Origin of the sequence: Catenuloplanes japonicus, from assembly GCF_000717135.1 — a bacterium.
Taxonomy (GTDB): Bacteria; Actinomycetota; Actinomycetes; order Mycobacteriales; family Micromonosporaceae; genus Catenuloplanes; species Catenuloplanes japonicus.
Map to the genome: position 1 here is coordinate 1 of NZ_JNXY01000008.1, position 115,343 is coordinate 115,343.

General features: G+C 71.6%; 103 protein-coding genes (1 of these 103 running past the window's edge). 62 read left to right on the plus strand and 41 right to left on the minus strand.

The features are described from left to right. The 3 genes from OP04_RS55595 to OP04_RS14265 all read left to right on the plus strand — a co-directional run. Window positions 1–214, plus strand: a 214-nt coding sequence (locus tag OP04_RS55595; RefSeq protein ID WP_232323591.1) for a hypothetical protein, incomplete at its 5' end; no start/stop codon positions are given. A gap of 57 nt (window positions 215–271) precedes the next feature. Continuing rightward, complete coding sequence (locus OP04_RS14260; RefSeq protein ID WP_033340156.1) at window positions 272–1,138, plus strand: SPFH domain-containing protein; 867 nt, start codon at window positions 272–274, stop codon at window positions 1,136–1,138. 13 nt (window positions 1,139–1,151) lie between these two features. After that, window positions 1,152–1,349, plus strand: a complete 198-nt coding sequence (locus OP04_RS14265) for a hypothetical protein (protein ID WP_033340157.1) — start codon at window positions 1,152–1,154, stop codon at window positions 1,347–1,349. On the opposite strand, the gene OP04_RS14270 is transcribed toward OP04_RS14265, so the two are convergent. Next, entirely contained in the window at window positions 1,339–1,698 is a 360-nt protein-coding gene (locus tag OP04_RS14270; RefSeq protein WP_033340158.1) for a hypothetical protein, read from the minus strand. The genes OP04_RS14265 and OP04_RS14270 overlap by 11 nt on opposite strands. A 79-nt stretch (window positions 1,699–1,777) precedes the next feature. Here OP04_RS14270 and thrB point away from each other — a divergent pair, with 79 nt between their 5' ends. The 8 genes from thrB to OP04_RS14310 all read left to right on the plus strand — a co-directional run bounded on the left by thrB (window position 1,778) and on the right by OP04_RS14310 (window position 11,276). Then, entirely contained in the window at window positions 1,778–2,722 is a 945-nt protein-coding gene (thrB, locus tag OP04_RS14275) for a homoserine kinase (RefSeq protein ID WP_033340159.1), read from the plus strand. A gap of 308 nt (window positions 2,723–3,030) precedes the next feature. Beyond that, window positions 3,031–5,100 (plus strand): transcription termination factor Rho, encoded by a 2,070-nt coding sequence (rho, locus tag OP04_RS14280; protein ID WP_033340160.1) that lies wholly within the window; start codon window positions 3,031–3,033, stop codon window positions 5,098–5,100. Between the two features lie 144 nt (window positions 5,101–5,244). Continuing rightward, a complete protein-coding gene (locus OP04_RS14285; protein WP_033340161.1) occupies window positions 5,245–6,432 on the plus strand; it encodes a nitric oxide synthase oxygenase in 1,188 nt (395 codons plus the stop codon). A gap of 42 nt (window positions 6,433–6,474) precedes the next feature. Beyond that, the gene (locus OP04_RS51720; protein ID WP_157239820.1) at window positions 6,475–8,520 is read left to right on the plus strand and encodes a methyl-accepting chemotaxis protein; all 2,046 of its coding nucleotides are present in this window, start codon (window positions 6,475–6,477) and stop codon (window positions 8,518–8,520) included. 154 nt (window positions 8,521–8,674) lie between these two features. Continuing rightward, window positions 8,675–8,905, plus strand: a complete 231-nt coding sequence (gene rpmE, locus OP04_RS14295; protein WP_033340162.1) for a 50S ribosomal protein L31 — start codon at window positions 8,675–8,677, stop codon at window positions 8,903–8,905. 100 nt (window positions 8,906–9,005) lie between these two features. Next, a complete protein-coding gene (gene prfA, locus OP04_RS14300) occupies window positions 9,006–10,094 on the plus strand; it encodes a peptide chain release factor 1 (RefSeq protein ID WP_033340163.1) in 1,089 nt (362 codons plus the stop codon). A 64-nt stretch (window positions 10,095–10,158) separates the two neighbouring features. After that, window positions 10,159–10,755 (plus strand): permease-like cell division protein FtsX, encoded by a 597-nt coding sequence (locus tag OP04_RS49640; RefSeq protein ID WP_157239823.1) that lies wholly within the window; start codon window positions 10,159–10,161, stop codon window positions 10,753–10,755. Further along, entirely contained in the window at window positions 10,752–11,276 is a 525-nt protein-coding gene (locus OP04_RS14310) for a SigE family RNA polymerase sigma factor (protein ID WP_232323592.1), read from the plus strand. Before OP04_RS49640 ends, OP04_RS14310 begins: the two co-directional genes overlap by 4 nt. On the opposite strand, the gene prmC is transcribed toward OP04_RS14310, so the two are convergent. After that, window positions 11,273–12,106 carry a peptide chain release factor N(5)-glutamine methyltransferase gene (gene prmC / locus OP04_RS14315; RefSeq protein WP_033340164.1) on the minus strand — a complete coding sequence of 278 codons (834 nt, stop codon included), beginning with the start codon at window positions 12,104–12,106 and terminating at the stop codon, window positions 11,273–11,275. The genes OP04_RS14310 and prmC overlap by 4 nt on opposite strands. A gap of 132 nt (window positions 12,107–12,238) precedes the next feature. Between prmC and OP04_RS14320 the strand changes: the two genes are divergently transcribed. Next, on the plus strand, window positions 12,239–13,753 hold the full coding sequence (locus OP04_RS14320) for a GGDEF domain-containing protein (RefSeq protein ID WP_033340165.1): 1,515 nt from the start codon (window positions 12,239–12,241) through the stop codon (window positions 13,751–13,753). On the opposite strand, the gene OP04_RS14325 is transcribed toward OP04_RS14320, so the two are convergent. Both OP04_RS14325 and OP04_RS14330 read right to left on the minus strand, forming a co-directional pair. Continuing rightward, window positions 13,743–14,048 carry a hypothetical protein gene (locus OP04_RS14325; RefSeq protein ID WP_033340166.1) on the minus strand — a complete coding sequence of 102 codons (306 nt, stop codon included), beginning with the start codon at window positions 14,046–14,048 and terminating at the stop codon, window positions 13,743–13,745. The genes OP04_RS14320 and OP04_RS14325 overlap by 11 nt on opposite strands. Before the next feature lie 10 nt (window positions 14,049–14,058). Beyond that, entirely contained in the window at window positions 14,059–15,036 is a 978-nt protein-coding gene (locus tag OP04_RS14330) for a glycoside hydrolase family protein (RefSeq protein ID WP_033340167.1), read from the minus strand. Window positions 15,037–15,332: 296 nt separating this feature from the next. Between OP04_RS14330 and OP04_RS14335 the strand changes: the two genes are divergently transcribed. From OP04_RS14335 to OP04_RS14360, 6 genes are all read left to right on the plus strand, one after another. After that, window positions 15,333–16,418, plus strand: a complete 1,086-nt coding sequence (locus tag OP04_RS14335) for a LacI family DNA-binding transcriptional regulator (RefSeq protein ID WP_033340168.1) — start codon at window positions 15,333–15,335, stop codon at window positions 16,416–16,418. Window positions 16,419–16,426: 8 nt separating this feature from the next. Next, window positions 16,427–18,016, plus strand: coding sequence for an FAD-dependent oxidoreductase (locus OP04_RS14340; RefSeq protein ID WP_033340276.1), 1,590 nt, complete (start codon window positions 16,427–16,429; stop codon window positions 18,014–18,016). Between the two features lie 41 nt (window positions 18,017–18,057). Continuing rightward, window positions 18,058–19,275, plus strand: a complete 1,218-nt coding sequence (locus OP04_RS14345) for an ABC transporter substrate-binding protein (protein WP_198153827.1) — start codon at window positions 18,058–18,060, stop codon at window positions 19,273–19,275. Continuing rightward, window positions 19,272–20,162, plus strand: a complete 891-nt coding sequence (locus tag OP04_RS14350) for a carbohydrate ABC transporter permease (RefSeq protein ID WP_033340170.1) — start codon at window positions 19,272–19,274, stop codon at window positions 20,160–20,162. Before OP04_RS14345 ends, OP04_RS14350 begins: the two co-directional genes overlap by 4 nt. Further along, entirely contained in the window at window positions 20,152–20,982 is an 831-nt protein-coding gene (locus tag OP04_RS14355; RefSeq protein ID WP_033340171.1) for a carbohydrate ABC transporter permease, read from the plus strand. The genes OP04_RS14350 and OP04_RS14355 overlap by 11 nt, the downstream gene beginning before the upstream one ends. Before the next feature lie 681 nt (window positions 20,983–21,663). Beyond that, window positions 21,664–22,059 carry a type II toxin-antitoxin system VapC family toxin gene (locus OP04_RS14360; RefSeq protein WP_033340172.1) on the plus strand — a complete coding sequence of 132 codons (396 nt, stop codon included), beginning with the start codon at window positions 21,664–21,666 and terminating at the stop codon, window positions 22,057–22,059. Here OP04_RS14360 and OP04_RS14365 read toward each other — a convergent pair. Further along, window positions 22,032–22,472: an ABA4-like family protein gene (locus tag OP04_RS14365; protein ID WP_033340173.1), complete on the minus strand. Its 441-nt coding sequence runs from the start codon at window positions 22,470–22,472 to the stop codon at window positions 22,032–22,034. The genes OP04_RS14360 and OP04_RS14365 overlap by 28 nt on opposite strands. A gap of 64 nt (window positions 22,473–22,536) precedes the next feature. After that, the gene (locus OP04_RS14370; RefSeq protein WP_033340174.1) at window positions 22,537–23,481 is read right to left on the minus strand and encodes a hypothetical protein; all 945 of its coding nucleotides are present in this window, start codon (window positions 23,479–23,481) and stop codon (window positions 22,537–22,539) included. A gap of 93 nt (window positions 23,482–23,574) precedes the next feature. Between OP04_RS14370 and OP04_RS14375 the strand changes: the two genes are divergently transcribed. Further along, on the plus strand, window positions 23,575–24,219 hold the full coding sequence (locus tag OP04_RS14375; protein WP_033340175.1) for a MerR family transcriptional regulator: 645 nt from the start codon (window positions 23,575–23,577) through the stop codon (window positions 24,217–24,219). A 222-nt stretch (window positions 24,220–24,441) separates the two neighbouring features. Here the strand turns inward: OP04_RS14375 and OP04_RS14380 are convergent, their stop codons facing one another. Next, window positions 24,442–26,100: a glycoside hydrolase family 10 protein gene (locus OP04_RS14380; protein ID WP_085066466.1), complete on the minus strand. Its 1,659-nt coding sequence runs from the start codon at window positions 26,098–26,100 to the stop codon at window positions 24,442–24,444. Between the two features lie 89 nt (window positions 26,101–26,189). Between OP04_RS14380 and OP04_RS14385 the strand changes: the two genes are divergently transcribed. Beyond that, a complete protein-coding gene (locus tag OP04_RS14385; protein WP_033340176.1) occupies window positions 26,190–26,831 on the plus strand; it encodes an L-threonylcarbamoyladenylate synthase in 642 nt (213 codons plus the stop codon). Continuing rightward, window positions 26,832–27,446, plus strand: coding sequence for an arsenate reductase/protein-tyrosine-phosphatase family protein (locus OP04_RS14390; protein ID WP_033340177.1), 615 nt, complete (start codon window positions 26,832–26,834; stop codon window positions 27,444–27,446). 80 nt (window positions 27,447–27,526) lie between these two features. Here the strand turns inward: OP04_RS14390 and tsaD are convergent, their stop codons facing one another. The 5 genes from tsaD to OP04_RS14415 form a co-directional block, all read right to left on the minus strand. After that, window positions 27,527–28,525, minus strand: coding sequence for a tRNA (adenosine(37)-N6)-threonylcarbamoyltransferase complex transferase subunit TsaD (tsaD, locus tag OP04_RS14395; protein ID WP_033340178.1), 999 nt, complete (start codon window positions 28,523–28,525; stop codon window positions 27,527–27,529). Next, window positions 28,522–29,133 (minus strand): L-threonylcarbamoyladenylate synthase, encoded by a 612-nt coding sequence (locus OP04_RS14400; protein ID WP_232323593.1) that lies wholly within the window; start codon window positions 29,131–29,133, stop codon window positions 28,522–28,524. The genes tsaD and OP04_RS14400 overlap by 4 nt, the downstream gene beginning before the upstream one ends. Continuing rightward, window positions 29,130–29,780 carry a tRNA (adenosine(37)-N6)-threonylcarbamoyltransferase complex dimerization subunit type 1 TsaB gene (gene tsaB, locus OP04_RS49645; protein ID WP_051797887.1) on the minus strand — a complete coding sequence of 217 codons (651 nt, stop codon included), beginning with the start codon at window positions 29,778–29,780 and terminating at the stop codon, window positions 29,130–29,132. The genes OP04_RS14400 and tsaB overlap by 4 nt, the downstream gene beginning before the upstream one ends. Beyond that, a complete protein-coding gene (gene tsaE, locus OP04_RS14410; protein ID WP_051797889.1) occupies window positions 29,743–30,255 on the minus strand; it encodes a tRNA (adenosine(37)-N6)-threonylcarbamoyltransferase complex ATPase subunit type 1 TsaE in 513 nt (170 codons plus the stop codon). The genes tsaB and tsaE overlap by 38 nt, the downstream gene beginning before the upstream one ends. Before the next feature lie 83 nt (window positions 30,256–30,338). After that, complete coding sequence (locus OP04_RS14415; RefSeq protein WP_033340179.1) at window positions 30,339–31,796, minus strand: SDR family oxidoreductase; 1,458 nt, start codon at window positions 31,794–31,796, stop codon at window positions 30,339–30,341. 80 nt (window positions 31,797–31,876) lie between these two features. Here OP04_RS14415 and OP04_RS14420 point away from each other — a divergent pair, with 80 nt between their 5' ends. The 13 genes from OP04_RS14420 (at window position 31,877) to OP04_RS14480 (ending at window position 42,918) form a co-directional block, all read left to right on the plus strand. Continuing rightward, window positions 31,877–33,169, plus strand: a complete 1,293-nt coding sequence (locus OP04_RS14420; RefSeq protein ID WP_033340180.1) for a serine hydroxymethyltransferase — start codon at window positions 31,877–31,879, stop codon at window positions 33,167–33,169. A 161-nt stretch (window positions 33,170–33,330) separates the two neighbouring features. Beyond that, window positions 33,331–33,729, plus strand: a complete 399-nt coding sequence (locus OP04_RS14425; RefSeq protein WP_033340181.1) for a hypothetical protein — start codon at window positions 33,331–33,333, stop codon at window positions 33,727–33,729. Window positions 33,730–33,896: 167 nt separating this feature from the next. After that, the gene (locus tag OP04_RS14430) at window positions 33,897–34,118 is read left to right on the plus strand and encodes an AtpZ/AtpI family protein (RefSeq protein WP_033340182.1); all 222 of its coding nucleotides are present in this window, start codon (window positions 33,897–33,899) and stop codon (window positions 34,116–34,118) included. A gap of 25 nt (window positions 34,119–34,143) precedes the next feature. Then, complete coding sequence (atpB, locus tag OP04_RS14435; protein WP_033340183.1) at window positions 34,144–34,947, plus strand: F0F1 ATP synthase subunit A; 804 nt, start codon at window positions 34,144–34,146, stop codon at window positions 34,945–34,947. A gap of 91 nt (window positions 34,948–35,038) precedes the next feature. After that, complete coding sequence (gene atpE, locus OP04_RS14440) at window positions 35,039–35,281, plus strand: ATP synthase F0 subunit C (RefSeq protein WP_033340184.1); 243 nt, start codon at window positions 35,039–35,041, stop codon at window positions 35,279–35,281. A gap of 86 nt (window positions 35,282–35,367) precedes the next feature. Continuing rightward, window positions 35,368–35,916: a F0F1 ATP synthase subunit B gene (locus OP04_RS14445; protein WP_033340185.1), complete on the plus strand. Its 549-nt coding sequence runs from the start codon at window positions 35,368–35,370 to the stop codon at window positions 35,914–35,916. Next, on the plus strand, window positions 35,913–36,734 hold the full coding sequence (locus tag OP04_RS14450; RefSeq protein WP_033340186.1) for a F0F1 ATP synthase subunit delta: 822 nt from the start codon (window positions 35,913–35,915) through the stop codon (window positions 36,732–36,734). Before OP04_RS14445 ends, OP04_RS14450 begins: the two co-directional genes overlap by 4 nt. An 85-nt stretch (window positions 36,735–36,819) precedes the next feature. Continuing rightward, window positions 36,820–38,463: a F0F1 ATP synthase subunit alpha gene (gene atpA / locus OP04_RS14455; protein WP_033340187.1), complete on the plus strand. Its 1,644-nt coding sequence runs from the start codon at window positions 36,820–36,822 to the stop codon at window positions 38,461–38,463. 2 nt (window positions 38,464–38,465) lie between these two features. Beyond that, window positions 38,466–39,395, plus strand: coding sequence for a F0F1 ATP synthase subunit gamma (locus OP04_RS14460; protein ID WP_033340188.1), 930 nt, complete (start codon window positions 38,466–38,468; stop codon window positions 39,393–39,395). Further along, window positions 39,395–40,825: a F0F1 ATP synthase subunit beta gene (gene atpD / locus OP04_RS14465; protein WP_033340189.1), complete on the plus strand. Its 1,431-nt coding sequence runs from the start codon at window positions 39,395–39,397 to the stop codon at window positions 40,823–40,825. Before OP04_RS14460 ends, atpD begins: the two co-directional genes overlap by 1 nt. An 89-nt stretch (window positions 40,826–40,914) precedes the next feature. Further along, entirely contained in the window at window positions 40,915–42,033 is a 1,119-nt protein-coding gene (locus OP04_RS14470; RefSeq protein ID WP_232323594.1) for an LCP family protein, read from the plus strand. A gap of 128 nt (window positions 42,034–42,161) precedes the next feature. Next, on the plus strand, window positions 42,162–42,449 hold the full coding sequence (locus OP04_RS14475) for a F0F1 ATP synthase subunit epsilon (protein ID WP_033340190.1): 288 nt from the start codon (window positions 42,162–42,164) through the stop codon (window positions 42,447–42,449). A gap of 13 nt (window positions 42,450–42,462) precedes the next feature. After that, the gene (locus OP04_RS14480) at window positions 42,463–42,918 is read left to right on the plus strand and encodes a DUF2550 domain-containing protein (protein ID WP_033340191.1); all 456 of its coding nucleotides are present in this window, start codon (window positions 42,463–42,465) and stop codon (window positions 42,916–42,918) included. A gap of 1,438 nt (window positions 42,919–44,356) precedes the next feature. On the opposite strand, the gene OP04_RS14485 is transcribed toward OP04_RS14480, so the two are convergent. Then, window positions 44,357–44,929: a cob(I)yrinic acid a,c-diamide adenosyltransferase gene (locus OP04_RS14485; protein WP_033340192.1), complete on the minus strand. Its 573-nt coding sequence runs from the start codon at window positions 44,927–44,929 to the stop codon at window positions 44,357–44,359. Between the two features lie 25 nt (window positions 44,930–44,954). Here OP04_RS14485 and murA point away from each other — a divergent pair, with 25 nt between their 5' ends. After that, the gene (gene murA, locus OP04_RS14490; RefSeq protein ID WP_198153829.1) at window positions 44,955–46,262 is read left to right on the plus strand and encodes a UDP-N-acetylglucosamine 1-carboxyvinyltransferase; all 1,308 of its coding nucleotides are present in this window, start codon (window positions 44,955–44,957) and stop codon (window positions 46,260–46,262) included. Here murA and OP04_RS14495 read toward each other — a convergent pair. Next, a complete protein-coding gene (locus OP04_RS14495) occupies window positions 46,256–46,612 on the minus strand; it encodes a hypothetical protein (protein WP_033340194.1) in 357 nt (118 codons plus the stop codon). The two genes, murA and OP04_RS14495, sit on opposite strands and share 7 nt — an antisense overlap. Before the next feature lie 97 nt (window positions 46,613–46,709). Here OP04_RS14495 and OP04_RS14500 point away from each other — a divergent pair, with 97 nt between their 5' ends. Next, complete coding sequence (locus tag OP04_RS14500; protein WP_033340195.1) at window positions 46,710–47,561, plus strand: 3-hydroxyacyl-CoA dehydrogenase family protein; 852 nt, start codon at window positions 46,710–46,712, stop codon at window positions 47,559–47,561. Here OP04_RS14500 and OP04_RS14505 read toward each other — a convergent pair. From OP04_RS14505 to OP04_RS14540, 8 genes are all read right to left on the minus strand, one after another. Further along, window positions 47,552–49,807 carry an FtsX-like permease family protein gene (locus OP04_RS14505; protein WP_033340282.1) on the minus strand — a complete coding sequence of 752 codons (2,256 nt, stop codon included), beginning with the start codon at window positions 49,805–49,807 and terminating at the stop codon, window positions 47,552–47,554. The genes OP04_RS14500 and OP04_RS14505 overlap by 10 nt on opposite strands. After that, a complete protein-coding gene (locus OP04_RS14510) occupies window positions 49,804–50,469 on the minus strand; it encodes an ABC transporter ATP-binding protein (protein ID WP_033340196.1) in 666 nt (221 codons plus the stop codon). The genes OP04_RS14505 and OP04_RS14510 overlap by 4 nt, the downstream gene beginning before the upstream one ends. Continuing rightward, the gene (locus tag OP04_RS14515) at window positions 50,466–50,990 is read right to left on the minus strand and encodes a PadR family transcriptional regulator (protein WP_033340197.1); all 525 of its coding nucleotides are present in this window, start codon (window positions 50,988–50,990) and stop codon (window positions 50,466–50,468) included. The genes OP04_RS14510 and OP04_RS14515 overlap by 4 nt, the downstream gene beginning before the upstream one ends. 133 nt (window positions 50,991–51,123) lie before the next feature. After that, complete coding sequence (locus OP04_RS14520) at window positions 51,124–51,909, minus strand: ABC transporter permease (protein WP_033340198.1); 786 nt, start codon at window positions 51,907–51,909, stop codon at window positions 51,124–51,126. Beyond that, window positions 51,906–52,763, minus strand: a complete 858-nt coding sequence (locus OP04_RS14525; protein WP_033340199.1) for an ABC transporter ATP-binding protein — start codon at window positions 52,761–52,763, stop codon at window positions 51,906–51,908. The genes OP04_RS14520 and OP04_RS14525 overlap by 4 nt, the downstream gene beginning before the upstream one ends. Before the next feature lie 163 nt (window positions 52,764–52,926). Next, window positions 52,927–53,640, minus strand: coding sequence for a hypothetical protein (locus tag OP04_RS14530; RefSeq protein ID WP_033340200.1), 714 nt, complete (start codon window positions 53,638–53,640; stop codon window positions 52,927–52,929). Continuing rightward, window positions 53,637–56,237 carry an FtsK/SpoIIIE domain-containing protein gene (locus OP04_RS14535; protein WP_033340201.1) on the minus strand — a complete coding sequence of 867 codons (2,601 nt, stop codon included), beginning with the start codon at window positions 56,235–56,237 and terminating at the stop codon, window positions 53,637–53,639. Before OP04_RS14535 ends, OP04_RS14530 begins: the two co-directional genes overlap by 4 nt. 37 nt (window positions 56,238–56,274) lie before the next feature. After that, on the minus strand, window positions 56,275–56,892 hold the full coding sequence (locus OP04_RS14540) for a DUF4126 domain-containing protein (RefSeq protein WP_033340202.1): 618 nt from the start codon (window positions 56,890–56,892) through the stop codon (window positions 56,275–56,277). Window positions 56,893–56,948: 56 nt separating this feature from the next. Between OP04_RS14540 and nucS the strand changes: the two genes are divergently transcribed. Next, window positions 56,949–57,608, plus strand: coding sequence for an endonuclease NucS (gene nucS / locus OP04_RS14545; RefSeq protein WP_033340203.1), 660 nt, complete (start codon window positions 56,949–56,951; stop codon window positions 57,606–57,608). Window positions 57,609–57,674: 66 nt separating this feature from the next. Here the strand turns inward: nucS and OP04_RS14550 are convergent, their stop codons facing one another. Together OP04_RS14550 and OP04_RS14555 are read right to left on the minus strand one after the other, a co-directional pair. Further along, window positions 57,675–59,168, minus strand: a complete 1,494-nt coding sequence (locus tag OP04_RS14550; protein ID WP_033340204.1) for an aldehyde dehydrogenase family protein — start codon at window positions 59,166–59,168, stop codon at window positions 57,675–57,677. Window positions 59,169–59,189: 21 nt separating this feature from the next. Continuing rightward, window positions 59,190–59,882 carry an SDR family NAD(P)-dependent oxidoreductase gene (locus OP04_RS14555; protein ID WP_085066468.1) on the minus strand — a complete coding sequence of 231 codons (693 nt, stop codon included), beginning with the start codon at window positions 59,880–59,882 and terminating at the stop codon, window positions 59,190–59,192. Window positions 59,883–59,990: 108 nt separating this feature from the next. On the opposite strand from OP04_RS14555, the gene OP04_RS14560 reads away from it, so the two are divergent. The 3 genes from OP04_RS14560 to OP04_RS14570 are packed head-to-tail and all read left to right on the plus strand — an operon-like array spanning window position 59,991 to window position 63,557. After that, a complete protein-coding gene (locus OP04_RS14560) occupies window positions 59,991–61,112 on the plus strand; it encodes a glycosyltransferase family 4 protein (RefSeq protein WP_033340206.1) in 1,122 nt (373 codons plus the stop codon). A gap of 15 nt (window positions 61,113–61,127) precedes the next feature. Further along, the gene (locus OP04_RS14565; RefSeq protein ID WP_033340207.1) at window positions 61,128–62,780 is read left to right on the plus strand and encodes a 3-hydroxyacyl-CoA dehydrogenase family protein; all 1,653 of its coding nucleotides are present in this window, start codon (window positions 61,128–61,130) and stop codon (window positions 62,778–62,780) included. A gap of 51 nt (window positions 62,781–62,831) precedes the next feature. Beyond that, complete coding sequence (locus tag OP04_RS14570) at window positions 62,832–63,557, plus strand: Clp protease N-terminal domain-containing protein (RefSeq protein ID WP_033340208.1); 726 nt, start codon at window positions 62,832–62,834, stop codon at window positions 63,555–63,557. Between the two features lie 36 nt (window positions 63,558–63,593). Here the strand turns inward: OP04_RS14570 and OP04_RS14575 are convergent, their stop codons facing one another. The 3 genes from OP04_RS14575 to OP04_RS14585 form a co-directional block, all read right to left on the minus strand. Beyond that, complete coding sequence (locus tag OP04_RS14575; protein WP_051797898.1) at window positions 63,594–65,765, minus strand: FtsX-like permease family protein; 2,172 nt, start codon at window positions 65,763–65,765, stop codon at window positions 63,594–63,596. 76 nt (window positions 65,766–65,841) lie between these two features. After that, a complete protein-coding gene (locus tag OP04_RS14580) occupies window positions 65,842–66,501 on the minus strand; it encodes a response regulator (protein WP_033340209.1) in 660 nt (219 codons plus the stop codon). Beyond that, window positions 66,498–67,697, minus strand: coding sequence for a sensor histidine kinase (locus tag OP04_RS14585; RefSeq protein ID WP_033340210.1), 1,200 nt, complete (start codon window positions 67,695–67,697; stop codon window positions 66,498–66,500). The genes OP04_RS14580 and OP04_RS14585 overlap by 4 nt, the downstream gene beginning before the upstream one ends. Before the next feature lie 37 nt (window positions 67,698–67,734). On the opposite strand from OP04_RS14585, the gene OP04_RS14590 reads away from it, so the two are divergent. Continuing rightward, window positions 67,735–68,028: a hypothetical protein gene (locus OP04_RS14590; protein ID WP_051797900.1), complete on the plus strand. Its 294-nt coding sequence runs from the start codon at window positions 67,735–67,737 to the stop codon at window positions 68,026–68,028. 11 nt (window positions 68,029–68,039) lie between these two features. Next, a complete protein-coding gene (locus OP04_RS14595) occupies window positions 68,040–68,843 on the plus strand; it encodes an alpha/beta hydrolase (RefSeq protein ID WP_033340211.1) in 804 nt (267 codons plus the stop codon). Between the two features lie 50 nt (window positions 68,844–68,893). Here the strand turns inward: OP04_RS14595 and OP04_RS14600 are convergent, their stop codons facing one another. After that, a complete protein-coding gene (locus OP04_RS14600) occupies window positions 68,894–69,832 on the minus strand; it encodes a glycosyltransferase family 2 protein (RefSeq protein ID WP_033340212.1) in 939 nt (312 codons plus the stop codon). Continuing rightward, window positions 69,829–70,650, minus strand: a complete 822-nt coding sequence (locus OP04_RS14605; protein ID WP_033340213.1) for a glycosyltransferase family 2 protein — start codon at window positions 70,648–70,650, stop codon at window positions 69,829–69,831. Before OP04_RS14605 ends, OP04_RS14600 begins: the two co-directional genes overlap by 4 nt. 300 nt (window positions 70,651–70,950) lie before the next feature. Here OP04_RS14605 and OP04_RS14610 point away from each other — a divergent pair, with 300 nt between their 5' ends. Together OP04_RS14610 and OP04_RS49650 are read left to right on the plus strand one after the other, a co-directional pair. Next, window positions 70,951–72,204 carry a glycosyltransferase family 4 protein gene (locus OP04_RS14610; RefSeq protein ID WP_033340285.1) on the plus strand — a complete coding sequence of 418 codons (1,254 nt, stop codon included), beginning with the start codon at window positions 70,951–70,953 and terminating at the stop codon, window positions 72,202–72,204. Continuing rightward, window positions 72,201–73,238 carry a hypothetical protein gene (locus OP04_RS49650; protein WP_051797903.1) on the plus strand — a complete coding sequence of 346 codons (1,038 nt, stop codon included), beginning with the start codon at window positions 72,201–72,203 and terminating at the stop codon, window positions 73,236–73,238. Before OP04_RS14610 ends, OP04_RS49650 begins: the two co-directional genes overlap by 4 nt. Window positions 73,239–73,413: 175 nt before the next feature. Here the strand turns inward: OP04_RS49650 and OP04_RS14620 are convergent, their stop codons facing one another. Beyond that, window positions 73,414–74,391: a glycosyltransferase family 2 protein gene (locus tag OP04_RS14620; RefSeq protein WP_051797905.1), complete on the minus strand. Its 978-nt coding sequence runs from the start codon at window positions 74,389–74,391 to the stop codon at window positions 73,414–73,416. Between the two features lie 232 nt (window positions 74,392–74,623). Here OP04_RS14620 and OP04_RS14625 point away from each other — a divergent pair, with 232 nt between their 5' ends. Further along, entirely contained in the window at window positions 74,624–76,099 is a 1,476-nt protein-coding gene (locus OP04_RS14625; protein WP_033340214.1) for a lipopolysaccharide biosynthesis protein, read from the plus strand. Between the two features lie 76 nt (window positions 76,100–76,175). On the opposite strand, the gene OP04_RS14630 is transcribed toward OP04_RS14625, so the two are convergent. The 4 genes from OP04_RS14630 to OP04_RS14645 all read right to left on the minus strand — a co-directional run bounded on the left by OP04_RS14630 (window position 76,176) and on the right by OP04_RS14645 (window position 79,401). After that, complete coding sequence (locus OP04_RS14630; RefSeq protein WP_157239825.1) at window positions 76,176–76,352, minus strand: hypothetical protein; 177 nt, start codon at window positions 76,350–76,352, stop codon at window positions 76,176–76,178. Window positions 76,353–76,663: 311 nt separating this feature from the next. Further along, the gene (locus OP04_RS14635; RefSeq protein WP_033340216.1) at window positions 76,664–77,305 is read right to left on the minus strand and encodes a PIG-L deacetylase family protein; all 642 of its coding nucleotides are present in this window, start codon (window positions 77,303–77,305) and stop codon (window positions 76,664–76,666) included. Further along, window positions 77,305–78,147 carry a sugar phosphate nucleotidyltransferase gene (locus OP04_RS14640; RefSeq protein ID WP_033340217.1) on the minus strand — a complete coding sequence of 281 codons (843 nt, stop codon included), beginning with the start codon at window positions 78,145–78,147 and terminating at the stop codon, window positions 77,305–77,307. Before OP04_RS14640 ends, OP04_RS14635 begins: the two co-directional genes overlap by 1 nt. Window positions 78,148–78,180: 33 nt before the next feature. After that, window positions 78,181–79,401 (minus strand): class I SAM-dependent methyltransferase, encoded by a 1,221-nt coding sequence (locus OP04_RS14645; RefSeq protein WP_033340218.1) that lies wholly within the window; start codon window positions 79,399–79,401, stop codon window positions 78,181–78,183. Between the two features lie 354 nt (window positions 79,402–79,755). Here OP04_RS14645 and OP04_RS14650 point away from each other — a divergent pair, with 354 nt between their 5' ends. The 10 genes from OP04_RS14650 to OP04_RS14695 all read left to right on the plus strand — a co-directional run bounded on the left by OP04_RS14650 (window position 79,756) and on the right by OP04_RS14695 (window position 92,954). Continuing rightward, window positions 79,756–80,868, plus strand: coding sequence for a hypothetical protein (locus OP04_RS14650; RefSeq protein WP_033340219.1), 1,113 nt, complete (start codon window positions 79,756–79,758; stop codon window positions 80,866–80,868). Beyond that, window positions 80,865–82,271 (plus strand): O-antigen ligase family protein, encoded by a 1,407-nt coding sequence (locus tag OP04_RS14655; RefSeq protein ID WP_051797907.1) that lies wholly within the window; start codon window positions 80,865–80,867, stop codon window positions 82,269–82,271. The genes OP04_RS14650 and OP04_RS14655 overlap by 4 nt, the downstream gene beginning before the upstream one ends. A gap of 111 nt (window positions 82,272–82,382) precedes the next feature. Continuing rightward, window positions 82,383–83,417, plus strand: coding sequence for an NAD-dependent epimerase/dehydratase family protein (locus tag OP04_RS14660; RefSeq protein ID WP_033340220.1), 1,035 nt, complete (start codon window positions 82,383–82,385; stop codon window positions 83,415–83,417). After that, window positions 83,414–84,571: a class I SAM-dependent methyltransferase gene (locus OP04_RS14665; RefSeq protein ID WP_033340221.1), complete on the plus strand. Its 1,158-nt coding sequence runs from the start codon at window positions 83,414–83,416 to the stop codon at window positions 84,569–84,571. The genes OP04_RS14660 and OP04_RS14665 overlap by 4 nt, the downstream gene beginning before the upstream one ends. Beyond that, window positions 84,568–85,524: a glycosyltransferase family 2 protein gene (locus OP04_RS14670; protein ID WP_051797909.1), complete on the plus strand. Its 957-nt coding sequence runs from the start codon at window positions 84,568–84,570 to the stop codon at window positions 85,522–85,524. The genes OP04_RS14665 and OP04_RS14670 overlap by 4 nt, the downstream gene beginning before the upstream one ends. After that, window positions 85,521–86,837 carry a glutamate-1-semialdehyde 2,1-aminomutase gene (locus OP04_RS14675; RefSeq protein ID WP_033340222.1) on the plus strand — a complete coding sequence of 439 codons (1,317 nt, stop codon included), beginning with the start codon at window positions 85,521–85,523 and terminating at the stop codon, window positions 86,835–86,837. Before OP04_RS14670 ends, OP04_RS14675 begins: the two co-directional genes overlap by 4 nt. Window positions 86,838–87,104: 267 nt before the next feature. Next, window positions 87,105–89,939, plus strand: a complete 2,835-nt coding sequence (gene fxsT, locus OP04_RS14680) for an FxSxx-COOH system tetratricopeptide repeat protein (protein ID WP_033340223.1) — start codon at window positions 87,105–87,107, stop codon at window positions 89,937–89,939. A 42-nt stretch (window positions 89,940–89,981) separates the two neighbouring features. After that, window positions 89,982–91,244 carry an FxsB family cyclophane-forming radical SAM/SPASM peptide maturase gene (locus OP04_RS14685; protein WP_085066469.1) on the plus strand — a complete coding sequence of 421 codons (1,263 nt, stop codon included), beginning with the start codon at window positions 89,982–89,984 and terminating at the stop codon, window positions 91,242–91,244. Further along, a complete protein-coding gene (locus OP04_RS14690) occupies window positions 91,237–92,499 on the plus strand; it encodes an HEXXH motif domain-containing protein (protein WP_051797911.1) in 1,263 nt (420 codons plus the stop codon). Before OP04_RS14685 ends, OP04_RS14690 begins: the two co-directional genes overlap by 8 nt. Before the next feature lie 266 nt (window positions 92,500–92,765). Next, window positions 92,766–92,954, plus strand: a complete 189-nt coding sequence (locus tag OP04_RS14695; RefSeq protein WP_033340224.1) for a hypothetical protein — start codon at window positions 92,766–92,768, stop codon at window positions 92,952–92,954. Here OP04_RS14695 and fxsT (OP04_RS48470) read toward each other — a convergent pair whose 3' ends face one another. The 5 genes from fxsT (OP04_RS48470) to mce form a co-directional block, all read right to left on the minus strand. After that, window positions 92,955–95,975: an FxSxx-COOH system tetratricopeptide repeat protein gene (fxsT, locus tag OP04_RS48470; protein ID WP_033340225.1), complete on the minus strand. Its 3,021-nt coding sequence runs from the start codon at window positions 95,973–95,975 to the stop codon at window positions 92,955–92,957. It abuts the gene before it with no gap. Between the two features lie 222 nt (window positions 95,976–96,197). Then, entirely contained in the window at window positions 96,198–97,370 is a 1,173-nt protein-coding gene (locus OP04_RS14705; protein WP_408606752.1) for an AI-2E family transporter, read from the minus strand. A 109-nt stretch (window positions 97,371–97,479) separates the two neighbouring features. Next, on the minus strand, window positions 97,480–99,237 hold the full coding sequence (locus tag OP04_RS14710; protein ID WP_051797914.1) for a hypothetical protein: 1,758 nt from the start codon (window positions 99,235–99,237) through the stop codon (window positions 97,480–97,482). 156 nt (window positions 99,238–99,393) lie between these two features. Further along, on the minus strand, window positions 99,394–100,692 hold the full coding sequence (locus OP04_RS14715) for a DivIVA domain-containing protein (protein WP_033340226.1): 1,299 nt from the start codon (window positions 100,690–100,692) through the stop codon (window positions 99,394–99,396). 558 nt (window positions 100,693–101,250) lie between these two features. After that, window positions 101,251–101,712 carry a methylmalonyl-CoA epimerase gene (gene mce / locus OP04_RS14720; RefSeq protein ID WP_033340227.1) on the minus strand — a complete coding sequence of 154 codons (462 nt, stop codon included), beginning with the start codon at window positions 101,710–101,712 and terminating at the stop codon, window positions 101,251–101,253. A gap of 59 nt (window positions 101,713–101,771) precedes the next feature. Between mce and OP04_RS14725 the strand changes: the two genes are divergently transcribed. From OP04_RS14725 to OP04_RS14735, 3 genes are all read left to right on the plus strand, one after another. Next, window positions 101,772–102,950, plus strand: coding sequence for an acetyl-CoA C-acetyltransferase (locus tag OP04_RS14725; protein ID WP_033340228.1), 1,179 nt, complete (start codon window positions 101,772–101,774; stop codon window positions 102,948–102,950). A 49-nt stretch (window positions 102,951–102,999) separates the two neighbouring features. Next, window positions 103,000–103,962 carry a methylmalonyl Co-A mutase-associated GTPase MeaB gene (gene meaB, locus OP04_RS14730; protein ID WP_033340229.1) on the plus strand — a complete coding sequence of 321 codons (963 nt, stop codon included), beginning with the start codon at window positions 103,000–103,002 and terminating at the stop codon, window positions 103,960–103,962. 91 nt (window positions 103,963–104,053) lie between these two features. After that, window positions 104,054–104,659 carry a TetR/AcrR family transcriptional regulator gene (locus tag OP04_RS14735; protein WP_033340230.1) on the plus strand — a complete coding sequence of 202 codons (606 nt, stop codon included), beginning with the start codon at window positions 104,054–104,056 and terminating at the stop codon, window positions 104,657–104,659. On the opposite strand, the gene OP04_RS14740 is transcribed toward OP04_RS14735, so the two are convergent. Both OP04_RS14740 and OP04_RS55600 read right to left on the minus strand, forming a co-directional pair. Further along, window positions 104,640–105,986 carry a GH1 family beta-glucosidase gene (locus OP04_RS14740; RefSeq protein ID WP_033340294.1) on the minus strand — a complete coding sequence of 449 codons (1,347 nt, stop codon included), beginning with the start codon at window positions 105,984–105,986 and terminating at the stop codon, window positions 104,640–104,642. The genes OP04_RS14735 and OP04_RS14740 overlap by 20 nt on opposite strands. Next, window positions 105,983–107,986 carry an amidohydrolase family protein gene (locus OP04_RS55600; protein ID WP_051797920.1) on the minus strand — a complete coding sequence of 668 codons (2,004 nt, stop codon included), beginning with the start codon at window positions 107,984–107,986 and terminating at the stop codon, window positions 105,983–105,985. Before OP04_RS55600 ends, OP04_RS14740 begins: the two co-directional genes overlap by 4 nt. Before the next feature lie 92 nt (window positions 107,987–108,078). Here OP04_RS55600 and OP04_RS14750 point away from each other — a divergent pair, with 92 nt between their 5' ends. The 4 genes from OP04_RS14750 to OP04_RS53310 all read left to right on the plus strand — a co-directional run. Continuing rightward, entirely contained in the window at window positions 108,079–108,732 is a 654-nt protein-coding gene (locus OP04_RS14750; RefSeq protein ID WP_033340232.1) for an ATP-binding cassette domain-containing protein, read from the plus strand. 33 nt (window positions 108,733–108,765) lie between these two features. Continuing rightward, on the plus strand, window positions 108,766–110,439 hold the full coding sequence (locus tag OP04_RS14755; protein ID WP_033340233.1) for an acyl-CoA mutase large subunit family protein: 1,674 nt from the start codon (window positions 108,766–108,768) through the stop codon (window positions 110,437–110,439). An 86-nt stretch (window positions 110,440–110,525) separates the two neighbouring features. Then, window positions 110,526–113,471 carry a hypothetical protein gene (locus OP04_RS48480; protein ID WP_035086286.1) on the plus strand — a complete coding sequence of 982 codons (2,946 nt, stop codon included), beginning with the start codon at window positions 110,526–110,528 and terminating at the stop codon, window positions 113,469–113,471. Continuing rightward, on the plus strand, window positions 113,468–115,343 hold the 5' portion of the coding sequence (locus tag OP04_RS53310) for an FtsX-like permease family protein (RefSeq protein WP_157239828.1). It continues 1,103 nt past the right edge of the window; the window shows 1,876 of its 2,979 coding nt (coding positions 1–1,876); its start codon is at window positions 113,468–113,470; its stop codon lies off the right edge, out of view. Before OP04_RS48480 ends, OP04_RS53310 begins: the two co-directional genes overlap by 4 nt.

Sequence of the window (115,343 nt, forward strand, 5' to 3'; positions counted from 1 at the left end):
GAACGGCCACACCCGCAATTTTCCCGCACACGCGGCGCTCGGAAAAGCCCACAAACTGGCAGGGAGGAGCGCCAGCGACGACCGGTGCCCGCGGGAGCATGCGGACCGCAACCACGCTGGAAGCGGGAAGATGCCTTGGAATTTGATCTTGCCTTGGCGTCCGTGCACCGTCGCGACGGTGACCAGTGGTGATCTCGGCATTGTCCAGGGGTGACCAGACTGGACAGCGAGTGTTAGCATCGTGATATCACTTAGATATTGGGGAGATGTCATGGAGCGACAGGTCTTCCGGCTGAACGGGTTCCTGGTTCTCGGCGTGCTGGTCGTGCTGAGCGCGATCGCCGCCGCGGTGGTCCTCCGATCGGCGGACGCGGACGGCGGTGAGGTGATCATCGGGATCACCGCGATCGTGCTCGGCGTGGTGCTGACGATCGCGGCGACCGGCTTCGTGGTGGTGAATCCGAACGAGGCGCAGGTGGTGCAGTTCTTCGGGCGGTATCTCGGCGTGATCCGGACCGAGGGTCTGCAGTGGACGTGGCCGTTCACGGCGCGTCGCAAGGTCACGATGCGGGTGCGCAACTTCGAGACCGACCGGCTGAAGGTGTCGGATGCGGACGGCAACCCGGTGGAGATCGCGGCCGTGGTGGTGTGGCGCGTGGTGGACCCGGCCTCCGCCGTGTTCGCCGTCGACGACCACGTGCAGTACGTGGCGGTGCAGGCCGAGACGGCCGTGCGGCACCTGGCCACCAGCTACCCGTACGAGGCGCACGACAGCGGCCGCTCCAGCCTGCGCGACAGCGCGGTGGTGAGCGAGGAGCTGACCGCGGAGCTGCGCGAGCGCTTCGAGCGGGCCGGCGTGGAGGTGCTCGAATCGCGGACCACGCACCTGGCCTACGCTCCGGAGATCGCGCAGGCGATGCTGGCACGGCAGCAGGCGAGCGCGATCGTGGGCGCCCGCTTCCAGATCGTGGAGGGCGCGGTCGGCATGGTGTCGAACGCGCTGGAGCGGCTGCGCGCCGAGCACGTCGTCGAGCTGGACGAGGAGCGGAAGGCCCAGATGGTGGCGAACCTGCTGGTGGTCCTGTGCGGTGACCGGGCCGCGCAGCCGGTGGTGAACGCAGGGTCGCTGTACTCCTGAAAGGGACCGGTCGATGCCGGAACGCAAGAAGCTGTTGTTGCGCCTGGATCCGCAGGTCTACGACGCGATCGCCAAGTGGGCGGCCGACGACCTGCGCAGCGTGAACGCGCAGATCGAGTTCGCGCTGCGCCAGGCGCTCCGTGCCGCGGGACGCCGGCCCACAGCCGGCCGGCCGGAGCCTGAGCCGGAGGCGGACGAGACTACTGAATGAACGGCGGCTGCGGGGCCGGGTACGGATAGGGCCCCGCGGCCGGTGGTGCGGACCGGGCCAGCACGGCCGCGATCAGCAGGCCGAGCCCGGCGACCGAGAACGCGGCCGAGACCAGCCACTCCACGCCCGCCACCGTCGTGTAGAGCGACATGTCGCTCCGGACCAGGAACGGCAGCGAGACCTGCCAGGCCATCGACACGGCGGTGGACGCCAGCAGCGCGGACAGACCCAGCGTGGCGAGGCGGGCGGACCGCGGCGGCAGTGCTCGGGCCCGCGTGCGGACCAGGACCAGCCCGACCACACAGGCGATGAGCATCGGCAGCGAGTAGACGGCCGTGAAGAAGTACATGATCCGCAGGCTAACCGCAGGTCGCAACCGGTACGCCACCCGCGCGGAGGGGCATGGGCCGACCTCCTAGGCTGGTCGGGTGGCTCTCTCCTTTGTCAGCGGCCCGGTGACGGTGCGCGTGCCCGCCACCAGCGCCAACCTCGGTCCCGGCTTCGACGCGCTGGGTCTCGCGCTCGGCCTTCACGATCACGTCACCGGCCGGGTCACGGAGGACGGCTGCACGGTCGCGGTGTCCGGTCAGGGCGCGGGTGAGCTCCCGTCCGGTGCGGATCACCTGGTGGCCCGTGCGGCGTATGCGGCGTTCGACGTGCTCGGCGCCCGCCCGCCCGGCCTCGCGCTCGAGTGTGACAACCGGATTCCGCAGGCCAGGGGCCTTGGCTCCTCGTCGGCCGCGATCGTGGCCGGCATCGAGGTGGCCCGCGCGCTGGTGGAGAACGGCCGCGCGCTGATGGACGACGCGGCCGCGCTGCGGCTGGCGAACGAGATCGAGGGCCACCCGGACAACGTGGCGCCCTGCCTGCTCGGTGGCTTCACGATCGCCTGGACCGAGGCCGACGGCGCGCACGCGGTGCGGCTGGCCCCGGCCGCGGACGTGAGCGCGACCGTCTTCGTCCCGGAGTTGCGCGGCCTGACCGCGCACGCGCGCGCCGCGCTGCCGGCCGAGGTGCCGCACGCGGACGCCGCACGCAACGCGGGCCGCGCGGCGCTGCTGGTGCACGCGCTGACCGCCGCGCCCGAGCTGCTGCTTCCCGCCACCGAGGACCGCCTTCACCAGGACTATCGCGCGTCCGGCATGCCGGAGAGCGCGGCGCTGGTGGCTCGTCTGCGGGCCGCCGGAGTGGCGGCCGTGATCAGCGGCGCCGGGCCCACCGTGCTCGCATTGACGCAGGTCCCCGACGGTTTCGAGGCGGGCGAGGGCTGGTCCGCCGCGCCGATTGCGGTGGACTCGGATGGTGCTGGACTGTCCGGTAGTACACTGGGACTCGCTGAGCGGTACACTATTGCCGCAGGTCGCAAGAGTTGATTACGCTCTAGACCTAGTAAGAGGCAAGACCGCGAAGCAAGCGATGATCTCCTGCGGGTCGGTGCGCCCCCGAAGCTTTCGGCGGTCAGCCCGTCTCACCTCCTGCCTAGGCATGACGCCGTTCCGCAGATGTCACGGCCGCTGTCGGCGGCGATCCCGATCTGTCGAAATCGACCGGTTGGAAACCGCCCTCCGGCTGTCGTGCACACAAAACTCCCGTGACGCGATATGCGAGGCGGGAAACGAGGCCGCCCGGCCACCACTGACGAAACACCCGGGCAGCCCGGCCTTACGAGGGAAGGAATCCATTGAGCGACACCACCGACGTCACGTCGGATGCTTCCAAGGTCGCTGACGACGCTGCGGCCGGCACCACCCGCCGCCGGCGTTCCGGGACCGGCCTTTCGGCGATGCTCCTGCCCGAGCTGCAGAGTCTCGCCGCGTCGCTCGGCATTTCCGGCACCGCCCGGATGCGCAAGGGTGAGCTGGCCGCCGCCATCTCCGAGCGTCAGAGCGGCGGTGCGGGCGGTGGCGCCCCCCGTCAGCGGGCGGAGGTCGCCGCGGCGGCCGCGCCGGTGCGCGAGGAGGTGCGGGCCGAGGTCCGCGAGACCCCCGCCGCCGCCGAGGCCCCGGTGGCCGAGGCCCCGGCGGAAACGCGTGCGCCGCGCCGGTCCTCCCGTGCGGCCGGTTCTGCGGAGCCTCGCACCGAGACCACCGAGGAGCAGCCGGAACCGCAGCGTGAGGGCCGCAGCCGCCGCGAGCGCAGCGATCGTTCCGACCGGGCCGAGCGTGCTGACCGGCCCGAGCGTGGCGAGCGGGCGGAGCGCAGCGAGCGTTCCGAGCGCACTGAGCGTTCCGAGCGCAACGATCGTGGTGACCGCGCCGAGCGCGGCGAGCGTAACGACCGTGGTGACCGGGCCGAGCGTGGCGAGCGCAACGAGCGCCCGGAGCGCAACGACCGGTCCGAGCGGGGCGAGCGTCCCGAGCGGGGCGAGCGTCCCGACCGTGGCGACCGTCCCGAGCGGGGCGAGCGCACCGACCGCGACCGCAACGACCGTGCCGAGCGCGCGCCGCGTGGCGCGGAGCGGGACCGGGACAACGGCGCCAACGACGAGGACGACGAGGACGGCAGCGGCCGGCGCGGCCGGCGCAGCCGTTTCCGGGACCGTCGCCGTGGCCGTAACGACCGTGGCGAGGCCGGCGACCGTCCGGAGCGCGGCGGCAACGAGCCGGCTATCTCCGAGGACGACGTGCTCGTCCCGGTCGCGGGCATCATCGACGTGCTGGACAACTACGCGTTCGTCCGCACCACCGGTTACCTCTCCGGGCCGAATGACGTCTACGTCTCGATGTCGCAGGTCAAGAAGTACAGCCTGCGCCGCGGTGACGCGATCACCGGCGCCGTCCGGGCCAACCGCGAGGGCGAGCAGCGGCGGGACAAGTACAACCCGCTGGTCCGGCTCGACACGATCAACGGCATGGACCCGGAGGAGGCGAAGCGCCGCCCCGAGTTCTACAAGCTCACGCCGCTCTACCCGCAGGAGCGCCTGCGGCTGGAGACCGAGCCGCACATCCTGACCACGCGCGTCATCGACCTGGTGATGCCGATCGGCAAGGGCCAGCGCGCCCTGATCGTCTCGCCGCCGAAGGCCGGTAAGACGATGGTGCTCCAGGCGATCGCGAACGCGATCACCCACAACAACCCGGAGTGCCACCTGATGGTGGTCCTGGTGGACGAGCGCCCCGAAGAGGTCACCGACATGCAGCGCTCGGTGAAGGGCGAGGTCATCGCGGCCACGTTCGACCGGCCGCCGCAGGACCACACCACGGTCGCGGAGCTGGCGATCGAGCGGGCCAAGCGCCTGGTCGAGCTCGGCCACGACGTGGTCGTGCTGCTGGACTCCGTGACGCGTCTGGGTCGTTCCTACAACCTGGCCGCGCCGGCCTCCGGCCGCATCATGTCCGGTGGTATCGACTCGACCGCGCTGTACCCGCCGAAGCGCTTCCTCGGCGCCGCGCGCAACATCGAGAACGGTGGCTCGCTCACCATTCTCGCGACCGCGCTGGTGGAGACCGGGTCCATGATGGACACGGTCATCTTCGAGGAGTTCAAGGGCACCGGTAACGCGGAGCTGAAGCTGGACCGGAAGATCGCCGACAAGCGGACCTTCCCGGCCATCGACATCCACCCGTCCGGCACGCGTAAGGAAGAGATTCTGCTCGCGCCGGAGGAGCTCGCCATCACGCACAAGCTGCGCAAGGTGCTCCACTCGCTGGAGTCGCAGGCCGCGCTGGACCTGCTGCTCGGCCGCCTGAAGGAGTCGCGGACGAACATCGAGTTCCTGATGCAGATCGCGAAGTCGACGCCGGGCGAGTAACAAGCTCAAAAAAAAGAAGCCTCAGGGGGTACGCGTCAGGCGTACCCCCTGAGGCTTTTTCGGGTTTAGGCCCGTGGGGTGGCTTTGTGGTTGAACATGGGGGTGTGTCGCGCTTGTTCGACGTCGACGCTGACGGGAGGCGACATGTCCGTACCCGGATACCGGGACAACCCCGCCGAGCAGTGGGATCCGGACGCACCGGTGGACGCGATCGAGGCGGAGGAGTTCCTGCGCCTCTGTTACGGCGAGGAGAAACGCCTCGGCCCGGTCGAGCCCCGGCTGGCCGTGGTGCGCGCGCAGATCGCCGCGACCGGCACCTACACGCAGACGCACGACGAGGTCGCCTACGGCGCGAAAGTGGCCTGGCGCAACGCCTCCAAGTGCATCGGCCGGCTCTACTGGCGCAGCCTGGTGGTGCTGGACCGGCGGTGCGCGAGCTCGTCCGAGCACATCTTCGCGCTGCTGCTGCGGCACCTGCGCCAGGCCACCGGCGCCGCCAACCCCGGTCAGCTGCGCCCGGTCATCTCGATCTTCCCGCCGGTGACGCCGGGGCGGCCGTACCCCCGGATCTGGAACGAGCAGTTGATCCGGTACGCCGGCTACCGGCGCGCGGACGGGAGCGTGGTCGGCGACCCGCGGACCGTCGAGTTCACCGAGGCGATGACCGCGCTCGGCTGGACCGGCCGCGGCACGGACCACGACGTGCTGCCGGTGGCGATCGAGACGCCGGAGGAGGGCGTGCGGCTGTTCGAGCTGTCCGACGGCAACGTGCTGGAGGTGCCGATCACGCACCCGGACCTGCCCTGGTTCGGTGAACTGGGCCTGCGCTGGTACGCGGTCCCGGCCATCGCGAACATGCGGCTGACCATCGGCGGCCTGCACTATCCGCTCGCACCGTTCAACGGCTGGTACATGGGGACCGAGATCGGCGCGCGCAGCTTCGGCGACCCGGACCGGTTCGACATGCTGCCCGAGGTGGCGAAACGGATGGGCCTGGACACGTCGTCCGAGGCCACGCTGTGGCGCGACCGCGCGCTGATCGAGCTGAACCGCGCGGTGCTGCACTCGTACGACCTGGCCGGCGTGAAGATCTCCGACCACCACACCGAGTCGGAGCGGTTCCTCACCCACATCCGCAACGAGGAGCGCGCCGGACGGACCGTGCCCGCGGACTGGAGCTGGATCGTGCCGCCGATCTCCGGCTCCGCCACCCGGGTCTTCCACCGGTACTACGACGAGGCCGACCAGCGCCCCGCGTTCTACCTGGACGAGGACGCGCACGAACGCGCGGTCTGCCCGATGCGGCGGAAAACCTCAGCTTCTGGTCAGTAGCGCCGATCGTGGGCGTGGAACGTCGGCGAGGGGATGTACCGGATGTACCCACGGCTGCTGTTGCCGGTGCTGGCCGTCTGGGACCGCACCCGCATGACGGTCCGGCTGTCGATCATCATGGTGGTGCTGCTGGTGCCGTGCATGAGCGCGGTCTACGGCTTCGTCCACTTCTCGCACGGCCAGATCTCGTTCTCCGAGCGCGAGGGCGAGGGCGCGGAGGTGCTGCTGCCCGCGCTCGCGGAGTTCGGTGCGGCGCTGGCCGGTGACCGGCCGGACCTGACCGCACTGACCGCGGCGATGGACGCGAACGCCGGGCTCTTCGAGGACGGCACGCTGGACGACGCGCGCGACGCGCTCACGGCCGCGGCCGGCGCGGACGCGACCACCGGCGCCGGACGGATCGCGTTCGGCGAGGCGATGGCCGCGTTCATCACCGGCGTCGCGAACGAGTCGAACCTGATCCTCGACCCGGACCTCGACTCGTTCTACGTGATGGACATGGAGGTCGTGCAGCTGCCGCGCGTGCTGCTGGCCGCGGCCCGCGCCGCCGCGCCGACCGAGGCGTCCGGCACCGCGTTCGTGGCGGAACAGGCGGTCTACGCCAGCGAGCTGACCACGGTCGCGGGCAACCTGCGCGCCGGCACGGAGACCTCGCTCGCGAACACCGCGGACGCCGCGCTCGCCGGGCGGCTGGCCCGGGTGGAGAGCGTCGCGGCCGCGGCCGAGCAGGTCGCCGCCGCGATCACGGCCGGGCTGGGCGCCCCGGTCGCGCTGGACCCGGCGCCGCTCGGCGCGGCCGTCCGCGCGGTCATGCCGGACCTGCACGCGGCGCTGGACGGCCTGATCGAGACGCGGGTCGGCGGCTTCCAGCGCGAGCAGGACACCATCCTGGCGATCACCGTGATCGGCGTGCTGCTCGCGGTCTACGCCGGCGTCGGGCTCTGGTGGCACACCCGCTTCCACGTGCGGCACATGGTCGACGGCGTGCGCGCGATCGCGGCCGGGGACCTCGCGCCGCGCCCGCTGCCGACCGGCCGGGACGAGTTCGGCGACATCGGCCGCGCGCTCGGCACCGCGCGCGAGAAGATCGCGGCACAGGAGGCGGACCTGCGCGCCGGCCAGGCCGCACGCGAGCAGCAGATGCAGGCGAGCATGGCGCAGCAGCAGCGGTCCGAGGCGCTGCTGCGGGACCGGGCGAAGGAGGCGATCGCGGACACCGCGGCGACCATCGCCATGGAGCTGGCCGAGGTGGTCGACCAGGTCGAGCGCGTGCGCAGCGCCACCAGCCGGATCGACGGGCAGATGGCCTCCGCCGAGCACGTCACCCAGTCCGTGGTCACCAAGGCGGCGGAGGCGGACCGGGTCACCGGCGCGCTCACGGCCAGTCTGCGCCGCGTCGCCGAGATGGCCCAGGTGATCGCCGGGGTGGCCGACCAGACGCGCATGCTGGCGCTGAACGCGACCATCGAGGCGGCCCGCGCCGGCGAGATGGGCAAAGGCTTCGCGGTCGTCGCCGGCGAGGTGAAGGATCTGGCCACCGCGTCCGCACGGTCCACCGAGCAGATCTCCAGCACCATCTCGTCGCTGGAGGCGGACGTGGCGGAGATGTTCGCCGCGATCGGCGGCGTCACCGAGGGCATCGGCAGCGTGAACACGGCCACGATCGAGCTGCGCCAGATCGCGGCCGAGCAGCACGACCTGGTGCAGGGCCTGGACCGGGGCGTGGCCGAGACGCTGGACCGGATCAACAACATGGTCGACCTGACGGACAAGCTGGAGCGGCGGGAATTCCCCCGGTACGCGGACAGCGGCGCGGTCACGCTGCTGGCCGACGGCGAGCGGCACACCGGCCGGCTGCTCGACCTGAGCCTCGGCGGCCTGCACTGCACCGCGCCCGGCATCGACACGCTGGGCCTGGGCGCGAACGTGACCGCGGAGTTCCGGGTGGCCGGGATCACGATCTCGCTCGATGCGAACGTGGCCCAGCGTACCGGCGATGACCTGCGGCTACGCTTCCTCGACGTGTCGCCGGACGTGCGCCGGACGCTGAGCCGGCACCTCGCCACGCTCGGGAATGCGCTGCCCTGAGACGTGGTTACACCACCCGGAACGGTCACCGTCTCCCGGTGCGCGACCCGCGCCGCGGACATGGCAGACTGGACCATCGGCCAGCGGTTCCGGTTCCCGCCTCGACGAGCCCGTCGAGACGACCCGGCGACCACCCACGAGAGGACCGAGGCACATGAAGAAGGACATCCACCCGCAGTACGCCGTCACCGAGGTGTCGTGCTCCTGCGGCAGCACGTTCACCACGCGGAGCACCGCGAAGGACGGCAAGATCAGCGTCGAGACCTGCAGCGCCTGCCACCCGTTCTACACCGGCAAGCAGCGCGTGCTCGACACCGCGGGCCGCGTGGCGAAGTTCCAGCAGAAGTACGCCAAGGTCCAGAAGACCGCCGCGAAGTCCAAGTAGCTTTCCGTCCGGCGCTCGTCCCCGTCATCATGACGGGGACGAGCGCCGTTCGCTTTTCCCTGGCTACCACCCTGCACGCTGGTTCTTTGGAGATCTTGAGATGAGCAACGAACGGCTGAAGTCGCTCCTGGCGGAGTACGACGACCTGGAGAAGCGGCTCGCCGACCCGGCCATCCACGCGGACCAGAACACGGCCCGCCGGGTCGGCCGCCGGTTCGCGGAGCTCTCCCCGATCCACAAGGCCAGCGGCGAGCTGGAGCAGGCGCGCGAGGACCTGGAGGCGGCCCGCGAGCTGGCCGCGGAGGACGCCACGTTCGCGGCCGAGGCGGAGGAGCTGTCCACCCGCCTGCCCGAGCTGGAGGAGCGGCTCGCCGAGCTGCTCATCCCGCGGGACCCCAACGACGCCAAGGACGTGATCCTGGAGATCAAGGCGGGCGAGGGCGGCGAGGAGTCCGCGCTGTTCGCCGGTGACCTGCTGCGGATGTACCAGCGGTACGCGGAGCGGCACGGCTGGATCACCGAGGTCATCGAGGCGCAGGGCTCGGACATGGGTGGCGTCAAGGACGTCTCCGTGGCGATCAAGACCAAGGGCGTGCCCGAGGGCGGCAACGGCGTCTGGTCCCGGCTCAAGTGGGAGGGCGGCGTGCACCGGGTGCAGCGCGTGCCGGTCACCGAGTCGCAGGGCCGCATCCACACCAGCGCCGCCGGCGTGCTCGTGCTGCCCGAGGCCGAGGAGGTCGACGTGCAGATCGACCCGAACGACCTGCGCATCGACGTGTTCCGCTCGTCCGGGCCGGGCGGCCAGTCCGTCAACACCACCGACTCCGCGGTCCGGATCACCCACCTGCCGACCGGCGTGGTCGTCTCCTGCCAGAACGAGAAGTCGCAGCTGCAGAACCGGGAGCAGGCCATGCGCATCCTCCGCGCCCGGCTGCTCGCGGTCGCCCAGGAGGCGGCGAACGCGGAGGCGTCGGACGCGCGCAAGTCCCAGGTGCGCACGGTCGACCGGTCGGAGCGGATCCGGACGTACAACTTCCCGCAGAACCGGATCACCGACCACCGGATCGGGTACACGGCGTACAACCTGGACCTGGTGCTGGCCGGCGACGCGGACGGCGTGCTGGACGCGCTGACCGAGGCCGACCGGGCCGCCCGGCTCGCCGGTGACACGGAGCTTTCCCGGAAGTAGTGACGTGACCGGGGCTCCACCCAGTCCCTCTCCATGACGGTTAATCGGCCGACGGGAGCAGATGGTGGATCAGGAACTCCGGGACCTCTTCGGGAAGGCGGTCGCGGACGAGCCCGTGCCGCTGGGTGACATCACCCTCGGCGCGATCGCGGACGGCACACGGATCCGCCGGCGGCGCAGGCTGCTGGCCGGTGGATCCGCGCTCGCGGTCGCGCTGGCGGTCGCGCTCGGCGCGGTGAACGTGCTGCCCCGCACGTGGGAGCAGGAGACCGCGCCGGTCGCGGTGGTGGTGCCGCTGGCCATGCTCGGCGGCGGCGAGCCCTGCCACGTCGGCGCCGGCGAGGAGGCGGCCGAGGTGGCGATGTTCCTGCGCGCCGACATCACGGACGCGCAGCGGGCGGAGCTGGACCGCCGGCTCGCCGCGGAGGAGATCGTGCGGGACTTCGCGTACGAGGACCGGGAGAAGGCGCTCGAGAAGTTCGAGAAGCTCTGGCGGGACAGCCCGGACGTGGTCGGCAGCGTCACGGCGGACCAGCTGCCCGAGTCGTTCCGGATCCACCTGACCGACGACCGGCTCTGGGCCGGCCTCGCGCAACGGTACGAGCAGTCGCCCGGCGTCGATCAGATCCTGGGCACGGTCTGCATGCGGACGCCGCGGTGAAGGCGATCGTGCTGGAGACCGGCGCGCTGACCGCGGAACGGACCGACGTCGACTTCACCGACTTCGCGTCCGCGTCCGCGCCCCGGCTGCGGCGCACCGCCTACCTGATGACGCGGGACTGGCACCTGGCGCAGGATCTCACCCAGACCGCGCTGGCCAAGATGTTCGCGTCCTGGTCGCGCGTGCGCCGGGCGTCGAACCTGGAGGCGTACAGCCGCCGGGTCCTGATGAACGTGATCTTCGACCACCGCAAACGGCGCAGCGACCTGATCGTCGCGGAGCTGCCCGACCGCGGCACCGGCAACGACGGCACGCCGGAGCTGCACGTCGCACTGCTGCACGCGCTGGCGACGCTGCCGGTCCGCGATCAGGCCATCGTGGTGCTCCGGCACTGGGAGGACCGCAGCGTCGAGCAGGTGGCGGAGATCCTCGGTGTCTCCGCCTCCGTCGTGAAGATGCAGAACATGCGCGCGCTGGCCCGGCTGCGGGCGCTGCTGGGTGAGGAGTTCCCCCTCAGCTAGCCCTTGTGGGCGGTGGTGTAGCGGGCGCGCTGCGCGAGGTCGTACCGGAGGCGGATCACCGCGAACCGGGTGTCCTCGCGCAGCAGCGCCGGCACCTCCGCACCGTGCGTCTCGTCGTGCTCCACCGCGAACGAGCCGCCGCCGGCCAGCAGCCGCCCGGCCGTCGCGATCACGGCCGGGATCAGGTCCAGGCCCTCCTCGCCGGCGAACACGGCCTGCGGCGGGTCGTGGTCGACCTCGACCGCCACCTTCGTCCCGGACGGCACGTAGGGCGGGTTGCAGAGCACCAGGTCCACGGCGCCGTCCAGCTCGGCCAGCACGGACGGGTCGGTGATGTCGCCCTCGACCACGGTGATGTGCGGGTCGCCCGCGTCCGCCCGCGCGGCCGCGTTGCGCCGCAGCCAGGTCAGCGCCTCGGGCGAGCGCTCCACCGCGTACACCTTCGCGTCCGGCCGCTCGTTCGCCACCGCCAGCGCGATCGCGCCGGAGCCGCTGCACAGGTCCACCACCACCGGACGGGAGTGACCGGCCAGCGCGGCCAGGCCCCAGTCCGTCATCAGCTCCGTCTCCGGCCGCGGCACGAACACGCCCGGACCGACGGCCAGCTCGATGTGCCGGAACGGCGCGGTCCCGGTGATGTGCTGCACCGGCACGCCGGTCGCCCGTTTCTCGATCGCCTGGACGAACGGCAGCAGCGTCTCGTCCGTGAAACCGTCCGAGAGCAGCAGCTGGCTGCGCGGCACGCCGAGCACGTGTGCCGCCAGAATCTCCGCGTCGACGCGCGGTGTCGAGACACCCGCCTCTTCCAGGCGAGACGTCCCCCTGGCCACGGCCGCAGAGGCTCGTGTCCGTTCCGTGCCCGCTAGGGGCTTTTCATGAGCGTGGGTCACGCCATAATCATTACGGTACGCACATCGTGGCGGGCCGGAAGGCGCGCCAACCAACATCGCGGGAGGCGTCGAGTGGGTTGGCTCGACCAGGTCACGGACCAGGCCGACCGCCTGCGTGAGGCGCGACGGTTGCAGCAGGCCGACCGCTCCGCGGAGGCGTCACGGCTGCTCGAACGGGTCGCGGAGAGCACCGGTGACCCCTATGCGCGCACGGACGCGCTGGTCCAGCGGCTCGGCACGCTGATCAACCTGGGGCGCACCGCGGAGTACGGGCCGGCCATGGACCGCGCGTTCGAGGCCGTCGCCGAGCTCCCGGAGCCGTACGTGCGCGGACAGCTCCACGCGTTCGCCGCGCTCGCCGCCCACCACCAGGGCGCGCTCGACCGCTGCGTCATGCACCTGGTGCAGAGCTCCCGCGCGCTCTCCGCCGTCTCCGACCCGGACTCGGACACCGCCTGGGGCTGGCACGACCTCGCCATGGCGTACTCGTACCTGGCGTTCCACGGCTACGCGCTGGCCGCGATCGAGCGCGCCCGCCAGATCGCCACCACCGCGGGCCTGCCGGAGGAGGTGCTGGCCGCGCCCGGCATCCGGCTGCGCAACGCGATCGCGCTGGACCACGCCGGCGACACGGACGGCTGCCTGCGCGTGCTCCGCGACGTCAGCGACGACCTCACCCGCATCCACAGCGCCGGGCACCTGGACCGGATCAGGCCCAGCAGCCGCGCGGCGTACGGGTACACGGTCGCCCGCGCCGCCGCGCTCGGCGAACGGCCCGTGGCGGACGCGGGACAGCTCCTCGCCTACGGCGGCGACAGTGCCCGCGCCCGTGACCTGCGCAAACTCGGCGACGTCTGCCTGTGCATCGCGGACGGCCGGACCGCGGAGGCGCTCTCCCGGCTCAGCGCCGTCACGGTCGCGCCGGAGACGCTCGGCGCGGCGGAACCGGCCCGGCTGCGCAGCATCAGTTACGCGCGCGCCGGCGACCACGAGGCCGCCCACCGTGCTGACCGGCTCGCGTTCCGGCTGGCCGGCCAGCGCAGCGACCGGCTGCGCGAGGTGTACGTGGACGGCATCGCGGCCCGCCTGGACCAGGAGGAGATGCGCCGGGCGGCCGCGCAGTCCGGCGGCGAGGCGCTGACCGACCCGCTGACCGGCCTGCCGAACCGGCGGCGTCTGGAGCGGTACGTCTCCGGCCTGGCCGAGCACGGCGAGCGGGCCGCGCTCGGCGTGTGCGACCTGATGGGGTTCACCTCGGTCAACACGCTGCACGGGCATCACGCGGGGGACCTGGTGCTGCAACGGGTGGCCGGGGTGATAAACCGGGTGATGCGCCGGGGCGACTTCGTGGCCCGCTACGGCGGCGACGAGTTCGTGGTGGTGCTCCCGGGCGCGGACACGGCCCAGGCCGCCGAGGTCGGGCGGCGGATCTCGACCGCGCTGGCCGCGGAGGACTGGGAGTCGCTGGTGCCGGGCACGCCGATCTCGGCGCGGCTGGGCTGGGCGGAGATCAACGGGGCGGCGTCCGAGGGACGCGGCGGCCTGGCGGACGCGCTGGTGCGCGCGTTCCGCACGGTCACCGCGTGACCGTCTGCCCGGTGTCCGGCCCGTCGTAGATCTGCTGGGCCGTCGAGACCCGGAAGTAGAACGTGGCGGTCCGCCCCTCGACCGCGATGACGAACGAGCCCGGCACGGCCGTGCGGAGGATCTGGCGGCGGCGTGGTGACCAGGGATGCTCCGGCTGGTACTCGTGGGCGGTGCGCAGCGCGATCTCCTGCGCCTGCTCCTCGCTCTCACCGGCCGGGGACACACTGGTCACCCGCCACTGCCGTCCCTCGCCCGTGCCGCTCGTCTCCTCGACGATCACGAACCAATCGTTCATGAGGCCGAGCCTAGATCGCGCGGGCCACCGCGATCGTGGACGAGGAGCGCTGGCCGGCCTCGTAGAACATGTAGGACACGCCGCCGTCCGTGCCGAACGCCGGGGCGGCCGACCGGCGGTTGTCCGGGGCGCCGGTGAGCGGGGTGTGGAAGACGCCGAGGTGGACCTCGCGGTCGAAGTTCGGGCCGACCTCGGTGAGGTACATCTTGCCGGAGCCGCCGTGGTAGACGACGTAGGTCGTGCCGTTGCGGGTGAGCAGGTGCGGGCCGCTGAGGTCGGTCTCGCCGTCCGCGGCGGGGGAGACCAGCGGGATCGGGTCGTACTGCCAGGTGAGGCCGTCCGGGGACCAGCCCCAGAAGATCTTGCGGACGCCGGGCGTGACCGTGTGGTAGGCCATGAAGACCATGACGTAGCGGGCGCCGAGTGCGGCGATCGGGTGTTCGAAGACACGGGCGTACGACGTCTCCGTGGTGTTCGGGACCATGCCGGTGGTGAGCACGACGCCGTGGTACGTGTAGTCGATGCCGTTCGTGGACACCGCCAGCCGGGTCGTGGTGTTCTCGCCGTGGAAGTACAGGTAGAAGCGACGGCTCGGCGCGTGCCACAGCACGTGCGGGGAGGACACGTGGCTGACCGAGTAGTGCGGGGCCCAGCTGCGCGGGATGATCGGGTTCGCCGGGTGCTCGGTGAACTGGCCGGACAGTGAGTTGCCGTAGGCCAGGCAGATGCCGCCGGGCGCGTCGTGCGGCGCGTACCAGAGGTAGTAGCGGCCGCGCGGCGCGCTGAGCTTGTCGTAGACCCCGCGGACGCACGGGAAGATCAGCTCGCCGGTCGGGTTGTAGGCCAGCGCGGCCTTGGTGAACGGCGTGCCCAGGTAGCGGTAGGACGGGAAGCCGGCTGGCCCGGCGGCCTGCGCGGGGGACGCGGCGCCGAGCGCGCCGGCGGTGCCGAGCAGGGCCGCGCCCTGCAGGAGTGTGCGACGGTGCATGGTCTCGCCTCCGGTGTGAGCCTTTTTCGACGTGGTCCCAACTCGTGTGAGCCCTTCCCCTTGGACTCCTCCGTGGCATCGGCCCGCTCGCCAGGTTGAAAATTGCTCATCGAGAGCGGTCCGTGACCAGTTGACGTGGTCGATGAGTTTCGGCCCGCCGGAAGCCCGTCGTCAATAAGCTAATACGAATTATCAGCGGGAAAACTTCTCCGGCCGCGGGGGTTGACGCGCGGCCGGGGGAGGGCCGACGCTAGCGGCCTAATACGCATTAGCAGAGCGAAGGCGGGTTACCGACAGTGACGGCGGCACGAAAGCGGATCACGCAGCAGGACATCGCGCGGATGACCGGCGTGAGCCAGGCGACGGTCTCGCTGGTGCTCAACGGGCGCGGCGACGCGGACGTGCGGATCGCGCCGGAGACGCGCGAGCGGGTGCTGGCCGCGATCCGCAGCACCGGCTACGTGGCGGACCCGATCGCGCGCCGGCTCGCCGACCGGCACAACCGCATCCTGGGCGTCTTCACCTACGAGCCGGTCTTCCCGGCCGGCAGCGGCGACTTCTACCAGCCGTTCCTGCTCGGCATCGAGGAGAGCGCGGAGCAGCTGGGCTGCGACCTGCTGCTGCTCACCAGCGCGCCGGTCACGGACGGGCGCCGGCGGATCTTCCACGAGGACAACCGGTTGCGGCTGGCGGACGGCTGCATCCTGCTCGGCCGCTCGCTGGACCGGGACGAGCTGACCCGGCTGGTCGCGGAGGGGCAGGCGTTCGTGTCGGTCGGCCGCCGCGACGACGCGGGCGGGCCGGTGCCGCACGTGGGCGCGGACTACGTGACCGCGACGGCGGCCGTGGTGGCGCGCGCGGTGGCGGCGGGGCATCGCGAGCTGTGCTATCTCGGCGACGGCGGAGAAACATCACGATCTTCCGGGGGTACGGGTGGGAGCGTGCCGGAATCATTCGCTGACCGGTTCGCCGGTTACCGCGAGGCGGCCGCGCGACACGGCCTCGCACCGCGGTGGGAAAAAGCCTCCGGCCGTACCCCCGCTGAGGTCCTTGATGCTCTTGTCGCCGACGGCGTGACCGCGGTGCTGGTGGAGGAGTTCGCGGACGGCGTCGCGCTCGCGGCCGTGGCACGCGAGCGCGGCCTGGACCTCCCCGGCGACCTCTCCATGCTGGCGCTCGGCGACCCGACCCGCCCGGCCCCGACCGACATCGACTTCTCCGGCTACCGGATCCCGCGCCGCGAGATGGGCCGGCAGGCGACCGAGGTGCTGACCGCGCTGATCGCGGGCGAGGTGTCCCGATCGGACGCACGCCGCCTGCTCCCGTGCGAGCCGGTCGCGGGCGTGACCCTGACTGCCCCGAACACGAGGAGGAACGGCTAGTGGCCGACATGGAGTCCGAGGTGCTGGTCGTGGGCGGTGGCCTCGGTGGTGTGGCGGCCGCGCTGGGCGCGCTGCGGGCCGGGCGCTCGGTGATCCTGACCGAGGAGCACGCGTGGCTCGGCGGCCAGCTGACCAGCCAGGGCGTGCCGCCGGACGAGCACACCTGGGTGGAACAGTTCGGCGTGACCGCGAGCTACCGGGCGCTGCGCGACGGGATCCGCGACTACTACCGGCAGTTCTACCCGCTGACCGCGCGCTCGCGGGCCTGGCGGGAACTGAACCCGGGCGCGGGCTGGGTGAGCCCGCTCTGCCACGAGCCGCGGGTGGCGGTGGCGGTCATCGAGGCGATGCTGGCGCCGTACCGCGGTTCCGGGAAGCTGCGCGTGCTGCAGCCCTACCGGCCGGTCGGCGCCACGACCGACGGAGATCGGGTCACGTCGGTCACGGTCCTCAACGGCGAGCACGAGGTGACGCTGACCGCCCCCTACATCCTGGACGCCACCGAGACAGGCGAACTGCTGCCGCTGACCGGCACCGAGTACGTCACCGGCTTCGAGTCCTCCGCCGACACCGGCGAGCCGCACGCGCCCGACCTCGCGCAGCCGGCCAACATGCAGGCCGTCTCCGTCTGCTTCGCCGTCGACCACGTGGACGGCGACCACACCGTCGACAAACCGGCCGGGTACGACTTCTGGCGCGCCTACACCCCGGACTTCTGGGTCGGCCCGCTGCTGTCCTGGACCATGGTCAACCCGCGCACGCTGGAGCCGGCCGTGCGCGGCTTCACGCCGAACCCGGACGACGACCCGCTGGAGGTGCACGCGGACCAGCGGGCCAACCCGGGCGACGCGAACCTGTGGACGTTCCGGCGGATCGCGGCACGGCGGCACTTCACCGAGGGTTTCTACGCCAGCGACATCACGGTGGTGAACTGGCCGATCATCGACTACTTCGAGTCGCCGATCATCGACGTGCCGGATCCTGCGACCCACCTGGCCCGCGCGCGTGAGCTGTCGAAGTCGGTCTTCTACTGGCTGCAGACCGAGGCGCCGCGGCCGGACGGCGGCACCGGCTGGCGCGGGCTGCGGCTGCGCGGCGACGTCACCGGCGGCACGGACGGGCTGGCACAGGCGCCGTACATCCGGGAGTCGCGGCGGATCCTGGCCGAGTACACCGTGGTCGAGCAGGACCTGGCGCTCGCGGTGCGCGGGGACAAGGGCGCGGTGCGCTACCCGGACTCGGTCGGCATCGGCATGTACCGGATCGACCTGCACCCGTCGACCGGCGGGGACACCTACATCGACGTCGCGGCGTGCCCGTTCGAGATCCCGCTCGGCGCGCTGCTTCCCCGGCGGGTGGAGAACCTGCTGCCCGCCGGGAAGAACATCGGCACCACGCACATCACCAACGGTGCGTACCGCCTGCATCCGGTCGAGTGGAACGTCGGCGAGGTCGCCGGCGTGCTCGCCGACTTCTGCCTGGCCCGGGGCGTGGCACCCCGGGCCGTGCGGAACACCCCCGGCCTGCTGGCCGATTTCCAGGCCCGGCTCGTCGCGGACGGCGTGGAGTTGCGCTGGCCGGACATCGCCGGTTATTGATCTCTTCCTTGGGAAAGGGCACCCATATGAGATTGCGCGCGATGACCGCGGCGCTGCTGCTGCTCGGAGTCACCGCCTGTGGCGGCGGTGGCGCGAGCGACGGCCCGGCCGAGTTGCGGATGACGATCTGGTCCGCGAACGAGGCGCACGTCAAGCTGTTCGACGAGATCGCGGCCGCGTACGTGGCCGCGCACCCGGACAAGGTCTCGAAGGTGACGTTCGACCCGCTGCCGTTCGAGAACTACACCACCACGCTCACCACGCAGCTGGCCGGCGGCAAGGGGCCGGACCTGGCCTGGCTGCTGGAGAGCGCGGCGCTGGACTTCGTGGAGGCCGGCGCGCTGGTGCCGCTGGACGACACGCTGGAGGACCCGGCCGGGCTGAACCCGGCCGTGATGAAGCTGTGGCAGGCGGACGGGAAGACGCTGGCGTACCCCTTCTCGAACTCGCCCTTCGGGGTTTTCATCAACACGGACCTGTTGAAGCAGGCCGGGCAGGAACCGCCCGCAGCCGGCTGGACGTGGGAGCAGGCGATCGCGGCGGCCTCGGCCGTGCACGCGAAGACCGGCAAGGCGGGCCTGGTCGTGCGCGACTTCGACTACAAGGGCTGGGACAACCTGGCCACGGTCTGGACCGGCTGGGGCGCGAACGCGTGGAGCGAGGACGGCAAGACCTGCGGCTTCGACCAGCAGCCGATGGTCGACGCGATGACGTTCCTCCACAAGGCGATCTTCACGGACCAGGCGCTGCCCGGACCGGGCACGACCGCGGACTTCTTCGCGGGCGAGGCCGCCATGACGATCAGCCAGATCTCCCGCGCGTCCCTGCTGGAGGATAAATTCGCCTGGGACCTGGTGCCGCTGCCGGCCGGGCCGGCCGGAAAGTACTCCGTGATCGGCCAGGGCGGCGTCGGCGTGCTGAAGCAGAGCAAGAACGCGGCCGCGGCCGCGGACTTCCTCGCGTACTTCACGAACGCGGCCAACTCGGAGAAGCTCGCGCAGTTCTTCCCGCCGCCGCGGACCTCGCTGCTCACCGCGGACACGCTCGCCAAGGCGAACCCCAAGCTGAAGCCCGCGCAGCTGCAGACCGTGGTGGTGGACGGCATCGCAAACGGCAAGGTCAAGCCCAGCCACACCGGCAACGCGGAGCTGAGCCAGGCCGTGCGCGCCTCGCTCGACCCGCTGTGGCGGCCGGACGCGGACGTCCGCACGGTCCTGACCGGCGTCTGCACGGCCATCAACCCGCTGCTGAGCAAGTGAAGACCTTCTGGACGGCGCGGCGACGGGACACCCTCGCGGGCTATCTCTTCGTCGCGCCCCAGCTGGCCGGCAGCGCGCTCTTCGTCTTCGTACCGCTGGTGCTGGTCGTCTACTACAGCCTGCACGAGTGGAACGTGCTGGCGGGGACGTTCTCGTTCATCGGTTTCTCGAACTACTCCGCGCTGGCCGAGGATGCGAACCTGATGCCGGTACTGCGGGCCACCGCGCTCTTCTCCGTCGGCCTGGTGGCGATCAACCTGTCGCTGGCGCTGCTGCTGGCCGTGCTGCTCAACCAGCGGCTGCGCGGCACCGCGTTCTTCCGCACGGTCTTCTTCTCGCCGGTCGTGGTGTCGCTCGTCGCCTGGACGATCGTCTGGCAGTTCCTGCTCCAGGACAACGGCGGCATCAACGGCGCGCTCGACATGGCCGGCGTGGACGGGCCGAACTGGCTGCGCGGCGACACCACGGCGCTGATCTCGGTCATCGCGGTGCAGACCGTGAAGAACGTCGGCCTCAACATGGTGCTGTTCCTGGCCGCGTTGCAGGGCGTGCCCGCGGACCTCTACGAGGCCGCGCGGGTGGACGGCGCGTCCGCGTGGACCCGGTTCCGCCGGATCACCATGCCGATGATCAGCCCGACGATCCTGCTCACCTCGATCATCACGGTGGTCGGGTCGCTGCAGGTCTTCGCGCAGATCGCGGTGCTCACCCAGGGCGGGCCGGGCACGTCGACCACCGTGCTCGTCTACTACCTCTACCAGCAGGCGTTCCAGTTCCATCACTTCGGCTACGGGGCCACACTGTCCGTCCTGCTCTTCGGCATCGTGGCGGCGCTGACCGTGGTCCAGTGGCAGATGCGCAGGAGGTGGGTGTTCCATGAGCAGTAGGCTCCGCGTCGTCCTGTACGGCCTGCTCTGCGTGATGGCGGTGCCGTTCGTGTTCCCGACCTGGTGGATGATCACCTCGTCGATGAAGCCGGTCAGCGAGATCTTCGCCTGGCCGCCGGCGCTGTTCCCGGCCTCGCCGTCGCTCGACGCGTACCGCGACGTCTTCACGCTCCAGCCGTTCGCCCAGCAGTACCTCAACAGCGCCTACATCGCGATCGTGGTCACGATCGGCACGATGGCGGTCGCATCGCTGAGCGGCTATGCGTTCGCCCGGATCCGCTTCCCCGGCGCGAACGCGCTCTTCCTGGTCGTGCTGACCGGCCTGCTCATCCCGAGCGAGGTCACGATCGTCCCGCTGTTCCAGATGTTCAACGCGTGGGGCCTGATCGACACGCACTGGCCACTGATCGTGGTCCCGATCCTCGGCGCGCCGAGCGTGCTGGCCACGTTCATCATGCGCCAGTTCTTCCTCACGCTCCCCGTCGAACTGGAGGAGGCCGGCCGCCTCGACGGACTCGGCCGCTTCGCCATCTTCTGGCGGATCGCGCTCCCGCTGGCCCGTCCCGCGCTCGGCGCCGTCTCCATCTTCACGTTCCTGCACAGCTGGAACCTCTACCTGGAACCCATCGTCTTCCTCTCCACCCCGGAGAAGTTCACGCTGCCCCAGGCCCTGACCCAGTTCGTCGACGCCTACGGCGGCCCCATGTGGGACGTCCAGCTCTCCGCCGCCTCCCTGACCGCCATCCCCGTCCTCATCGTCTTCGTCATCGCCCAGCGCCAGTTCATCGAGGGCCTGGCCCACACCGGCCTGAAAGGCTGACCCCAGACCCAGTTCCTTTCCCGCTTCCGGCGTGGCTGCGGTTCGTCCGCTCCCGACTGTTGCCATTTGTGGTACGTGCCGGGCCTCCCTCGCGTGCTGCCGCCTCTCTCGGAGGTGGTGGCCGCCACGGCTCGGCGTACCCATGTCGTGATGGACCGCCTGTGGATCATTGAGGTCGGCGAAATGGCGGTCGAGGTCGCTCGCTGACAGCCATTTTGCCGACCTCAATGATCCACACACGCGTGAGGCGGCCCGCGCGGAGCGCTGGCGAACACCGACGGCTGCCTTATCATGATATTTCGGGCACAGAGTGCCCGGTCGATCGAGGTGCTTCAAGATCAAAAGCTGGAAGATCATTTTCCCGCTTCCGGCGTGGTCCGGCCCGCATGCTCCCGCGGGCAAACCTCGGGGCGGGCAAAGACTTCGCCGGCGCTCCGCTTTGCCCGGCCTGAACGTCACAACTCAGGAGCGGCGGTCGGGCGGGTTTTTCTGGCGCCGCGCGGAACTGGTGCCCGCGGGAGCGGCGCTGCTGGACCACGCTGGAAGTGGGAAGAGGGATTGGGTGGGTTTGATCTAGGGTTTTCCGAAGAGGCGGGCGGATGTGTGCTCGCCGGCGAAGAGGCCGAACGCACCCGACGCCGCCGACGTCATCCACAGCGAACGCCGGCATGACGACGAATCATGATCGTCGTGGATGCGTCGATCTTGACCAACCTCGTGGCCTACTCGGACGGCCGCGGCGGCAAGGCACGTGCGGCCCTGAGTCACGACGACACCTGGGTCGCGCCGGAACACCGGCGAGTGGAGATGATGTCCGCCGTCCGTGCCCTGGTCCTCCGCCATGTGATCTCCAGAGCCCAGGGTTTCGAGGCGGTCGCGCTGATCGGGAGAAAGTCGGTCGACACCGTGCCGATAACCCACCTGACAACACGTATGTGGGCCATGCGCCCGTATCTGAGTGCTCATCACGCCGCATATGTGGCGCTCGCGGAGCACCTCGAATCCGCGCTGGTCACCGCAGACTCTCACCTCGCGGCGGCAGCCGTCGCCTATTGCCGGGTGGAGTTGATCGTCTGAGGCGTGCGCACGGTGCGGAGGACGAGATAGAGGGAAAGGCCGATCGGCGACAGGAAGATGGTGAGGAACAGGATCGGGGACACCACCAGCACGTGGAGTCCCCGATCCTGAGCGTCGAGGTGGATCCAGCGGCCGATGAACAGGTCGAAGGCGATCAGATGAGCCCAGACCGCGACCACCACGGCCGGTTCGGCGAACAACGATGCGACGCCGGGCAGGTCGGGAGCGAGCATCTCGGCGGCGAAGGACGGGAAGTGCGGGGCGATCGCGAACGGCCAGATCGCGAGCGGGGCCAGCACGATCAGGGGAGAGGTCACGATCCGGCGGGTCCAGCGCCGGCGCGGTGCCAGGATCATCAGCGCCCAGAACGGCGCGGCCAGCAGGAACGCCAGCTGGAACAGCAGTGCGTTCATCGGGTGCCTCCACAGCCCTCGGAAACGGCAGCGCGGGACCGGGACGCCCCGGCCGGCAGCGCGCTCATCGGGCGAGCTCGAAACCGCCGGGAGCGGTAGTGCGGGCACGGGACGCCCACACCACGCCGGCCAGCAGCGTGACCGCCCCGGCGGCGGCGACCGCGAGCGTGAGACCGTCCGGGTGGATCAGGGACTGGCCGCGCAGCGCCTGCCAGGTCACCAACCCGGTCAGCCAGGCGTAGCCGAAAGCCGCGACCGCGACCAGCCGCATCCGGTGTGCCTCGTTCAGGAAACCCTGGCGGCGGGCCAGGAGCGACAGCCCCAGCGCCACCAGCGGCAGGGCCTGGAGCGCGTGCAGGCCCAGGAAGTGGCCCACCCGGAGGTCGCCACCGATCGTGCTCCAGCCGACGATCGGCAGGCCGGGGCCGCCGTCCTCGACGCCGACGCTGTGCGCGCCGATCAGCTCGGGTGCGCCGCCGGCCCGCATCCCGTCCAGCTGGGCGGGGGTGGGGCCGGTCATCAGGAAGCCGACGGCCATGCCGGCCACGGCGATCAGCAGGCCCAGCCGGACGGCGAGCGCGGCGGGCCGGTCCGGGATGCGTTGGCGGAGCAGGATGAGGCCGAGCCCGAGCGAGGCGACCCAGAGGATCATGATGCTGGCGGCCATCACGGACCAGACGGCCGTGTCGAACGCGGTCGCGACGTTGAAGTGGCTCGGGCGCCCGCGCAGAACCTGCCCCACGATGGCGATCAGCTCGACGGTCAGCGCGACCGTGATCACGTTGCCGAGCCGGCCGCCGATGCGGCGGCGACGGTCGTCGAGCAGCGAGATCATCCAGGCGAGCGTCATCGCGTAGATGACGGTCGAGACCGCGAACTTGAACGGCTTGAGCCAGATCGGCGCGCCGGTCAGCACCCGGTCGTCGAGCCACAGCCCGGCGACGCAGGCCAGCGCCAGCAGCGTCATCGCGGCCGAGACGACGACCAGCGGTCGATGGAGGCCCCGCATCACGAACTCCTTAAATGGATATCGGCACTCTCTACTATCGGTAGGTAGACTATCCGCCACGAGCGGGAAAGATCGCAAGGGGTTCGCAGGAATATGCGTGTCGCGGAGTTGAGCAGGCAGACCGGCGTGCCGGTGCCGACGATCAAGTACTACCTGCGGGAGGGTCTGCTGCCGTCCGGCGAGCTGACCAGCCCGAACCAGGCTGCCTACGACGACCGGCACGTCCGCCGGCTGCGCCTGGTGCGCGCGCTGCTGGAGGTCGGCCGACTGCCGATCGCCACGATCCGCGAGGTGCTGCGCGACATCGACGGCCACGAGGAGTGGGACATGCACTCGCGCCTAGGTCGCACGCTCTACCCGCTGACCGGCCCCCCGGAGGCACCACCCAGCCCCGAACTCGCGGCCGCGATGGCGGACACCGACACGCTCATCGCACGCTGGGGCTGGCAGATCGACCCGGACAGCCCCGGCCGGCGTCGCCTCGCCGAGGTGGCGCTGACCTTCCGCGAGCTCAACGTCGAGTACCTGATGGACGAGATCGACCGCTACGCCGAGGCCGCCGCCATGATCGCCGCCGCCGACCTGCGCGGCATCTCCACCCAGCGCGCCCCCGAGGACGTCGTCACCAGCGCCGTCATCGGCACCGTCCTGGGCGACGCGCTCCAGGCCGCCCTCCGCCGCCTCGCCCACGAGCACACGTCCGCCCGCCTCTTCGGAAACCCTGGATCAACCCCATGAAATCCTTTTCCCGCTTCCGGCGTGGTCCGGCAGCGTTGCTCCCGCGGGCACCGGTCGTCGCCGGCGCTCCTCCCTGCCGGTGCCGCCGTGGTCCGGAAAACCCGCCCGACCGCTGAATTCCGAAACGTCGGGTGCGACGCGCCCGGACGGTGCGGGTGAGGCAGGGGTCCCGGAACAGCTGACCGCCGGCCTCACCCGGGTTTACGACAGAACGCCCGGAACTCAGCCCGCGGTGATCGGGGCGCTGGGGAGGCCCTCGTTCCAGGAACGGTCGAGGCCGGTCACGCAGTACGTCGCGGTCGGACCGGCGGGGGCGGCAGCGTCGACCCACTGCTGGCCGGCGGCGCCGGTCGCGCGGTCCGTGGCGACCAGGACGGCCTTGTCGCCGTCCACCCGGTAGAGCGCGAACGCGGTCGGCGCCGCGCCCGAGCCCGCGCGGCCGGTCACGGTCACGGTGCCGGTCTCCGGGTCGCGGACCGCGGCGGTGACCACGGGCGCGGCCGGCGGCGTGGACGGCAGCTGGGACATCGCGGCCGGGAGCGCGGGGGTGGCGTAGTAGTCCTTCGCGTACCGCGTGACGGCACCGAGCCGGTCCGCCTTGACCTGCTTGGCGCTGAAGTGGACGCTGCCGGTGACCTCCGGGTGGGTCCGGTTCAGTGCGAGCTGTTTGCTCAGCTGGTCCGGCTCCTTCCACGGGCCGTCCTCGCCGACCCGGTAGTCGGCCTGGCCGATCCACAGTTGCACGCCGGTCCCGGCCACGGTCGCGGTCCACCACGGCAGCATCTTGGCGTAGTCCGCCTTGTCGAAGCCGATGTTCCAGTAGAGCTGCGGGACGATGTAGTCCAGCCACTTCTCGCGTACCCACGTGCGGGTGTCGGCGTAGATCTCGTCGTAGGCCTGCAGGCCGCGGCTGTCCGAGCCCTCCGGATCGGTGCCGGCGTTGCGCCAGATGCCGAACGGGCTGATCCCGAACTTCACCCACGGCTTGATCTGCTTGATCCGCTCGGACATCTCCTTGACCAGCAGGTTCACGTTGTCGCGCCGCCAGTCGCCCTTGTCCTTGATGCCCCGGTTGTGCGCGGCGAACGCGGCGTCGTCCGGGAAGTCCTCGTCGCCCTCCGGATACGGGTAGAAGAAGTCGTCGAAGTGCACGCCGTCGACGTCGTACTTCTGCACGGCCTCCAGCATCGAGTCCTCGACGAACGTGCGCGCCTCCGGGATGCCGGGGTTGAAGAAGAACCGCCCGTTCGTGCTCGGGTACGTCACGCGCCACTCCGGGTGCGCGCGCAGCGGATGGTTCGGCGCGAGCTGGTTCACGTCCGCGCCCGCGCCCTTGGCCGCGGCCGGCTGGCTGCCCCGGTACGGGTTGAACCAGGCGTGGAACTCCAGGTTCCGCGCGTGGGTCTCGGCGATCATCCAGGCCATCGGGTCCCAGCCCGGCCCCACGCCGTCCCGCTTGCCGGTCAGCCAATCGGACCACGGCGCGTACTCCGACGGCCAGAACGCGTCGCCGCTCGGCCGCACGTGCACGAAGACCGCGTTGTGGTGGAGCTTCTGCGCCAGGTCGAGCCAGCCCAGGTACTCCGCCTTGACCTGCGCCTCCGGCAGCCCCTTCTTGCTCGGCCAGTCGATGTTGTTGACCGAGGTGATCCACATGGCGCGCAGCTCACGCGGCGCCGTGGTCGGCACGCCGTGGCACGACCCGGCCGTGGACGCGGCCGCGGTGGTCGCGGCCTCGGGCTCCCGGGCCTGTGCCGCGCTGCCGGAACGGTCGCCGGCCCACCGGATCAGGCCCGCGATCGCCACCAGGACGAGCACCGAGAGTGTCGCGGTCAGCGCGATGAGCAACTGGCGTCTGGCGGGCTTCCGGAGGACGGGCATCGGACCAGTCTGCCCACCGGAGCCGAAATCGCAAACGTTGCCACCGGTGCGGGTGCGGTCTCGGCCGCTCATGGCAGACTCTCCCCGTGATGCTCTATGACTGCCGGTCCGCAGCCGATCGAGACCGAGGCATCGCCGCCGCGATCGAGGCCGCGAAGAACGGCGAGCTGGTGGTCATGCCCACCGACACGCTCTACGGCATCGGCTGTGACGCGTTCTCGTCGCACGCCGTGAATTCGTTGTTCAGCGCGAAGGGCCGCGGGCGCACGCCCCCGCCGGTCCTGGTCGGCTCCCGCCACACGCTGAACGGCCTGGTCCTGATCCTGCCCAAGGCGGCGCGCGACCTGGCCGACGCGTTCTGGCCCGGCCCGTTGACGATCATCGTCGACCACGCGCCGAGCCTGCAGTGGGACCTCGGCGAGACGAACGGGCAGATCGCCGTGCGCCAGCCGCTGCACCCGGTCGCGCTGGAGGTGCTGCGCGAGGTCGGCCCGATGGCCGTCTCCGCGGCGAACAAGGTGGGTCGCGCCGCGCCGCTGACCGCGGCCGAGGCCCAGGAGCAGATGGGCTACTCGGTCCGCACCTACCTTGAGGCGGGCGCCTGCCTCGACCCGGTGCCGAGCACGATCGTGGACGTCACCGGCGACGTGCCCCGCATGCTGCGCGCCGGCGCGGTGCCGTTGGAGAAGCTCCGGGACGTGGTGCCGGACATGCTCGGCCAGGAGGACTGAATGCCGCCGTTTTCCGTGCTGCACGTCTGCATGGGCAACATCTGTCGCAGCCCCATGGCCGAGCACCTGCTGAACATGTCCTTCGCCCGCCGCCTGGCCCCCGGCGCGGACGCGGACCTCGGCACGCTGCTGTACTCGCACAGTGCCGGCACCGGCGGCTGGCACGCGGGCGAGAAGATGAACCCGCCGGCCGCCCGTGAGATCAAGCGCCGCGGCGGCGACTCGTCCGCGTTCGAGGCGCGCAAGCTGCGCTCCGACCACATCGACGCGGCCGACCTGATCCTCACCGCCACCGCGGACCAGCACGAGTACGTGCTGGCGCTGCGCCCCGACGCGGCCGCCCGCTCGTTCGTGCTCGCCGAGTTCGGCCGCCTGCTGGCCGCGGTCGACGAGTCCGCGCTGCCCGCCGCCGGCGCCACCCCCGAGCTCGTCCACGCCCGCGGCATCGCACTCGTGGCCGCCGTCGACGCGGCCCGCGCCGGTGCCGACTCCCTGCCCACGGACGACCTCGACGACCCGTGGGGCCGGGGCGACGCCGCCTTCGTCCGCATCGCCGACGAGATCGAGGCCACGGTCGACCCCCTGGCTGCCCGCCTGCTCGCCCCGAAGCAGTAGATCCGGCGACGCGGCGCGAGACCACCCGCGCCGGCGGAAATGCAGCTCCGCGCGCTGCATTTCCGCGTGTGCGCGGTGAGCTAGAAGGACTCGATGGTCAGGGACGTCTGCGGGGCGGCCGGGGTGTGGTTGTCCGTGGCCAGGTAGTCCCAGGCGGCCATGGCGATCATGGCGCCGTTGTCGGTGGACCACTTCAGCGGCGGCAGGCACAGCCGGACGCCGGCCTCGTCGCAGAGCTGGGCGGCGGCGGCCCGGAGCGGCGGGGAGGCGGCGACGCCGCCCACGATCACGAGCGAGGACGAGGGGTACGCCGCGAGCGCCCGACGGCACTTGGCGACCAGCACGTCCATGCAGGCGGCGACGAAGGACGCGGCGACGTCCTCGACCTTCCAGCCCTTCTCGGCCTCCAGGTAGCGCATGACCGCGGACTTCAGGCCGGAGAACGAGAAGTCCAGGCCGTGATTGATGACCGGCCGCGGGAACGGGATGTGCGGGATGCCGGCGCCGGCCATCCGGTCGACGACGGGACCGCCGGGGTAGCCCAGGCCGAGCATGCGGGAGACCTTGTCGTAGGCCTCGCCGACCGAGTCGTCCAGCGTGTTACCGATCAGCTTGATGTCGGACGGGCCGTTCATCCGGGCCAGCAGCGTGTGACCGCCGGAGACCAGCAGGATCATGGCGGGGAACTCGACCCGCTGCTCCTCCAGGTCAGCGCTGCGCAGGTGGCCGCGCAGGTGGTTGACGCCGACGATCGGCACGCCCCAGCCGGCGGCGAGGCCGGACGCGGTGTCCAGGCCGACCATCAGCGAGCCGATCAGGCCGGGGCCGCGGGTGACGCCGATCGCCTCCAGCTCGCGGGGGTTGATGCCGGAGTCCTCCAGCACCATCCGTACCGTCGGAATGATCTTGTCGATGTGGGCGCGGCTGGCGACCTCGGGGTAGACCCCGCCGTACCGGTTGTGGATGAGCACCTGCGAGGCGACGGCGGACGCGACGACCTGGCCGCGCTCGTCGACGAGGCCGACGGCCGTGTCGTCGCAGGACGTCTCGATGCCGAGGATGAGCCCGTTCGACGTCATGACAGAACCTTCTCGATCTGGTCTTCGGGGATCTGGCCCACGCGCTCGATCCGCGGCGTCGGCAGGTTGCAGTTCACCAGCGTCGACGGTACGGACCGGCGCGGCCCGCCGTCGAGCACGATGTCCGGCTCGCCGGTCAGCTGGGCGAGGATGTCCGCGACCGTCTCCGGCGTCTCCTGCTGGTGCGCGTTCGCGCTGGTGACGAGCAGCGGGCCGGTCTCCCGGAGGATGGCGAGCAGCGCCTCCTCCTTCGGGATGCGCACCGCGATCTCGTCCCGCCCGGCCAGCCAGTCCGGCGCGCCGGAGAGCCCGAACGCGATGGTGATCGGGCCGGGGGCGAACGCGTCGAGCAGCTTGCGCGCGTCCGGCGTGACGACCGCGCCCAGCGAGGGCAGCTGATCCACGCCGGACACCATGATCGGCAGGTTGCGCATGGCCGGGCGCTGCTTCATCGCGAAGATCCGGGCGGCGGACTCGGGACGGCCGGCCGCGACCGCGAGGCCGTAGACCGTGTCCGTCGGGACCAGCGCCACGCCGCCGGCCAGCAGGCTGTCCCGCGCGGCGGCGACGATGTCGGGCGTCACCTCGGTGACATGGCGAAGGATCACGGAATCTCCCCGGTGAACGGTGCGGTCTGCTCGTTGATCGGGCTCACCACGTCGGCCGGCGCCCAGTCCGCGTCGGCGGGCGGCGTGACCGTGAGCCGGTAGGTGGCCAGCGAGGACGGGACCTCGACGCCGCTGTCCGTCACGTCGACGCCGTCCAGCAGCGCGATGGCCTGGTCGCGGAACGACCCGGCGACGATCACGGAGGTGTGCGCCGCGCGGACCGCCGTGGCGATCTCGGACAGTTTGTCGTGCCGCATCAGAGTCGGCCTGCCGTGCTCGTAGACGGCCGCGTAGACGTTGCCCGCGCCCGCGTTGCGCAGGCAGAGCACCGGCAGGTCCGCACCCGGCGCCGCGGTCTCGGCCAGCACGCGCAGCCCGTGGACGCCGACCACCTGCCGGCCCAGGCTGAACGCGAGGCCGTTCGCGTACGCCACGCCGGCCCGCACCGAGCTCAGGTTGCCCGGCCCGAGGTTGACCGCGATCAGCGCGATGTCCGCCGTGGTGTGCCCGGCCGCGGCCAGCGTGGTCTGGACCAGGCCGCCGATGCTGGTGAAGGACGGGTCGTCGCGCCTCAGCACGGTCTCGGCGCCGTCCAGCGTGACGCCGTAGTTAATCGATGACGATTCGATCGCGAGCGTGAGCCCCATTGGTGTCCTTCGAGATAGCCGCGTGCAGGTCGCCGAGCGCGCCGGTCCACCGGTCGCAGGACGAGGCGAAGGTCAGGGAGCGGCCGTCCGTCTCGTCGGTGGCGACAAAGGAGATCGCGAGGTGGCAGGGGAACTCACCGGCGATCTTCTCGCCCCACTCGATGAGGCTGATCACCTCGTCCTGGTACTCCGCGAGCCCGAGGTCGCGATATTCCTCCACGTCGGCCAGCCGGTAGCTGTCCACGTGCAGGATGCGTGACCTCGCGGAGTAGAACTGCGCGAGCGCGAACGTCGGGCTGGTGACCGGGTCGGTGGAGCCCAGCGCCTCGGCGACGGCCTTGACGAACGTGGTCTTGCCCGCGGCCAGGTCGCCGCTCAGCAGCACGATGTCGCCGGGCCTCAGCGCGTCCGCGAGGGCGGCACCGATCAGCGCGGTCTGCGCCGGCGAGCCGGAGCGCACACTGAATTGCTCCATGACGAAATGTTCCCCTACTCCTCACCAGGCGGAAGCCTGAGGTAGGCCCGCCAGCATACCGGCCGAAAAGGATCGTCCCGATATCAGGAGGTCAGCGACGAGCGGGCGATGTTCCTGGCCATGCCGCCGAAGATCACCGCGTGGAACGGGAAGACCGCGGCCCAGTACGCGTGCCCGGCCAGCCCGTGCGGCAGGAAGACCGCCCGCTGCCGGTACGTGGACGTGCCGTCCGGCCCCGGCTCCGAGTGCATCTCCAGCCAGGCCCGGCCCGGCAGCCGCATCTCCGCGCGCAGCCGCAGCATCCGGCCCGGGACGATCTCCTCGACGCGCCAGAAGTCCAGCGCCTCGCCGACGTAGAGCCGGTGCGGGTCCCGGCGGCCGCGGCGCAGGCCGACGCCGCCGGAGAGCGTGTCCAGCCAGCCGCGCACGGACCAGGCCAGCGGGAACGAGTACCAGCCGTTCTCGCCGCCGACGCCCTCGATCACCCGCCAGAGCGCGTCCGAGGGTGCGCCGACCGGCGCGCTGCGCACGTCCGTGTAGACGCTGCCGCCGGACCAGGCCGGGTCCGTGGGCAGCGGTTCCGCGGCCGCGTCCCGGCCGGCCGCGCCGGTCCACCGCGTCTCCACCTGCACGTCGCGGAGCTTGGCGAGCGCGAGCCGGACCGCCTCGTCGAACGGCGTCGGGTCCCAGGGGTAGAGATCCGAGATGTCGTTCTCGTGGGCCACGGCCTCGTGGATCAGGCTCTCCACCAGCGGCCGGGCGATCGCGTTCGGCACCGGCGTGACCAGGCCGACCCAGTGCGAGGAGAGCCAGGGCGTGAGCGCGCGGACCGGCAGCAGCACGCGGCGGGGGAGTCCGGCCACCTTCGCGTACCGCTGCATCATCTCGGCGTAGGTGAGCACGTCCGGACCGGCGATGTCGAAGCCGCGGTTCACCTCCGGCGGCAGGCTCGCGGCCTCGATCAGGCGGCGCAGCACGTCCCGTACCGCGATGGGCTGGATCCGGTTGTTCACCCAGCGCGGCGTGACCATGACCGGCAGGCGCTCGGTCAGGTAGCGCAGCATCTCGAACGACGCGGAACCGGACCCGATGATCACCGGCGCCCGCAGCACGGCCGTGGGCACGCCGCTGTCCAGCAGGATCCGGCCCACCTCGGCACGCGAGCGCAGGTGCGCGGAGTGCACGCGCCCGGCGGGGTCGGGCCCGCCCAGGTAGACGATCCGCTGGACGCCGGCCTCGGCAGCGGCGCGTGCGAAGTTGACGGCACCCTCGCGGTCCAGCTTCTCGAAGCCGCGCCGGCCGAGCGAATGGATCAGGTAGTAGGCGACGTCCACGCCCTCGAACGCGGCGGCCAGCGACTCCGGCCTGCTGATGTCGCCCTCCACCACCTCGACGTCCCCGGCCCAGGGCACGTCGCGCAGCCGGCCGGCGTTCCGGGCGAGACAGCGCACCCGGTAGCCGGCCGCGGCCAGGCGCGGTGCGAGGCGCCCGCCGATGTATCCGGTGGCGCCGGTGACCAGGCAGAGAGCGTCTTCTCGCATGGAGCTCATGATTGCCCCCGAATCAGAACCTAAACGGCCATAGACTCAGGCTGCCGATCTGGCCGATGCGGGGAGTTCCTGTGAGCGACACCTTCTGGGGCCCGGACTTCGATGCCCTGCACGAGACCGACCCCGAGCTCGCCGACGTGCTGCTCACCGATCTGCGCCGGCTGCGTGACGGGCTCCAGCTGATAGCGAGCGAGAACCTGACCTCGCCGGCCGTGCTGGCCGCGATGGGCTCCACGCTGAGCAACAAGTACGCGGAGGGTTATCCGGGGCACCGCTACTACGGCGGGTGCGGTCCGGCGGACCGGGCCGAGGAACTGGCCGTGAGCCGGGCGAAGGACCTGTTCGGCGCGGACCACGTGAACGTGCAGCCGCACTCCGGCGCGTCCGCGATCATGGCGGCCTACGCCGCGCTGGTGCAGCCGGGCGACACCGTGCTCGCGATGGATCTGCCGCTCGGCGGGCACCTCACCCACGGCAGCAAGGTCAACTTCTCCGGGAAGTGGTTCAATCCCATCGGGTACGGCCTGCGCCGCGACACCGAGCTGATCGACTACGACGAGGTGCGTGACCTGGCCCGTGCGCACCGGCCCAAAATGATCATCTGCGGCGCCACGGCGTACCCCCGCTGCATTGACTTCAAGGTTTTCCGCGAGATCGCGGATGAGGTCGGCGCCTATCTGATGGTGGACGCGGCCCACTTCATCGGGCTCGTGGCCGGGAAGGCGATCGCCTCGCCGGTGCCGCACGCGGACGTGGTCTGCGCGACCACGCACAAGGTACTGCGCGGCCCGCGCGGCGGCATGATCCTGTGCCGGGAGGGGCTGTCCGCGCGGATCGACAAGGCAGTCTTCCCGTTCACGCAGGGCGGGCCGCTGATGCACGCGGTCGCGGCGAAGGCCGTCGCGTTCCGGGAAGCCCAGATGCCCGACTTCCAGGGGTACGCCAAGCAGGTGGTCAGGAACGCCCAGGCGCTCGCCGCCGGCCTAGTCACCGAGGGCATGCGGGCGGTGACCGGCGGCACCGACACGCACCTGGCCGTGGCCGACCTCACCGACCTCGGCGTGACCGGCCGTGACGCGGAGGAGCGCTGCGACCTGGCCCGGATCACGCTGAACAAGAACGCGGTGCCGTACGACCCGCAGAAGCCCACGGTGGCGTCCGGCATCCGGATCGGCACCGCCTGCATCACCACGCAGGGCATGGACGAGGGCGTCTCCCGGGAGATCGCCGGCCTGATCGGCCGGGCCGTGCGGGCGGATCCGGGCACCGCGCCCGGCCTGACCGCGCTGCACGAGGTCGCGGACCAGGTGACCACCCTGGTCCGCAGATTCCCCGCCTATGCGCGCCCCGAGCCCGCGGTCTGAGGGTTACCCTCGGTGAAGGGTTCGATCGGAGGTGGCAATGATGCTGCTCGACGTCCTGGTCGCCGTCTTCCTCACACTGTGCCTGGTGATCAGCTGTGCCGCGGTCGGTTCCGGGCACGGGATCGCCCATCACCGCCGCCGGGACCGGTAGTCTCGTCGGGATGATCGTTCGGTTGGGTCACATCTGGTGGCCGCTCGCCGCCACCGCGGTGCTGGCCGTGGTGCTGGCCGTGGTCGGCCAGGTGGTCGACGGACGCGCCGGCCTGCTCGGTGCGCTGCTCGGCGTGGGACTGATGGCCGGCGGCTACCTCGTGTCGAACCTGGCGATCGCCTGGGCCGACTCCGTCATGCCGAAGCTGGTGCTGACCGTCGGCCTGGCCACCTATGTCTTCAAGATCACGCTGCTCGGCCTGGTGCTGCTGGTCGTGGTGGACAAGGACTGGGCCGGTGTGCGGATGACCACGATCGCCATGATCTGCGCCATGACGATCTGGATATCCGCGCAGATCTGGTCGTCCATGAGACTGCCCGCCGTCCCCCCTCAGATGGTGTCCGACTAGGCACTTCAGGTGACCGTTGTCGGAAATTGGCGAGTCCTCTCCCGGTTCCCGGCCGCGGGGAGTACCGTGTCCAACGATTGAGCAGGACCCCCGCGAAACCACACGACTGCGTTGTGTGGGGGGTGAGTCCTAGCCTCCTGCCAGCGGCTGATATCGTTCGCCGCGTCATGGCCGATGACCCTTCACCCAATAAACCCCCTGAGCCTGAGTCCGGGGCGGACGCCGGCTGGTCGGCGGTCGGTTACCTGCTCGGCGGCATGATCATCTGGGGCGGCGCGGGCTGGCTGGTCGACAGATGGCTTGGCCTGCCGGACGTGGGACTGCTGATCGGGCTGATCGGCGGCACCATCGCCGGGGTTTATCTGATCGTGAAGAGGCTGGGCGCGTGAACGGCCCCGACCGACGGAGGATGCGTTGAGTAAGTCCCCGAACGTTCTCGCCGCGGAGTTCCCGCCCGGGGTGGAGAGCTTCGACTTCGGCACCCTGGTCCCGGCGCTCGAAGGCACGATGTGGGCGCAGGCGGTCACCAAGATCACGCTGCTGGTCTGGCTGTCCGTCGCAATCCTGATCGTCTTTTTCCTGGTCGCGTACCGCAGTCCGAAGGTCGTGCCGACCAAGGGCCAGTGGATCGCCGAGTCCGTCTACGGCTTCGTGCGGGACGGCATCGCCAAGGACATCATCGGCAACAAGCACGGCGTGCGCTTCGCGCCGTACCTGACCACGCTGTTCGTGTTCATCCTGCTGAACAACCTCTGGGGCATCGTCCCGTTCGCGCAGATTTCACCGAACTCGCATATCGCGTTCCCGATCACGCTGGCACTCTTCACCTACGTGCTGTACTTCGCGGTCGGCATCAAGGCCCAGGGCCTGGGTCACTACATCAAGAGCAGCATCTGGGTGTCCGGCGCGCCGTTGTGGGTGCAGCCGATCCTGGTGCCGATCGAGCTGTTCCAGGTCCTGCTGCTCCGCCCGGCCACGCTGGCCATCCGACTCTTCGCGAACATGTTCGCCGGCCACATGATCCTGCTGGTGTTCACGCTCGGCGGTGTCGCGCTGATGAACGCGGACGCGGTGTTCCTCAAGCCGGTCGCGGTCCTCAGCTGGGGCATGGCGATCGTGATGACCCTCTTCGAGCTGTTCATCCTCTCGCTGCAGGCGTACGTCTTCACGCTGCTGACGGCGACGTACCTGCAGAGTTCGGTCGACCCGGCGCACTGATCGCGCCCCGAAGCCCAAGCTTTCGCAAAAGTAAGTATTCGCCTTAATCGTTCGCGTAACTCGTACGCGGCAACTCAGGAGGATTCACAGCATGATCACCGAGACCACGACCGTCCTGGCCGAAATCGGCGGCAACATCAACGTCGTCGGCTACGGCATCGCTGCCCTCGGCCCGGGTATCGGCGTTGGCCTGGTCTTCGCCGCCTACATCCAGGCGACCGCCCGTCAGCCCGAGACCGCCGGTCTGACCCGTGTCTACATGTTCATGGGCTTCGCCGTGGTGGAGGCGCTTGCGCTCCTCGGCCTGGTGCTCGCGTTCGCACAGCAGGGCTGAACGAACACCTCGACGGTCTCCGCGTCGCCGCGGAGTCGATTCGGTGATCACCGGGAACGACGGATCACCGGCCAGATGGGAGTGTTATGACCTCTTATATCGCTGCTGAGGAGCACGGCGGAAGCATTCTGATTCCGCCGGTCTCCGAAATCATCGTCGGTGTCGTCGCCTTCGCTGTGATCCTGTTCGTCCTGGCCAAGTTCGTCTTCCCACGCATGGAGGAGACGTTCAAGGCCCGGGTCGAGGCGATCGAGGGCGGCATCGAGCGCGCCAACGCCGCACAGGCCGAGGCGAACGAGCTGCTGGAGCAGTACAAGGCACAGCTCGCCGACGCACGGACCGAGGCCGCCCGCATAAGGGACGAGGCGCGTGCCGACGCCGAGGCGATCCGTCAGGACGTCCTGGCCAAGGCGCGTGAGGAGTCCGACCGCATCATCGCGGCCGGGCAGGAGAACCTCCGCACCCAGCGCGAGCAGCTCGTCCGCGAGCTGCGCTCCGAGATCGGCACGCTCGCCGTGGACCTGGCCGGTCGCATCGTGGGCGAGTCGCTCGCCGACGAGGCGCGCAGCCGGGGCACGGTCGAGCGCTTCATCGCCGAGATCGACGCGCCGGCCGCGTCGGGGGGTCGGCGCTGATGTCGAACAGCAACCGCGAGTCCTATGCCGCGGCGACGGACGAGCTGACCGCGTACGCCTCCACGGCGTCCGCGGCGGACGTCGCCGTGCTGGGCGACGAACTTCTCGCGGTCGCCCGTCTGCTGTCGGGCGAGCCCCGGCTGCGGCGTGCGCTGTCCGACTCGTCCACCCCGGTCGCGCAGCGCACCGAGCTCATCGGCTCGCTGCTCTCCGGCAAGGTGGGCGCACCGGCCCTCACGGTGCTGACCACGCTCGTCTCCGGGCGCTGGTCCTCGCCGGCGGAGTTCCTGACCGCGGTCGAGCAGGCCGGCGTCGACGCGCTGCTGATCAGCGCGTCCGCCGCCGGTGAGCTCGGCGAGGTCGAGGACGAGCTGTTCCGGTTCGCCAAGGTCGTCTCCGCGGAGAAGGCTCTCGGCGGCGCGCTCGCCGACAACTCCGTCCCGGCCGCGCGCCGGACGGAGCTGGTCCGGGAGCTGCTGTCCGGCAAGGCGAAGCCGGTGACGGTCCGCCTGGTCGAGGTGGCGCTGTCCGGGTTCGGCGGGCGCGGTTTCGTGGCATCGCTGGACCGCCTGGTCGAGCTGGCCGCGGACCGTCAGGACCGCGACCTCGCGTACGTGACCGTCGCACGCCCGCTCGCCGAGGCCGACGAGCAGGCGCTGGCCGCCAAGTTGTCCGAACTGTACGGCCGGGGTGTGTCCCTCAAGGTCACGGTCGACCCGGCCATCGTCGGCGGCATCAGTGTCAAGGTCGGCTCCGACCTGTACGACGGCACGATTCTGCGGCGGCTCACCGAAGCCCGCAAGGCATTCGCCAAGTAGGTCCGTTCCCTCGGAAGCCCTTCATTCCGTGCGCGTTTTCGCGCTGGTGGGGACGGCGCCGAGACGAGAGTAGAGAAGGCTGAGGATGGCCGAGCTGACCATCTCCTCGGATGAGATCCGGGGTGCGCTCGAGCGCTATGTTTCGTCCTACACGCCCGAGGTCTCCCGCGAGGAGGTCGGCATCGTCAGCGATGCGGGCGACGGAATCGCACATGTCCAGGGTCTGCCCTCGACGATGGCCAACGAGCTGCTGGAGTTCGAGGACGGCACCCTGGGTGTGTCCCTGAACCTGGAGGCCCGCGAGATCGGTGTCGTCGTTCTCGGCGACTTCACCGGCATCGAGGAGGGGCAGCCGGTCAAGCGGACCGGCCGCGTCCTCTCCGTGCCGGTCGGTGACGGCTTCCTGGGCCGCGTCGTCAACGCGCTCGGCGAGCCGATCGACGACAAGGGCGACATCGAGACCGACGGCTTCCGCGAGCTCGAGCTCCAGGCGCCGAACGTCATGTCGCGGCAGCCCGTGAAGGAGCCGCTGCAGACCGGCATCAAGGCCATCGACTCGATGACCGCGATCGGCCGGGGCCAGCGTCAGCTGATCATCGGTGACCGCAAGACCGGCAAGACCACGGTCGCGCTCGACGCGATCCTGAACCAGCGTGACAACTGGCTGTCCGGCGACCCGAAGAAGCAGGTCCGCTGCATCTACGTCGCCATCGGCCAGAAGGCCACGACCATCGCCACGGTCAAGGGCATCCTCGAGGAGAAGGGGGCGATGGAGTACACCACCATCGTCGCCGCCCCCGCGGACGCGCCGGCCGGCTTCAAGTACATCGCGCCGTACGCCGGTTCCTCGATCGGCCAGCACTGGATGTATAACGGCAAGCACGTTCTGATCGTCTTCGACGACCTGAGCAAGCAGGCCGAGGCGTACCGTGCCATCTCGCTGCTGCTGCGCCGTCCGCCGGGCCGCGAGGCCTACCCGGGTGACGTCTTCTACCTGCACTCCCGCCTGCTGGAGCGCTGCGCGAAGCTCTCCGACGAGCTGGGCGCGGGCTCGATGACCGGTCTGCCGATCATCGAGACCAAGGCGTCGGACATCTCGGCGTTCATCCCGACCAACGTCATCTCGATCACGGACGGCCAGATCTTCCTGGAGTCCGACCTGTTCAACTCCGGTGTCCGCCCGGCCATCAACGTGGGCACCTCGGTGTCCCGGGTCGGCGGCGCGGCGCAGGTCAAGGGCCTCAAGGGCGTGGCCGGTCGCCTGCGTCTGGACCTGGCGCAGTACCGCGAGCTGGAGGCGTTCTCCGCCTTCGCCTCCGACCTGGACAAGGCGTCGCGCAACCAGCTCGCGCGCGGTGCCCGTCTGGTCGAGCTGCTCAAGCAGCCGCAGTACTCGCCGTATCCGGTCGAGGACGAGACGATCTCCATCTGGGCCGGCACCACCGGCGAGCTGGACGACGTCGAGATCGCCGACGTGAGCCGGTTCGAGCGGGAGCTGCTGCAGTGGCTGCGTCAGCACCGCGCGGACGTCGTCACCGGCATCGCGTCGACCGGCAAGCTGTCGGACGAGGCGATCGAGTCGCTGAAGACCGGCGTGGCCGAGTTCAAGCAGCTCTTCCAGAGCGGTGCCACCGGCACCCGGGTGAACGAGGCTCCGGCCGAGGCGCTCGGTGACGACAAGGTCAGCCGCGAGACCGTCACCCGGCACGTCGACTCGGACGAGAGCTAGGCATGGCCGGTCAGGTACAGGCGCTGCGCCGTAAGGTTCGCTCGGTCCGGTCCACCAAGAAGATCGCCAAGGCGCAGGAGCTGGTCGCGACCAGCAAGATCGCCAAGGCGCAGGAGCGGCAGTCCGCGGCCAAGCCGTACGCGGAGGCGATCACCGGTGTGCTCACCGAGCTCGCCTCGAACGCCAGCATCGACCACCCGCTGCTGCAGCCCCGCCCCCGGGTGCTGCGGGCCGGCGTGCTGCTCATCACCAGTGACCGGGGCCTGGCCGGCGCCTACAACGCCAACGCGATCCGGACGGCCGAGGGACTGATCTCGCGGCTTCGCGCGGACAACAAGGACGTGGCGCTGTACGTGGTCGGCCGCAAGGCCCTCTCGTACTACACGTTCCGCGGCCGTCCGGTCGAGGCCAGCTGGACCGGTTTCTCCGGCGAGCCCACGTTCGCGGACGCCCGCAAGATCGGCGAGAGCCTGCTGGCGGCGTTCGAGGCCGGTGCCGACGACACGGAGACGACCTACGGCCCGGACGGCATTCGCGGTGTGGACGAGATCCACATCGTGAGCACCTCGTTCAAGTCGCTGATGACCCAGTCCGCCGGCTCGCGCTTCCTGGCGCCGATGCAGGTGGAGGAGAAGAAGCGCGAGGGCGGGCCGAAGCCGTCGTACGAGTTCGAGCCGGAGCCGGAGGAGATGCTGGCCGCGCTCCTGCCGAAGTACATCAACACGCGGATCTACGCGGCGTTGCTGGACTCGGCCGCGAGCGAGTGGGCAGCCCGGCGGCGGGCGATGAAGAGCGCCTCGGACAACGCGGACGAGCTGCTCAAGACCTACACGCGCGAGATGAACTCCGCGCGGCAGGCCGCGATCACCCAGGAGATCAGTGAGATCGTCGGTGGCGCCAACGCGCTGGCGGCGGCGGGAAGTGATGAGTGATGACTGCTGTTGTTGAGCCGCAGACCGCCGTGGGTCGCGTCGTCCGGGTCATCGGCCCGGTCGTCGACGCCGAGTTCCCGCGTGACGCGATGCCTGAAATCTACAACGCGCTGCACGTCGAGGTGACCCTCTCCTCGGGCGCCAAGACGCTGACGCTCGAGGTCGCGCAGCACCTGGGCAACAACATCGTCCGGGCGATCTCGATGGCGCCGACGGACGGCCTGGTCCGCGGCGCCGAGGTCAAGGACACCGGCGCGGGCATCTCGGTGCCGGTCGGTGACGTGACCCGTGGCCACGTCTTCAACGCGCTCGGCGAGTTCCTGAACGCGGACGAGTCGACGCTGGAGATCACGGAGCGCTGGCCGATCCACCGCAAGGCCCCGGCCTTCGCGGACCTCGAGCCGAAGACCGAGATGCTGGAGACCGGCATCAAGGTGCTGGACCTGCTCACGCCGTACGTGCGTGGTGGCAAGATCGGCCTCTTCGGCGGCGCGGGCGTGGGCAAGACGGTGCTCATCCAGGAGATGATCATCCGTGTCGCCCGCAACTTCGGCGGTACCTCCGTCTTCGCCGGCGTCGGCGAGCGCACCCGTGAGGGCAACGACCTCATCCTGGAGATGGACGAGGGCGGCGTGCTCGACAAGACCGCGCTGGTCTTCGGCCAGATGGACGAGCCGCCGGGCACCCGCCTGCGGGTGGCGCTGTCCGCGCTGACCATGGCGGAGTACTTCCGCGACGTCCAGAACCAGGAGGTGCTGCTCTTCATCGACAACATCTTCCGGTTCACCCAGGCGGGTTCCGAGGTGTCCACGCTGCTCGGCCGCATGCCGTCCGCCGTGGGTTACCAGCCCAACCTGGCGGACGAGATGGGTCTGCTGCAGGAGCGCATCACCTCGGTCCGGGGCAAGGCCATCACCTCGCTCCAGGCGATCTACGTGCCCGCGGACGACTACACCGACCCGGCGCCGGCCACCACGTTCGCCCACCTGGACGCGACGACCAACCTTGAGCGGTCGATCTCGGACAAGGGCATCTACCCGGCCGTGGACCCGCTGGCCTCCAGCTCGCGGCTGCTCGCGCCGGAGTTCGTCGGCCAGGAGCACTACTCGGTCGCCCGCGAGGTGCAGCGGATCCTGCAGAAGTACAAGGACCTGCAGGACATCATCGCCATCCTCGGTATGGACGAGCTGTCCGAGGAGGACAAGGTCACGGTGGGCCGCGCCCGCCGGATCGAGCGCTTCCTCTCGCAGAACACCTACGCCGCCGAGCAGTTCACCGGCGTCGCGGGCTCGACGGTTCCGCTGAAGGAGACCATCGAGTCGTTCAAGAAGATCTCCGAGGGCGAGTACGACCACTTCCCCGAGCAGGCGTTCTTCATGTGCGGCGGTCTCGAGGACCTCGAGCGCAACGCGCACGAGCTGATGAAGTAAACAGCGTCACCCTGAGGGCCCCGCTCCGGCGGGGCCCTCTTTTTACCCTCATGTGACTATTTTTCGTCAAATATGGGTAACCTGCGGTGGTGAAGGGGACCTCGCGCTGGGTGCGCTTCTGCACGTTCCTCGGCGTCGCGCTGCTGGTGCTGAGCGGCCTCGTCGTGATCGGCGTCAGCGTGCTGCAGGAGCGTTACGAGGGCAGCGTGGTCACCGCAGACCTGTTCGGTGACTCCGACGACTTCGCCCCGCTGGCCGTCGCCACCGCGAACCCGGAGTACGGGAAGACGCGCACGCCGGCATCCGAGAGCGTGGACATCGACGGCCCGCTCGACCTGCTGCTGGTCGGCATCGACCCGCGGCCGGCCGAGGCACCCCGCCCGCCGCTCGCCGACGCGATCATGGTGCTGCACATCGAGGAGTCGCACGAGCGCGCGTTCCTGTTCTCGCTGCCGCGCGACCTGATCGTGGACATCCCCGCGTTCGCCAAGGCCGGCTTCGGCGGCAGCACGGAGAAGCTCAACGCGGCCATGTCGTACGGCAGCCGGGTCCCGGACACCGGCGGGATCGACAACGCACAGGGGTTCCAGCTGCTCGCGCGCACCGTGGTCGAACGTACCGGTATCCCGCGCTTCGAGGCCGGCGCGATCATCGACTTCAGCGGCTTCGAGGCCGTGGTGGACGAGCTCGGCGGCGTCGACATGTACGTGGACGAGCGCACGCTCTCCATCCACCGCGCGCCGAACGGCACGCTGCGCCCCGGCTACGGCCCGCAGAAGGCCTACGAGGTCGGCGAGCAGCACATGAACGGCTGGGAGGCGCTCGACTTCGTCCGGCAGCGCAAGAGCCTGGCCCAGGGCGACTACGGCCGCCAACGGCACCAGAAACAGTTCCTCAAGGCCGTGCTCGCCCAGGCCACCGACTCCGGCCTGCTCACCGACCCGCTGCGGCTGGACCGGGTGCTGCGCGCGGCCGGCGAGTCGCTGACGTTCAGCGGCCGCGGGCACGGCCTGATGGACTACGTGATCGCGCTGCGGCACCTCCGCCCGGACGACCTGACCACGATCCAGCTGCCCGGCGCGTCCGTCGGCCACGGCACCGGATACCGCGGCGAGGAACTCCGCCCGGTCGCGGACGAGTTCTTCGCCGCGGTCGCCGAGGACCGCACGGCGGCGTACCTCGCGGAACACCCCGAACTCGTGTCATGAACAGCGTGTAACGCGCACCACCCGGGTTAGGCCGTCACACAAGGCCCGACTAGACTCGGGCAATCCCCGGCGGTCCGTCCCCTGGGTCGGTGGTACCCACCGGTCGGCCGGTTGACGAGGAGTCTGGCGTGGCTAAGCAGCTGCATGTCGAGGTCGTGGCCGTCGAGAAGAAGGTGTGGTCCGGAGACGCCGAGATGGTCGTCGCCCGCACCACCGAGGGCGAGCTCGGGGTCCTCCCGGGGCACGCTCCACTGCTCGGCCAGCTCAAGGAGCCCTCCCAGGTGCGCGTGAAGCTCGCCGGCGGTGAGCAGCTGACGTGGGACGTGACCGGAGGGTTCCTCTCCATCACCGGAACCGGCGTCACGATCCTCGCCGAAGAGGCGGCCACGGCCGCGCCCGCCACCGCGGCACACTGACCTGACGACGCCGATGCTGATCGTGGAGTGGATCGGATTCGGCGTCCTGGTCCTGCTGGCCGCCGTCGGCTTCCTGATCCTCCGCCGCGCCCTGTTCATCCGGGCCGGCGGCACGATCCGGCTCAGCGTGCGCACCTCCGTCAGTGTGCCCGAGCGCGGCTGGTCCAACGGCCTCGGCCGCTTTGTCGGCCCCGAGCTGCGCTGGTACCGCATCTTCAGCTTCGCGCTGCGCCCCAAACGCACGCTCACCCGCGCCGGCCTGGTCATCATCTCCCGCCGCACGCCGGCCGGTCAGGAATCCTTCTCCCTGCCCGCCGACTGGGTCATCCTGCGCTGCTCCTGGCCGACGCAGGAGCCCATCGAGATCGCGATGGCGGAGACGACGGTGACCGGGTTTCTCTCCTGGCTCGAGTCGGCGCCTCCGGGCGAGGTCGCGACTCGTCGCTCGGGGCGCTCCTTCGAGCGCTGACACAGCGCCGCCGTGGCTCACCAAGATTTAGATCCAGTTCGTTTTCCCGCTTCCGGCGTGGTGCGGCCCGCATGCTCCCGCGGGCGCTCGAGCTTGCCTGGGGACGACCCCAGACCCCGCCCCTGACGCCGCTGACGCTCCTGCGCCGGTCAGCCCGCTGCACGCTGCGCGAAGATCAAGACCAAGATCCAGTTCGTTTTCCCGCTTCCAGCGTGGTGCAGCCCGCATGCTCCCGCGGGCAAACCTCCGGCGTGCCGAAGACTCCGCTGGCGCTCCGCTTCGGCCCGCCGATCGGAGCCGGTTTCGCTGTGGTCACCGAAAAGCAGCGGGGCCTGGGCTGGCGCGGCTCGCCGCCGGTTCGAGGGCTGAGGGGGCGGGCGCTGGCGCGCCCGAAATTTCGGTAGATAGCAGGTCTCGATAGCGTCGCCCGGCTATCGGCGGGCACTCCGTGCCGAAACTTCGTGAAAAAGTAGCCCTCAATCCTGGCGGTAGCGTCGTCTTGTTGAAGGCTGGGCACTCCGTGCCCGAAATTTCGTGCTTTAGCGGTCTGGGTGGTCTGGTTGCGGTTTTTGCCTCCGGCGGGCCTCCGGCGGGAGCCTCCGACACCGGGGCAGCGGAAAGGCGCTTCAACTGCACTTCCTCAAGATCCGTGGGTGGTTGAGTTTGGCGTGGCCTGGCTGCCCCGATGCCATCGACCCGGGACAAGCCGAGCAGATCATCGGCAGGGCCGCCAGCTTTGGTCTCATCGGTGGCGGCTGCATGGTCCTCGCGTTCAGGTGGGCGCTTTCCTTTGATCGGCGGCGGGTCCGTGGCTGGTCGGGTTTTGAGGGTTGCGTATCGCGGGCCGGCGCCGGGTGTGTCGTGGTCGGGTTCAGGCTTGCGTCACGCGGGTTGCCGCCGGAGCGTTGGTGGCGGCCCTGCCGATGATCTGCACCCCTGCGGGCGGGTCGACGGCATACGGGGCAGCCAGGCGGTCACCTCTGTGGGTGGTCCGCACTCGAAGATCAAGAGCGTGCTGCGTACCGGGGGGATGTGCTGTGTGGGTGGGGGTAGCTGTGCGTGAGAAGAGCGAGCGAGGCTCGGGCGCTGCGCGCCCGATATTTCGGCATTTTTCTGCTCGGGCAGCACGCGATGGATCTATGGGGTCGCAAGATCGACCGTCGAATGTACGGGGGAGTGGTTATCCGGCCCGGATAACCACTCCCCCGTACATTCCGTCTTGATCGACTCAATGTCGCGGTCCGTTACTGCCTGGATTGCTGGGCTCTTGGCCTCAGGAAGGGCGGTCAGTACTGGACAGCGGGCACTCCGTGCCCGATATTTCCGTAAATAGTGGGTCGCGAGTGGCGGCGCTCCTGCCTCGCGGCGCGGTCCGGAACCGCACCCAATGCGAGTGGCGGGCCCGGCCGACGGTGCGGGAGGCGCCTTGGTGGGCGTGCTACTCGCCGCCGGGCTTCCAGAGGACGTCGCCGGACGGGTTGGCGCTGCGGGACAGGATGAAGAGCAGGTCGGAGAGGCGGTTCAGGTACTTGGCGGGGAGCGGGCCGGTGCGCTCGGGGTCGGCCTCCATCAGGGCCCAGGTGGCGCGCTCGGCGCGGCGGGTGACGGTGCGGGCCACGTGCAGGAGTGCGGCGCCGGGGGTGCCGCCGGGGAGCACGAAGGACGTCAGCGGCTCGCGGTCCTCGTTGAAGCGGTCGCACCAGGTCTCGAGCCGGGTGACGTACTCCTCGGTGATCCGCAGCGGCGGGAACTCGGGCGGCTCGGCGGCGATCGGGTTGCCCAGGTCGGCGCCCACGTCGAACAGGTCGTTCTGGATGCGGACCAGCACCTCGCGGATCGGGTCCGGGAGCGCGCCGAGCGCGATCGCGGCGCCGATCGCGGCGTTCGTCTCGTCGACGTCCGCGTAGGCGGCGATGCGCGGGGACGTCTTCGGCACCAGCTCGTTGTTGACCAGCCGGGTGCTGCCACCGTCGCCGGCCCGGGTGTAGATGCGCGTGAGATGAACGGCCATGCCGCCAACCCTACGGTTCCCTACGATGGCGTGCGTGGATCAGATCGAGGTGTTCGGTGGGGCCAGGCTCGCGGGTGAGGTGCGGGTGGCCGGTGCGAAGAACAGCGCGCTCAAGCTGATGGCGGCGGCGCTGCTGGCGCCGGGCCGCTCCGTGATCACCAACGTGCCGCGGATCACCGACATCGCGATCATGGCGGAGGTGCTGAGCCGGCTCGGCTGCACGGTCGACTTCGTGGACGACGGCGACGGGTCCGCGCCGGTGCGCGAGGTGGTGATCGACGTGCCGGAGCGGCCGGGCACCGAGGCGGACTACGACCTGGTCCGGCGGCTGCGCGCGTCGATCGCCGTGCTGGGGCCGCTGCTGGCGCGCTGCGGCTACGTGCGGGTCGCGCACCCGGGCGGCGACGCGATCGGCTCGCGCGGCCTGGATATGCACGTGGCGGGCCTGGCCCGGATGGGCGCGGACATCACCGGCGAGCACGGCTTCGTGATCGCGTCCGCGGCCGGCGGGCTGCGCGGCGCCACCATATGGCTGGACTTCCCGAGCGTCGGCGCGACCGAGAACCTGTTGATGGCCGCGGTGCTGGCCAAGGGCGTCACCGAGATCGACAACGCGGCGCGTGAGCCGGAGATCGTGGACATCTGCGACATGCTGACCGCGATGGGCGCGCGGATCGAGGGCGCGGGCACGTCCACGTTGCGGATCGAGGGCGTCCCCGCGCTGCGGCCGGTCACCCATGCCGCGATCGGCGACCGGATCGTGGCCGGGACCTGGGCCTACGGGGCCGCGATGACCCGCGGGGACGTGACCGTGACCGGGATCGACCCGGGGTTCCTGGACGTCGCGCTGGACAAGCTGATCACCGCCGGGTGCGACGTGCACAAGGAGCAGAATTCCTTCCGGGTACGGATGGACGCGCGCCCCCGCTCGGTCGACGTCGTCACGCTGCCGTACCCGGGGTTCGCCACCGACCTGCTGCCGATGGCGATCGGCCTGGCCTCGGTGAGCGAGGGCGCGTCGCTGATCACGGAGAACATCTTCGACGGCCGCTTCATGTTCGTGAACGAGATGGCCCGGCTCGGCGCGGACATCAAGACCGACGGCCACCACGCGGTCGTCCGGGGCCGTGAGCGGCTCTCCGGCGCGCCGGTGCGGGCCACCGACATCCGGGCGGGCGCGGGCCTGGTCATCGCGGGCCTGTGCGCCGAGGGCGTCACGCAGGTCGGCCACGTGCACCACATCGACCGCGGCTATCCGAACTTCGTCGCGGACCTGCGCGCGCTCGGCGTGGAGGTCCGCCGCGTGGCCGGGCCGGAGGAGATCGACTACTGACCGACCAGCCGGCGGGCCCGGGTCAGCTCCTCCGGGAAGACCAGGACCAGCAGCCGGCCGTCCCGCGCGCCGGCCACCGTGGCGCGGATGCCGGCGGCGGACAGCAGCGTGCGGAACTCCTCGGCCGTGGCGTCGTCGTCCGCGGTCGCGGCCGGGGTGAGCAGGCCGAAGTCCTGGCCGCCGAGCAGGCCGAGCCCTTCGTCCATCTCCCGGTCGAGCGCGGACAGCAGCGTCTCGCCGCGGGAGTCGGTGTCACGGTTGAGCGCCCAGCGCAGCACCGCGGCCATGATGCAGACGAGCACGAACGCGATCAGGGGCCCGGCCAGGTACCAGCCGGTGCTTTCTGGCATGCGCCCATCTTGCCCCGGAAGATCCCGGGCGGACCCGGGGTTTTCCAAAGTCCGATTCACGTAAGGTCTCCTTAGTGATCGTTCAAGGGAGGGTGACGTGACGGGTCGACTCGCGGTCGTAGGGGCCGGGTTGATGGGATCGGGCATCGCGCAGGTGGCCGCGCAGGCCGGCTGGCAGGTCACGCTGCGGGACCTGACGCCTGCGGCCGTGGACCGCGGCGTGGCCTCGATCCGCACCTCGCTGGACCGCTTCGTCGCCAAGGACCGGATCACCGCGGACGACGCCGCCGGCACGCTGTCCCGGATCACCACCACCACGGACCTGGGCGCGGCCGCGGAGGCGGACATCGTGGTCGAGGCCGTGTTCGAGCGGCTCGAGGTCAAGCAGGACGTGTTCCGCACGCTCGACGAGGTGTGCAAGCCGGGCGCGGTGCTGGCCACGAACACCAGCGCCATCCCCATCACGCAGATCGCGGCCGTGACGTCCCGGCCCGAGTCCGTGGTCGGCACGCACTTCTTTTCGCCGGTGCCGATGATGAAGCTGTGCGAGCTGGTCCGCGGGCACCGGACGTCGGACGAGGCGCTGGCCGCCGCGCGCGCGTTCGCCGAGGGCATCGGCAAGACCTGCATCGTGGTCAACCGGGACATCGCCGGTTTCGTGACCACCCGGCTGATCTCCGCGCTGGTGGTGGAGGCCGTGAAGCTGGTCGAGTCCGGCGTGGTCTCGGCCGCGGACCTGGACGAGGCCTGCCGGCTCGGCTTCGGCCACGCGATGGGCCCGCTGGCCACCGCGGACCTGACCGGTGTGGACGTGCTGCTGCACGCGGCCCGCAACATCCACACCGACTCCGGCGACCCGAAGTTCTTCCCGCCCGAGCTCATGCAGCGCATGGTGATCGCCGGTGAGCTGGGCCGGAAGAGCGGCAAGGGCTTCTACGACTACTCGTAACGCAGTTCCTCGGTGCGCATCACGTGGCGGACCAGCGGAAGCAGCACGGCGGCGGTCGCGAGCAGCACCAGGCCGACGCCGACGCCGGCCGGGCCCATGATCGCGGCGGCGTCGAGGTGGATCGGGATCATGGCCGCCTTCATCAGGGCCACCCCGAGCCCGGCGCCGGCCGCGACGGCCGGCACCAGGCCGGTCAGCAGCGGCACCATGACCTGGAGCAGCACGGACCGGACCACGGTGCGGCGCCGTGCACCGATCGCGGCCAGCACGCCGAGCAGGCGGCGCCGGTCGTGCAGCCGGTCGCCGACGTCGAGCAGCAGGCCGAGGCCCATCAGCAGCAGCACCAGCGTGGAGCCGAGGTTCACCGCGGTCCGGACCGCGGCCCAGCGGTCCTCGGCCTCCTCCGGGACGAACGCGGTCACCTGGGCGAACGGGTCGATGCCGGCCGCGACCGCACGCACCCGGCGGCCGGTGTCGGGCGGGCTACCGGGCTCCAGCGCGATCGACGTGTCGACCCACCGGGGCGTCCTGCCGGTCAGGCCGGCTGCGGCCCCGGGCGTCACCAGCAGCTCCGACTGGCTGGAGTAGTAGTCCCGGAGCCCCTGGACCGGACGCGGGCCGTCCGGCACGGTCCACGCGACCCGGTCGCCCTCACGTCCCTCCACCGTGATCGCGCCGCGTGGCGCGCCGAGCGGGTCACCGATCACGAACGTGTCGCCGTCGGCGCACCGGTCCAGCGCGGCGATGATGCGCAGCGCCGCGCAGTCGCCGATCACGAGGTCGCCGTACCGCTGGTCGCCGTCGCCGAGCATCGTGTAGTACCCGGTGGTGCCCGCCCGGACGCCGTCCAGCCGTGCGTACGCCGCGGTCAGCCGGGGCAGGTCCGCCATGGTCAGCGTCCCCGGGATCATGACGCTGTACGCCGGGAAGTCCGGGTTGATCCGGCTCTCCCGCTGGAACGACACCGCGGCAAGCGCGGAGTGCAGCGCGATCGCGCTGGTCACCGCGACCACGATGCCGGTGACCGCGCGCGTCGAGGCCAGCGGGTTCTGCCGCAGTTGCCGCGCGGCGAGCTGCCAGGACACCGGTCCGCCGGGCGCCAGCCGGGCCACGGCCGGCACCAGGTAGGGCACCAGCGGGATCAGCGCCCCGATCAGCACGATCACGCCGAGGCTGATCTGCGACTCGTCCCGGACCGGCCCGGTGAAGACCGGATGGATGAGCAGCAGCCCGAGCGCGAGCGGCAGCAGCCGCCACCAGAGCCGTCCGTGCCAGACCTCCGCGCGGCGCACCGCACCGAGCGGCTCGATCTCCACGCCGCGCAGGCCGAGCAGCGTCATCCCGGCCGACATGACCAGCACCACCACGACCGCGAGCAGACCCAGCGGCGGCGCGGGACGCACGTCCGACGGGAACACGCTGATGTCGAGGAACACCATCCGCCCGGCCTGGAGGCTGACGAGCCGGAAGAGGAGCGCGCCGAGGGCCAGCCCGGTCAGCGCCAGCACCAGGCTCTCCCCGGCCGCGATGCGCCGCACCATCCGGCTGTCCGCGCCGGCCAGGCGGATCGCGGCCAGCCGCCGGTCCCGGGTGTCCGCGCCGAACCGGAGCGCCGCGCCGATGAGGATCGTGACCGGGATCAGCACGCCGGCCAGCACCACCACGATGAAGAGGTAGACGCCGGTGCGCGGCACCGAGTCCTCGCTCCCGCCGAAGCCCGCGACGCGGTTCACCCCGGTCATCGTCTCCAGGTCGCGATATCCGGCGTAGAAGGCCAGCTCGTGCGGGCCGGACAGGCCGACCGGCGCGATCGTGCCGACGACCTGATAGGGCAGTTGCGCGCGTAGCAGGTCGCCGCCCGGACCGTCCAGCGCGGTGCGCAGCGCGGGGGAGACGTACATCTGGCGGTCGCCCGGGAACGCGGTCAGGCCGGGTGGCAGCGGCGCGCGGTCCGACTCCGGCCAGATCAGCCGGTTGAACACCTCCCGGCCGTCCCACTCGGTGTAGACGGTGGTGATCAGCGCGGTGTCGCCGCGCGCCGGCTGTGCCGTGCCGAGCATGCCGTCGGACCGGCCGTCCAGCCGTGCGCTGCGCGCGTCCAGCATCACCGGCACGGACGCGCCGAGCAGCAGCACCGCCGCGCCCAGCCCGACCCCGGCCGCGGCCAGCGCGGTGCGCGCCCAGCCCCGGCGTCCGCCCGCGAACGCCATCCGCATGCCCAGCGCCAGCCCGGTGAGCAGCCTCATCGGGCGCACCGGCCGTCGCGCACCACGATGCCGCGGTCCGCGTACGCCGCGATCCGCGCATCGTGGGTGACCAGCACGACCGCGGCGCCGGCCTCCACCGCGGCCGTGGTGAGCAGCTCCATCACGCGCTCACCGGCGACCGAGTCGAGCGCGCCGGTCGGCTCGTCCGCGAAGATCACCTTGGGTCCGGCCACCAGTGCACGGGCCACCGCGACGCGCTGGTGCTGCCCGCCGGAGAGCTGGCCCGGCCGCGACCGGGCCTTCTCCGCCAGCTCCAGCCGTTCCAGCAGCGCGGTGGCGCGACGCTCGGCCGGGCGGCGCCGCATGCCGTCCAGACGCAGCGGCAGCGCCACGTTCTCCAGCGCGGTCAGCTCCGGCACCAGCTGTCCGAACTGGAACACGAAGCCGAACTCGCGCCGCCGCAGCGCGCTGCGCTCCCCGTCGTCGAGCGCGGAGACCACCCGGCCGTCGTAGACCACGTCGCCGCCGTCCGGCCGGGTCAGCCCGGCCGCGCAGTGCAGCAGCGTGGACTTGCCGGAGCCGGACGGGCCCATCACGGACACGATCTCGCCCGCGTGCACCACCAGGTCCGCGCCGTCCAGCGCGACGGTCTCGCCGTAGGCCTTGTGCAGCCCCTCGGCTATCAGCAACGCGTCGCTCATGCCCGCACCGCCGCCGCGAGCGCGTCCAGCTGCGTCGCGGTGTGCTCCAGCCAGCGCAGGTCCGCGTCCAGGTGGAACAGCGCGTGGTCGCAGATCAGCCGGTCCGCGAGGTCGCCGCCGCGCTTGCGCCGGGTCAGCTCGCGCATCGCGGCCAGGTGCTCCTCGCGCTGCGCGTCCAGCACCGCGGTCGCGGACCGGCCGGTCAGCAGCGCGCCGATGACCTTGGCGTAGAGGTCGCTCTGCAGGTACTGCTGCGGGCTCTCCGGCTCGTCCAGCCAGCGTTGCACGTCCGTCACGCCGGCCTCGGTGACCGCGTACCGCTTGCGCTCCGGCCCGCCGCCGGCCTCGACACCGTCCACCGTGACCAGTCCGGTCCGCAGCAGCTTCGCCAGCGTGGTGTAGACCTGCCCGTAGTGCAGCGGGCGGTCGTGCCCGAAGTGCTGGTCATAGGCGTGCTTCAGGTCGTACCCATGCCGGGGTCTGCTCTCCAGCAACGCGAGGAACGCGGTGGCGATCGTCATGCCGCGCGACTATACACATGGGGGTATAGCGGAGCGAACAAGAGCAGATTTTCCCGCTTTCGCCGTGGTTGCGGTCCGCATGCTCCCGCGGGCTCACCACCCGTGGGTGGTCGCCTTCAGAGCGAGAAGCGGATCAGCCCTCGCGGGGCGCGGTCCAGCGGAACGTGGTCAGGCACAGCGCCAGCCCGGCCACGCACCACAGGCCCAGCACCAGCGCGATCCGGCCCAGCTCCCACGTCCCGGCCGGCTCCTGCGCGGCGAACGAGTCCGGCAGGAAGACGTAGCGCAGGCCCTGGCACATCCACTTCAGCGGGAAGATCGCGGAGACGGACTGCATCCAGCCCGGCAGCGACGTGAAGACCAGGAACACGCCGGACGTGAACTGCAGGATCAGCGCGATCGGCGTGACCACGGCCGAACCGCTGCGCGACGTGCGGGCCAGCGACGAGATGGCGATGCCGAGCAGCGTGCACGCGGTGATGCCGAGCAACGACACCCAGCCGAACGCGAGCCAGCGCGCGGCCGTCGACGGCAGCTCCAGGCCGAAGAACAGCACGGACATCAGCAGCAGGACCACGGTCTCGGCGATCGCGATCCCGAGGATCATCAGGACCTTGCCGGCGAAGTAGACCCACTTCGGCATCGGCGTGCCCCGGTACCGCTTCAGCACGCCGCGGTCGCGCTCGATCGGGATCCAGATGCCGAGGTTCTGAAAGCTGACCGTCATCAGGCCGGTCGCGATCATGCCGGTCACGAAGTACTGCGTGAGCGTGACGCCGCCGTCGATCTCGGTGCCGCCGAAGATCGAGGCGAAGATCGCCAGCATGATCACCGGGAAGCCGAGCGTGAACACCACGGACTCGCGGCTGCGCAGGAACTGCAGGGTCTCCAGGCGGCCCTGGCGGAGAGCGAGCTTCACTTCGCGGCCTCTGTCTCGATCATCCGGAGGTAGATGTCCTCCAGCGTGGGGCGGTTGATCGCGAGTCCGGGCACCTCGCCGCCGAACTCGCCGGCCAGGCGGCTCACCAGCGCGGTCGGAGTCGCGGTCCGCTCGTGGACCAGCCCGCCCGCCGGGTTGCGCCAGGTGACCGTGGGCAGCGCGTCCTGCCGCCCGCCCAGATCGGCCGGTGTGGACACCTCGACCAGCCGGCCCGCCGCGATCACGCCGACGCGTGCGGCCAGCGCCTCCGCCTCGTCCAGGTAGTGCGTGGTCAGCAGGATCGTGGTGCCGCCCGCGTTCAGATCGCGGACCAGCTCCCAGAACTCGCGCCGCGCCTCCGGGTCGAACCCGGTCGTCGGCTCGTCCAGGAACAGCAGCTCCGGGCGGCCCACGATGCCGAGCGCCACGTCCAGCCGGCGTTTCTGACCACCGGAGAGCGCATGGGTACGCGCCCGCGCCTTCTCCGCCAGCCCCACGCGCGCGATGACCGCGTCCGGGTCGTCCGCGTCCGGGTAGAAGCCGGCGAAGTGGTGCACGATCTCGCGGACCGTCAGGTTGTCGAACTCGCCGGTGCCCTGCAGCACGAGGCCGACGCGCCCGCGCCACGCCGCACTCGGCGCGGCCGGGTCCTCGCCGAGCACGGTGACCTCGCCGGCGTCCCGCTTCCGGAAGCCCTCCAGGATCTCCACCGTGGTCGTCTTCCCGGCCCCGTTCGGCCCGAGCAGCGCGAAGATCTCGCCGGCGTGCACCTCCAGGTCGAGCCCGTCCACGGCGGTGGTGCCGCCGTAGGTCTTGCGCAACCCGCGCACGGAGATCGCGTTCATGCGGTCCACTATGCGCCGCTCACACCAGCCGCCCGCATGGGCCCCGGCCCGGTGTGAGCTTCGGTCCTCGCCCGCCGGGGTCGCCGGGCGGACGACGGCCGGCACCGCCCGGCAGCCCGCCAGGGCGCTGAATGCCGAGACCGCCCGGACGCGGGAGCCCTGCCGGTGGGGCTCAGTGCGCCAGCGCCATCGAGATGCCGGAGGCGGACGCCATGCCGCCGAGCACCAGCAGCCCGATCGCGCCGACGTCGAGGCGGCTGTCGAAGAGGCGGTGGAGCAGCGCGGCCGCGACCGGCAGGCCGGTGAACGGGGCCAGGAAGAACGCGGACCAGCCCGCCACCCACAGCACCCGCGCGGTGGTGTAACCGAACCAGCCGCACAGCGTCAGCAGCCCGATCGCGAACAGCGCGGTGAACGCGCCCGCGGCCGCGCCCACCACCGGCAGCAGTGGCAGCACGCGGCGCGGCGGCGACGGCCGGGGCGCACCGCGGCGGGCCCGCACGATCCGCCGGACCGCGCGGTCCAGCAGCGCCTGGGCCTGCGCGTCCGGTCCGGCCTGGTCCGGGTAGCCCAGGTCCGCGCTCTGCGGCAGCACCGGCTCCGGTGGCTCGCCGACGCGTCCGGCCCACCCGGGCCGCCGCCGGTGCAGGCCGCGCAGCGCCCGCCAGATGCGGGCCGACTCGCGGTCCACCTCGGCCACCGAGATCGTCAGCGCACCCGCCCGGCGCTCCGCCGCGGCCGCCATCGCCTCCGCGCGCACCAGCTCGGCCGTGGCGGTGGCGGCGCCGTCGTGGTAGGCCCGCTCCGTCGCCAGCAGTTCCGCGTCCCGGAGCGCGGTCGCCTCGGCCAGCGCGGCGAGCTGACGGCGGTACTCGTCGGCGCTCATCGGCCGGCCGCCGCGTACGGGATGATCACCTGGGGCACGCGGTCGGTGGACCGGTCGAAGCAGAGCGCCCGCCGCGGCCGGGGGAACCAGGCCGGCCCGCCCGGCACCGGGCTGAGCGGTGCCAGGTCGGCGCCGTGCACGTCCAGCGCCACCCAGGCGCCGATCGGGTCGTACCGCGCCGCGAGGCCGCCCAGATCGTCGCGCAGCCGGGAGACCGACCGCCACCAGCCCAGCACGTGCACGCGTCGCTCCGGGCCCTGCTCCAGGATCGTCCGCAGTGGGTCGTCCGGCGACGGGATCGGGCTCCGTCTCGTACCCCCGGAAGATTGTGATCTGGCATCGAGCGCGAGGCCCAGCAGGTAGTGCGGGCCGGACAGATCCGCGGCGACCTGCGCGAACAGCGTCGGTACGGTGTCGCCGACGTGGAACGACGCGGACGGCAGCGCGGCGCGCAGCGGCCCGAGCAGCGCGGCCACGGCCGGGTCCGGGCACGCCACGCTGAACCGTGCGCCCGGCGTCGCGGCCAGCGACAACGCGGCCGAGGTCAGGATCGCGACCGCCTCCTCGCCGCGCGTGCCGATGACCGCCAGGTTGCGGCCGGGCGCGCGGTCCATCGCCACCCAGGCCGGACGCGCCTCGACGTCGATCCGCTCGCCCAGCGCGGCCCGCGGCCCGTGATCACCAGGATCAGGCGTGAACACCGGCACCGCGTCGCCGTCGAAGAGCCGCGGCGGCGCCAGGGTGGCCGGGCGCGCCCGCCACAGCCGTTCCTGCAGCGTGCGCCAGGTCCGGCGGTCGCCGGCGTCCGGCAGGCGGGCGATCCGGTTCGCGTCCGGCGCGCCGGAGTCCGGGTTGATCACGGCGTGGTGGCGCGGGATCACGTCCGCGGCCAGGTTCGTCTCGGCCAGGATGCGTCGGGCCTTGGGCAGTGCGATCCGCAGCGTGAACTGCGCGACCAGGCCCGGACGGCCCCACAGCGCCTCGATGCCGGTCACGTCCTGGCTGGCCAGCACCAGGTGGATGCCCTGCGAGCGGCCGCGCCGGGCCAGATCCTCCAGCAGCGAGGCCGCCTCCGAGGACACCGCGTCCCGGCCGCCGAGCAGTACCTGGAACTCGTCGATCACCGCCACGATCCGCGGCCACTCACCGTCCGGATCCTCCGCGCGCAGCTCCGCGAGCTTGCCGGCCTCGCACCGCTTGGCGGCCCGCGCGCGGCGCTGCAGTTCCGCGCTCAGGTGCCGCAGCAGCGCCAGGCCGAACTCGCGGTCGTCGTTGACGTTCACGCCGGCCAGGCGCACGTGCGGCAGCCAGCTGGGATCGCGCGGGCTCGGCGCGAACCGGGCGAACGACACGCCCTCCTTGAAGTCCAGCAGGTAGAGCGCCAGCTCGGCGGGGGAGTAGCGGCTGGTCAGCGCGCCCAGCCAGGCGTAGATCAGGTTCGTCTTGCCGGAGCCGGACGGGCCGCCGATCAGCGCGTGCGGCGGGTCGTCACCGAGCGAGACCTCGATCGGCAGGCCGTCAGGACCCACGCCGAGCGGTGCGGTCAGCGCGGTCGCGGAGCACTCCCGCCAGATCTCCCGCGGCAGCACGTCCTCCAGGCGCGCGGGCGGCGGGCCCGCGGTCAGCGCGTCGGCCAGGTCCCGGCACACGGCGGAGACCTGTTCCGCGGGCGGCGGCGGGTCCAGCCGGACCGGCAGCACCCCGGCGGTGTCGCAGGTGGCCTCGCGGCCGTCCAGGCGCAGCCGCTCCACGTCGGGGTGCGCGCCGAGCGGGATGTCGCGGGCGATCAGGTGCACACCGCAGGCGACGCCGGTGCGGACCAGCCGGTCCAGCTGCGCGCGCTGCGCCGGGCCGAGATCCTGGGCGTCACCCAGCAGGACCGCGACCCGCCACGGCTCGGGGCGGCGGCCCGGGATCCCGGCCAGCGTGGCGTACCGGCCGGCCAGCACGGTCTCGTTGATCCGGCGCACCTGCTCGACCAGCTCGTCCAGCATCGCGGTCAGCCCGCCCGGCCCGACGGACGTGAGGATCCCGGCCGGGGCCAGCGGCGCGAACCCGGCCAGGCTGCCACCCAGCCGGTCCGGGTCGTAGACCCACAGCCGTAGATCACCGGGGTGCAGGCTGCCGAGTGCGCGGAGCAGCAGCCCGGAGATCAGGCCGTCCGCCGTGGACGGGACGCCGGTGATCTCCAGGTGCGCGTTGCCGAGCAGCGGGACCAGGGCGGGCACGGCCGGCCCGTCCTCGTCCACGGTGATCGTGCCGATCCGCAGCAGGCCGGTTCGACCGGCCGGGGACGGACGCCACGCGGGCCAGGCCGCGCCGGCCGGGCCGGGCGCACAGGCGGAGGCGAGACGGCCGAGCGTGGCGGCACGCGCGGCCGCCTCGTGGTGGAAGCGGTCGAAGATCTCGTCGCGGGCGGTCTCGCGGGCATCGGTCAGCGCGACCAGGCAGGCGTCGTGGGCGGCGCGGATCAGGTCGTACCGGCGGCGGGTCTCGATCCTGGCCTCGTCCGCCTCGGCCTGGGCCGCGCGCACCAGCCCGCGCGCCGCGGCCACGTCCTGGCGCGCGGCGGCCAGCACGGACACCCGGGAGCGCATGCCGCGATATTACCCATTTATGGTGATTTAAGGGTATTTACACGCGGTATCCGGCGGCCCGCGCGGCCTGGCGCTCCGACCGTCGTACGGACCGGCGGCGGAACACCCAGACCGCCAGCAGCACGATCAGCACCGCGAAGACCAGCACCACCACCGGCAGCAGGATCGCCACGACCGACATGATCACGCTGGTCGCATCCTCGGCCGTGCTGGCCACCGGCGCGCCGAACCCCGCGGTCGTCGTGTTGATCACGGGCCGGGCCGCCGCCTTCAACCCGTGCACGCCGAGCGCGATGACCACGCCGGCCACGATCGGCACCCACTGGTGCGACGTGAAGAAGCCGGCCGGATCCGTCACGGTCACGGTCTCGGACCCGGCGCCCGCGCCGAACACCAGCCCGCCCGCGGTCGGCCGGACCACGGTCTGCACCACGTCGTTGATGTGATCGACGACCGGCACCTTGTCCGCGACGACCTCGATCGCCAGCAGCACGGTCAGGATGGCGATCACCCACCCGTTCGAGAGCCACTGCCACCCGTTCGGCAGTTGCAGTACCTCCGTGTACCGGGCCAGCAGACCCATCGCCAGCATCGGGATATACGCGTTGAGCCCGGCAGATGCGGCCAGACCGGTACCAGTCAGAATTTCCAGCACATCGACCAGGATGGCACCCGCACGCCAGCGCTGCAGCGTTCCGCTACCCTGCTCGGGTGCGCTTGGTGATTGCGAGATGCTCGGTGGATTACGTCGGACGACTCTCGGCCCACCTGCCGCCGGCGACCCGGCTGCTCATGGTGAAGGCGGACGGTTCGGTCTCGATCCACGCCGACGACCGCGCCTACAAGCCGCTGAACTGGATGAGTCCGCCCTGCAAGCTGCAGGAGGCGGAGGGTGTCTGGCGAGTGGTCAACAAGGCCGGTGAGGAACTCCGGATCACGCTGGAGGAGATCTTCCAGGACACGTCCTATGAGCTCGGCATCGACCCGGGCCTGGTCAAGGACGGTGTCGAGGCTCACCTCCAGGAGTTGCTGGCGGCGAACCCGGCCACGTTCGGCGAGGGCTACACGCTGGTCCGGCGGGAGTACATGACCGCGATCGGCCCGGTCGACCTGCTGTGCCGCGACGCGTCCGGCGGCTCGGTGGCGGTCGAGATCAAGCGGCGGGGCGAGATCGACGGCGTCGAGCAGCTCACCCGCTATCTCGAACTCATGAACCGTGACCCGCTGCTGTCCCCGGTCAGCGGCATCTTCGCGGCGCAGGAGATCAAGCCGCAGGCACGCGTGCTGGCCGAGGACCGCGGCATCCGGTGCGTCGTCGTCGACTACGACAAACTGCGCGGCATCGAGAAGAACGAGCTGACGCTCTTCTAGATCATTTCCCGCTTCCGGCGTGGTCCCGTTCCGCGAGCTCCCGCGGCCTGGGGATCCGTGGGTGGTTCAACCCCGTCCGCGGCCGTAGAGCATTTTCACCGCGCGGGTCAGCGTCGCGTCGACCGAGGGCTTGCGGAAGAAGGACAGGGCCGGCAGCGGGGACGGGGCCCGGCGGCGGGTGATCGCCTTCGGCACGGTGAACTCGCGCAGGCCGTCCTCGCCGTGGATGCGCCCGAAGCCGGACTCGCCCACGCCGCCGAACGGCAGCGTGGACATGCCGGCGAACGCGAGCACGGAGTTGACCGACGTCATGCCGGAGCGCATGCCCCGGGCCAGCTCCACGCCGCGCCGCTTGCCGAAGACCGCGCCGCCGAGCCCGTAGGGAACCGCGTTCGCCCGGGTCAGCGCCTCGTCGGCGGAGGCCACCCGGGTCACGGTCAGCGTCGGGCCGAACGTCTCCTCGCGGATCGCGAGCGCGTCGTCCGGCACGTCGACCAGGATCGTCGGGTGGACGTAGGGCGGCTGCACCGCATCCGCCCCGCCGACCACCGCGCGGGCGCCGCGGGCCAGCGCGTCGTCGATGTGGCGGCGGATCACGTCGAGCTGGCCGGGCATGGTGATCGGCCCGAGATGCTCGCCGTCCACGCCCACGGTCAGCGCGCGGGCGCGGGCGGCCAGCTTCTCCACGAACGCGTCGTGCACGGCCGAGACCGCGTAGATGCGCTCGATGCCGACGCAGGTCTGGCCCGCGTTGGACATGCCGCCCCACAGCGCCGCATCGGCCGCCGCGTCCAGGTCCGCGTCCGCGTCGACGATCATCGCGTCCTTGCCGCCGGCCTCGATCAGCACCGGCGTCAGCGTCTCCGCGCAGGCGGCCATCACCCTGCGGGCGGTGGCGGTGGAGCCGGTGAAACCGAGCTTGTTCACGCCCGCGCGGCAGAGCGCGGCGCCGGTGTCGCCGAGCCCGTGCACGACCTGGAAGACCGGCTGCTCCGGCACGACCTCGGCGAACAGGTCGGCGAGCCACTGGCCGACCGCGGGCGTGTACTCGCTCGGCTTGAAGACCACCGCGTTGCCGGCGGCCAGCGCGTACGCGATCGAGCCCAGCGGCGTGAGCACCGGATAGTTCCACGGGCCGATCACGCCCACCACGCCGTACGGCCGGTACTCCAGGTGTGCGGAGTGCTCGGCCAGCAGCACCCGCGTGCGCACCCGGCGCGGCCCGAGCACCCGCTTGGCGTTGTTCGCCGCCCAGTCCAGGTGCTCGAGCGCGCTGGCCGCCTCCAGCGTGGCGTCGTAGACCGGCTTGCCGCCCTCGCGGTGCGTCAGCGCGGTGATCTCGTCCAGCCGCTGGGCGAACCGGACGCGCCAGCGCCGCAGCCGCTCCCGCCGCCCGGTGAAGCCGAGACCGGCCCACCAGGCGGCGGCCTCGCGTGCGCGGGCGACCGCGGCGGCCACGTCGTCCGGCGTCGCCACCGGGAAGGTGCCGACCGTCTCGCCGGTGGCGGGATTGGTGGACGTCAACGTCCCGTCGTCGACGACGGGCACTCCGGGGGTCATCCGCGGAGTCTAATCCGAGACTTACTCATTAGTAAGGTGTTCGCGGAGGATCCGTTCGGCGACCGACGCGGGATCCGGCAGTTCGCCGCGCTCGTGCAGCCCGACGTATCGGTCCCGGGCCGGGAACTCCGAGTCCCGCAGCGCGGCCTGCATGTCCGTGTCCATCACGCCGGGGTTGACCGACGCCACCACCATCGGCGGCTCGCGGCGCTCGGCCTCGGCGGCCAGCACCTCGGCGAACCAGTCACCGCCACGCTTGGCCGCGGAGTAGGCCGACCAGTGCGCGATCGGACGCCCGGCCGCGCCGGACGAGACGAACAGGATCCGGGCCGGGCGCCCCGAGGCCGCGGCCACGAACGCGTTCGAGAGCAGCATCGCCGAGGTCAGGTTCACCGTGATCGACGCGGCCAGCTCCTCCGGCGGCAGCGAGCCCACCGGGCCGACCGGCGTGACCACGCCCGCGTTGTGGATCAGCACCACCTCGCCCTCGGGAGCGAACGCGGCACGCAACTCCGCCGCGGTGGGCAACGTTGAGGTGTCGCCCAAATTTGACGTCAATAACGCGACCCGCGCGGGCTCCTGCAGCGCAAGATCGTCCTGTGCGCCGGTGAAGGTCCGGCCGATGCCGACGACCCGGTTGCCACCCGCGATGACCTGCTCGAACAGCGCGGCGCCCAGGCCGCGCGACACACCGGTGATGAATACAGTCCGCATGAGGAAAGCCGTACCACAGATGGTGGCTCTGTCGGCAACACGACCCGGCGACCAACGCCGCCTCGGCGCCGGGGAAAATCTCGGTCGACGTGATGATGGAGGTGTCCGGTGAGCCGCATCGGCTTCGCCTGTCTGTGGGCCCCGAACCCGATCGCCACCTGGTCCCACATTCCGTGGCACCTGCGGGCCGCCATGCGCGACCACGCCGAGGTGCCGGACGTCGGCGTGCAGATCCCGCACCGGATGCAGACCGCGCTCAAGCTGATGCACGTCCGGTGGCGCAACAGCCGGCCGGTCACCACGTGGAAGCAGTCGCGGCTGACCGACTCGTTCGTCCGGCAGGCGATCCAGCGCGGCGCCGAGGCCACGGACTCGGACGCGGTCCTGATGATCCAGGACCTGGCCATCCTCGATCGGCCGTACTTCACGTTCCAGGACATGAGCTTCGACGGGCTGCTGCACATCCAGGAGACGTCCGGCATCCCGCTCTTCCAGAACCTGACCGGCGGTGAGCTGCGCCGTCGCCGCGAACGGCAGCTGGAGGTCTACGACCAGGCCGCCGGCGTCATCGCGATGAGCCACTGGCTGGCCCGCAACCTGATCGAGGTCACCGGCGTGCCCGCGCACAAGGTGCACGTGGTCCACCCCGGCATCTCCGCCGGCGCGTCCGTCGAGGGCCCGCTGCCGGAGAAGACCGGCCCGCGCAACCGGCTGCTGTTCGTCGGCCGCGAGTTCACCCGCAAGGGCGGCGACCTGGTGGTGGCCGCGCTGGCGATCCTGCGCCGCGACTTCGACCCCGCGATCACGCTGACCGTGGCAGGCCCGCGCGAGTGGCCGATGGAGGGCGAGATCCCGGACGGGGTGGACTTCCTGGGCGAGCGCACGCTGGCCGAGGTCGCCGGGCTGTACGACACGCACGACCTGTTCGTGCTGCCCAGCCGGCTGGAGGCGTTCGGCATCGTGTTCGCGGAGGCGGCCGCGCGGGGCGTACCCGCGATCGGCCGTGATGCCTTTGCCATGCCCGAGGTGATCCAGCCCGGCGTGTCCGGCGCGCTCGCATCCGGCGAGGACCCCTCCGACCTGGCCAAACTGATCGCGGAGACGCTCGCGGACGACAACCTCTACGCGGAGTGCCGCGCCCGCGCCGGCGACGTCTCCACCCGCTTCTCCTGGGATCGCGCCGGTCGTGAGGTGGTCGGCGCGATCAATGCGACACTGAACGCTCGTTAACACGGGAGGCGCAGCGTGGTGGACGTCGTCGGAGTGGTCGGACTCGGCACGATGGGCGCGGGGATCGTCGAGGTCTTCGCACGCACGGGTCTGGACGTGGTGGCCGTGGAGATCGGCGCGGACGCGCTGGACCGGGGCCGGAGCATCCTGACCGCGTCGACCGCGCGGGCCGTGGCCAAGGGCCGGCTGTCCGAGGCGGACCGGGACGCGTTGCTCGCCCGGGTCCGCTTCGAGGTCGGGCTGGACGCGCTGCACGACGCGGACCTGGTGATCGAGGCCGTGCCGGAGCGGCTGGCGATCAAGCGGGCCGTCTTCGCGGAGCTGGACCGCGTCTGCAAGCCGTCCGCGATCCTGGCCACCAACACGTCCTCGCTGAGCGTCACCGAGATCTCCGTCGCCACCGGCCGCCCGGATCGGGTGATCGGCATGCACCTCTTCAACCCGGCACCGGTGATGAAGCTGGTCGAGGTGGTCCGCACGGTGGTCACCGCGGACGACGTGGTGGCGGACGTGGAGGCGCTCTGCGCTCGGCTCGGCAAGCGTGGCGTGACGATCGGTGACCGGGCCGGCTTCATCGCGAACGCGCTGCTCTTCGGCTACCTCAACCAGGCCGTCACCATGGTCGCGAACGGCCACGTCTCCCGCGACGACCTCGACGTGGCGATGCGGGCCGGGGCCGGGCTGCCGATGGGCCCGCTGGCGCTGCTGGACATGATCGGGCTGGACGTCGCCCACGAGATCCTGGACACGATGTACCGCCGCGGTGGCCGCGACCGCCGCCACGCGCCCGCGCCGCTGATCGGCCAGATGGTGACCGCCGGCTTCCTGGGACGGAAGTCCGGCCGCGGCTTCTACACCTACGAGAAGCCCGGTTCCGCGACGGTCGTCACCGACAAAATCCCGAAAAATCAAGACATCTCGGGGGTACGGGAGGTGCGCGCGATCGGCGTCGTCGGCTCCGGCGGCGTGGCGTCCGGGATCGCCGAGGCGTTCGCCGCGGCCGGCTTCGAGGTCGTCCCCGCGGCAGCCGATTCCACCCTGGACGGTCTCGCCGAGACGGACCTTGTCGTCGTGGCCGAGGACTCCGTCGCCGAGGACTCCGTCGCCGTGAGGCAGCTCTTCGCGCGTCTGGACGAGATCTGCAAGCCCGGCACCGTCCTGGCCACCACCACGTCCACGCTGCCGGTCATCGAGATCGCCATGTCCACCCGCCGCCCGGGGGACGTGCTGGGCCTGCATTTCATCGGCCCGGCCGCCGGCCCGGCACTGGCCGAGGTGGTGCACACGATCCGGACCGCACCCGAGACGCTGGCCACCGCACGCGCCGTGACGGAACGCCTGGGCCTTCCCGCCGTCTCCTGCCCGGACCGGGCCGGTTTCGTGGTGGACGCGCTGCTCCACCCGTACCTGAACGACGCGGTCCGGATGCTGGAGAACGGGTACTCGACCGCGGACGACATCGACGCCGCGATGACGCTGGGCTGCGGCTACCCGGTCGGCCCGTTCGCGCTGCTGGACGCGACCGGCCTGGATGCGGCGCTGACCGTGCAGCGCGCGCTCTACGCGGAGTCCCGCGAGCCCGGCCTCGCCCCCGCGCCGCTGCTGGAACACCTGGTCATGGCCGGTCATCTCGGCCGGAAGACGGGACGGGGATTCCGTACCCACTGAATCGTCAACTTGGGGTTGACGCTTGCCCGAGCGTCAACCTATGGTTGACGCATGACCGATGCATTGCACCAACCCTTCATCCGGCTCGACGACCTGATCGAGCACGTCAAGAGCCAGCACCCGGACGGTGACCACCTGACCCGGGTCTCCGACGCGATCCTGGTCGGTGAGAACCTCGGCGAGCACGCGGACCACATGATCGGCCACTTCGTCGACCAGGCCCGCCGCGCCGGCGCGTCCTGGGCGGAGATCGGCCGCAGCATGGGCGTGAGCAAGCAGGCCGTCCAGAAACGCTTCGTCGGCGACCCGGCCGGGCTGGTCGACGAGAGCCGCTTCAGCCGCTTCACGCCGCGCGCCAGGGTCGTGATGCAGAAGACGGTCGAGGAGGCGCGCGCGGCCGGCAACGACGTGGTGCGCACCGAGCACCTCGTGCTCGGCCTGCTGGAGGAGCCGCACGCGCTCGCCGCGCTGGCCATCGAGGCCCAGGGCGTGACGCTGGAGGACGTCCGGGTCGCGGCCGTCTCCGTGCTCCCGCCGCGGGCCGACAGCGTCCCGGAGCACATCCCGTTCTCCGCCGGCGCCCGCAAGCTGCTGGACCTGATCATCCGCGAGGCGCTCCGCCTCGGCCACAACTATGTCGGCACCGAGCACATGCTGCTGGCGATCCTCGACGACCACGAGGACGCGGGCGGCGAGGCCCTGCGCGGCCTCGGCGTCGACAAGGGACGCGCCGAGGAGTGGCTCCTCGGCGCGCTCGCCAAGCACAGGAAGAGGTAGGACCGCGCGATCGGGACGTGGTGGAAGACGCCCCGATCACTCGTCCGCGAGAGCGGCAACCGGAGCGACGTGGGCCGCTCGTCGTGCGGGAAGAGCCGCGGCGAGCAGGCCCACGATCGTCGCCACCACGACCACCAGAGCGATCCGGGGGTACGGCACGGAGATCGCCACCCAGTCGCGGGGGATCGAGGCGTAGACGCCCGCGATGCCGAACCCGATACCGAGCGCCACCCCGGCCACGGACGCGATCAGCGCCAGCGTCATCCCCTCGGCCAGCAGGCTCGCCCGCAACTGACGACGGCTCAGCCCCAGCGCCCGGAGCAGCCCGAACTCCCGCGTCCGCTCCAGCACGGACAGCGTGAGCGTGTTCGTGATGCCGGCGACCGAGATCAGCACGGAGAAGACGATCAGCACGCCGACCACCGCGAGCAGCGTGTCCACGATGCCGCTGATCTCCTCCGCGCGGCTCTGCACGTCCGTCACCACGGCCAGCGGCACCGTGTCCGTCACGGACGCGATCGCACGCCGTGCCTCGGAGGCGCCGACACCGTCGGCCACGAAGATCCACAAGAGATCGTGCTGTTCCACGCGCTCCACCTCGGGCAGCGCGGTCAGCCGGCCGGCCAGGTCGTCCGGCAGCCGCTGCCCCTCCGGCGCACCCACCGCGAAGTCCGTGGGGAACTGGCGGTGCAGCTCCGCGGTGGCGCCGGCGGCCAGCGACTGCGCGCCGACCATGAACGTGGTGACCACGGTGATGCCGACGGTCAGCGCCAGCGCGGTCGCGGCCGACCGCCGGGGCGCGCGCTCGCCGCTGCGGGCCGCCAGCCGCCCGCCGGAGCCGAAGATCAGCATGGCCGGGCGGACCGCGACCCGCCAGGCCGGCACGACCAGCACCGGGCCCAGCGCGATCAGCGCGAGCACGGCCGGGAGCGCGCCGGCCGCGGCCAGGACCACCACGCCGAGCCAGGCGCCGGCGCCCATCAGTGCGGCCGCGACCAGCGCCAGCAGCGTGCCGGTGATCGCGCGGCGGCGGGACGTGGCGGCCTCGACCGGCGCGTGCGGCCGGCGCAGCGCCGCGATCGGGGCCAGGCGGGTGGCGCTGCGGGCCGGCGCGGCCGCGGCCAGCACGGTCACGCCCACGCCGGTGAGGCCGCCGATCAGCGCGGTCACCGGCGTGATCTGCATCGGCGCGGACATCGGGCCGTCGCCGGCCGCGGCCAGCGCGCCGGTGCCGAGGCGCCCGATCAGCACGCCGAACCCGAACCCGGCCGCGGACGCGAGCCCGCCGACGATCGCGGCCTCGGCCAGCACCAGCCGGAACAGCTGCCCGCGCAGCGCGCCGGCCAGGCGGAGCAGCGCCAGCTCGCGTTCGCGCTGCGCGACCAGGATCGCGAACGTGTTGTGGATGACCATCGCGGCCACCACCAGCGCCACCACGGCGAAGCCGAGCAGCCCGGCCCGCATGGTCGCCACGTTGCCGACGTTCGCGCTGACCAGGCGGTCCGCGTAGGCGTCGCCGGTGAGCACGTCCGCGCCGGGCAATGCGCCCGCGACCGCGGCCGTGATCGCGCGCTGGTCCGCGCCGTCGGCGGCCGCGACCCGGAGCGCGCCCCAGTCGCGGACGCCGGTCGCGGTCCGGAAGTCGGCCGGCGGCAGGTGGAGCGTGAAGAAGCCGGCGGACTCGACCAGCCCGCTGATCCGTACCGGCTGATGCTGCTCTTCTGCCCCGGCGACGATCAGCGAGAGCGTGGTCCCGGGCGTCCAGCCCTCGTCCTCCGCGGTTCCGGCGTCGACCAGCGCCTCGCCGGGGCCGGGCAGCGCGCCGGCGGACAGCGCGAGCGCGCTGAGCGAAGGGTCGGCGGGCAGCGGGCGCAGCGACGCGACGGTGGCGCCGAGCACGGTGACCAGCCGTCCGTCGGCGCCCAGGATCGGCGCCTCCGCGTAGGCCTCGCCGGCCGCGGCGCGCACGCCGGGGAGCGAGGCCACCCGGGCCAGGTCCGCGTCGGTGAACCTGGCCCCCTTCGCCGGGGTCGCGCGGGCCGCCACCGGGGCGGCGTCCCGGGCCGCGTCCGCGTAGACGCCGGCGGTCATGGTGTCGGTCAGGATCAGCGTGCCGGTCACGAACGCGACGCCGAGCGCGACGGCGAGCGCGGTCAGCAGCAGCCTGGTCCGGCGGGCGCGCAGCCCGGAGAGGAGTACGTTTCGCACGCCTTCCGACGTTAGGGACGCCGGCGCCTCCGGTCGTCTGCCGCAGGTCGACCGCGCATCCTCCTCAGGTACACAATCACGGGCGTGCTTTGACCAGGCCGTGCTGGTACGCGTAGACGACGATCTGCACGCGGTCGCGCAGGCCCAGCTTGGTCAGGATCCGGCTGACGTGCGACTTCACCGTGGTCTCCGCGACGAACAGCGCGCCGGCCACCTCCGCGTTGGACCGGCCCTGCGCCACCAGCCGCAGCACCTCGTGCTCCCGCTCGGTGAGCGCGTCCGCCGGTCCGGGCGCGTCCGTCTCCGTGTCCGGCAGGTACGGCGCGAACCGCTCCAGCAGCCGTCGCGTGGTCGACGGCGCCACCACGGAGTCGCCGGAGTGCACCACCCGGATCGCGGCCAGCAGATCCTCCGGCGGTGCGTCCTTGAGCAGGAACCCGGACGCGCCGGCCCGGATCGCGGAGAACGCGTACTCGTCCAGGTCGAACGTGGTCAGCACCAGCACGCGCGGCGGGTCCGGGAGCGCGCGGATCCGGCGGCACGCGGTCACGCCGTCCAGCACCGGCATGCGCACGTCCATCAGCACCACGTCCACCCGGTGCGAGCGTGCGGCCTCGACCGCCTCCGCGCCGTCGCCGGCCTCAGCGACCACGGTCAGGTCCGGCTGCGACTGCAGCAGCATGCGGAAACCGGTGCGGACCAGCTTCTGATCGTCGACCAGCAGCAGCCGGATCATGTGTCTCCCTCGTTCTGTCGCAGCGGCAGATCCGCCCGTACCCGGAAGCCGCCGTCCGGTCCTGAGCCGACGGTCAGTGTCCCGCCGACGGCGCCGGCCCGTTCCCGCATGCCTGCGATGCCGTGCCCGCCGGTGCCCATCACACCGGGGCCGCCGCCGGTGTCCGTCACCTCGACGACCAGGAGCGACCGGCGCCAGGTCAGCGCCACGGCGGCGGTGGCTTCCGGGCCGCCGTGCTTGCGCGCGTTGGTCAGCGCCTCCTGCACCACGCGGTACGCGGTCAGGCCCAGGCTCGCCGAGACCGGTCGTTCGCGGCCCGTGACGCTCAAGGTCGCGGGCACGGTCGAGGCGGAGACCAGCGCCGGGATCGCGTCCACCCCCGGCTGCGGAGCGGGGTCGGCATCACCGGCCGGCCCGCGCAGCACACCCAGCAGCCCGCGCAGCTCGGCCAGCGCCTCCCGCCCGGTCGCGGAGATCGTGTCCAGCGCCTCGCGCGCCAGATCCGGTGCGGTGGCCAGCGAGTATCGAGCGCCGTCCGCCTGCACCACGATCACGGACACGTGGTGGGCGACCACGTCGTGCAGCTCGCGGGCGATCCGGGCGCGTTCCTCCGCGACCGCGGCCCGGTCCAGCGCCTGCCGTTCCCGCTCCAGCCGGTCCGCGCGGTCCGCGAGCTGCTGGTACCACCGCTGCCGGCTGCGGGTGGCGTCGCCCCAGATCCAGGCGATCGCGAGCGGTGCCGCGTAGACGCCGCCGACCACGCCGAGCCAGACGACCGCGCGTGCACCGGCCGGGACCACGGTCGTGCTCGCCGGATCGGTGATCAGCCGGGTCAGCACCAGCGCGGGCGCGGCCACGATCCAGAACAGGCCGGAGATCCTGGCCCAGCGCGGGCCGTAGGCCGCGACCGAGTAGAGCACCAGCGGGACCGCGAGGTAGACGGGATAGACCACGATCGCCGCGTTCGCCGCGATCTGCGCCAGGCCGGCGGCCACTACCAGCAGATATGCCGGTGTGGGGCGGAAGTGCCGGAGCACCATGGCGCCGAGCATCACGGCCAGCGCGGGCCAGACCAGCACGCCGGCGCCGCCACGCTCGTCGATGGCGAGCGGGACGGAGAGCGCACCCAGCGGCACCGCGACGGCCGCGGTCACCACCGCGGGGTGTCGCCGAAGCCACGCGTAGACCCGGTGCACGGACCGAGGGTACGTGCCCGCCCGTACCCTTGATCCCGTGAGCCCGCGCCGCAACCACCGCCGCGATGAGGGCGGCCCGGTCGACCGGGACCGCGCCCGTCAGGGGGTGCAGACCGTCCAGACCTGGAGCGACGGTGAGTGGCTGGTGCGCGGCGTGCCGCCGTCGAACGCGACGAAGGTCTACCGCTGCCCCGGCTGCCAGCAGACGATCCCGCCCGGCGTGGCGCACATCGTGGCCTGGCCGGCGGACGGGCGCGGCGATCTCACCGACCGGCGGCACTGGCACAGCGGCTGTTGGAAGGCCCGGGACCGCCGGCACCCGGGCCGCTGAGAGAGGACATCATGGCCCCGATCCGCGCGAACTCGATCCTGCCGGCCCGCCGGGAGGACATCGAGCTGCACACCGCCGACGGCCTCACGCTGGTCGGTGAGCTGGCCCTGCCGCTGGACGCGGATCCGGTCGCCACGCTGGTCTGCCTGCACCCGCTGCCGACGCACGGCGGCATGATGGACAGTCACGTGTTCCGCAAGGCCGCGTGGCGACTGCCCGCGCTGGCCGGGATCGGCGTGCTGCGCTTCAACACGCGCGGCACCAGCAGCACGCGCGGCACCAGCGAGGGCACGTTCGACAACGCGCAGGGCGAGCGGTTCGACGTGGCCGCCGCGATCGAGTACGCGGAGTTCGCCGAGCTGCCGAACGTGTGGCTGCTCGGCTGGTCGTTCGGCACCGATCTCACGCTCAAGTTCGGCTGCGACCCGTCCGTGACCGGCGCGATCCTGCTCTCGCCGCCGCTGCGCTTCTCGAAGCCGGAGGACATGGCCGTCTGGGCCGAGACCGGCAAGCCGCTGACCGCGCTGGTCCCGGAGTTCGACGACTACCTGCGCCCGGCCGAGGCGGTCGAGCGGTTCGCCGCGATCCCGCAGGCCGAGGTGGTGGGCGTGGACGGTGCGAAGCACCTGTGGGTCGGCGACGCGGAGACCGTGCTGAACGCGGTGGTCGCCCGCGTCACGCCCGGCGTCACGCTGCCGCTGCCGACGGACTGGGACGGCCCGATGGACGCCGGCGACAGCAGCGCCTACGCGGACCGCACGGTCGCCGCGTTCAACGACGTCCCGGTGACCGGGCCGGCACAGAAGAAGGCTTAGAAGCATCAGGGGGTACGGGGTGAGCGCTCACCCCGTACCCCCTGATGCTCTTAAAGCTCCTGCAGGCGGGGCATCTCCGCCGGGGCGGGCCAGCCGGCCAGCCAGGTGCGGCGCTGCGACCAGACCTCACGCCAGTAACCGGCCCGGCCGGTCGCCCGCGCGCCGGCCGCCCGGATGCCGATGCCGGTCAGCAGCAGCGCGCGCCCGGCCCGTGCCTTCGCCGGCGACCAGCGCAGACGCAGGTAGGTGGTCTTGCCGCGGAGCACCATCACGCGCTTGCCGACGCTGGTCGAGGACGCGCCGTTGACGTGCAGCACCTTGGCGTCCGGCACGAGCGTGGGCGTCGCGCCCGCGGCCGTGGCCCGCTGTGACAGGTCGATGTCCTCGCTGTACATGAAGTAGTCCGGCGTGAAGCCGCCCAGGCCGGTGAAGAGCGCGCGCTCGATCAGCAGCAGGCAGCCGGAACCGGCCGGGACCGGGCCGGCCAGGTCGCGCGGGCGGTCCGGCAACTCCTCCGGGTTGAGCAGCGCGGACCTCCGGAAGACCGTGGAGAGCCCGGTGGCGAAGCACAGGTAGCCCCACAGGCTGGGCAGCGCGTAGATCGAGCGGCCGTCGTCCGCGCCGTGCACGTCGAGCGTGCGGCCGACGTAGACGCGGGAGTCCGGCACCGCGCGGGCGAACGACAGGAACGCGCCGAGCACGTCGCCGACCGGTTCCGCGTCCGGGTTGAGCAGCATCAGGTAGGTGCCGGTGGCGTGCGCGGCGCCGGCGTTGACCGCACGGCCGAACCCGACATTGTGCGCGAGCCGGACCACGCGCACCTCGGGCAGCGCGGCCTCGATCGCGTCCGCGGAGCCGTCGGTGGACGCGTTGTCCACCACGATGACCTCGTAGGAGGCGATGCTGGGCTGCCCGATGAGCGTGCGCAGCCCCCGGATGGTCAGCTCGCTCGTGTTGTACGAGACCACCACCACGCTGATGTCGATCATGATCGGTGCGCTCCCGCCCGGCTCGACTCGTCGCGTTCCCAGGTGGTGCCCGGGGACCGGGTGGCCTGGTACGCCGCGATCATGGTCAGCGCGACGTAGACCACCGCGGCCGGGGCCAGCCAGGGACGCGGGAGCACCACGTCGCGCAGCCAGGACCACCTGTCCGAGGAGCGCGTCGCGCCGGACGACGCACGCAGCGACGCGTTGCCGGACCGGACCCGGCGCAGGCGGCGCAGCAGGTCGGCGGTGCGGCGCGGCGTGGCGACCACGGAGGCGGCGTCGTCGACCACCACGCGCTCGTCCGCACCGAAGAGCGAGTCGAGGAAGAGGTCGTCCGCCATCACGGCGGGAAACTCGTCGAAGCGTGACCGTCCGGCCGCGGAGAGCGCGATGACGCCGCGTCCGTAGAGCCCGTCGCGCATGGCCGGCAGCCGGTCGTGGATCGCGAAGTAGGCCCGGACCGCCAGCGGCCGGCCCGCCAGGTCCAGCTCGCGGCGCGGGACCGCGACCTGCGCGCCGGTGCGGCGCAGCGCGTCCGCGATCCGGTGCACCGCGCCCGGCGACAGCTCCACGTCACCGTCCACATAGATGCGCGGGAAGCCGGTGGCGACGCGGTCGCCCGCGTTCAGCGCCGCGGTCTTGGAGCCCTCGCCCAGTTCGATCACGCCGACGTCGCCGCGGCGGTGGGCGATGCCGGCGGTGTCGTCGGTGCAGCCGTTCGGCACCACGATCACCTGCACGCCGGGTCCGGTGAGGCGGTCCAGGCACCGGTCCAGGACGGCCGCCTCGTTGTGGGCGGGTACCACCACGCTGATCACTTGACGGATTTCCTTTCGCAGCAACGCATTGCGGCGGCGGCCGCGCTGAAGCGAGTCTTTCCGCGCGCCCGGTGAAATGGCAAGGAGCTCAACGTTGCGAAACCTGCCCGTCCGGTGCGTCATTTCCGATTTATCGCCTTCTCGAACGCCGGATGTCGTTTAGCCGACACGCTGTTTGGCTTAAGTGACCTTGTAAACACGCAGGCCAGACGGCCATTGTGGCTGGACCGGCCGCAATTTTGAGTACGCCCTGATGGCGTGACGCGGCCTTGCTTCGACCGTTCGTGGGGAGTGGTAATCGTGGCCAGGGACCGGCGGGCACACGTCGTGATCATCGTGGTGAATCTGCCCGTGGAACGGGATCGCCGCGTGATCCGCGAAAGCCTCGCTCTGGAGTCGGCGGGATACCGCGTCACGGTCATCTGCCCGCGCGGGCCGCAGGGCCTGACGCACCTGCCCGGCACCCGGGACACCGCGATCCGCTCGTTCCGCCAGCCGTTCGCCGGGTCGGGCGTGCTCAGCTTCGCCGGCGAGTTCGCCTGGTCGTTCCTGTGCGTCGCGCTCCACCTGCTCCGGCTGCTGGTCACCCAGCGTGTCGACGCGGCTCAGGCCTGCAACCCGCCCGACGTGTTCTGGCCGCTCGCGCTGATGATGCGCGCGATGGGCAAGCCGTTCGTCTTCGACCACCACGACCTCAGCCCGGAGCTCTACCGGGCGAAGACCGCCACGCCGAACGCGGCGGTGCTGCGGGTCCTGACCGTCTTCGAGCAGCTGTCGATGAAGTGCGCGTCCTGGGTGCTGTCGACGAACGAGTCGTACCGGGAGATCGCGATCGGCCGCGGCGGGCAGGACCCGGAGCGCGTCACCGTGGTCCGCAACGGGCCGGCCAGCAGCGAGATCACCCACGTGCCCGCGCCTTCGGCAGGGGGGCGGAAGCGGATCGTCTACCTCGGCGTGATCAACCCGCAGGACAACGTACGGGCCGCCGTGCTCGCCGCCGCCCGGCTGGCCGAGACGCGTGGCCGCGACGACTGGGAGATGGTGATCGCCGGCGACGGCGACAGCCTGCCCGAGCTGCGCGCGCTCACCACCGACCTGGGCCTGGACGACGTCGTGTACTTCGCCGGCTGGCTCGGCGGCGACGAGGTCGACGCGCTGCTGGCGTCCGGCACCATCGGCATCCAGCCGGACCAGCCGGACCCGATGTCCAACGTCTCCACCATGGCGAAGACCGTGGAGTACGTGGCGCGCGGCCTGCCCGTGGTCGCGGTCGACCTGCTGGAGACGCGCCGCACCGCCGAGGGCGCCGCGGTCTACACGCCGTCCGCGCTGCCGGAGGAGTTCGCCAAGGCGCTGGACGCGCTGCTGGACGACCCGGAGGGCCGGGACCGGATGCGGGAGATCGGCCTTCAGCGCTTCCACAGCCGGCTGGCCTGGGAGCACCAGGCGGCGGCGTACCTGTCGGTCTGGCGCGAGCTGGTCCCGGTGACCGGGAGCGTCGTGCCGGGCCGGCGGGCGCCGCTGCACGACACCGCGAACAGTGAGGCCCGATGAGCGACGGGAACCATACGAGGCCCTCGTCCGGTCGCGGGCGGCGCACCCTGATCGTCGCGATCGTGGTGGTGGCGCTGCTGGGCGTGGCCGCGGTCGCGTACGCCGGGCGGGGGAGTCTCTTCGGGGACGTCGCGTCCGGTGACGAGTACCGGCTCGAGTCGCCGATCCCGCCGTCGCCGCGTGCCTCCACCTCGGCGCCCGGTGGTGCGGGCGGGCTCGGCGCCTCGCCGGAGACCTCGGTGCCGCCGACCGCGTCCGGGCTCACGTCCCCGGCCGCGCCGGCGCCCCCGCCGGTCCCGGAGGTGGTCCGGCCGGGCGAGGGAAGCACCGGCGTGCCGGACGGCGTGACGCTGACGGCGTACACCGGCTCGCTGCGGATCACCCAGGCCGGCACCGTGATCGACGGCAAGCAGATCGACGGCTGCCTGGACGTCCGCGCGCGGGACGTGGTGATCAGGAATTCGAGGATCACCTGCGGCGACATCATGATCAAGATTGAGCAGAAGACCGCGAACCTCACCATCGAGGACAGCGAGCTCGACGGGAAGAGCACCGGGTTCGTCGCCGGCTACTGGAACTTCACGCTCCGCCGGGTGGACGTCCACAACCTGCAGGAAGGCCCGCGGGTCGGCAGCAACGTGATCATCGAGGACAGCTGGTTCCACGCGATGCGGTCCGCGAACTCGGACGAGGCCCACCAGGACCTGATGCAGACGAACGGCGGCTCCAACTCCACGGTCCGCAACAACGTCTTCGACGCGACGAGCTCGGAGGCGGGCGTCTCGTTCAACGCGGCGTTCCAGGTCGGCGCCGAGTTCGAGCCGCTGGAGAACGTGCTGGTCGAGGACAACTGGTTCAACGGCGGCGGCTACACGATCAACATCCGGAACGATCCGGACATCAGCAACGTGCTCTTCCGGAACAACGTGTTCGGCCCGCGGCACGGGTACGGCGCGGTATCCCGGGCGGACTCACCGGGCATCATCTGGGAGTCCAGCAACGTCTACGAGGCGAACGGCAAGGCCGTCTGGTAGCGCGTTCAGCAGAAAGGGGAAGGCCGATGCGCCTTCCCCTTTTGCCGTGAAGCCCCTGGTTTGTCTTTGGCCACGGCGAAACCGGCAGGGAGGAGCGCCAGCGACGACCGGTGCCCGCGGGAGCAACGCTGCCGGACCACCGCGTGAGTGGGAAAATCCGCCTTTGAAGTGGTTTTCAGAACCCGATCCCGGACGGCAGCGCGGACGCCAGCTCCATCGTCGCCCAGGTCAGCCCCATGCCGCCGCCGATCGTCACGCCGCCCTTGCGGACCGGCGTCAGGTCGCGTGCGCTCTCCAGCGCGCCGCGCATCGCGCTCCTGGCCAGCTTGCCCGGGTTCCGCAGTGTCCAGCTCGCGAACGCGCGCTGGAGCCGGCGCCGCTGCGTCTCCTCGATGTCCGCGTGCTGGATCGCCTTCCACAGCTGACCCGCGTAGTACCAGGTCAGCGCGCGCGGCGCGGCCTCGGAGCTGTAGTCGCGGATGTCCCGCTTCGCCGCGCGTGAGGTGAGCCGGCGGGGATGCTGCCGGTTCAGGTAGAGCGGCGCGGGGTAGACCGCGACCGGGCCCTGCAACGCCAGCTCGGCCAGCAGCACCCGGTCCGCGTTCCAGAACGGCAGCAGCCCGCGGGTGCGCGCGATCGCGTCCCGCCGGTAGACGCCGAACACGCTGAAGCAGGAGTGGCGGAACGAGGCCAGGTCCGCGAAACGCACGGCCGGGTCCGGATCGTCCAGCCGGATCAGCTCGGCCGGGAATCCCAGCGGTGCGCTGTGCTCGTCGATCAGGCGCACCTTGGTGAACGCGCCGACCGCGTCCGGGCGCGCGTCCAGCAGCTCCACGCAGCGCTGGAAGTAGGACGGGTCGTACTCGTCGTCCGCGGCCACCCAGGCGAACAGCGCGGCGCGGCTGTGCGCGAAGACGCGGTTGAAGTTGCCGGGCGCGCCGATGTTCTCCTCGTTCCGGGTGTACCGGAACCGCGGGTCGGCGGCCGCGAACTCCGTGGCGATGCGCGCGGTCGCGTCCGTGGACGCGTTGTCGCAGATCGTCACCTCGAAGTCGGTCCAGGTCTGGCGGCGCAGGCACTCCAGCACCGGCCGCAGGTAGCGCTCGCCGTTGTAGACGGGCAGACCGATACCGAGCCGGGGGACCGGACTCATCGCGCGGGCCTCCTCGGGAATCGTGGTACGTGCGACGGTTCTACCAGGCAATTCCCGGCCAGGGAACCCCCGGTCGGCTTTCCGCGCGGAACCTGGCCGTTCGGGCCGGGCGATTCGGAACCGGAGGTCGCGTTCGCCTTCCGAACCGTCAGCGGAGCAGCGCGACCCGGGCTCAGGATCATAAGATCAACTGATTGCCGATCGTACGTACGCGCTGCTGGGAGCCGTCGAATTGAGTGCAACACAGGTCCCCCACAGCAGCCGTACCGTCCGCAGCGCGGTCATCTGGTCCTATGTCCTCACCGGCGGCAACTTCGCGGTCACCGGCGTCGTCACGTTCGTGATGGCCGCGTTCGTGCCACCCGCCGAGTTCGGCGTGATGGCGCTGGCGCTGGTGTGGGTGACGTTCGCCCAGATGCTCATGCAGCACGGCCCGGCCCAGGCCGTGGTGCAGCGCGAGGACGTCACCGACCGGCACTTCGACGCCGCGTTCTGGAGCACGCTCGGCCTGGCCACGCTGTTCGCCCTGGTCTTCGCCGGGCTCGCCCCGCTCTGGGCGCTGTGGAACGGCACACCCCAGCTGGCCTACGTCTGCTGGGCGCTCGCGCCGGTGATCGTGTTCAACGCGCTCGGCGTCATCCCGGACGCGATCCTGCGCCGCCGGATGGACATGAAGCGCATCTCGCTCCGCGTCCTCACGGTCGGCCTGATCAGCGGCGTGCTCGGCGTCACCGCGGCCGTGGCCGGGCTGGGCGTCTGGGCGTACGCGATCCAGCAGCTCACCATGTCCGCGCTCACCGTCGCCGTGGTCTGGACCGTCACCGAATGGCGTCCGCACCGGACCGGCATCGGCCCCGCGTTCCGCGACCTGCGCCGCTTCTCCCTGCACTCGCTCTCCGAGGTCACCGCGTTCTTCGTCTCCAGCCGCATCGACGCGCTGGTCATGGGCGCGTTCTTCGGCCCGGCCGCGATCGGCCTCTACCGGTTCGCGGTCCGCATCGTGGAGATGGTCAACAGCGTCGCGGCCGGCGGCATCGGCCAGGTCTCGCTCGCCGACCTGTCCCGCCTCACCCAGGACCGGGACGCGTTCGGCCGCCGCCTCGGCCAGTTCGTGCACGCGGCCGCCATGCTGATGTACCCCGCGCTCGGCATCCTCGCGGCCACGGCCGGCCCGCTGCTGCGCCTGATCGGCGACGAGTGGTCGCCGGCCGCGGGCGCGCTGCGCGTGCTGTGCGCGGCCGGCGCGATCACCATGCTGGGCAGCATCCTGACCCCCGCGGTGCAGGCCGCCGGCCGTCCCGGCGTGGGCGCGGTGATCGGCTGGGTGGAGGCTGTGGTCGCCGCCGCCTCGATCGTCACGGTCGGCCTGCTGATGCGCGACGCGCCGGTCACCGCGCAGGTGCTGGCCATCGCCTGGACCGTGCTGGCCGTGCAGGGGCTGATGACCGCGGTGTACGTCTGGGTGGCGCTCTACCGCGTGCTGCACCTGAAGGCGCGCGTGGTGCTGCTGCCGTCACTGCCGCCGTTCACGGCCGGCCTGGCCGCGCTGGGCGTGGGCCTGCTGGTGGAGGCGCTGCTGCCGTCCTCCACCCACGTGTTCCTGGGCCTGGTGCTGACCGGCTGCGCCGCGGTGGGGGTGGCGGTGCTGCTCCTGCTGGGCCTGGACGGCCGGGTGCGCGGGCTCGCGCGGTCGGTGCTGCGCCGCTGACCGGGCCAGGGGCGTTGCCGAACGCGGGGCAGCGGGTGCTGCCGGACGCGGGTCAGGGGGTGTTACCGGACGCGGGTCAGGGGGTGTTACCGAACGCGGCGAGGCTCTCCGCCTTGCTCGACAGCTCCCGCAGGACGATGTCGAGCGCACCGTCGAACGTGGATGACCCCGGGGAGACGAGAACATCCACCGGCTGCGCGCGGACGTCGCGGAGCGCCGACTCGGTCTCGTGGACTGGCTCGGCGGTGCTCACGAACGGTTCCCCCGGCTGGATGCGCACAATGTGACCCTATTTTCCCACTTTTAACGTCACGCCGCCTCGCAAACGGCGCGCGCACGATGTCGGCGGCAGGGTGCAGGGTACCGGGTCTGCCGCACGTAATGGGGGATGGTTGTCCGTGTATCGCGCAGGTTGCACCGTTCGGAGGAACGGGGACGGCCGGGGAGACGGGGCCGGGACTGCCGCGTGCGGTGCGGTACCGGCGATGATCCTACGTCCCGTTCCGGCTCCCGCCGGACGATTTCCACCGGAACGGCGTTTCGTGGGAATTCCTGTCGGGGCCGTCATGCCAGGGCGAGCGTGAGTTTCCCGGTGTGGAACGCCTCCGCGTAGCGGCTGCGACACTCCATGCCGCGCAGCCGGGCCAGGCCGAGGAAGACCTCGTCGTCCCACCAGTCGCGGCCGGCCTGGGACGGGAAGTGCGCGTGCAGCAGCGCGACCTTGCGGCGTGCGGTCTCGTCCGGCATCGGCAGGTAGACCGAGGGCCGGCCCAGGTCGCCGTCCCACTTCGGGATCTCGTAGTGCAGGACCAGCGCGTCGCGGAACGCGGTCGGGGCCAGCGTGCCGAGCGCACGGTGGTCCTGGTGGGCGTCGCCGGACCAGGGCGCGATCACCAGGTCGGGGCGGGCCTCGCGCGCGGCCGCCTCGACCTGGTCCTTGACCGCGTCCCAGTGGGCGGGCAGCCGGCCGTCCGGCAGCCCGCCCAGGTCGAACGTGATCTCCGCGCCGGGCAGGAACGCAGCCGCGGCCGCGCGCGCCTCGGCCTGTCGTGCGGGGGTGCCGGTGGCCAGCACGTAGCGGACCCGGAGGCCGGGGTTCGCGGCGGCGAGCTGCAGGAGCAGGCCGCCGGCCGCGATCTCGACGTCGTCCGGGTGGGCGCCCAGCGCGACCAGCGAGCCGACCCCGGTCAGAGCGAGTGGGCGCATCAGGCGACGAGCGACGACGCGCGGCTGTGCTGGCTCGGCACGATCAGCTTACGGCCGCCGTTGCGGTTGTCGTCCCAGACCATCCAGGGGCAGTCGCCGCGGGCGAACATCTCCTCCAGCTCGGCCCGGTCCTTGAACGTGTCCGCGGCGCGCCAGAACCCGTCGTACCGCTGCGCCTGCAGTTTGCCCTGGGGGATCAGGCGGTCGAACGCGTGCGGGACCATGTCCTCGCCCTCGTGCAGATAATCAAAAATGTCCGGCTTCATCACGAAGAATCCGCCGTTCTCGTACTGCATCAGGTCGCGGACCTCGCGCACGCGGGTGACCAGGCCGTTGTCGCCCATCTCGACCACATGATGGGTGGAGACCGGCGGCACCGCGAGCATGCTGACCACGGCGCCGCTGGACCGGAACGAGGCGACGCTGTCGTCCAGGTCCGAGGCGGTCAGCGTGTCCGCGTAGTTGGCCAGGAAGATCTCCTCGTCCTGCACCTGCTCGCGGACCTTCATCAGCCGCTCGCCGATGGTGGCACGCAGGCCGGTGTCGATGAACGTGATGTTCCAGTCGCTGATGTCGGTGGAGAACATCTGGATGTCCCGGCCGCCCGCGGTCAGCGTGAAGTCGTTGGAGATCGTCTCGTCGTAGCGGAGGAAGTACTCCTTGACCGCGGCCGCGCCGTAGCCGAGGCAGAGGATGAAGTCCTTGTGGCCGAAGTGCGCGTAGTACCGCATCACGTGCCAGAGCAGCGGGCGGTCACCGATCAGCTGCATCGGCTTGGGGGCGGAGCCGGCGCCTTCCCGCATGCGCATGCCGAAACCACCACAGAAGAGGACGACCTTCACGCTGTGCTGCCTTTCTTCCTTGACTAGGGGGCTTCAGACCACGTCGAGGTGCGGGATGGGGAAGACCAGACGGCCACCCCACTCGCGCACGTACGACAGCTGGCTGCTGATCTCCGTGCGCAGGTTCCACGGCAGCACGAGCACGTAGTCCGGCTTGTCGATCGCGATGCGTTCCGGCGCCAGGATCGGGATGTGCGTGCCGGGCAGGAACATGCCCTGCTTGTGCGGGTTCCGGTCGACCGTGTACGCGACCAGGTCCTGCCGGATCCCGCAGTGGTTGAGCAGCGTGTTGCCCTTGCCGGGCGCGCCGTACCCGGCCACGGTCTTGCCCTCGGCGCGCGCGGTGTGCAGGAACTCGACCAGCTCGCGCTTGATCTGGAAGACCGCCTCGGCGAAGCCCTTGTGGCCCTCGACCGTGTGCAGCCCGGCCTCGGCCTCCGCCTCCAGCACGGACTTGACGTTCACCGAAGCCTCGCCCGAGTGGCGTGCGTGCACGCGCAGCGAGCCGCCGTGGCTGGACAGCTCCTCGACGTCGACCACGGTCAGGCCGGCGGTCGCGAGCGCGCGCTGCGCGGTCAGCAGCGTCAGGTAGTGGTAGTGCTCGTGGTAGATCGTGTCGTACTGGTTGCGCTCGATCAGCCGCAGCAGGTGCGGGAACTCCAGCGTGACCAGGCCCTCCGGCTTGACCAGCGCGGCCAGCCCGGCGCTGAACCCGACCAGGTCCGGGATGTGCGCGTAGACGTTGTTGCCCGCGACCAGGTCCGCCCGGCCGTAGCGTGCGGCCAGCGCGGCGCCGGTCTCCGCGCCGAGGAACTCCGACTCGGTGCGGATCCCCTTGCCGCGCGCGACCTCGGCGATGTTCGCGGCCGGCTCCACGCCGAGCACCGGGATGCCCGCGGCGACGAAGTGCTGGAGCAGGTAGCCGTCGTTGCTGGCGACCTCGGTGACCAGGCTCTCCCCGGTCAGGCCGAGCTGCGCGGTCATGGCCTCCGCGTAGCGGCGGGCGTGCTCGACCCAGGAGGTGGAGTACGACGAGAAGTACGCGTAGTCACTGAAGATGTCCTCGCCCGGGACGTACGCCGGGAGCTGTACCAGGAGGCATTCCGTACAGATGCGGACGTGAAGCGGGTAGAAGGACTCCCGCCCGTCGATCTGGTCGGCGCGGAGGAAGCTCTCGCAGAGTGGCGACATACCCAGGTCGACAAACGTCTCGGTCAGTGCGTTTCCACACAGCCGGCACGGGATTGTGTCCATAACTCCCACCTTGATCACAGCCAGGACCCGGCAACGGTAATGAGCCGTACCAGCCCACCGGAACCCGAAGTAAGAAATCCGTCACTCAGGCCTGTGACCTGCAGTGTTCGGTGGCAAGTGTGCCATGTGGCGGTTCCCGTGAACGGAGAAGATCACCGAATAATCACCCGACTGCCACAAAGTCTTTTTTGGTGGAATTGTCGAGGGTTGCCAAAGGCCGCCGGGCGCGGTCAAACTCCTTTAGCAAGCGCTGAGGCAGCAAGGAAGCACAGCCCGTGCGCATAAGGGTTCGGGGATTTAAATATGTGTGCGATCCCCGGCTGATCGCATCCTCGCCCGCCACGAGAGGACCCCATGGATTTCGCGGATGTCGCCAAGCTGTTGTGGCGACGCTGGTACCTGACCGCGCCGTTGCTCCTGCTCACGGTGGCCGCCATGGTGTGGATGGCGCTCGTGGTGAAGCCGGACTACAAGGCGATCGGCAACGTGACGCTGCTCCCGCCGAAGGAGTCCACCCAGCAGGCGATCGGCACGACCCAGGAGGTCAACCCCTGGGAGCCCGCCGCGCTGGCCGAGGCGACGATCATCCGGCTGCAGAGCAAGGCGCTCGCCGACCTGCTGGACGCCGAGGGTTACCGCGGCCAGTGGACCGTCACCACGCTGGACACGAACGCGCCGATCATCTCGATCGAGGTGGTCTCGCCGACCGAGGCCCAGGCCCGCGCCGCGCTCGGTGCGCTGGTCAAGGTCGTGCAGGAGGAGGTCTCCACCAAGCAGGAGGCCTACAAGCTGCGGGACGGTGAGAAGATCACCACCCTGCCGCTGGAGAACGCGGACAGCGTGGAGAAGGTCACCACCAAGCTCAAGCGCGCGCTGGTCGTCGTGTTCGGCGTCGGCCTGATCCTGACCATCGGCGTGGCCGTGCTGGTCGACGCCGTGCTGCGCCGCCGGGCCCGCCGGCAGGTGGAGGGCGCGATCCCGGCGCCGGTGCCGGTGGTCATCCCGCCGCGGCCGGTGATGCCGGTGGCGAGCCCGTCGACCGACCTGTCCAGCACGCAGCGGATCGCGCCGGTCGTGCTGGCCGGTCCGGCGCTGCCGGTGCGGACCATGCCGATCAAGACCACGCCGGAGCCCGCGAAGAAGGCCGGCGGCGCGGTCTACGGCCAGCGCCGGCCGTCCGAGGAAGCGCCGTCCGCCGGTGGCATCCGCCCCGACTTCAACGCGGCGGAGAAGCCGGCCGCCCCGAAGTCCGTGACGCAGAAGCCCGGCACGCCGCCGATGCCCGCGGTGCAGATCCAGCTCGCCCAGAAGAAGGCGGCGGCGTCGGACACCAAGCCCGCCCACGAGGCGACGAAGCCGGCCGAGACCGCGCGGCCGATGCCGGACGACGCGACGATCGTGCTGCCGCTGTCCAACGCCGGCTGGTCGAAGCCGGCCGCCGAGTCCACCGAGGCCACGAAGCCTTGACCAGCGCGGTGAGCGGCGGCCTGCACCACCCGGTCGACCTCGAGCCCTCGCTGCTCGAGGACGTCGGCACGGTCGGCTCGACCTACACGACGCGCGGGCGCCGCCACCTGCTGGACGGCGCCGCGCTGCTCAGCCTGCTCGTCATGCTCAACCTGCTGCTGCCGCAGGACCTGGTGGTGGCGCAGCTGAGCTCGCTGGGCCGGCCCGCGCTGCTGCTGGGCCTGGTGTTCTTCTTCGGCTGGCTGGTCTCGAAGCTGCACCCGAGGCTCGCGCTGCGCGGTCCGCAGCCGGTGCGCTGGGCCGCGATCGGCTACCTCGCGACCGTGCTCTCCGCGTACGCGGCCGGCTACCTGCGCGGCCTGCCGTCGCTGGAGGCGAACGCGGCCGACCGCGCGGTGATCAGCACGCTGTGCTTCCTCGGCGTGCTGCTGGTCTGCGCGGACGGCATCTCCAACCGCGACCGGCTGGACAGCCTGCTGAAGATCTCGGTCTGGTGCGGCACGGTGATGGCCGCGATCGGGCTGCTCCAGGCCGGTCTCGCGGTCGACGTCACGAAGTACATCAAGATCCCGGGCCTGTCGCTGCACCACGGCGAGGAACTGGGCTTCATGTCCCGCGGCGACGGCTTCTTCCGGGTCGCGAGCACGGCGCAGCACTACATCGAGTTCAGCACCGTGATGGCGATCCTGCTGCCGTTCGCGGTGCACTACGCGATGTTCGGCAAGCGGAAGGTGATCCGGCAGTGGGCGATCGTGGCCGGCGTGCTGATGGGCGCGGCGATCCCGATGACGCTCTCCCGGACCGGCATCGTGGCGCTGGTCGTCGGCGCGCTGGCGATGATGCCGGCGTGGAGCTGGCGGGTGCGGATCAACCTGGCCGGGCTCGGCATCCTGCTCGGCGGCGCGCTGATGGCGGTCAAACCGGGCCTGATGGGCACGATCCTGTCGATGTTCACCGGCGCGGCGGACGACCCGAGCATCACCGGTCGCACCGACGACTACGCGGTGATCTTCTCCTACTTCGCGGAGCGCCCGTTCTTCGGCCGCGGGCCGGGCACGTTCATCCCGACCATCTACTTCTTCGTCGACAACGAGTGGCTCCAGCACCTGGTCACCATGGGTGCGCTGGGCGTGGCCGGGCTGGCGACGCTGCACCTGACCGCGTTGACGCTGGGCGTGCTGGCGTACCGGCGGGCCACGCTGCGCGAGGACAAGCACCTGGCCGCGTGCCTGATCGCGGTGCAGCTGATCGCGATCACGGTGGCCGCCACGTTCGACTCGATGGGCTTCACCACCTACAGCACGATGCTGGCGCTGATGACCGGGGCGACCGGCGCGGTGTGGCGCCTCACCCACCCGGCCCGGATGGTCCGCAGCTCCGCGCCACGGCTGACGAACGACTGATTCTCGAATCAACTTTGAGACGGTCATCCGAACCGTGAGTGCCATGAGCGTTTCTCGTTTCCGCAGCTAGCGTGGCTTCGGGAGCACCTTCGACACACTTGGGAGATCAGCATGCGCGTCCTCGTCACCGGACACGAGGGTTACCTGGGCAGCGTGCTCGTCCCTCGGCTCATCGCGGCCGGCCACGAGGTCGTCGGCCTGGACGTCGGGCTCTTCGCGGACTGCCTGATCGGCCCCGCGCCGGTCGAGGTGCCGGCCATCCGCACCGACCTGCGCGACATCACGGCGGACGAGCTGCGGGCCGCGCGCATCGAGGCGGTCGTGCACCTCGCGGCGATCTGCAACGACCCGATCGGGAACCTGAACCCGCAGCTCACCTACGAGGTGAACCACCGGTCGACGCTGCGCCTGGCGCGGGCGGCCAAGGAGGCGGGCGCGAACCGCTTCCTGTTCTCCTCGTCGTGCAGCCTCTACGGCAAGGGCGCGGACGACGCGCCGCTGGACGAGACCGCGGGCTTCCACCCGGTCACGCCGTACGGCGAGTCGAAGATCCTGTCCGAGCAGGGCCTGCTGGAGCTGGCGGACGACGACTTCTCCCCGACGTTCCTGCGCAACGCCACCGCCTACGGCTTCTCCCCGCGGCTGCGCGGCGACCTGGTCGTCAACGACCTGGTCGGGCACGCGCTGCACACCGGCGAGGTGCGGCTGCAGAGCGACGGCACCGCGTGGCGGCCGCTGGTGCACGCGGACGACATCGCGCACGCGTTCGAGGCGCTGCTCTCCGTCGACCGTTCCAGGATCCACGCCAAGGCCTACAACATCGGGCGTACGACCGAGAACTACCTGATCCGGGACGTGGCCAACCTGGTGCGCGACCTGGTCGGCGGCACGGTCACGTTCGCCGAGGGCGCCGGCACGGACCTGCGCAACTACCGGGTGACCTGTGACCTGATCGCGGCCGAGGTGCCCGAGTTCCAGCCACAGTGGACCGTCGCGAAGGGGATCGAGCAGCTCGTCGAGGCGTACCGCCGGAATGATCTGCGGCTTGAGGATCTGATGGGTGTCCGCCACCAGCGGCTCAAGCGCATCAACGAACTCACGGCCGCCGGGAAGCTGGACGGCGAGCTGCGCTGGACCACCGCGTGACGCGCCGCTGCGACGCCTGCGGCGAGGGCGAGCTGGAGGTCTTCGCCGACCTCGGCGAGATCCCGGTGCTGTGCGGCGTGCACTGGGCGGACCGGGACGAGGCCGCGGCCAGCCCGGTCGGTCAGATGACGCTCGCCGCCTGCGCCGAGTGCGGATATGTCCGGAACATCGCGTTCGATCCGGCGGTCATGGTCTACGACACGACCATGGACACGAACCTGCATCACTCCCCCGCCTTCGCGGCGTTCTCCGCGGAGCTGGTGGAGCGGCTCTCCCAGCGGTACGCGCTGCGCGGCAAGCGGGTGCTGGACGTGGGCTGCGGGCAGGGCGAGTTCCTGCGCGAGCTGTGCCACGCCGGCGGCGCGACCGGGCACGGGTTCGACGCGATGTACGCGGGTGCGGAAGGGCCGGACCCGTCGGGCGCGGTGTTCCACAGTGGTTACGCGCCGCGCGGCGCGACGCTGCCGGAGTACGACCTGTTCACCACGCGGCACTGGTTCGAGCACATCGCTGACCCGTTCGAGTTCCTGGTCGACCTGCGGACGCGGGCCGGTGATCACCCGGTGCACGGCTACATCGAGGTGCCGGACGCGGGTTACGACCTGTCCACCGCCGGGTGGGAGGTCATCTACCCGCACGTGTCCTACTTCGACGCCTACGCGCTGACGACGATCGTGGAGCGGGCCGGGTGGACGGTCGAGGACTCCGGCACGTTCTTCCACGGCATGTTCCGCTACATCGAGATATCGAACCGGACGCCGGAGACGTCGACCGCGGCAACGGAGGACCGCACCCGTACCCTCGCGGCGGTCAAGGGTTTCGCGAAGCGCCACCACGACGAGCGGGACCGATGGGAACAACGCATCGCCCAGCTCGTCGCCGAGGGCGCGAACCCGGTGATGTGGGGCGCCGGCTCCCGCGGCGTGCAGTTCCTGACGCTGGCCGACCGCACCCACCAGCTCGCCGCCGTGGTCGACGTCAACCCGCGCAAGCATGGCCGCTATCTCCCGGTCACCGCGCACCGGGTGGACGCGCCGGAGCTGCTGACCGAGCTGAAGCCGAAGGCCGTCGTCATCACCAACCCGGCCTACCGGACCGAGATCGCGGCGCAGCTGGCCGCGCTCGGCGTCGACGCGGAGCTGCTGATCGCATGAAGCCCACGGTCACCCTCGGCGTCACCGCCTACAACGTCGAGCGCTACCTGCCGCTGGCGTTCGAGTCCGTGCTGGCCCAGGACTACACCGACTTCGAGGTGGTGGTCTGCGACAACCGGTCGACGGACCGGACCTGGGAGATCTGCCAGGAGTACGCGGCGCGCGACCCGCGGTTCCGGATCTACCGCAACGAGGAGAACCTGGGCGAGGCCGGCAACTTCGCCCGGGTGGTGTCACTGGCCGAGGGCCGGTACTTCCGGCTCACCGCGCACGACGACCTGATGGCACCGTCGCTGCTGCGCGCGTGCGTGGCCGTGCTGGACGCGGACCCGGGCGTGGTGTGCGCGTACCCGCAGACCGTGATCATCGACGCGGACGGCAACCCGGTCAGCGACTGGGACGACCGCCTCGACCTCACCGACCCGAACCCGGTCCGCCGGCTGGCCCACTTCGCCCAGCGGTGGTCGCTGCTGAACGAGCTGTTCGGACTGATCCGCACGGACGCGCTGCGCGGCACGAAACTGCTCGGGCAATACCTTTCCAGCGACGCCCGGATCGTGGCCGAGCTGGTGCTGCAGGGGCGCTTCCAGGTCGTACCCTCGCGGCTCTTCTATCGCCGGATGCATCCGGCCATGACCTTCGGCGGCGACCGCACCGACGTGATGGCGCACCACGAGCCACGCCTCGCGATGAAGGCGCGCAAGGCCGCGCGGCGGGCCCGCCCCGGCGCCGACCACCAGCTGCTCATCGCGGACGTGATGCGGACGTTCCTGGCCACCGCGGACCAGCCGCTGGCGACCCGGCTCGGCAGCGCGGCCACGTTCGGCGCGGTCGCGCAGTCCCGGCGGGCCCGGATCCGGCTCGGCCGGCTGCGCAGCCGGGTCACCGGCGGCACGCTCGCAAAACCGCCGTGGGAGAACCCGGACGGCTCGCTGAAGAAGGAGACTCCATGAGGTTCGACGCGTCCCGGGAGATGCGGGAACGCGCGCACGCCATGATCCCCGGCGGCGCGCACACCTACGCCAAGGGCGACGACCAGTACCCGGAGGACGCGCCGGGCTTCATCGTCCGCGGCGCCGGCTGCCACGTCTGGGATGTCGACGGCAACGAGTTCATCGAGTACGGCATGGGGCTGCGCGCCGTCACGCTGGGCCACGGATATCAGCCCGTGGTCGCGGCCGCCGCCGCGGCGCTCCCGCACGGCAGCAACTTCACCCGCCCGGCCGCGATCGAGGTCGAGGCCGCGGAACGCCTGCTGGGACTGGTCGGGCGGCACGACGGCGCCATGGTCAAGTTCGCCAAGCACGGCTCGGACGCCACCACGGCCGCGGTCAAGCTGGCCCGCGCGCACACCGGCCGGGACCTGGTCGCCATCTGCACCGACCACCCGTTCTTCTCCACGGACGACTGGTTCATCGGCGCGACCGGCATGCCCGGCGGCGTGCCGTCGGCCGTCCGCGCGCTGACCGTGGGGTTCCGCTACAACGACGTACCCTCTCTCGAAGCGGTTTTTGCCGACAACCCCGGACAGATCGCCTGCCTGGTGCTGGAGGCCGAGACCACCACCGCGCCCGAGCCCGGCTTCCTGGCCGAGGTCCGGCGGCTCTGTGATGAGAACGGCGCGCTGCTGGTGGTCGACGAGACGCTGACCGGCTTCCGGTGGCACAACCGGGGCGCGCAGGAGGTCCACGGTCTCACCGGTGACCTCGCGGTCTACGGCAAGGCGATGGGCAACGGCTTCGCGATCTCCGCGCTGGCCGGCCGCCCCGACGTGATGGAGCTGGGCGGCCTGCGGCACGACCGCGAGCGCGTCTTCCTGCTCTCCACCACGCACGGCGCGGAGACGCACGCGCTGGCCGCCGCGATCGCGGTGATGACCGAGTACGAGCGCGAGCCCGTGATCGAGACGCTGTACCGGCAGGGCGCGCGCCTCGCGGCCGGCGTCACCGAGGCCGCGGCACGGCACGGCGTGAGCGACCATTTCGGCGTGCTGGGCCGCGACTGCAATCTGATCTATTACACGAAGGACGCGTCCGGCGAGCGCTCCCAGCCGTTCCGCACGCTGTTCCTCCAGGAGCTGATCGCGGGCGGCGTCATCGCACCGTCCTTCAGCATCTCGTTCTCCCACACGGACGCGGACGTGGACCGCACCGTCGAGGTGGTCGACGCGGCCCTGGGCGTCTACGCGAAGGCGCTGGACGCGGGCAGCGTGGACGGCCTGCTGCGCGGCCGCCCGGTCGCGCCGGTGTTCCGCCGGTTCAATTAGTCCGTTCCACCCCGAGAAGGCCGCGAGCTCGTTGCTCGCGGCCTTTTCCGTCCGAAAGGGCCATGCATTCCGGCTGCATGATGAGAATCCCGCGATCACGATTCGTCATAGCTCTTAGTGCGATCGGTGTGGGTGGATGCCCTATTGGTCGCCAAATGTTTACTCCTGTTGGTCCGTGTAGTTCTATGGAATTCTGTCTCTGACAGAACCTGACGGTTGTTGGCACCGGCAGTGATGTGTTGGCAGTCGTGACTGGGAGCGTGGCGGGTGGCCCATGGAGACTCCGGCTCGGACGGTCCGCGTGCCGAACTCGTCGCCGAGCTGCAGCTGCTCTACCGCGCGGCAGGGCGCCCGGCCTACCGGCGGGTGAGCGTCGCGATCAGCGAGCGCGACGACATGCCCGACACGGTCAGCCACGAGACCGTCAGCGCCATCCTCCGCGGCGAGTGGCTGTCCCGCTGGATCAAGGTGGAGTGCGTGGTCCGGCAGCTCGCCACCATGGCCGTGCACAAGCCCGCGCCCGAGCTGGAGGTGCGCCGTTTCCAGGCGCTCTGGCTGGCCGCGGACGACGCGCAGCGCGGTCGTGACCCCGGGGCGGCCGTCCAGCTCCACTCCGGCCTCTTCAACAGCGCGCCTCTGCCCGAGGGGTCGATCGGCGAAGGGCTCCCGCAACGCAATCCCATGTTCACCGGCCGGCAGGACCTGCTCGACCTGGTCGCCCGGGAGCTGGCGCAGGAGCAGCCGCGGCCGGTGGTGCTCTACGGGCTCGGGGGGATGGGCAAGACACAGCTCGCCGCGGAATACGCGCATCGGCGCCGAGCCGACTACGACCGGATCTGGTGGATCCCCGCCGAGCAGCCGTCCGCCGCGCTCGCGGAGATGACCCGGATCGCGGATCGTCTGGAGATCCCGCCGAGCCGGTCCACGCTGCAGACCGTCCGCACCGTGCTGAACCGGCTCGAGACCGGCGGGATCGGCCGCTGGCTGCTCGTCTACGACAACGCGGACTCGGCGGTGGAGACCGAGACGTTCATGCCCCGGTCCGGTGGCGACGTGATCGTCACGACCAGGGACGCCGCCTCATGGCGCGATCGCGGGCGACTGGTCGAGGTCGACGTCTTCAAGCGACCGGAGAGCATCGAGCTGCTGCGAGGGCGCGGCCATCGGATCTCCTTCGCGGACGCGGAACGGCTCGCCGACTTCCTGGGCGACATGCCGCTGGCGCTGGAGCAGGTGGCGGCCATGCAGTCCTACATGCGCACGCCGATCGGTGACTACCTCGAACAGCTGGAGACCCGCGCGGGTGTGCTGCTCGCGCAGGGCAGGCCATCGGGTCACTCGGAGACGGTGGCGAGCGCGTTCCAGCTGGCCTACGACCGTCTCCGCCGCGAGTCGTTCGGCGCCGCGCAACTGCTCGACATGCTCTCCTGCCTCAGCGCGGAACCCATTCCGCTGGCCCTGTTACGCCGTGCCGGTGGCACCGCGATCCCCGATCCGCTGGGCCGGATCCTGGACGATCCGGCCGAGCTGGAGGCGGCGGTGTGGCGCCTCGGCCGGTACGGCCTGGTGCGGGTGGGAGAGGACGCCCAGCGCCTGGAGGTCCACCGTCTCGTGCAGCTCATCGTGCGCGACGTGATGGGCACGGAGGAACTCCGGCTCGCCCGGATGAGCGCGCACCGCCTGCTCAGCTTCGCCAACCCGGGTTCCCCCGAAGATCCGATCACGTGGGACCTCCACTCACAGCTCCAGCGGCACGTCCGGGTGTCGAACCTGGTCACGAACATGGATCCGGCAGCACGCCAGACCGTGCTGGACCAGATCAGATACCTGTCGCTGTCCGGAGACCCCTCCGAGTCCGCGCGGCTGGCCAGGGAGGCGCAGGCGGCGTGGGACGCCGGTGGCGCACATCGGGACGAGTTCACCTATCAATGCCGCCGTCACCTGCTGCACGCGCTGCTCATCATCGGTCGCTACGCCGACGCGACCGGGGTCGCAGACGGCCTCTGGACCGAGATCCACGCCGACGACGGTCTCCGTCCCGAGCACGAACTGCGGATCGGCGTCGCGGTGTCCGTCGCGCAGCATCGCAGACTGTTCGGGAATTACACGGAGGCGCTCGAGATGGAGCGGGGCCGTCTCACCGCGCTCCAGTCCACCGGCGATGTCCCACGCGTGCTCGGTGGCAGGAGCAACGAGGCGGTCAGCCTCCGGCTGCTGGGCCGATTCGCCGAGGCGCTGGAGATCGACAGGGACGTCGCGAAGGAGCGGGCACGGCTCTTCGGACCCGTCAATTATTGGACGATGCTGTCAGACTCCAACGTGGCTCGCGATCTCTACGGTCTGGGCCACTATCGCGAGGCACTGGACATCATGGAGAGAGTCCTCCCACTGGTGCGCCGGGAGCTGGGGCACCGCCACGACCATGCGCTGATCGGGGCCCGGACACTCGCCATCGCGGCACGCAAGACCGGCGACCTCGACCGCGCGCTGGCGGAGAGCCGGGAGAACTATCTGAACTGCCAGGGCACCTACCTGGCCGACCACGGCAACACGCTGGCAGCGGTGATGACCTATGCGAACACGCTCGGCGTCACCGGCCAGGTCACCTCCGCCTGGGATCTTGCCACCATGGCGATCCATCGCTATCGGCGCAGTCTGGGCGATCGGAACCCGCTCTCGCTCGCGGCGTCGATCAACCTCGGGATCATCTTGCGCGCGCAGGGCGAGGGCCGGAAAGCCCGCCAGATCGACCGGCTGACGCGAGAGGCGCTGCGCCGGGCGCTCGGCGACAGACATCCCTACACCCTGGCCGCCTCGATGGGCCTCGCCAACGACCTCACCATGGTGCACGAGGAGGAGGCCGCCGCATCGCTCCTGACCGAGACCTGGAAGCTCATGCGGGAGGTGCGCGGTGAGGAACATCCCGAGACGTTGACCTGCGCGGTCAACTACGGGCTGCTGGGCGCCCGGAGCGAGCAGATCCCCGGGCTGGAGGAGAGCCTGGGTAGCCTGGAGAAGGTTCTCGGCGCGGGTCACCCGCATGTGTCGGCCCTGCGGCAGGGTCAGCGAGGCGAGTGCGATGTAGAGCCGCCGCCCACCTAACATTCGGACCGCAGACACGGGTCGAGCCGAAGGGACGAGGCGATGGACGGTCCCATTCCGATTGTGATCGGTTCGCCGGTCACGGTCGCCACCCCGGCCGTGCGCCGGCCGAGGTGGCCGGACGCGGAGCTCGATGTCGCGGGGCTGCGCGCGGAGGGGTGGCGGCCGACGCCGTTCCGGGACTTCGTGCTCAAGGTGCATCAGCGATGCAACCTGGCCTGCGACTACTGCTACGTCTACACGATGGCGGACCAGAGCTGGCGGGACCGGCCGATGGCGATGGCGCCGGAGACCTGGCGGGCCGCGGCGGGCCGGATCGCGGAGCACGCGCGCACGCACGGGCTGTCCCGCGTCCGGGTGATCCTGCACGGCGGCGAGCCGCTGCTGCTGGGCGCGAGCGGGCTGGCGCCGCTGCTGGCGGACCTGACCGCGACGATCGCCCCGGTCACCACGCTCGACCTCCAGCTGCAGACCAACGGGCTGCTGCTCGACGAGCGGGTGCTCGACGTCCTCCGATCCCACGGGGTACGCGTCGGCGTCAGCCTGGACGGCACGGCCGAGGCCAACGACCGGCATCGGCGGTTCGCGGACGGCCGGGGGAGCAGCGCCGGCGTCGACCGCGCGCTGCGGCTGCTCACCGCGCCCGCGCACCGGGCCGCCTACGCCGGGCTGCTGGCCACGGTGGACATCACGCAGGACCCGGTCGAGGCGTACCGGAACCTCCAGCGGTACGCGCCCCCGGTCCTGGACTTCCTGCTCCCGCACGCGAACTGGGACGCTCCGCCGGGGCCGCGCGCGGACGCACCGTACGGTGAATGGCTCATCAAGGTTTTTGATCTGTGGTATTCCGAGCGTCCGCAGCCGATCAGGATCCGCCTGTTCGAGGACGTGATCAGGCTGATCCTGGGCCACGGCGGCCGGTCCGAGCAGGCCGGCCTCAGCCCGGTCGCGGTCGCGGTGGTGGAGTCGGACGGCGCGATCGAGCAGGTCGACTCGCTGAAGTCGGCCTATCCGGGCGCGTGCGAGACCGGGCTGACCGTGTTCGGCGATCCGTTCGACGCGGCGTTCACGAACCCCGGCGTGGTGGCTCGTCAGATCGGGCTGCGGGCACTATGCAGTACCTGCCGATCCTGTCCGCTGCACACGGTGTGCGGTGCCGGGCACTACGCGCACCGCTACCGGGCAGGAGAGGGCTTCCTCAACCCGACCGTGTACTGCGCCGACATGACCCTGCTGATCCGACACGTGATCTCGGTGGTGTCGGACGACGTACGCCAGAGATTGGCGGCCTCGCACCGTGACTGATTTCCACCGTCTCAGCGACGACGACTTCGACGCGCTCGCCACCGGCCTCGGCGGTGCCGGCCCGGTCCGGCAACTCGCCGAGAGCCAGCTGAGCCGCACGCTGCTGCTGCTGCGCTACGTCTGCACGCAGTGGCCCGGCCCGGCCGCGGACCGGGACGCCGCGGTCGCCGCGCTCGCGGCCGCGCAACGCCACAAGCCCGAGGTGTACGAGCGGCTGCTCGGCAGCCCGCTGACCGGCGCGTGGGCCGCGGGCACGGTGCGACGGCTGCGCGCGGGCGAGCCGGTCGAGGCCGGCCTCGGCTACCTGGGCGCGCTCGCGGCCGCGGCCGCGGCGGAGACCGGGATCGACGCCGAGACCAGGGGGTACGCGACCGGTGGCGCGCTCACGCTGCCCGGCCTCGGCACGGCCCGGCTGCCGGACGGCGCGGACGGCCCGGTGCGGATCACGGTCACCGGCGGCGTGGTCACGCTGGACGGCGCGGGCGGACCGCTGCGCGTGCCCTCGGACGATGCCGCGCGGTGGGAATCGCGGCGTGCGCTCGGCGCCGGTGTAGTCCTGGAGGACGGTGACCCGTACCGCGACTCCTACCACGTGGACCCGGCCGCGCGGCTCGGCGACGCCGAGGCGGCCGGGTGGGCCGCGGTCTTCGCGGAGGCGTGGGAGCTGCTCGGCCGCGTGCTGCCGGACCGGGCGCCGGAGCTGGCCGCCGGCCTGCGCGTGCTGGTGCCGCTGCACGACGACGGCACCGGCGCGGCGCGCAGCGGGACCGGGCGCGACTCGTTCGGCATGGTCGGGCTGAGCCGGCCACTGTCCGCCGTGGACCTGGTGGTGACGCTGGTGCACGAGTTCCAGCACTCGAAGATGAGCGCGCTGCTGACGCTGTGCCCGCTCTACGTCCCGGGCGGCGGCGAGCGGCACTTCGCGCCGTGGCGGACCGACCCGCGCCCGACCGGCGGCCTGCTGCAGGGCGTCTACGCGTTTCTCGGCGTCGCCGACGTGTGGTCCAGGCTGCGCGGGCACGACCCGGAGGCCGAGCCGCAGTTCGCCACGTTCCTCGCGGAGGTGCGGGCCGGGTGGGAGGCGCTGGCCGGCTCCGCCGAGCTGACACCGGCCGGGCGGCGGTTCGTCGCCGGGATGGGCGAGGCCATCGCCGTGCTGGAGGCCGAGCCGTTGCCGGCCGTGATCGCACAGCGGTCGCGGGACGAGCTGACGCGCAAACATGCGGCCTGGTCAGTTCGGCAGGGACGGTCCTGATCGGAATCCCACGGGGCGCTATTCGTGGCGCAGCGTAGTGATGTTCATCTGTGAAAGGCGGTCCACGCAGCGTAAGATACTGTCAGAGTGCGTACGAGGCTGCCGAGCGCGCGGGGCGCTCCTCACCCGTAACGGCCTCACGGCGACGATTGCGTCGCACCCGGATCGCGACGCAGTCGCGGGCGTCCTGCACCTGCCCCGGCCGCCAGTGTTGTCGACACCTGCGTCGGATCCCCGGCTCATCAGATGAGGGTGCGGAGGCCTGCATGTTCGAGAACAGCCAGGGCACGATCAACGACGAGCTGCTCAGGGATGTGCGGAGTCTTCCGATCGGCGATCTGGTCGCGGAGACGACGGACGAAGGTCTGGACAGCGCGCTCGATCTGATTCTCAGTAGCCTGCCAGAGGAGGAGGAGAACCTGGCTGCATTCGGGAGTTCGGTAGGAGGTGCCTGATCAGGTCGGCGGCGGCTCGATGTCGCACTCGGCCCGCTTGCCACGGCTGACGTCGACGGTCTCGGGGTGATCCGGCCCGAGCACGTTGCTCATCGCCAGGACCGTGTCGTCGAGGAGTGCGGACCCGTCGGCCGTGTCGCCGGTCGCGATGCGGTCCAGCGCGGTGTTCGCCGCGCACGAGAGCGTGTAGGGGTGCTGCCCGCCGCGGGCTGCGTGGGACAGGTGGAGCGTGCGCTCGGACAGCTCGCGGGCGGCCGCGAGCTCGTGCGCCTGGGCCAGGCCGTTGGCGTAGTTCGAGGCGACACACAACGTGTAGCCGTGCTCCTCGCCGAGCACGCTCTTCAACGACTGGAACGTCTCCCGGTCCAGCTCCAGCGCCTCCCGGCTCTCACCCAGGGCGCGGAGCACGAGCGCGGTATTGGAGGCGGCCACCAGCGTGAGCGCGTGCTCGTGCCCGAATACGCGCCGGTAGCGCTCGACTGTGCCGGTCGCGATCCCACGTGCCTCGCCGGGCTGGCCCAGCACCCGGAGCGTGTTGGCCAGCGTCATGGCGGCGCTCAGCGAGTGTTCGTGGTCGGGGCCGAAACGGGCGACGGTGTCGCGATAGTTGTCGCGGGCGATCGGCAGGCTCTCCCGGTGCGCGCCCACCTTCCGCAGCGCGATCGCCCGGGTGCGGTTCGCCAGCAGGACGCTCGGGTGCCGGTCGCCGACCAGGGACGGGAAGATCCGGAGAACCGACTCCAGGACGTCGAGTGCCTCGGAATAGCGGCCCAGACCGTAGAGGTCACGCGCGAGGTTGGTCTGCGCGAACAGCGTCCGTGAGCTGCTCTCGCCCGTGCTTTCCTGGCAGGCGGAGACGACCTCGCCGTCCACCGTGAACGCCTCGCTGAAGTTGCTCAGCATCCGGAGGCTCACCGCACGATTGCTCGACACCCGGATCGTCTTGGGATCGTCGTCGCCGAAGACGTTGATGTGCCGCCGGAGCGACTCGTCTTCCGATACCAGTGACTCCTTGAATTCTCCGGCGATGCGGAGTCCGACGCCGACGTCGGCCAGGGTGAAGAGCGTGTGCTCGTGCAGTGGCCCGAACTCCGGGTTCGCCTCGAAGCGCTGGAGCGTGTCCTCGACGAGCCTGCGGGCTCGCTCGACGAAGCCGAGCGTGCGCAGCGTGGTGGCCAGCAGGCGCGTGGCAAGCAGCGTGAACTCGCCGTCCGGGCCCAGGTCCGTCGCGGTGCGGTTCTTCCGCCAGGTCTCCACTGTCTGCTCGCCGAGCCGGCGGGAGCCCTCGGAGTCGCCTACGACGTACAGATAGCGGATCTGATCGATGACCGCCTGGTGGGCGTCACGCTCGTCCGACACGATCAGGTGGGACGGAAGGATGTGCGGATTCAGCTGCGCATAGGTCTGCCATTCGCCGTCGGCGTCCGGATCGGCCGGGTTCGCCGCCGACAGGATCGCGTGCACGTTCCGCCGGCTCTGCTCGCTGCGGTCCTCACTCAACCCGTCCCGCACCACCAGCTGCACCAGCCTGTGCACCTGAATCGACTGGTCACCGCTGACCTTCGCCAGCCCGTACTGCCGCAGCGCCCGGATCGTCCGGCTCAGCTTGATCGAGTCGCGGAGGACGCCGCGGAGCGGCTGGGAGATGTCCGCGTTCTTCGCGGCCCGGAGCAGGCTCACCGACAGCGGTTCCGCGCCCAGGAACGCGAACAGCTCCAGCAGTTGCGCCACCGCGGGCGCGTCCACGCGGAGCCGGTCGAAGGCCAGGTTCACGAACGCGGCGACCGTGGTCGGATAGTTCGCCGGGCGGCCCTCGGACAGCAGTTCCTGGACGTGCTGGTCGAACAGGCTCAGGTATTCGTCGACCGGCATGCCGGTCGCGCTCTGCCAGGAGGCGGCCTGGTCGAGTGCGAGCGGGAGGTCGCCGAGCGTCTCGGCCAGGCGTTCCGCGTCCGCGCGGGCGATCTCGTTGCCGCGCTTGCGGATCAGTTCGACGCTTTCCGGGCGGTCGAAGATGTCGACCTCGATCGCGTCCCAGACGTTGGCCCAGGTCTGGTTGCGGGAGGTGAGGATGACGTGGCCGCCGGCGGACGGGACCAGGCCGGTGATGTCGTCCGGGTCGAGCGCGTTGTCGTAGACCAGCAGCCAGCGGAGCCGGGTGGACGCGAGCGCGTCGATCACCATGGTGGCGGCCTGGCGGAGGTCCTCGGTCTGGGGCAGCCCGAGGCGCCGGCTCAGGTCGAGGAGTGACTGCAGCACCAGGGACTGCTGCTCCGCGGAGATCCACCAGACCACGTCGTACTGGTCGGCGTAGCGGTAGACGAACTCGACGGCGAGCTGCGTCTTGCCGACGCCGCCCATGCCGTGCAGCGTCTGCGGGAGCACGGACGCGGCCGAGCGGGTCTCCAGCGCCTTGCGCAGGTTGGACAGCAGCGTCTCGCGACCGGTGAAGTCCGGGTTGCGCATCGGAATCCCGCCCCAGATGCGCACCTGCTCCGCCTCGCCACCGCTTCCCCCGAGGAGGTCGGCGGACGGTGAGAGGACGCTGGGCGCGGGACTGGTCAAGGTCTCTCCCGAATCGGGTGGGGCAGATTGTCCGGATTGCTTAGAATTGTAGGCGTTGGCGTCGCCCTCTGCCCGCAGATAGAAGGAGCGTCGGAGCGTGGTGAGGTGAATTTCCAGCAAAGACCGCTCGCTGAAACCCGCCTCGGCGCCGGCCTCGCCGATCCAGACGTGTAATCGCGCGGAGAGCGCGTCCGCCGCGGGGTCGTGGGCGATGCGCTCCACCAGGTAGAACAACGGTTGCGGAGCGGGGGCGGACGGTGGCAGCCCGGCGGCCCAGTCGACGAGGTGTGCGGCGTCGGACCAGTCCGGCTCGTTGCCAGGTGACACCAGCTCGAGGTCGAGCGCGGCGGCCGCCAGAACGGCCTGGGAAACCCCGTCGATCAGCGCGATCAGCCGGTGCCGCAGGCGGTGCGTCGGAGTGGGGCCGGATCCGGGCTCTGCGGTCGGATCGGTCAAAATCCTCCCCTTCCCGTCAGATGCGCCGAGAATCCCCGACCCTTCGTGGCGCGCGCGAAACCGGCACTGTGGACGGAATCCGCAGCAGCCATCCTGCCATCAACGATCCACTGTAGAAAAGGTCGTGGCACGACAGAGGCGTGAATGAGGCAGTCGCGTTCACCTTTCTCCATTCGGGCGATGAACACGAGCCGGCCTGCGAATGGTGACAAAAAAGGCTGCTCAGCGCGTTGCCTGCCGTGGAATGACGACCTCGCGGATGATGATCTGCACGGCCGCGACCGCCGGGATGGCGACCAGCGCGCCGATCACGCCGAAGAGTGACACGCCGAGCAGCGCGGCCACGATGGCGGCGACGTCGCTGACCTCGACGGAGCGCCGCATCACCTTCGGGTAGATCAGGTAGTTCTCGAGCTGCTGGTAGAGGATGAAGAAGACGATGCAGGCGATGCCGACCGGCAGCGACGTGGCGAACCCGACCAGGCTCACCACCACGGCGCCGAGCGTGGCGCCGATCTGCGGGATCAGGTCGCAGATCGCCACCACGATGGCCAGCGCGAACGGGTACGGCAGATCCACCGCCAGCGCGAACACGAACGTGGACAGACCGCAGAGCAGCGCGACGCCCAGCGCTCCCACCAGGTACGCCCCGACCTTGGCCAGGATCTCGTCGCCGATCAGCTGGACACGCTCGCGGCGGGACGCGGGGACCAGCAGGTAACCGGCACGCTTCATCCGCTCGAAGCCGGCCAGGAAGTAGATGGTCAGGATCAGCACGGTGAGCACGTTGAAGACGGTGCCGAAGACCAGGCGGGCGCCGCCGAACACGCCGCCGAACACCCGGGACGCGTTCTCCGTGCTGACCAGCGTCTGGGCCTTCTCGACCAGGTCGTACTGCTGGATCAGCTCGCGGAGCGTGCGGCTGCGCTGGAGCGCCTCCACGTAGGAGGGCAGCTGTTCGACGAAGCCGCCGACCTGCGTGACGACCGGCGGGACGAGCGCGGTGATGCCGCCGCCGATCAGGCCGACCACGCCGAGCACGACCAGCGCCACGGCCAGCCCGCGCGGTATGTGCCAGCGTTGCAGCGCGACCACGGCCGGATGCAGGCCGACCGCGAGGAACAGCGCGATGAAGATGAGCACCAGCACGGACGACGCGTTGCGGATGCCGAGGAACATCGCGTACGCCAGCGCGAGCCCGAGCCCGCCCAGCAGCCCGGTCAGGAACGGGTTGCGGCGCAGCGGCCGGCCCGGCTGACCGAACTTCTTCGCGCCGAACGCGGCGAGCGCGTCGGCCCGGTTCACCACGTGCACCGGCCGCTCGGGCTCCGGTTCCGCCGGAGGCTCCGTCGCCTCGGGCTCCGGCAGCTCCGGCACGTCGGTCTTCTCGCTCACCCGCACACCTCCAGCGCGCAGCGTATCCGCCGGGATCCCACCGTGCCAGGCCGCGGAGAACGACGGAGGGGCGGCCGTGACCGGCCGCCCCTCCGCACGATGAACGTCGTCAGACGGTCTTGAGCTCCTCGGCCGCCTTGCCGTCGCGCGCGTCCGGCGCGGTGGCGCGGGCCGGCACGGTCGGCATGACCGCGGTCGGCGCACCGGCCGCGTTGCTGAGCGACGCGGGCGGGCCGTCCGGCTGCTGCGGCATCGCGGCCTGCGCCTTGCGCGCGGCCTCGACCGTCTCCGCCGAGATCACCTGCGTGGCGTCGGACTCGGACTCCGCCGGGGTCCGGACCGCCTGCGTGACGTCGTTCCCGGCCGAGGCCTCGATCCGGTCGCCCGGCGCGTCGCTTCCGGCGGCCGACGCGGTCGTGATGACCTGGGTCTCCTCCGGCGCGGCGGCCTTCGTGGCAGCAGCCACCTCCGCCACGGACGCGACCTGAGTCTCGTCCGCGGAGGCCGAGGCAGACGCGGAGACCGGCTCCGGGGCCGTCGCGGGCTCCTCGACGGCAACCTGCTGCGGCGCCTCCTCGGGCTCCGGCTGCTCCGGTCCCGCGGCCGCCGCCAGCACGGCCGCGGCGGCGAGTTCCGCGACGCGCTTGGCCTCACGCTGCACCTGCCGGCGCACGTCCGACGCGTGCCGCTCCGCGGCCTCCGCGGAACGCTGCGCGTCCGCCAGACGCTTCGTCTCGGTCGCGAGCTGCTTCTGGATCCCGCTCAGTTTCTCGGCGACCTTGTCCGATTCCTGCTGCGAGGTGAGCGACTGCTCGCGCAGCTCGGCCAGCGCGGACTCGGTCTGGGCGATCTCCTCGCGCAGCGCGGTGAGCTGCTTCTGCGTGGTGGAGACCTCCTGCTGGACCGCGGTGAGCCGCTGGTGTGCCTCGGCCGCGGACTTGTCCGCCGCACGCCGGGCCTCGTTCAGCTGACGCTCCGCGTCCGCGCGCTGGTCGGCCAGCTGCTTCTCCGCGTCCGCCCGGTGCTGGCTGAGCTCCTGCGCGGCCGCGGTCTTGCGCTGGGAGACCTCGTGCTCGGCCGCGGTGCGCAGCTCCGCCAGTTCGCGCTCGGCCGCGGCGTTGCGCTGGTTGATCTCCTGCTCGACGCTGCTGCGCCAGTGGCTGAGCTCCTGCTGCACCTGGGTGCGCGAGGACTGCACGTACGCCTCGGTCTCGGCGCGGGTGCGCTGCACGTACTGCTTGGTCTGCTCGGTGAGCTGCCGCGCCTCCTGCTGGGAACGCGCGAGCGCGGCCTGGCCCTCGCTGCGGGCCTTGTCGGCCTCGTCGCGTGCGGCCGCGATCTCCGTCTCGGCGGTGGTCCGGCGCTGCGCGTCGACCTTGTCCTCCTCCGCACGGCGGGAGGCGAGCGCGATCTCGAAGTCGCGGGCCGCCTCGTGCGCACGGGTGCGGGCGTCCGCGACCATCCGGTCCGCGTCCTCGCGGGCCTCGTTGAGCACCCGGTCGGCCTCGTTGCGCCGGTCCGCGATGTCCTGGGTGGCCTCGGCCCGGATCGCCTCGGCCTGGTCCTCCGCGAGCGCGAGGATCTGCTCCACGCGCGGGCCGAGATGCCGGTACGACACGCGCTCGGGCGTGGCCGCCCGGCGACGCTGCGCCGTGACCTCGGTCTTCAGCTGCTCGATCTCGCGAGCCATCGCCTGGATCTGGTCGAAGGCTCGCTGGCGCTCGGTAGCGAGCGCGGCGATCTCGTCCTCGGCGCGGGTGACGTACCGATCGACCTGCTTGCGGTCGTATCCCTTGAACTGTGACTCAAAGGTGGGCTCGGGAGCCACGTCGTCGCCGAGATCGAAGATTTGCCCGCCGTGTGACATGGTCTCATCCTCACACACGCTTCGTCCCGTCATGCACGGATACACACCGGCTTGACGGGACGTATGCGTCTCTCAGTCATTTGTCGCTTTTTGGGTGGAGCTGGCCGGGTTCTGCCAAACCCTGGGGCCTACCGTATCAACGAGGTGCACCGGGCCTCAGTTGTTGGCCTTGGCCGGCACCTTCTCGTCGGCGGCGTCACCCTTGTCGTCGGCAGCCTCGGCCTCGGCCTTAGCCGCGGCGGGAGCAGCGGCGGCGGGAGCGGCCGCGGGGGCGGCGGCCGGCGTCGGCACGATGCCGGCGAGGCCGGAGAGCATCTGGCCCAGCTGGGACGTGACGGCATCCTTCTGACGGGTCAGGTCCTCCACCTCGCGGCGCGCGGCCTGCGTGGTGTGGTCGGCCTCGGTGCGGGCCTCCGTGACCAGGCGGTGCGACTCGGCGCGCGCCTCGTTTATGGTCTTGTCGGAGAGCGCCTTGGCCTTCTCGATGGTCTCGTTCGCGTTGCGCTCGGACTCGATGCGGCGGGCCTCGGCGCGCTGCTCGATCTCCTTGGCACGGTCCTCGGCGGCGCGGGCGCGCTCCTCGGCCTCGGCGACCATCTTCTGCGTGGCGGCGACCTGCGCGGCGTGCCGCTGCGACTCCTCACGCTCCGACTTCTCCCGGCGCTCGGCGAGCTCCAGCGCGAGGGCCTGCAGGTCCTTGTCGCGCTTGTCGCGGGCGTCGGTGAGCATCTTCGTCGCCTCGGCGCGCTTCTCCTCGGCCTCGCGGGCCGCCTTCGCGCGGAGCTGGGTGATCTCCCGCTCGGCGGTGGCGCGCAGCGTGGAGACCTCGCGCTCGACAGTGGACTTCAGCTCCGCGACCTCGTGGGCGGTGACGGTGCGCAGCTGCTTGGTCTCACGGTCGGCGTCGGCGCGCAGCGTGTCCGCCTCGCGGCGGGCCTGCACGCGGACCTCGGCGGCCTCGCGCTCCGCGTGCGTGCGGACCTGACCGGCCTCGCGCTCCGCGGTCGCCTTCATGGCGGCGGCCTCGGCGCGGGCCTTGTCGGTGATCTCGCGGGCCTCGAGGCGGGCGGCGGAGAGGATGCCCTCCGACTCGCGCTTGGCCTCGCTGCGGTGATCGTTCGCCTGCTCCTCGGCGAGGCGCAGGATCTGCTCGACCCGCGTGCCGAGACCGGAGAGCGTCGGGCGGTTGTTCTCCTCGAGCTGCTTGTTGGTGTCGGTCAGCTTCTGCTCAACGGAGCTGAGGCGCTGCTCAGCCTGGCGCAGGCGGCGCTGCGCGTCGTTCATCCGCTGCTCGGCCTCGGCCCGCGCCTGCTCCGATTGGTTCAGGGCGGCGACCAGCCGGCCCAGGTGCGCGTCCACCTGGCCGCGGTCGTAACCGCGGAGAACGACCGTGAAGTCGTGCTCGGATTTCGCGCTCTCGAAGAACGCGAGGGAAGAGTCCTGCTGCTGGGGCATTGGGACATACTGGCAGACGTACCCAGGTGCTTCGCAAGAGCGTGCGGGGCATGTCCCGGACCGCTTTCATGGTCAACATCGCTGGTCACCGGCCCGGTGAGCCGTTCGGTCCAGTAGGGATCACCCGCTCGGCGAGGTGGGCCGACGGGGCACGTCGATGGCGTCAGATATCGGGCCTAAAGCGGCACTAACGATCAATTGCCTCGACTCGTTAAACTTTGTCCCAAAAAGCGGAAAACCGCAGACTACGAGCGAGGCGTTGCGCACGCTAGCACACTGTGAGGTGGCAAGTACACGGCGTTGTGCACCTATCTCTGCACCTCCGTACCGCGACGGCCGGCGAGACTGGTTTACCTATGCGCCGTGCGCCCGCGCCGGCCTTCACGACGAAGCACGATCAAAAGCAAGATCAAAAGCACGATCAAGGGCATGCCACGGTACGGCCGGGGCGCGCACGCCCCGCTCCGTGCCCGTCCGGTTCGCGGCCCGGCCGCGACCGCCCTGGTCCGCCGGCCCGCGCACCGTTCGGCGCCACCGGTGCGCGGGGACCGGCCCCGGTCAGCGCGCCGGCTCGACCAGCTCCACCAGCACCCCGCCCGCGTCCTTCGGGTGCACGAAGTTGATCCGCGATCCGGCGGTGCCCCGTTTCGGCTCCGGATAGAGCAGTCGCATCCCGCGCTCGCGCAGCGCCGCGCTCGCGACCTCCACGTCCGCCACCGTGTAGGCGACCTGCTGCACGCCCGGCCCGCTCCGGTCCAGGAACGTCGCGATCGCGGACTCCGGCGTCAGCGGCGCCAGCAGCTGCAGCCGGCCGCCGTCCGGGTCCGGCCCGATCGCGAGCATCGCCTCGCGTACCCCCTGATCGTCGTTTGTCTCTCGGTGGACGCACCGGAAACCGAAGACGCGGTGGTAGAAGTCGATGGCCGCGTCCAGGTCGGCGACGGCGATGCCGACGTGATCGATCCGCAGGATGCCGACGTCTCCCTGTGTGACGAATCCGGCATCGGGCTGTGAAGTCATGAACGATAGTCTGACCCAAATTATCGTTAAGGTCAGTGGCGACCCCAGGGACGGTAGTGATGGGCTCGGTAATCGTCGGCGGAGCACGGACCCCGATGGGACGACTGCTCGGCAATCTCAAGGACTTCTCCGCGGTGAAGCTCGGCGGGGTGGCGATCAAGGCGGCGCTGGAGCGCGCGGGCGTGGACCCGGCCCAGGTGCAGTACGTGATCATGGGCCAGGTGCTGCAGGCCGGCGCGGGTCAGATCCCGGCGCGGCAGGCCGCGGTCGAGGCCGGCATCCCGATGTCCGTGCCCGCGCTGACCATCAACAAGGTGTGCCTCTCCGGCCTCGACGCGATCGCGCTCGCGGACCAGCTGATCCGCGCCGGTGAGTACGACATCGTGGTGGCCGGCGGCATGGAGTCGATGACCAACGCGCCGCACCTGCTGATGGGGCAGCGGCAGGGCTACAAGTACGGCGACGTGATCATCAAGGACCACATGGCGCTGGACGGGCTCACCGACGCCTGGGACTGCTGCTCGATGGGCGAGTCCACGGAGAAGCACGGCGCCCGGCACGGCATCACCCGCGCGGAGCAGGACGAGTTCGCCGCGGACAGCCACCGGAAGGCCGCGGCCGCGCAGAAGAACGGCCACTTCGCGGAGGAGATCACGCCGGTCTCGATCCCGCAGCGCAAGGGCGACCCGGTCGTGATCACCGAGGACGAGGGCATCCGGCCGGAGACCACGGCGGAGTCGCTGTCTCGGCTGCGGCCCGCGTTCGCGCCGGACGGCACGATCACGGCCGCCAGCGCGTCGCCGATCTCGGACGGCGCGGCCGCGGTCGTGGTGATGTCCAAGGCCAAGGCGGAGGAGCTGGGCCTGAGCTGGCTGGCGGAGATCGGCGCGCACGGCAACGTCGCGGGCCCGGACAACTCGCTGCACTCCCAGCCGTCGAACGCGATCAACGCGGCGCTCGCCAAGGACGGCCTGACCGCGGCCGACCTGGACCTGGTCGAGATCAACGAGGCGTTCGCGCAGGTCGGCATCCAGTCCACGCGCGAGCTCGGGATCAGCCCGGAGCGCGTGAACGTCAACGGCGGCGCGATCGCGCTCGGTCACCCGATCGGCATGTCCGGCGCCCGGCTCGCGCTCACGCTCGCGCTGGAGCTGCGCCGCCGGGGCGGCGGCGTGGGCGCGGCCGCGCTGTGCGGCGGTGGCGGCCAGGGCGACGCCCTGATCATCCGGGTGCCGTGACGGGCCGTGGACCCGGCGTGCGGACCGGTTTCGTGGCAGGCTCGGCGGGGTGAGATCCCTGCGCCGCAGCCGTGACATCCCCCTGCTGGTCTCGCACGCCCGCGACGGTGACCCGCGCGCGGTCGCGCGGCTGATCACGCTGGTCGAGTCCGGCGACGAGTCGCTGCCGGAGATGGCGCGCGCGCTCGCCTCGCACGCGGGACGCGCGCGGATCATCGGCATCACCGGTTCGCCCGGCGTCGGGAAGTCCACCACGACGAACGAGCTGGTCCGCGTGCTGCGCAAGCGGGACCACCGGGTCGGCGTGCTGGCGATCGACCCGTCCAGCCCGTTCAGCGGCGGCGCGATCCTGGGCGACCGCGTCCGTATGCAGGACCACGCGACCGACCCGGGCGTCTACATCCGGTCCATGTCCAACCGCGGCCACCTCGGCGGTCTCTCCGCGGCCACACCGCAGGCCGTGCGCGTGCTGGAGGGCGCGGGCTGCGACGTGGTGCTGGTCGAGACGGTCGGGGTCGGGCAGGCCGAGGTCGAGGTGGCGTCGCTGGCGGACACCACGATGGTGCTGCTGGCACCGGGCATGGGCGACGCGATCCAGGCGGTGAAGGCCGGCATCCTGGAGATCGCGGACGTGTTCGTGGTGAACAAGGCGGACCGGGACGGCGCGGACGCCACGTACCGTGACCTCCAGGGCATGATCGCGCTCGGCGAGCGCACGGCCGGGCAATGGCGCCCGCAGGTGGTCCGCGCGGTCGCGTCCCGGGCCGAGGGTGTCGAGGAGACGCTGGACGCGCTGGACCGGCACCGGGACTGGCTGCTCGCGCACGGTGAGCTGGACCGCCGCCGGGCCGCCCGCGCCGCGACCGAGGTCGAGGCGATCGCGCTGGGCACGCTGCGGTCGAGGCTGACGGCGCTGCGCGGCGGCGACGCGCTGTCCGGCCTGGCGGCGGAGGTCGCAGCGGGCCACCGTGACCCGTATTCGGCGGCGGCGTCACTGCTGGACGCGTTGTAGATCGAACCCGCGCGTTCGTATGGTCATGAAGAGCCTTCCCCCACGCAGAACCGTCGTGCCGCGCACGCTCCGGCACGTCTAGGGTGGGGCCGTGCCGAAGCTGGTCGATCATGCGGAACGGCGGGCCGCACTGCTGGCGGCGACCTGGCGCGTGGTGCGGGCCCGGGGCGTGGACGGGACCACGACCAGGGCGATCGCGGACGAGGCCGGCTGCTCGCTGAGCGTGCTGGCGCACTTCCTGGGCGGCAAGGACGACATCCTGGTGGCCGCGCAGGCCGCGATGTACGAGCGGATCGTGGCACGCGCGTTCCTGCTCGGCGGGGATCTCGCCGGGCTGGCCGCACTGCGCGCCGCACTGGAGGCGGCGCTGCCGTGCGACGAGGAGCGCGCCGCGGACGCGCACGTGAACGTGGCGTTCGCGGGCGCGGCGCTGTCCCACCCGCGGCTGGCGGCGTCGCGGCGCGCGTCCCATCTGGACATCCGGGAGCTGCTGCGGGTGTGCCTGCGCGAGGCGCGCGAGCGGGACGAGATCGCGGACGGCACGGACGACGACGCCGTGATCGACGACTTCATCATCCTGGTCGAGGGCAGCGCGCTGCTCAGCCTGGTGGACGGCTGGGCCGAGGAGGGCCGCGCCGGACGGCTGGCCCGGATCGCCACGGACTTCGTGGAGCGGCTCAGGCGTGCGCCGCGATGAGCGCGCGGAACCAGTGCCAGGAGTCCTTGCGGGTACGCACCTGGGTCGCGCGGTCCACGTGCACGAGCCCGAACCGCTCGTCGTACCCGGCGGCCCACTCGACGTTGTCCAGCGCGGACCACACGTAATATCCGCGCACGTCCACGCCGGCGTCGATCGCGGCCCGCACCGCGCCCAGGTGCGCGTCCAGGTACGCGATCCGCCGCGCGTCCCGCACCCGTCCGTCCGGTCCCGGCGCGGGATCGTGGAAGGACGCGCCGTTCTCCGTGATGATCACCGGTGGCAGCGCCGGATAGCGGTCGCGCAGCGTGGTCAGGATCGTGGTCAGCCCGTCCGGCACGATCGCCCAGCCGAAGTCGGTCCGCTCCGGCGACGGTACCGGCACCGGCCGGAACGGCATCTCCTCCGGAATGTCCACTTCGAGCACGCCGTGGTAATCGCGACCCGGCCGCGGCGCCTCGATGAGCGTCGGCTCGTAGTAGTTGACGCCGTAGAAGTCGAGCGGCGCGCCGATGATCTCCAGGTCACCGTCGGCCACGGGCAGCAGCGGCGCGAGCGACTCGGGGTAGGTGCCGCGCAGGATCGGGTCGGCGAAGAGCCAGTTGGTCAGCGTCGCGAAGATCTCCGCGGCCTCCACGTCATCGGAGGAGGCCGGCGCGACCGGGAAGTGCTGCGCCGCCACGCCGACCGTGGCCGCGCCCGCCGCGCGTAGCGCCTGTACGGCGAGCCCGTGCGCGAGCAACTGGTGGTGCGCGGCCGGGAGCGCGCCGAACCCGAGGCCGAGGCCGGGCGCGTGCGAGGTCAGCGCGTAACCGTAGAGGACCTGCACGCTCATCTCGTTCAGCGTGATCCAGTCGTGCACCCGGTCGCCGAGCCGGTCGGCCAGCAGCGCGGCGAAGTCGCCCAGCGCGTACGCGGTGTCGCGGGACAGCCAGCCGCCCGCGTCCTCCAGTGCCTGCGGCAGGTCCCAGTGGTAGAGCGTCGGGACGGGCCGGACGCCGCGGGCCAGCAGCGCGTCCACCAGCCGGTCGTAGAAGTCCAGCCCGGCCTTGTTGACCGTTCCGGTGCCGGTCGGCAGCACGCGCGGCCAGGAGAACGAGAAGCGGTAGTCGTGCGTGCCCGCGTCCGCGATGTGCGCGACGTCCTCGGCGTAGCGGTGGTAGTGGTCGATCGCGACCCGGCCGTCCTCGCCGTGCCGGATCGTGCCGGGACGCGCCGCGAACGTGTCCCAGATGCTCGGCCCCTTGCCGTCCAGATCAAAGGCACCCTCGATCTGGTACGCCGACGTCGCCATCCCGAACCGGAACCCTGCTGGGAAGTCACTCACGCCCGCGCCCTCTCCCACATCGCCGTGTAGACCTCGGCGCCGTTCATCAGCTGGTCCCGCAGCAGCGGGCCGTCCGGACCGGCCTGGCGGATCAGGTCGGTGACCCAGTCCGCGTAGAGGCCGTACTGCGCGACGCCGTCCGTGTTCAGGTCGAACGTGCGGGTGCCGAAGACCTGGCGGTCGACCGTGGTGCCGTTCGGCGCGGTGAACGGGTACGTCTGCGGCCCGGCCGGCGGGCTCAGCTGCGGCGGCGCCTGTGGGCCCAGGCCGTTGACGTCGCTGCCCATCCCGTACCCGCTGATGGTGTGGCCCTGGGTGTTGGCCCGCCATTCGTCCAGGAACGGCGTCTCGTCGTCGCCCGCGTCCGTGGCCGCGTGCGCGTAGCCGGCGACGAAGCCGCCCAGCCCGATGATCCGCCCGACGATCGCGGGGTCGGACCAGGAGTGCACGGAGACCACGCCCGGATAGGCGGCGGCCTCGGCCAGGTCCAGGACCGCGGACGCGGTGCGTACCCCCATGTGGTCGATGTGAATGATCATTCCGCGGTCGATCATGCGTGCGATGAGGTAGGCGCCGAGCGGTGTCAGGCCGCGCGTGTTGCAGATCGGGCCGCTGGGGTAGACGGGCAGGATCGTGCCGGCGGGCAGGCCCAGCCGGCCGAGCCGGAGCAGCTCCGCCAGCTCGTCGCTGACCAGCGGTTGCGCGTTGTCGGACGGGCCGGTGCAGGACTCCGCGGTCCACCAGTGGCCGGTGGTGATCAGGTTGCCGATGTTGATCGCGACGCCGGTCGCGCCGGCGTCGAAGCGGGTGCCGCCGAACGCGTTGTCGAACTTGTGCACCGGGTAGAGGCCGCTGACGCCCATCGCCTCCAGCTCGTCCAGCCCGGCGTCGACCTGGGCCGTGGTGCAGGAGACGTTGCAGCCGAACAGCTCCGAGCTCTCCACGCCGATCGTCACCGCCAGCTTGCCCTCGGCCGCGATCGCGCGCACCCGCTCCGGCGTGGCCGCGAGCCGGAACCAGCCCTTGCCGGGCCCGCCGCTCTGCGCGTCCACGTAGTCCTGCATCGAGCGCAGGTAGGCGTGCTGTGCCCGGATCTGCTCCGTCTCGTCGCAGGACGTGTCGCGCGTCGGGTAGAGGCCGCAGATCACCCGGTTCGCCACCAGCAGCGTGTTGAGCACGCGCTGGCCGGAGCGCCAGGACCGTTCGATGCCGCGGAAGTAGGACTGCTCGTGCAGCAGGCTGTCGTGCTGCGGCCAGTCGCCGAACGTGGGCCAGCCGTCCTCACGCGAGTCGATCGGGTCGGTGCCCGCGATGATCGCCTCCAGCAGCGCGCCGATGCCGAGCGTGGCGTGCGACGCGCAGCCCTTCAGCGCGACCGCGGGCCCGCCGGCCGCGAACGCGTCGCCGCAGTGCAGGTCGCCGCCGAACGCGTCCGCGGCGGTGACGTGCGCGTGCCCGTCGATCCAGCCGACCAGCCGGCCGTTCGCGTCCACACCGGGTGCGGCCGTGCCGGTGACGCCGGTGCCGATGTCGTCGACCGGGACGCAGCCGGTGGCCGGGGTGGCGGTGAGCGTGCTGGGCGACGAGGACCCGCCGACCCGGCCGAGGAACGTGCCGAGCTGCTGGCCGGTCGCGGTCGAGGAGAGCCGGTAGTGGCCGTCCCCGTCGGTGGCGGCAGTCCAATCGGCCCGGTCACCATAGCTTTGACCAGGAAGAACAAAGCCGATCACGCTCTGGTACGGGTACGCGCCCGCCGCGTCGCGGATCGTGTAACGGCCGAGCGCGGTGGCGTCGAGGCGGAACCGCTCCGCGGACGCGAGTCCGGCGCCGTAACCGTACCCACCCGAATTTTTCACGACATATCCGTGTGAGGCCTGGAATGTCACGCAGGCGTCGTCGAGCGCATAGGCGGGCGTCCAGGACTCGGCGGCCCGCGCGGGTGTGGGAACGGTGATCAGGACGAGCGCGGTCAGCGCCGAGACTGGTGCGAGCCGGGACATGCGGCCACCTCCGGTTGGGAGATCGTTTGATCCACCAAGTGGGCCCAGCATAGGGACGACGGCGGTCGCACGGAAGGGATAGGGTCCGGTCCATGTCACTGCTGCTTGTCGACGGCGTCACGCTCGGGTACGGCGCGGAGCCGGTGCTGCGCGACGTCACCGTGGCCGCGGAGCCGGGCAGGATCCTGGCCGTCACCGGCCCGTCCGGCGCGGGCAAGACCACGCTGCTGCATGCCATGGCCGGCCTGCTCCGCCCGTCCGCCGGCCGGGTGCTGCTGGGTGACGAGCCGCTGCGCGACCGCGACCACGCGGTGTCCCGCCGGATCGTGCTGGCCCCGCAGGACAACGGCCTGGCCGCGATCCTCACCGCGGCGGAGAACGTGCACGTCGCGCTGATGGCGGTCGGCGTCCGCCCGCCGGAGGCGCGCGCCTCGGCCGCGACCGCGCTGGCCGCGCTCGGCCTCACCGACCAGGCCGGGCAGCTGGTCGAGGAGCTCTCCGGCGGTCAGCAGCAGCGCGCCGCGCTGGCCCGTGCGCTGGCGCTCGCCGGTGACGTGCTGCTGGCCGACGAGGTGACCAGCGAGCTGGACGCGGTGAACCGGCAGCGCGTGCTGGAGCGGCTGCGTGCGGAGGCGGACCGGGGTGCCGCCGTCGTGTTCGCCACGCACGACGCGGAGGCGGCCGCGTTCTGCGACGCGGAACTGCACCTCAGGGACGGTGTGTCGGAGGTTCTGACGAGAGCTTAGCGATCGTTAAGTTCTCCCCCTACACTGGTCGGCATGGACGCCGAGCAGATCGCCGCCGGACGAGAGCGCTGGCAGGCCCGGTACGACGCGGCCCGCAAGCGCGACGCGGACTTCACCACGCTCTCCGGTGAGACGGTCGCGCCGCTCTACGGCCCGCCGCCCGGCGCCGACGTGCCGGGATTCGACCGGATCGGCTGGCCGGGCGAGTTCCCGTACACGCGCGGCCTGCACCCGACCGGTTACCGCGGGCGGGCGTGGACGATCCGGCAGTTCTCCGGGTTCGGCAACGCGCGGCAGACCAACGAGCGGTACAAGATGCTGCTCGCGGCCGGTGGCGGTGGCCTCTCCGTGGCGTTCGACATGCCCACGCTGATGGGGTACGACTCGGACGACCCCAAGTCGCTCGGCGAGGTCGGGCACTGCGGCGTCGCGATCGACTCCGCCGCGGACATGGACGTGCTCTTCGACGGCATCGACCTCGGCGCGGTCACCACCAGCATGACCATCTCCGGCCCGGCCGTGCCGATCTTCTGCATGTACCTGGTCGCGGCCGAACGGCAGGGCGCCGCGCTGTCCGGCCTGGACGGCACGCTGCAGACGGACATCTTCAAGGAGTACATCGCGCAGAAGGAGTGGCTCTTCGCGCCCGAGCCGCACCTGCGCCTGATCGGCGACCTGATGGAGTACTGCGCGGCCGAGATCCCGCGCTACAAGCCGCTCTCCGTCTCCGGCTACCACATCCGGGAGGCGGGCTCCACGGCCGCGCAGGAGCTGGCGTACACGCTGGCGGACGGCTTCGGGTACGTCGAGCTGGGCCTGTCCCGCGGCCTTGACGTGAACCGGTTCGCGCCCGGCCTGAGCTTCTTCTTCGACGCGCACGTGGACTTCTTCGAGGAGATCGCGAAGTTCCGGGCCGCGCGGCGGATCTGGGCCCGGTGGCTGCGCGACGTCTACGGCGCCACCGACGAGCGGGCGATGTGGCTGCGCTTCCACACCCAGACCGCGGGCGTGTCGCTCACCGCGCAGCAGCCGGTCAACAACGTGGTGCGCACCGCGGTGGAGGCGCTCGCGGCCGTGCTCGGCGGCACCAACTCGCTGCACACCAACGCGCTGGACGAGACGCTGGCGCTGCCCACCGAGGAGTCCGCCGAGATCGCGCTGCGCACCCAGCAGGTGCTGATGGAGGAGACCGGCGTGGCGAACGTGGCCGACCCGCTCGGCGGCTCCTGGTACGTGGAGGCGCTCACCGACCAGATCGAGACCGAGGCCGAGGCGATCTTCACCCGGATCCGGAACCTCGGCACGGACGGCACCATCACGGCCGGCATCCTGCGCGGCATCGAGGACGGCTGGTTCACCGCCGCGATCGCGGAGTCCGCGTTCGTCTACCAGCAGGCGCTGGAGAAGGGCGACAAACGGATCGTGGGCGTGAACGCGCACACCGGCACGGTCGCCAAGGACCTGGAGATCCTGCGCATCTCGCACGAGGTCGAGCTGGAGCAGCGCCGCGTGCTGGCGGACCGGCGCGCCCGCCGGGACGACGCGGTGGTGCGCCGGACGCTGGCGGCGCTGACCGCGGCCTGCCGTACCGAGGCGAACCTGATCCCGGTCATGCTGGACGCGGCCCGCGCCGAGGCCACGCTCGGTGAGATCTGCGGCGTGCTGCGCGCGGAGTGGGGGATTTACCGGGAACCCGCCCGATTCTGACCTTTCCTCCCTTCGGGCCGATCCGGAGCCCGGAGATCGCCTATCGTCTGTCGCACTGACGGGCGGCGATCAATGGGGGTGGGCGCGTGCGCGCACTGCTCGCGGGCCTGATCCGTGGCCACCGCGCGCGGCTGCTGATCTTCGCGCTGCTCAGCGGCCTCACGATCGCGGTCGCGGCCGCGATCCCGGCCTGGACCGGCGCGGCCCTGGAGGGCACCACCACGCGGGCGGTCGGCGACTCCGGGACCGGCGAGCGGGCCCTGCGGATCACCGGCGGCATCTCCACCGGGCTGAACCCGATCACGTCCGCGTTCCAGGAGGCGGCCGCGCTGCTGCCCGAGACCCGGTTCACCCGCTACGGCTCGGTGCAGACCCTGGTCACCGCCACCACCCCGGAGGCGAACGGCGGCGTGCGGCTCTTCTACATCGAGGACGTCTGCGGCCGGCTGCTGGTCGAGGGCGCGTGCGCCACCGGGCCGGCCGAGGTGACGCTCACGCCCGCGACCGCCGCCTCGTTCGGCGTCACGGTCGGCGACCGGCTCCCGGTGCAGGGCGGGCCGATCCCGCCGGTCGCGCTGACCGTCACCGGCCTGCACCGGCCCGCCGACCCGTCGGACGCGTTCTGGACCGACCGCACCGCGTCCTACCTGCCGCTGGAGTCCGGTGGTCTGATCGGCGACCTCGGCACGTTCCAGGTGATCGGCACGGAGACGGTGGAGGGGGTCTGGGACTACGTGCTCCGCACCGACGTGCCGTTCGACCCGGACGTGACCGCGGCGGACCTGGCCGCGGCCGGCACCGGCACCGACACCGGCGCGCTCGGCCGGACCACCGCCGCCACCCGCCTGCCGGACCTGCTCACCGCGCTGCGCGGCAACGAGGAGTCGCTGGTCCGCGGCGGCCGGGTCACCACCGCGCAGATCGGCCTGATCTGCGGGTTCGTGCTGCTGCTCGCGGCCGCCGGGCTCGCCGCGGAGCGCCGCGACGAGTCCGCGCTCGCGGCACTGCGCGGCGCCCCGGCCGGGACCCGCGCGATCATCGCGGTCGCGCCGGGCCTGCTCGCGGTGCCGGTCGCGGCCCCGCTCGGATTCCTCGCCGGGTGGGGCGTGGCCGCGCTCGCCGCGCGCGCGGAGTTCGGCGTCACACCGCCCCCGGTCCCGTCGCTGATCTGGAGCGGTGCCGCCGCGCTCGGCTGCGTCGTCCTGATCCTCGGCGCGGCCGTGGCCCACCGGCCGCGCGGCCCGGTGCTGGAGGGGCTGCGGCGCACCCCGTCCCGGCTGCGGCTCCGGCCGCTCGACGCGGTCACGCTGGTCGTGGTCGCGCTGGCGGTCGCGGCCCGGTTCGAGATCGCGAGCGCGGGCCCGGCCCGTGCCGAGGGCGTGGCGCTGTTCGGTCCCGCGCTCTTCGCGCTGGCCGGCAGCCTGATCGTGGTGCGCCTGGTCCCGCCGCTGGCCGGGCGGATCGCGACGAACCGGCTGCGTGCCGGCCACCTCGGCGCCGGGCTCGCGGCGCTGCAACTGGCCCGTCGCCCCGGCGGGCACCGGGTGCTCGCGCTCTTCGCCGTCACGGTCGCGCTGCTGGTCCAGGCCGTCACCGCGGCCGACCTCGCGTCCCGCGCGGCCGTGGACCGTGCCCGATGGGAGATCGGCGCGTCCCGGGTGCTCCAGGTCGGCGCGTCCTCGCCGGAGGCGCTGCGGGCCGCGGTGCACACGGCCGACCCGGACGGGCGGTGGGCGATGCCCGCGCTGCGCACCCGGCAGGCCGGCGCGCCGCTGCTCGCGGTCGAGCCGGAGCGGCTCGCCACCGTGCTCGCCCGGCCGCGCGGCCTCGACCTCGACCGGCTGCGGGCGCTGACCGCCGCGCTGCGCGTGGACGGGAACGCGCCGGTGCTGGTCGACGGCACGGAGCTGGTGCTGGACGTGGAGGTGGTCGCGCCGGCCGTCGGCTTCCTCACGGCGTACCTGGTGGAGCCGGCCGGCAACCAGATCGAGGTGATGCTGGAGCTCCCGGGGTCCGGCCGGGCCGTCGTCCGCGCACCGGTCGCCGGCTGCGAGCGAGGCTGCCGGTTCAGTCACTTCGGCTTCCGCTCCCGGCCGGACGGGCTGCGTCTGCACGAGCTGCGGCAGGACGGGCCGTCCCGGACGCTGCTCACCGCCGCGGAGATGGGCGCGCCCGGACGCTGGCGGCCCGGGTTCTCGGTCCCGGCCGAGCAGATCACGCTGGAGCAGGACGGCCCCTGGCTGGCCGCCTCGTTCCGCAAGCTCGCGGGCCGCCCCGAGTCGGTGGAGACGCGGCTACGCCTGGCGGACACGCCGTTCCCGGTCCCGGTGCTCGCGGCCGCGCCCGAGCTGTCCGTCCAGCGCGATCAGGTCCGCGCGCTCACCACGTTCGACCTCGGTGCCCGGCCGGTGACGGTCGCGGGCGGACTCACCGCGCTGCCCGGCATCGGCACGGAGGGCTTCATGATCGATTATGGGTACGCGGTCCGGCTGCTGGAGGCCCCGGCCGTGAACGCGGCCTACGAGGTGTGGCTGTCCGCCGACGCCCCCGCCGGCCTCGACGACACGCTGCGCGCGGCCGGGCTGACCGTCGACGACACGCGCGACGTGGCGGACCGGGCCGCCACGCTGCAGGCGCAGGGACCCGGCCAGGCCACCCGCCTCTACCTGGCCGTCGCGCTGTTCGCGCTGGTCCTGGCCGTGGCCGGCGCGCTGCTCACGGCCGCGGTGGAACGGCCGAGCCGGGCCGCGGACCTGGTGGCGCTGCGCACGCAGGGACTGCCCGGCCCGGCGGCCCTCGCGGCGGCCCGCGGGGACCGGGTGGCGCTGGCGATCGCCGGCGTCGCGGCCGGCGCGCTGCTCGGCGCGCTCAGCCGCGTGGTGCACCTCGGGCTGCTGCCGGTCTTCGCGGACCGGGCGAAGGCCACCGTCACCGTGCAGGGCTGGTGGGCCGCGCTCGCGGTGCTGGCCGCCGTCGCGCTGCTGGTGGCGGCCGCCGTGTGGAGCGCGCGCGACCCGGAGCGCCGGTCGTGACCGCGCTGGTGCGGGCCGCGCTGCGCGCCCGATGGCAGGTCGCGCTGGTGATGACGCTGCTGGCGGCCGTGGCCACCGTGGCCGCGGTCTCCTCGCCGCTGTACCGCGCGGCCGCGGTGGAGTCCGCCACCTACACCGAGATCCGGGCCGCGCTCCCCGAGGAGCGGCGGATCACGGCCGACCGGCACGTGCCGCCGGAGAAGCCCGACTCCGCCGACCCCTTCCTGCTCCACCCGCCGGAGCTGGCCGAGGAGCTTCCGGCCGCGCCCGGCTTCGACACGATCGGCGGGCTCTGGCTGACCGGCAAGATCCTGGCACCGGACACACCGCTGCCGGACAGGTCCACGCCCGAGGACCAGGTCGTGGGCATGCGAGGCTCGGTGATGTACCGCGACGGCGCCTGCGGACAGGTCACCGTCTCCGCCGGGCGGTGCGCCACCGGACTCTTCGAGATCATGGTCAGCGCCCGCGTCGCGGACCGGCTCGGGCTGGACCTCACCCGGACCGTCACGTTCTACACCGGCAAGGGGCTGCGGATCTCCCGGTACACCGTGGTCGGTGTCTACACGCCGGACGACACCGGGGCGGACTACTGGAGCGGTCGCACCTACTTCGCCGGGTTCGGCGCGCGCGACCCGATCGCGGACCCGTTCATCACCACGCGGGAGACGGTCGCCCGCACCCCCGGCACGGACTACCTGGAGTCCGCGGACCTGGTGGCGTTGCCGGGCGCGTTCCCGGAGCAGGCCCGCGCCGCGGCCGACATCATGCGGAGCTACTCCCAGGGCGTGGCGCAGTGGTCCACCGACAGCCGGATCCCCGCGCTGGACCAGCGCCTCACCCGCAGCCGCGCGCAGCTCACCGAAGGGCTCGCGCTGGCCGGGCTGCCACTGGTGCTGCTGGCCTGGTTCGTCCTCTACTTCGCGATCACGTTCGGCGCCGGGCTGCGCCGCTCCGAGGCCGGCCTGCACGCGCTGCGCGGCACCCCGCCGGGCGTGCGATGGGCGCTCGCGTCCGCGGAAGCGGCACTGCCGGTGCTGGCCGGCGCGCCGATCGGATACCTCGCGGCCTGGCTGATCGTCTCCGTCATGGCCGCCACCACGATGCCCGGCGCGCCCGCGGTCACGCCGCACGCCGACTCGGTCCTCTACGCGGCCGTCGCGGTCGGCGGCGCGCTGCTCATCGGCCTGATCGCGCAGTGGCGCACCGTCTCCGCGCCGGTCGCGGCCCTGCTGCGCTCCACCCCGCCCCGGCAGCGCCCGGTCGCGATCGGCACCGGCGAGGCGGTCGTGGGCGCGCTCGCCGCGGCCGCGGCCTACCAGGTCGGCACCGTCGACGGCCCGAGCGGCGGGCTGGAGCTGCTGGTCCCGCTGCTGATCGCGCTCACCGCCGGGCTGCTCGGCGCGCGGGCCGCCGGGCTGATCGCCGGACGGCTGGCGCACCGGTCGCTGCGCCGCGGCCGGATCGTGCGCGGACTGGCCGCGGCCGAGTTCGCCCGGCACCCGGTGCAGGTGCGCGTGGTCGCGCTCACCGTCATCGTGTTCTCCCTGGTCGGGTTCGCGGCGACCGCCTCCGTGGTCGCGTCCGAGGCCCGCACGCACCGCGCGGTCGTCGACGTCGGCGCGCCCCGCGTGCTGCACGTGGAACCGGTCGGCGAGCGGGACCTGCTGCGGGCCACCCGCGCGGCCGACCCGGAGGGCCGGTACGCGATGGCCACCGCCCGCCTCACCCGCACCGAACTGCCCGGACTCGCGGTGGACAGCACGCGCCTGGCCGCGGTCGCGTCCTGGGACCCGGGCTTCGGCCTGAGCGCGGCCGAGGTCGCCGCGCTGATCCGCCCGGTCCCGGCCACGCCGCTGCAGATCAGCGGCG

Excerpts from the sequence above, each read along its gene's own strand:
- OP04_RS14535 (WP_033340201.1), bottom strand. The coding sequence starts at position 56,237 with ATGCGCTCCCGGGTGTCCGTGCTGGCCGCCGCGCGCCAGGACGTGGCC.
- OP04_RS14425 (WP_033340181.1), top strand. The coding sequence starts at position 33,331 with ATGATCGTTCGGTTGGGTCACATCTGGTGGCCGCTCGCCGCCACCGCG.
- mce (WP_033340227.1), bottom strand. The coding sequence starts at position 101,712 with ATGACTTCACAGCCCGATGCCGGATTCGTCACACAGGGAGACGTCGGC.
- OP04_RS14710 (WP_051797914.1), bottom strand. The coding sequence starts at position 99,237 with ATGTCACACGGCGGGCAAATCTTCGATCTCGGCGACGACGTGGCTCCC.
- OP04_RS14750 (WP_033340232.1), top strand. The coding sequence starts at position 108,079 with ATGTCACTGCTGCTTGTCGACGGCGTCACGCTCGGGTACGGCGCGGAG.
- OP04_RS14515 (WP_033340197.1), bottom strand. The coding sequence starts at position 50,990 with ATGACGATCGCCACCGCGTTCCTCGCGTTGCTGGAGAGCAGACCCCGG.
- tsaB (WP_051797887.1), bottom strand. The coding sequence starts at position 29,780 with ATGGGGCTCACGCTCGCGATCGAATCGTCATCGATTAACTACGGCGTC.
- OP04_RS55600 (WP_051797920.1), bottom strand. The coding sequence starts at position 107,986 with ATGTCCCGGCTCGCACCAGTCTCGGCGCTGACCGCGCTCGTCCTGATC.
- OP04_RS14345 (WP_198153827.1), top strand. The coding sequence starts at position 18,058 with ATGACCGCGGCGCTGCTGCTGCTCGGAGTCACCGCCTGTGGCGGCGGT.
- OP04_RS14505 (WP_033340282.1), bottom strand. The coding sequence starts at position 49,807 with ATGAGGCTGCTCACCGGGCTGGCGCTGGGCATGCGGATGGCGTTCGCG.
- OP04_RS14695 (WP_033340224.1), top strand. The coding sequence starts at position 92,766 with ATGTTCGAGAACAGCCAGGGCACGATCAACGACGAGCTGCTCAGGGAT.
- OP04_RS14600 (WP_033340212.1), bottom strand. The coding sequence starts at position 69,832 with ATGATCGACATCAGCGTGGTGGTGGTCTCGTACAACACGAGCGAGCTG.
- tsaE (WP_051797889.1), bottom strand. The coding sequence starts at position 30,255 with ATGGAGCAATTCAGTGTGCGCTCCGGCTCGCCGGCGCAGACCGCGCTG.
- OP04_RS14480 (WP_033340191.1), top strand. The coding sequence starts at position 42,463 with ATGCTGATCGTGGAGTGGATCGGATTCGGCGTCCTGGTCCTGCTGGCC.
- OP04_RS14715 (WP_033340226.1), bottom strand. The coding sequence starts at position 100,692 with ATGCCCCAGCAGCAGGACTCTTCCCTCGCGTTCTTCGAGAGCGCGAAA.
- OP04_RS14260 (WP_033340156.1), top strand. The coding sequence starts at position 272 with ATGGAGCGACAGGTCTTCCGGCTGAACGGGTTCCTGGTTCTCGGCGTG.
- OP04_RS14495 (WP_033340194.1), bottom strand. The coding sequence starts at position 46,612 with ATGCCAGAAAGCACCGGCTGGTACCTGGCCGGGCCCCTGATCGCGTTC.
- OP04_RS14580 (WP_033340209.1), bottom strand. The coding sequence starts at position 66,501 with ATGATCCGGCTGCTGCTGGTCGACGATCAGAAGCTGGTCCGCACCGGT.
- OP04_RS49650 (WP_051797903.1), top strand. The coding sequence starts at position 72,201 with ATGAGCGACGGGAACCATACGAGGCCCTCGTCCGGTCGCGGGCGGCGC.
- OP04_RS14570 (WP_033340208.1), top strand. The coding sequence starts at position 62,832 with ATGACCGATGCATTGCACCAACCCTTCATCCGGCTCGACGACCTGATC.
- OP04_RS14445 (WP_033340185.1), top strand. The coding sequence starts at position 35,368 with ATGACCTCTTATATCGCTGCTGAGGAGCACGGCGGAAGCATTCTGATT.
- OP04_RS14285 (WP_033340161.1), top strand. The coding sequence starts at position 5,245 with ATGTCCGTACCCGGATACCGGGACAACCCCGCCGAGCAGTGGGATCCG.
- tsaD (WP_033340178.1), bottom strand. The coding sequence starts at position 28,525 with ATGACGTCGAACGGGCTCATCCTCGGCATCGAGACGTCCTGCGACGAC.
- OP04_RS14365 (WP_033340173.1), bottom strand. The coding sequence starts at position 22,472 with ATGAACGCACTGCTGTTCCAGCTGGCGTTCCTGCTGGCCGCGCCGTTC.
- OP04_RS14645 (WP_033340218.1), bottom strand. The coding sequence starts at position 79,401 with ATGGACACAATCCCGTGCCGGCTGTGTGGAAACGCACTGACCGAGACG.
- OP04_RS14660 (WP_033340220.1), top strand. The coding sequence starts at position 82,383 with ATGCGCGTCCTCGTCACCGGACACGAGGGTTACCTGGGCAGCGTGCTC.
- murA (WP_198153829.1), top strand. The coding sequence starts at position 44,955 with ATGGCGTGCGTGGATCAGATCGAGGTGTTCGGTGGGGCCAGGCTCGCG.
- OP04_RS14430 (WP_033340182.1), top strand. The coding sequence starts at position 33,897 with ATGGCCGATGACCCTTCACCCAATAAACCCCCTGAGCCTGAGTCCGGG.
- OP04_RS14460 (WP_033340188.1), top strand. The coding sequence starts at position 38,466 with ATGGCCGGTCAGGTACAGGCGCTGCGCCGTAAGGTTCGCTCGGTCCGG.
- atpD (WP_033340189.1), top strand. The coding sequence starts at position 39,395 with ATGACTGCTGTTGTTGAGCCGCAGACCGCCGTGGGTCGCGTCGTCCGG.
- OP04_RS14330 (WP_033340167.1), bottom strand. The coding sequence starts at position 15,036 with ATGCACCGTCGCACACTCCTGCAGGGCGCGGCCCTGCTCGGCACCGCC.
- OP04_RS14555 (WP_085066468.1), bottom strand. The coding sequence starts at position 59,882 with ATGCGGACTGTATTCATCACCGGTGTGTCGCGCGGCCTGGGCGCCGCG.
- OP04_RS14325 (WP_033340166.1), bottom strand. The coding sequence starts at position 14,048 with ATGAACGATTGGTTCGTGATCGTCGAGGAGACGAGCGGCACGGGCGAG.
- OP04_RS14390 (WP_033340177.1), top strand. The coding sequence starts at position 26,832 with ATGCCGCCGTTTTCCGTGCTGCACGTCTGCATGGGCAACATCTGTCGC.
- OP04_RS14270 (WP_033340158.1), bottom strand. The coding sequence starts at position 1,698 with ATGTACTTCTTCACGGCCGTCTACTCGCTGCCGATGCTCATCGCCTGT.
- OP04_RS14635 (WP_033340216.1), bottom strand. The coding sequence starts at position 77,305 with ATGCGCCCACTCGCTCTGACCGGGGTCGGCTCGCTGGTCGCGCTGGGC.
- OP04_RS14360 (WP_033340172.1), top strand. The coding sequence starts at position 21,664 with ATGATCGTCGTGGATGCGTCGATCTTGACCAACCTCGTGGCCTACTCG.
- OP04_RS14385 (WP_033340176.1), top strand. The coding sequence starts at position 26,190 with ATGCTCTATGACTGCCGGTCCGCAGCCGATCGAGACCGAGGCATCGCC.
- OP04_RS14530 (WP_033340200.1), bottom strand. The coding sequence starts at position 53,640 with ATGAGCGCCGACGAGTACCGCCGTCAGCTCGCCGCGCTGGCCGAGGCG.
- OP04_RS14650 (WP_033340219.1), top strand. The coding sequence starts at position 79,756 with ATGGATTTCGCGGATGTCGCCAAGCTGTTGTGGCGACGCTGGTACCTG.
- rpmE (WP_033340162.1), top strand. The coding sequence starts at position 8,675 with ATGAAGAAGGACATCCACCCGCAGTACGCCGTCACCGAGGTGTCGTGC.
- OP04_RS14595 (WP_033340211.1), top strand. The coding sequence starts at position 68,040 with ATGGCCCCGATCCGCGCGAACTCGATCCTGCCGGCCCGCCGGGAGGAC.
- prfA (WP_033340163.1), top strand. The coding sequence starts at position 9,006 with ATGAGCAACGAACGGCTGAAGTCGCTCCTGGCGGAGTACGACGACCTG.
- OP04_RS14485 (WP_033340192.1), bottom strand. The coding sequence starts at position 44,929 with ATGGCCGTTCATCTCACGCGCATCTACACCCGGGCCGGCGACGGTGGC.
- OP04_RS14725 (WP_033340228.1), top strand. The coding sequence starts at position 101,772 with ATGGGCTCGGTAATCGTCGGCGGAGCACGGACCCCGATGGGACGACTG.
- OP04_RS14340 (WP_033340276.1), top strand. The coding sequence starts at position 16,427 with ATGGAGTCCGAGGTGCTGGTCGTGGGCGGTGGCCTCGGTGGTGTGGCG.
- OP04_RS14415 (WP_033340179.1), bottom strand. The coding sequence starts at position 31,796 with ATGCGAGAAGACGCTCTCTGCCTGGTCACCGGCGCCACCGGATACATC.
- atpA (WP_033340187.1), top strand. The coding sequence starts at position 36,820 with ATGGCCGAGCTGACCATCTCCTCGGATGAGATCCGGGGTGCGCTCGAG.
- OP04_RS14675 (WP_033340222.1), top strand. The coding sequence starts at position 85,521 with ATGAGGTTCGACGCGTCCCGGGAGATGCGGGAACGCGCGCACGCCATG.
- OP04_RS14375 (WP_033340175.1), top strand. The coding sequence starts at position 23,575 with ATGCGTGTCGCGGAGTTGAGCAGGCAGACCGGCGTGCCGGTGCCGACG.
- OP04_RS51720 (WP_157239820.1), top strand. The coding sequence starts at position 6,475 with ATGTACCCACGGCTGCTGTTGCCGGTGCTGGCCGTCTGGGACCGCACC.
- OP04_RS14670 (WP_051797909.1), top strand. The coding sequence starts at position 84,568 with ATGAAGCCCACGGTCACCCTCGGCGTCACCGCCTACAACGTCGAGCGC.
- OP04_RS14550 (WP_033340204.1), bottom strand. The coding sequence starts at position 59,168 with ATGACCCCCGGAGTGCCCGTCGTCGACGACGGGACGTTGACGTCCACC.
- OP04_RS14370 (WP_033340174.1), bottom strand. The coding sequence starts at position 23,481 with ATGCGGGGCCTCCATCGACCGCTGGTCGTCGTCTCGGCCGCGATGACG.
- OP04_RS14685 (WP_085066469.1), top strand. The coding sequence starts at position 89,982 with ATGGACGGTCCCATTCCGATTGTGATCGGTTCGCCGGTCACGGTCGCC.
- OP04_RS14510 (WP_033340196.1), bottom strand. The coding sequence starts at position 50,469 with ATGAGCGACGCGTTGCTGATAGCCGAGGGGCTGCACAAGGCCTACGGC.
- OP04_RS14265 (WP_033340157.1), top strand. The coding sequence starts at position 1,152 with ATGCCGGAACGCAAGAAGCTGTTGTTGCGCCTGGATCCGCAGGTCTAC.
- OP04_RS14355 (WP_033340171.1), top strand. The coding sequence starts at position 20,152 with ATGAGCAGTAGGCTCCGCGTCGTCCTGTACGGCCTGCTCTGCGTGATG.
- atpE (WP_033340184.1), top strand. The coding sequence starts at position 35,039 with ATGATCACCGAGACCACGACCGTCCTGGCCGAAATCGGCGGCAACATC.
- OP04_RS14620 (WP_051797905.1), bottom strand. The coding sequence starts at position 74,391 with ATGAGTCCGGTCCCCCGGCTCGGTATCGGTCTGCCCGTCTACAACGGC.
- OP04_RS14755 (WP_033340233.1), top strand. The coding sequence starts at position 108,766 with ATGGACGCCGAGCAGATCGCCGCCGGACGAGAGCGCTGGCAGGCCCGG.
- OP04_RS14380 (WP_085066466.1), bottom strand. The coding sequence starts at position 26,100 with ATGCCCGTCCTCCGGAAGCCCGCCAGACGCCAGTTGCTCATCGCGCTG.